Origin of the sequence: Synechococcus sp. UW179A (assembly GCF_900473965.1) — a bacterium.
In the GTDB taxonomy this organism is placed as follows: domain Bacteria; phylum Cyanobacteriota; class Cyanobacteriia; order PCC-6307; family Cyanobiaceae; genus Synechococcus_C.
Window position 1 is genome coordinate 277166 of sequence record NZ_UCNJ01000012.1, and the last position, 112737, is coordinate 389902.

The 112737-nt window shown below is 51.0% G+C and carries 124 protein-coding genes, 3 tRNA genes and 2 pseudogenes (2 of these 129 only partly in view); 75 read left to right on the forward strand and 54 right to left on the reverse strand.

The window, feature by feature from the left end:
* The 3 genes from DXY31_RS05920 to DXY31_RS05930 all read left to right on the forward strand — a co-directional run.
* Positions 1 to 708 carry the 3' portion of a branched-chain amino acid transaminase gene (locus tag DXY31_RS05920; protein ID WP_114992863.1) on the forward strand. Its footprint begins 210 nt before the window's first position, so only the last 708 of its 918 coding nucleotides appear in the window; the start codon falls outside the window, past its left edge; the stop codon is at positions 706 to 708.
* Positions 709 to 784: 76 nt separating this feature from the next.
* Positions 785 to 4411, forward strand: a complete 3627-nt coding sequence (metH, locus tag DXY31_RS05925; RefSeq protein WP_114992864.1) for a methionine synthase — start codon at positions 785 to 787, stop codon at positions 4409 to 4411.
* 45 nt (positions 4412 to 4456) lie between these two features.
* Positions 4457 to 4729 (forward strand): DUF4090 family protein, encoded by a 273-nt coding sequence (locus tag DXY31_RS05930; RefSeq protein ID WP_067095077.1) that lies wholly within the window; start codon positions 4457 to 4459, stop codon positions 4727 to 4729.
* Between the two features lie 27 nt (positions 4730 to 4756).
* Here DXY31_RS05930 and DXY31_RS05935 read toward each other — a convergent pair whose 3' ends face one another.
* Complete coding sequence (locus tag DXY31_RS05935) at positions 4757 to 4987, reverse strand: hypothetical protein (protein WP_066907493.1); 231 nt, start codon at positions 4985 to 4987, stop codon at positions 4757 to 4759.
* A gap of 111 nt (positions 4988 to 5098) precedes the next feature.
* Between DXY31_RS05935 and DXY31_RS05940 the strand changes: the two genes are divergently transcribed.
* Positions 5099 to 5506, forward strand: coding sequence for a DUF2237 family protein (locus DXY31_RS05940; protein ID WP_114992865.1), 408 nt, complete (start codon positions 5099 to 5101; stop codon positions 5504 to 5506).
* Here DXY31_RS05940 and DXY31_RS05945 read toward each other — a convergent pair.
* Positions 5488 to 6216, reverse strand: a complete 729-nt coding sequence (locus DXY31_RS05945) for an SDR family NAD(P)-dependent oxidoreductase (protein ID WP_114992866.1) — start codon at positions 6214 to 6216, stop codon at positions 5488 to 5490. The two genes, DXY31_RS05940 and DXY31_RS05945, sit on opposite strands and share 19 nt — an antisense overlap.
* 24 nt (positions 6217 to 6240) lie before the next feature.
* Between DXY31_RS05945 and DXY31_RS05950 the strand changes: the two genes are divergently transcribed.
* The 3 genes from DXY31_RS05950 to DXY31_RS05960 are packed head-to-tail and all read left to right on the forward strand — an operon-like array spanning position 6241 to position 8717.
* Positions 6241 to 7185 (forward strand): SpoIID/LytB domain-containing protein, encoded by a 945-nt coding sequence (locus DXY31_RS05950; RefSeq protein WP_114992867.1) that lies wholly within the window; start codon positions 6241 to 6243, stop codon positions 7183 to 7185.
* Positions 7178 to 8074 (forward strand): ATP adenylyltransferase, encoded by an 897-nt coding sequence (locus DXY31_RS05955; RefSeq protein WP_114992868.1) that lies wholly within the window; start codon positions 7178 to 7180, stop codon positions 8072 to 8074. Before DXY31_RS05950 ends, DXY31_RS05955 begins: the two co-directional genes overlap by 8 nt.
* Before the next feature lie 49 nt (positions 8075 to 8123).
* Positions 8124 to 8717 carry a sigma-70 family RNA polymerase sigma factor gene (locus DXY31_RS05960; protein WP_114992869.1) on the forward strand — a complete coding sequence of 198 codons (594 nt, stop codon included), beginning with the start codon at positions 8124 to 8126 and terminating at the stop codon, positions 8715 to 8717.
* On the opposite strand, the gene DXY31_RS05965 is transcribed toward DXY31_RS05960, so the two are convergent.
* Positions 8699 to 8881 (reverse strand): hypothetical protein, encoded by a 183-nt coding sequence (locus DXY31_RS05965; RefSeq protein WP_066907764.1) that lies wholly within the window; start codon positions 8879 to 8881, stop codon positions 8699 to 8701. The two genes, DXY31_RS05960 and DXY31_RS05965, sit on opposite strands and share 19 nt — an antisense overlap.
* A 231-nt stretch (positions 8882 to 9112) precedes the next feature.
* Between DXY31_RS05965 and DXY31_RS05970 the strand changes: the two genes are divergently transcribed.
* Together DXY31_RS05970 and DXY31_RS05975 are read left to right on the forward strand one after the other, a co-directional pair.
* Positions 9113 to 10636: a DUF3370 family protein gene (locus DXY31_RS05970; protein WP_114993101.1), complete on the forward strand. Its 1524-nt coding sequence runs from the start codon at positions 9113 to 9115 to the stop codon at positions 10634 to 10636.
* 35 nt (positions 10637 to 10671) lie between these two features.
* Positions 10672 to 11754 carry a ribbon-helix-helix protein, CopG family gene (locus tag DXY31_RS05975; RefSeq protein WP_114992870.1) on the forward strand — a complete coding sequence of 361 codons (1083 nt, stop codon included), beginning with the start codon at positions 10672 to 10674 and terminating at the stop codon, positions 11752 to 11754.
* Between the two features lie 682 nt (positions 11755 to 12436).
* Here the strand turns inward: DXY31_RS05975 and DXY31_RS05980 are convergent.
* Positions 12437 to 12931, reverse strand: coding sequence for an allophycocyanin subunit alpha-B (locus DXY31_RS05980; RefSeq protein WP_114993102.1), 495 nt, complete (start codon positions 12929 to 12931; stop codon positions 12437 to 12439).
* Between the two features lie 80 nt (positions 12932 to 13011).
* Here DXY31_RS05980 and rlmD point away from each other — a divergent pair, with 80 nt between their 5' ends.
* Positions 13012 to 14412, forward strand: coding sequence for a 23S rRNA (uracil(1939)-C(5))-methyltransferase RlmD (gene rlmD, locus DXY31_RS05985; protein WP_114992871.1), 1401 nt, complete (start codon positions 13012 to 13014; stop codon positions 14410 to 14412).
* On the opposite strand, the gene pheT is transcribed toward rlmD, so the two are convergent.
* The gene (gene pheT / locus DXY31_RS05990) at positions 14381 to 16837 is read right to left on the reverse strand and encodes a phenylalanine--tRNA ligase subunit beta (protein WP_114992872.1); all 2457 of its coding nucleotides are present in this window, start codon (positions 16835 to 16837) and stop codon (positions 14381 to 14383) included. The two genes, rlmD and pheT, sit on opposite strands and share 32 nt — an antisense overlap.
* Positions 16838 to 16965: 128 nt before the next feature.
* Here pheT and rpmG point away from each other — a divergent pair, with 128 nt between their 5' ends.
* The 3 genes from rpmG to DXY31_RS06005 all read left to right on the forward strand — a co-directional run bounded on the left by rpmG (position 16966) and on the right by DXY31_RS06005 (position 19469).
* Positions 16966 to 17166: a 50S ribosomal protein L33 gene (rpmG, locus tag DXY31_RS05995; RefSeq protein WP_066907761.1), complete on the forward strand. Its 201-nt coding sequence runs from the start codon at positions 16966 to 16968 to the stop codon at positions 17164 to 17166.
* 38 nt (positions 17167 to 17204) lie between these two features.
* On the forward strand, positions 17205 to 17426 hold the full coding sequence (gene rpsR / locus DXY31_RS06000; RefSeq protein WP_006041316.1) for a 30S ribosomal protein S18: 222 nt from the start codon (positions 17205 to 17207) through the stop codon (positions 17424 to 17426).
* A gap of 75 nt (positions 17427 to 17501) precedes the next feature.
* Positions 17502 to 19469, forward strand: a complete 1968-nt coding sequence (locus tag DXY31_RS06005; protein ID WP_114992873.1) for a ribonuclease catalytic domain-containing protein — start codon at positions 17502 to 17504, stop codon at positions 19467 to 19469.
* Here DXY31_RS06005 and DXY31_RS06010 read toward each other — a convergent pair whose 3' ends face one another.
* A complete protein-coding gene (locus tag DXY31_RS06010) occupies positions 19470 to 21236 on the reverse strand; it encodes an FAD-dependent oxidoreductase (protein WP_114992874.1) in 1767 nt (588 codons plus the stop codon).
* Between the two features lie 188 nt (positions 21237 to 21424).
* Here DXY31_RS06010 and DXY31_RS06015 point away from each other — a divergent pair, with 188 nt between their 5' ends.
* A complete protein-coding gene (locus tag DXY31_RS06015; protein ID WP_114993103.1) occupies positions 21425 to 22969 on the forward strand; it encodes a methionine--tRNA ligase in 1545 nt (514 codons plus the stop codon).
* A complete protein-coding gene (gene lptC, locus DXY31_RS06020; RefSeq protein ID WP_114992875.1) occupies positions 22969 to 24156 on the forward strand; it encodes an LPS export ABC transporter periplasmic protein LptC in 1188 nt (395 codons plus the stop codon). Before DXY31_RS06015 ends, lptC begins: the two co-directional genes overlap by 1 nt.
* Here the strand turns inward: lptC and DXY31_RS06025 are convergent.
* Positions 24086 to 24751, reverse strand: a complete 666-nt coding sequence (locus tag DXY31_RS06025; RefSeq protein WP_114993104.1) for a cofactor assembly of complex C subunit B — start codon at positions 24749 to 24751, stop codon at positions 24086 to 24088. The genes lptC and DXY31_RS06025 overlap by 71 nt on opposite strands.
* Before the next feature lie 67 nt (positions 24752 to 24818).
* On the opposite strand from DXY31_RS06025, the gene DXY31_RS06030 reads away from it, so the two are divergent.
* From DXY31_RS06030 to DXY31_RS06055, 6 genes are all read left to right on the forward strand, one after another.
* On the forward strand, positions 24819 to 25226 hold the full coding sequence (locus DXY31_RS06030; RefSeq protein ID WP_114992876.1) for a tellurite resistance TerB family protein: 408 nt from the start codon (positions 24819 to 24821) through the stop codon (positions 25224 to 25226).
* A 19-nt stretch (positions 25227 to 25245) separates the two neighbouring features.
* Entirely contained in the window at positions 25246 to 25935 is a 690-nt protein-coding gene (gene psb32 / locus DXY31_RS06035; RefSeq protein ID WP_371639157.1) for a photosystem II repair protein Psb32, read from the forward strand.
* 7 nt (positions 25936 to 25942) lie between these two features.
* A complete protein-coding gene (gene pxcA / locus DXY31_RS06040; RefSeq protein WP_114992877.1) occupies positions 25943 to 27091 on the forward strand; it encodes a proton extrusion protein PcxA in 1149 nt (382 codons plus the stop codon).
* Positions 27084 to 27635, forward strand: a complete 552-nt coding sequence (cobU, locus tag DXY31_RS06045) for a bifunctional adenosylcobinamide kinase/adenosylcobinamide-phosphate guanylyltransferase (protein WP_114992878.1) — start codon at positions 27084 to 27086, stop codon at positions 27633 to 27635. The genes pxcA and cobU overlap by 8 nt, the downstream gene beginning before the upstream one ends.
* Positions 27632 to 28126 carry a tRNA (cytidine(34)-2'-O)-methyltransferase gene (locus DXY31_RS06050; RefSeq protein ID WP_114992879.1) on the forward strand — a complete coding sequence of 165 codons (495 nt, stop codon included), beginning with the start codon at positions 27632 to 27634 and terminating at the stop codon, positions 28124 to 28126. The genes cobU and DXY31_RS06050 overlap by 4 nt, the downstream gene beginning before the upstream one ends.
* Before the next feature lie 107 nt (positions 28127 to 28233).
* The gene (locus tag DXY31_RS06055) at positions 28234 to 29226 is read left to right on the forward strand and encodes a M23 family metallopeptidase (protein ID WP_114992880.1); all 993 of its coding nucleotides are present in this window, start codon (positions 28234 to 28236) and stop codon (positions 29224 to 29226) included.
* Between the two features lie 101 nt (positions 29227 to 29327).
* Here DXY31_RS06055 and DXY31_RS06060 read toward each other — a convergent pair.
* Together DXY31_RS06060 and DXY31_RS06065 are read right to left on the reverse strand one after the other, a co-directional pair.
* Positions 29328 to 29401 (reverse strand) — tRNA-Met (locus DXY31_RS06060).
* A gap of 51 nt (positions 29402 to 29452) precedes the next feature.
* Positions 29453 to 29749, reverse strand: coding sequence for a hypothetical protein (locus tag DXY31_RS06065; RefSeq protein WP_114992881.1), 297 nt, complete (start codon positions 29747 to 29749; stop codon positions 29453 to 29455).
* Between the two features lie 152 nt (positions 29750 to 29901).
* Between DXY31_RS06065 and DXY31_RS06070 the strand changes: the two genes are divergently transcribed.
* Positions 29902 to 30495, forward strand: coding sequence for a peroxiredoxin (locus DXY31_RS06070; RefSeq protein ID WP_114992882.1), 594 nt, complete (start codon positions 29902 to 29904; stop codon positions 30493 to 30495).
* Positions 30496 to 30547: 52 nt separating this feature from the next.
* On the opposite strand, the gene DXY31_RS06075 is transcribed toward DXY31_RS06070, so the two are convergent.
* Both DXY31_RS06075 and ftsH read right to left on the reverse strand, forming a co-directional pair.
* The gene (locus DXY31_RS06075) at positions 30548 to 33358 is read right to left on the reverse strand and encodes a UPF0182 family protein (RefSeq protein ID WP_244279574.1); all 2811 of its coding nucleotides are present in this window, start codon (positions 33356 to 33358) and stop codon (positions 30548 to 30550) included.
* Positions 33355 to 35217 (reverse strand): ATP-dependent zinc metalloprotease FtsH, encoded by a 1863-nt coding sequence (gene ftsH, locus DXY31_RS06080; RefSeq protein WP_114992883.1) that lies wholly within the window; start codon positions 35215 to 35217, stop codon positions 33355 to 33357. The genes DXY31_RS06075 and ftsH overlap by 4 nt, the downstream gene beginning before the upstream one ends.
* An 87-nt stretch (positions 35218 to 35304) precedes the next feature.
* On the opposite strand from ftsH, the gene rpmF reads away from it, so the two are divergent.
* A complete protein-coding gene (gene rpmF / locus DXY31_RS06085) occupies positions 35305 to 35481 on the forward strand; it encodes a 50S ribosomal protein L32 (protein ID WP_114992884.1) in 177 nt (58 codons plus the stop codon).
* Here the strand turns inward: rpmF and DXY31_RS06090 are convergent.
* Genes DXY31_RS06090 through DXY31_RS06100 form a run of 3 tightly spaced genes read right to left on the reverse strand, consistent with a single transcriptional unit; the run spans position 35445 to position 37514 of the window.
* A complete protein-coding gene (locus tag DXY31_RS06090; protein WP_244279576.1) occupies positions 35445 to 36431 on the reverse strand; it encodes a kinase in 987 nt (328 codons plus the stop codon). The genes rpmF and DXY31_RS06090 overlap by 37 nt on opposite strands.
* On the reverse strand, positions 36421 to 36759 hold the full coding sequence (locus DXY31_RS06095) for a DUF565 domain-containing protein (RefSeq protein WP_114992885.1): 339 nt from the start codon (positions 36757 to 36759) through the stop codon (positions 36421 to 36423). The genes DXY31_RS06090 and DXY31_RS06095 overlap by 11 nt, the downstream gene beginning before the upstream one ends.
* Complete coding sequence (locus DXY31_RS06100) at positions 36756 to 37514, reverse strand: HAD-IA family hydrolase (RefSeq protein WP_114993108.1); 759 nt, start codon at positions 37512 to 37514, stop codon at positions 36756 to 36758. The genes DXY31_RS06095 and DXY31_RS06100 overlap by 4 nt, the downstream gene beginning before the upstream one ends.
* A gap of 84 nt (positions 37515 to 37598) precedes the next feature.
* On the opposite strand from DXY31_RS06100, the gene recJ reads away from it, so the two are divergent.
* Both recJ and DXY31_RS06110 read left to right on the forward strand, forming a co-directional pair.
* Positions 37599 to 39494: a single-stranded-DNA-specific exonuclease RecJ gene (gene recJ, locus DXY31_RS06105; protein WP_114993109.1), complete on the forward strand. Its 1896-nt coding sequence runs from the start codon at positions 37599 to 37601 to the stop codon at positions 39492 to 39494.
* On the forward strand, positions 39491 to 40855 hold the full coding sequence (locus DXY31_RS06110; RefSeq protein ID WP_114992886.1) for a chloride channel protein: 1365 nt from the start codon (positions 39491 to 39493) through the stop codon (positions 40853 to 40855). Before recJ ends, DXY31_RS06110 begins: the two co-directional genes overlap by 4 nt.
* On the opposite strand, the gene psb30 is transcribed toward DXY31_RS06110, so the two are convergent.
* On the reverse strand, positions 40834 to 40941 hold the full coding sequence (psb30, locus tag DXY31_RS06115) for a photosystem II reaction center protein Ycf12/Psb30 (RefSeq protein ID WP_007100063.1): 108 nt from the start codon (positions 40939 to 40941) through the stop codon (positions 40834 to 40836). The two genes, DXY31_RS06110 and psb30, sit on opposite strands and share 22 nt — an antisense overlap.
* 135 nt (positions 40942 to 41076) lie before the next feature.
* On the opposite strand from psb30, the gene DXY31_RS06120 reads away from it, so the two are divergent.
* The 11 genes and pseudogenes from DXY31_RS06120 to fmt all read left to right on the forward strand — a co-directional run bounded on the left by DXY31_RS06120 (position 41077) and on the right by fmt (position 51818).
* Positions 41077 to 41445, forward strand: a complete 369-nt coding sequence (locus DXY31_RS06120; RefSeq protein WP_114992887.1) for a YkgJ family cysteine cluster protein — start codon at positions 41077 to 41079, stop codon at positions 41443 to 41445.
* Positions 41445 to 41774, forward strand: a complete 330-nt coding sequence (locus DXY31_RS06125) for a TMEM165/GDT1 family protein (protein ID WP_114992888.1) — start codon at positions 41445 to 41447, stop codon at positions 41772 to 41774. Before DXY31_RS06120 ends, DXY31_RS06125 begins: the two co-directional genes overlap by 1 nt.
* Positions 41775 to 41816: 42 nt before the next feature.
* On the forward strand, positions 41817 to 42122 hold the full coding sequence (locus DXY31_RS06130; protein WP_114992889.1) for a TMEM165/GDT1 family protein: 306 nt from the start codon (positions 41817 to 41819) through the stop codon (positions 42120 to 42122).
* Between the two features lie 121 nt (positions 42123 to 42243).
* Complete coding sequence (locus DXY31_RS06135; protein ID WP_114992890.1) at positions 42244 to 44610, forward strand: RNB domain-containing ribonuclease; 2367 nt, start codon at positions 42244 to 42246, stop codon at positions 44608 to 44610.
* Entirely contained in the window at positions 44607 to 45215 is a 609-nt protein-coding gene (locus tag DXY31_RS06140; protein ID WP_114992891.1) for a flavin prenyltransferase UbiX, read from the forward strand. Before DXY31_RS06135 ends, DXY31_RS06140 begins: the two co-directional genes overlap by 4 nt.
* Positions 45212 to 45715 carry a hypothetical protein gene (locus DXY31_RS06145; protein WP_179949437.1) on the forward strand — a complete coding sequence of 168 codons (504 nt, stop codon included), beginning with the start codon at positions 45212 to 45214 and terminating at the stop codon, positions 45713 to 45715. Before DXY31_RS06140 ends, DXY31_RS06145 begins: the two co-directional genes overlap by 4 nt.
* A gap of 717 nt (positions 45716 to 46432) precedes the next feature.
* Positions 46433 to 46813, forward strand: a pseudogene (locus tag DXY31_RS17530) (DUF2996 domain-containing protein); the annotation flags it as partial.
* A gap of 72 nt (positions 46814 to 46885) precedes the next feature.
* Positions 46886 to 47968 carry a magnesium-protoporphyrin IX monomethyl ester (oxidative) cyclase gene (gene acsF / locus DXY31_RS06155; RefSeq protein ID WP_114992892.1) on the forward strand — a complete coding sequence of 361 codons (1083 nt, stop codon included), beginning with the start codon at positions 46886 to 46888 and terminating at the stop codon, positions 47966 to 47968.
* Positions 47968 to 49416, forward strand: coding sequence for a TldD/PmbA family protein (locus DXY31_RS06160; RefSeq protein WP_114992893.1), 1449 nt, complete (start codon positions 47968 to 47970; stop codon positions 49414 to 49416). The genes acsF and DXY31_RS06160 overlap by 1 nt, the downstream gene beginning before the upstream one ends.
* A 2-nt stretch (positions 49417 to 49418) precedes the next feature.
* Complete coding sequence (locus DXY31_RS06165) at positions 49419 to 50786, forward strand: TldD/PmbA family protein (protein WP_114992894.1); 1368 nt, start codon at positions 49419 to 49421, stop codon at positions 50784 to 50786.
* A gap of 24 nt (positions 50787 to 50810) precedes the next feature.
* Positions 50811 to 51818 carry a methionyl-tRNA formyltransferase gene (fmt, locus tag DXY31_RS06170; RefSeq protein ID WP_114993111.1) on the forward strand — a complete coding sequence of 336 codons (1008 nt, stop codon included), beginning with the start codon at positions 50811 to 50813 and terminating at the stop codon, positions 51816 to 51818.
* 25 nt (positions 51819 to 51843) lie between these two features.
* On the opposite strand, the gene DXY31_RS06175 is transcribed toward fmt, so the two are convergent.
* Positions 51844 to 52986 (reverse strand): DEAD/DEAH box helicase, encoded by a 1143-nt coding sequence (locus tag DXY31_RS06175; RefSeq protein ID WP_244279578.1) that lies wholly within the window; start codon positions 52984 to 52986, stop codon positions 51844 to 51846.
* On the opposite strand from DXY31_RS06175, the gene DXY31_RS17535 reads away from it, so the two are divergent.
* A complete protein-coding gene (locus DXY31_RS17535) occupies positions 52894 to 53094 on the forward strand; it encodes a hypothetical protein (protein ID WP_244279615.1) in 201 nt (66 codons plus the stop codon). The genes DXY31_RS06175 and DXY31_RS17535 overlap by 93 nt on opposite strands.
* Before the next feature lie 106 nt (positions 53095 to 53200).
* Here the strand turns inward: DXY31_RS17535 and DXY31_RS06180 are convergent, their stop codons facing one another.
* From DXY31_RS06180 to DXY31_RS06190, 3 genes are read right to left on the reverse strand one after another with little or no spacing between them, the layout of a single operon-like run.
* Positions 53201 to 53425 (reverse strand): hypothetical protein, encoded by a 225-nt coding sequence (locus DXY31_RS06180; protein WP_114992896.1) that lies wholly within the window; start codon positions 53423 to 53425, stop codon positions 53201 to 53203.
* 5 nt (positions 53426 to 53430) lie between these two features.
* Positions 53431 to 53766 (reverse strand): DUF6464 family protein, encoded by a 336-nt coding sequence (locus DXY31_RS06185; protein ID WP_114992897.1) that lies wholly within the window; start codon positions 53764 to 53766, stop codon positions 53431 to 53433.
* A 4-nt stretch (positions 53767 to 53770) separates the two neighbouring features.
* Positions 53771 to 54490 (reverse strand): DUF475 domain-containing protein, encoded by a 720-nt coding sequence (locus DXY31_RS06190; protein ID WP_114992898.1) that lies wholly within the window; start codon positions 54488 to 54490, stop codon positions 53771 to 53773.
* Between the two features lie 37 nt (positions 54491 to 54527).
* On the opposite strand from DXY31_RS06190, the gene DXY31_RS06195 reads away from it, so the two are divergent.
* Positions 54528 to 55331, forward strand: a complete 804-nt coding sequence (locus DXY31_RS06195) for a hypothetical protein (protein WP_114992899.1) — start codon at positions 54528 to 54530, stop codon at positions 55329 to 55331.
* A gap of 77 nt (positions 55332 to 55408) precedes the next feature.
* On the opposite strand, the gene DXY31_RS06200 is transcribed toward DXY31_RS06195, so the two are convergent.
* Positions 55409 to 55729 (reverse strand): MgPME-cyclase complex family protein, encoded by a 321-nt coding sequence (locus tag DXY31_RS06200; protein ID WP_114992900.1) that lies wholly within the window; start codon positions 55727 to 55729, stop codon positions 55409 to 55411.
* On the reverse strand, positions 55729 to 56475 hold the full coding sequence (locus DXY31_RS06205; protein ID WP_114993112.1) for a pyridoxine 5'-phosphate synthase: 747 nt from the start codon (positions 56473 to 56475) through the stop codon (positions 55729 to 55731). The genes DXY31_RS06200 and DXY31_RS06205 overlap by 1 nt, the downstream gene beginning before the upstream one ends.
* A gap of 134 nt (positions 56476 to 56609) precedes the next feature.
* On the opposite strand from DXY31_RS06205, the gene DXY31_RS06210 reads away from it, so the two are divergent.
* Genes DXY31_RS06210 through grxD form a run of 4 tightly spaced genes read left to right on the forward strand, consistent with a single transcriptional unit; the run spans position 56610 to position 58509 of the window.
* On the forward strand, positions 56610 to 57305 hold the full coding sequence (locus DXY31_RS06210) for a 1-acyl-sn-glycerol-3-phosphate acyltransferase (protein ID WP_244279580.1): 696 nt from the start codon (positions 56610 to 56612) through the stop codon (positions 57303 to 57305).
* Between the two features lie 25 nt (positions 57306 to 57330).
* Positions 57331 to 57864 carry a hypothetical protein gene (locus DXY31_RS06215; protein ID WP_114992901.1) on the forward strand — a complete coding sequence of 178 codons (534 nt, stop codon included), beginning with the start codon at positions 57331 to 57333 and terminating at the stop codon, positions 57862 to 57864.
* Positions 57865 to 57921: 57 nt separating this feature from the next.
* Positions 57922 to 58155 (forward strand): BolA family protein, encoded by a 234-nt coding sequence (locus DXY31_RS06220; protein ID WP_114992902.1) that lies wholly within the window; start codon positions 57922 to 57924, stop codon positions 58153 to 58155.
* 30 nt (positions 58156 to 58185) lie between these two features.
* The gene (gene grxD, locus DXY31_RS06225; protein ID WP_114992903.1) at positions 58186 to 58509 is read left to right on the forward strand and encodes a Grx4 family monothiol glutaredoxin; all 324 of its coding nucleotides are present in this window, start codon (positions 58186 to 58188) and stop codon (positions 58507 to 58509) included.
* Here grxD and DXY31_RS06230 read toward each other — a convergent pair whose 3' ends face one another.
* The gene (locus DXY31_RS06230; protein WP_114992904.1) at positions 58510 to 59376 is read right to left on the reverse strand and encodes an alpha/beta fold hydrolase; all 867 of its coding nucleotides are present in this window, start codon (positions 59374 to 59376) and stop codon (positions 58510 to 58512) included. It abuts the gene before it with no gap.
* Positions 59377 to 59388: 12 nt separating this feature from the next.
* Positions 59389 to 59658, reverse strand: a complete 270-nt coding sequence (locus tag DXY31_RS06235; RefSeq protein ID WP_066907364.1) for a DUF6761 family protein — start codon at positions 59656 to 59658, stop codon at positions 59389 to 59391.
* 77 nt (positions 59659 to 59735) lie between these two features.
* On the opposite strand from DXY31_RS06235, the gene DXY31_RS06240 reads away from it, so the two are divergent.
* Complete coding sequence (locus DXY31_RS06240) at positions 59736 to 60500, forward strand: response regulator transcription factor (RefSeq protein WP_371639166.1); 765 nt, start codon at positions 59736 to 59738, stop codon at positions 60498 to 60500.
* Here DXY31_RS06240 and DXY31_RS06245 read toward each other — a convergent pair.
* The 7 genes from DXY31_RS06245 to DXY31_RS06275 are packed head-to-tail and all read right to left on the reverse strand — an operon-like array spanning position 60475 to position 66044.
* Complete coding sequence (locus DXY31_RS06245; protein WP_114992905.1) at positions 60475 to 61035, reverse strand: hypothetical protein; 561 nt, start codon at positions 61033 to 61035, stop codon at positions 60475 to 60477. The two genes, DXY31_RS06240 and DXY31_RS06245, sit on opposite strands and share 26 nt — an antisense overlap.
* Positions 61036 to 61038: 3 nt before the next feature.
* The gene (locus DXY31_RS06250; protein ID WP_114992906.1) at positions 61039 to 61323 is read right to left on the reverse strand and encodes a hypothetical protein; all 285 of its coding nucleotides are present in this window, start codon (positions 61321 to 61323) and stop codon (positions 61039 to 61041) included.
* Positions 61324 to 61380: 57 nt separating this feature from the next.
* Positions 61381 to 62931 (reverse strand): carotenoid isomerase, encoded by a 1551-nt coding sequence (crtH, locus tag DXY31_RS06255; protein WP_244279582.1) that lies wholly within the window; start codon positions 62929 to 62931, stop codon positions 61381 to 61383.
* Positions 62932 to 62959: 28 nt separating this feature from the next.
* Complete coding sequence (locus tag DXY31_RS06260) at positions 62960 to 63913, reverse strand: cation transporter (RefSeq protein WP_114992907.1); 954 nt, start codon at positions 63911 to 63913, stop codon at positions 62960 to 62962.
* Positions 63894 to 65270 (reverse strand): FADH(2)-oxidizing methylenetetrahydrofolate--tRNA-(uracil(54)-C(5))-methyltransferase TrmFO, encoded by a 1377-nt coding sequence (trmFO, locus tag DXY31_RS06265; protein ID WP_114992908.1) that lies wholly within the window; start codon positions 65268 to 65270, stop codon positions 63894 to 63896. The genes DXY31_RS06260 and trmFO overlap by 20 nt, the downstream gene beginning before the upstream one ends.
* 57 nt (positions 65271 to 65327) lie before the next feature.
* Positions 65328 to 65450, reverse strand: coding sequence for a photosystem II protein Y (locus tag DXY31_RS06270; protein ID WP_114992909.1), 123 nt, complete (start codon positions 65448 to 65450; stop codon positions 65328 to 65330).
* A gap of 60 nt (positions 65451 to 65510) precedes the next feature.
* Complete coding sequence (locus DXY31_RS06275) at positions 65511 to 66044, reverse strand: gamma carbonic anhydrase family protein (RefSeq protein ID WP_114992910.1); 534 nt, start codon at positions 66042 to 66044, stop codon at positions 65511 to 65513.
* 198 nt (positions 66045 to 66242) lie between these two features.
* Between DXY31_RS06275 and DXY31_RS06280 the strand changes: the two genes are divergently transcribed.
* The 13 genes from DXY31_RS06280 to DXY31_RS06340 all read left to right on the forward strand — a co-directional run bounded on the left by DXY31_RS06280 (position 66243) and on the right by DXY31_RS06340 (position 75431).
* Positions 66243 to 66314, forward strand: a tRNA-Lys gene (locus tag DXY31_RS06280).
* 57 nt (positions 66315 to 66371) lie between these two features.
* The gene (locus DXY31_RS06285) at positions 66372 to 66764 is read left to right on the forward strand and encodes a response regulator (protein ID WP_114992911.1); all 393 of its coding nucleotides are present in this window, start codon (positions 66372 to 66374) and stop codon (positions 66762 to 66764) included.
* A 193-nt stretch (positions 66765 to 66957) separates the two neighbouring features.
* On the forward strand, positions 66958 to 67410 hold the full coding sequence (locus tag DXY31_RS06290; protein ID WP_114992912.1) for a hypothetical protein: 453 nt from the start codon (positions 66958 to 66960) through the stop codon (positions 67408 to 67410).
* 1385 nt (positions 67411 to 68795) lie between these two features.
* Positions 68796 to 69047, forward strand: a complete 252-nt coding sequence (locus DXY31_RS06295) for a Nif11-like leader peptide family RiPP precursor (RefSeq protein WP_114992913.1) — start codon at positions 68796 to 68798, stop codon at positions 69045 to 69047.
* A 468-nt stretch (positions 69048 to 69515) separates the two neighbouring features.
* Positions 69516 to 70217 (forward strand): Coq4 family protein, encoded by a 702-nt coding sequence (locus DXY31_RS06300; protein WP_114992914.1) that lies wholly within the window; start codon positions 69516 to 69518, stop codon positions 70215 to 70217.
* An 823-nt stretch (positions 70218 to 71040) separates the two neighbouring features.
* A tRNA-Pro gene (locus DXY31_RS06305) sits at positions 71041 to 71114 on the forward strand.
* Between the two features lie 366 nt (positions 71115 to 71480).
* Complete coding sequence (locus DXY31_RS06310; RefSeq protein WP_244279584.1) at positions 71481 to 71774, forward strand: hypothetical protein; 294 nt, start codon at positions 71481 to 71483, stop codon at positions 71772 to 71774.
* Complete coding sequence (locus tag DXY31_RS06315) at positions 71774 to 71977, forward strand: hypothetical protein (protein ID WP_114992915.1); 204 nt, start codon at positions 71774 to 71776, stop codon at positions 71975 to 71977. Before DXY31_RS06310 ends, DXY31_RS06315 begins: the two co-directional genes overlap by 1 nt.
* A gap of 127 nt (positions 71978 to 72104) precedes the next feature.
* A complete protein-coding gene (locus tag DXY31_RS17325; RefSeq protein WP_114992916.1) occupies positions 72105 to 72332 on the forward strand; it encodes a hypothetical protein in 228 nt (75 codons plus the stop codon).
* A 57-nt stretch (positions 72333 to 72389) separates the two neighbouring features.
* On the forward strand, positions 72390 to 72623 hold the full coding sequence (locus DXY31_RS06325) for a hypothetical protein (protein ID WP_114992917.1): 234 nt from the start codon (positions 72390 to 72392) through the stop codon (positions 72621 to 72623).
* Entirely contained in the window at positions 72620 to 73228 is a 609-nt protein-coding gene (locus DXY31_RS06330) for a hypothetical protein (protein ID WP_114992918.1), read from the forward strand. Before DXY31_RS06325 ends, DXY31_RS06330 begins: the two co-directional genes overlap by 4 nt.
* Positions 73225 to 74568, forward strand: a complete 1344-nt coding sequence (locus DXY31_RS06335) for an AAA family ATPase (protein ID WP_114992919.1) — start codon at positions 73225 to 73227, stop codon at positions 74566 to 74568. Before DXY31_RS06330 ends, DXY31_RS06335 begins: the two co-directional genes overlap by 4 nt.
* 335 nt (positions 74569 to 74903) lie before the next feature.
* Positions 74904 to 75431, forward strand: a complete 528-nt coding sequence (locus DXY31_RS06340) for a hypothetical protein (protein WP_244279586.1) — start codon at positions 74904 to 74906, stop codon at positions 75429 to 75431.
* 723 nt (positions 75432 to 76154) lie between these two features.
* Here the strand turns inward: DXY31_RS06340 and DXY31_RS06345 are convergent.
* The gene (locus DXY31_RS06345) at positions 76155 to 76340 is read right to left on the reverse strand and encodes a hypothetical protein (RefSeq protein WP_114992920.1); all 186 of its coding nucleotides are present in this window, start codon (positions 76338 to 76340) and stop codon (positions 76155 to 76157) included.
* A 70-nt stretch (positions 76341 to 76410) separates the two neighbouring features.
* Here DXY31_RS06345 and DXY31_RS06350 point away from each other — a divergent pair, with 70 nt between their 5' ends.
* The gene (locus DXY31_RS06350) at positions 76411 to 76641 is read left to right on the forward strand and encodes a hypothetical protein (protein ID WP_206749795.1); all 231 of its coding nucleotides are present in this window, start codon (positions 76411 to 76413) and stop codon (positions 76639 to 76641) included.
* Here the strand turns inward: DXY31_RS06350 and DXY31_RS16825 are convergent, their stop codons facing one another.
* Positions 76642 to 76806 carry a hypothetical protein gene (locus DXY31_RS16825; RefSeq protein ID WP_170953580.1) on the reverse strand — a complete coding sequence of 55 codons (165 nt, stop codon included), beginning with the start codon at positions 76804 to 76806 and terminating at the stop codon, positions 76642 to 76644.
* Between the two features lie 36 nt (positions 76807 to 76842).
* Entirely contained in the window at positions 76843 to 77637 is a 795-nt protein-coding gene (locus tag DXY31_RS06355) for a hypothetical protein (RefSeq protein WP_114992922.1), read from the reverse strand.
* Positions 77638 to 77765: 128 nt separating this feature from the next.
* Here DXY31_RS06355 and DXY31_RS06360 point away from each other — a divergent pair, with 128 nt between their 5' ends.
* Entirely contained in the window at positions 77766 to 77948 is a 183-nt protein-coding gene (locus DXY31_RS06360; protein ID WP_114992923.1) for a helix-turn-helix domain-containing protein, read from the forward strand.
* Positions 77949 to 78260: 312 nt separating this feature from the next.
* The gene (locus tag DXY31_RS06365; RefSeq protein WP_244279588.1) at positions 78261 to 79832 is read left to right on the forward strand and encodes a hypothetical protein; all 1572 of its coding nucleotides are present in this window, start codon (positions 78261 to 78263) and stop codon (positions 79830 to 79832) included.
* 200 nt (positions 79833 to 80032) lie between these two features.
* Here DXY31_RS06365 and DXY31_RS06370 read toward each other — a convergent pair whose 3' ends face one another.
* Positions 80033 to 80998, reverse strand: a complete 966-nt coding sequence (locus DXY31_RS06370; RefSeq protein WP_114992924.1) for a carbon-nitrogen hydrolase family protein — start codon at positions 80996 to 80998, stop codon at positions 80033 to 80035.
* A gap of 367 nt (positions 80999 to 81365) precedes the next feature.
* Between DXY31_RS06370 and DXY31_RS06375 the strand changes: the two are divergent.
* From DXY31_RS06375 to DXY31_RS06405, 7 genes and pseudogenes are all read left to right on the forward strand, one after another.
* Positions 81366 to 81515, forward strand: a pseudogene (locus tag DXY31_RS06375) (DUF3104 domain-containing protein); the annotation flags it as partial.
* Positions 81516 to 81751: 236 nt separating this feature from the next.
* Positions 81752 to 81940 carry a hypothetical protein gene (locus DXY31_RS06380; RefSeq protein WP_114992926.1) on the forward strand — a complete coding sequence of 63 codons (189 nt, stop codon included), beginning with the start codon at positions 81752 to 81754 and terminating at the stop codon, positions 81938 to 81940.
* A 112-nt stretch (positions 81941 to 82052) separates the two neighbouring features.
* Positions 82053 to 82277, forward strand: a complete 225-nt coding sequence (locus tag DXY31_RS06385; RefSeq protein WP_114992927.1) for a Nif11-like leader peptide family RiPP precursor — start codon at positions 82053 to 82055, stop codon at positions 82275 to 82277.
* 184 nt (positions 82278 to 82461) lie between these two features.
* A complete protein-coding gene (locus tag DXY31_RS06390) occupies positions 82462 to 82698 on the forward strand; it encodes a Nif11-like leader peptide family natural product precursor (RefSeq protein ID WP_114992928.1) in 237 nt (78 codons plus the stop codon).
* 246 nt (positions 82699 to 82944) lie between these two features.
* The gene (locus DXY31_RS06395) at positions 82945 to 83253 is read left to right on the forward strand and encodes a Nif11-like leader peptide family natural product precursor (protein ID WP_114992929.1); all 309 of its coding nucleotides are present in this window, start codon (positions 82945 to 82947) and stop codon (positions 83251 to 83253) included.
* Between the two features lie 128 nt (positions 83254 to 83381).
* On the forward strand, positions 83382 to 83633 hold the full coding sequence (locus DXY31_RS06400; protein ID WP_114992930.1) for a Nif11-like leader peptide family natural product precursor: 252 nt from the start codon (positions 83382 to 83384) through the stop codon (positions 83631 to 83633).
* 192 nt (positions 83634 to 83825) lie between these two features.
* Positions 83826 to 84071, forward strand: a complete 246-nt coding sequence (locus tag DXY31_RS06405) for a Nif11-like leader peptide family natural product precursor (RefSeq protein ID WP_114992931.1) — start codon at positions 83826 to 83828, stop codon at positions 84069 to 84071.
* Positions 84072 to 84556: 485 nt separating this feature from the next.
* Here the strand turns inward: DXY31_RS06405 and gdhA are convergent, their stop codons facing one another.
* Positions 84557 to 85912: an NADP-specific glutamate dehydrogenase gene (gene gdhA, locus DXY31_RS06410; protein ID WP_114992932.1), complete on the reverse strand. Its 1356-nt coding sequence runs from the start codon at positions 85910 to 85912 to the stop codon at positions 84557 to 84559.
* Positions 85913 to 87375: 1463 nt separating this feature from the next.
* Between gdhA and DXY31_RS06420 the strand changes: the two genes are divergently transcribed.
* The 4 genes from DXY31_RS06420 (at position 87376) to DXY31_RS06440 (ending at position 91011) form a co-directional block, all read left to right on the forward strand.
* Positions 87376 to 87522, forward strand: coding sequence for a Nif11-like leader peptide family natural product precursor (locus DXY31_RS06420; RefSeq protein ID WP_114992934.1), 147 nt, complete (start codon positions 87376 to 87378; stop codon positions 87520 to 87522).
* A gap of 618 nt (positions 87523 to 88140) precedes the next feature.
* On the forward strand, positions 88141 to 88611 hold the full coding sequence (locus tag DXY31_RS06425; protein WP_114992935.1) for a hypothetical protein: 471 nt from the start codon (positions 88141 to 88143) through the stop codon (positions 88609 to 88611).
* A gap of 829 nt (positions 88612 to 89440) precedes the next feature.
* The gene (locus tag DXY31_RS06435; RefSeq protein ID WP_244279589.1) at positions 89441 to 90205 is read left to right on the forward strand and encodes an ROK family protein; all 765 of its coding nucleotides are present in this window, start codon (positions 89441 to 89443) and stop codon (positions 90203 to 90205) included.
* 410 nt (positions 90206 to 90615) lie between these two features.
* Positions 90616 to 91011: a hypothetical protein gene (locus DXY31_RS06440; RefSeq protein ID WP_244279590.1), complete on the forward strand. Its 396-nt coding sequence runs from the start codon at positions 90616 to 90618 to the stop codon at positions 91009 to 91011.
* Here DXY31_RS06440 and DXY31_RS06445 read toward each other — a convergent pair.
* Positions 90995 to 91207 (reverse strand): hypothetical protein, encoded by a 213-nt coding sequence (locus DXY31_RS06445; RefSeq protein WP_066906241.1) that lies wholly within the window; start codon positions 91205 to 91207, stop codon positions 90995 to 90997. The two genes, DXY31_RS06440 and DXY31_RS06445, sit on opposite strands and share 17 nt — an antisense overlap.
* Positions 91208 to 91508: 301 nt before the next feature.
* On the opposite strand from DXY31_RS06445, the gene DXY31_RS06450 reads away from it, so the two are divergent.
* Complete coding sequence (locus DXY31_RS06450; protein ID WP_114992939.1) at positions 91509 to 91961, forward strand: Fur family transcriptional regulator; 453 nt, start codon at positions 91509 to 91511, stop codon at positions 91959 to 91961.
* Between the two features lie 8 nt (positions 91962 to 91969).
* On the opposite strand, the gene DXY31_RS06455 is transcribed toward DXY31_RS06450, so the two are convergent.
* Positions 91970 to 92461, reverse strand: coding sequence for a hypothetical protein (locus DXY31_RS06455; protein ID WP_114992940.1), 492 nt, complete (start codon positions 92459 to 92461; stop codon positions 91970 to 91972).
* A 55-nt stretch (positions 92462 to 92516) separates the two neighbouring features.
* On the opposite strand from DXY31_RS06455, the gene DXY31_RS06460 reads away from it, so the two are divergent.
* Entirely contained in the window at positions 92517 to 92777 is a 261-nt protein-coding gene (locus DXY31_RS06460) for a cell division protein SepF (RefSeq protein ID WP_114992941.1), read from the forward strand.
* On the opposite strand, the gene arsS is transcribed toward DXY31_RS06460, so the two are convergent.
* The 4 genes from arsS to DXY31_RS06480 all read right to left on the reverse strand — a co-directional run bounded on the left by arsS (position 92770) and on the right by DXY31_RS06480 (position 96561).
* Positions 92770 to 93723, reverse strand: coding sequence for an arsenosugar biosynthesis radical SAM (seleno)protein ArsS (gene arsS, locus DXY31_RS06465; protein WP_114992942.1), 954 nt, complete (start codon positions 93721 to 93723; stop codon positions 92770 to 92772). The two genes, DXY31_RS06460 and arsS, sit on opposite strands and share 8 nt — an antisense overlap.
* A 57-nt stretch (positions 93724 to 93780) precedes the next feature.
* The gene (locus tag DXY31_RS06470) at positions 93781 to 94524 is read right to left on the reverse strand and encodes a hypothetical protein (RefSeq protein ID WP_114993118.1); all 744 of its coding nucleotides are present in this window, start codon (positions 94522 to 94524) and stop codon (positions 93781 to 93783) included.
* 157 nt (positions 94525 to 94681) lie between these two features.
* Positions 94682 to 95887: a glucosylglycerol 3-phosphatase gene (stpA, locus tag DXY31_RS06475; protein ID WP_114992943.1), complete on the reverse strand. Its 1206-nt coding sequence runs from the start codon at positions 95885 to 95887 to the stop codon at positions 94682 to 94684.
* Between the two features lie 89 nt (positions 95888 to 95976).
* The gene (locus tag DXY31_RS06480) at positions 95977 to 96561 is read right to left on the reverse strand and encodes a glutathione S-transferase family protein (protein WP_114992944.1); all 585 of its coding nucleotides are present in this window, start codon (positions 96559 to 96561) and stop codon (positions 95977 to 95979) included.
* Between the two features lie 189 nt (positions 96562 to 96750).
* Here DXY31_RS06480 and DXY31_RS06485 point away from each other — a divergent pair, with 189 nt between their 5' ends.
* Positions 96751 to 97050 (forward strand): SemiSWEET family sugar transporter, encoded by a 300-nt coding sequence (locus DXY31_RS06485; RefSeq protein ID WP_114992945.1) that lies wholly within the window; start codon positions 96751 to 96753, stop codon positions 97048 to 97050.
* Here DXY31_RS06485 and DXY31_RS06490 read toward each other — a convergent pair.
* The 13 genes from DXY31_RS06490 to DXY31_RS16835 all read right to left on the reverse strand — a co-directional run bounded on the left by DXY31_RS06490 (position 97044) and on the right by DXY31_RS16835 (position 108057).
* Entirely contained in the window at positions 97044 to 97301 is a 258-nt protein-coding gene (locus tag DXY31_RS06490; protein WP_137024916.1) for a hypothetical protein, read from the reverse strand. The two genes, DXY31_RS06485 and DXY31_RS06490, sit on opposite strands and share 7 nt — an antisense overlap.
* Positions 97302 to 97755: 454 nt before the next feature.
* Positions 97756 to 98835, reverse strand: a complete 1080-nt coding sequence (locus tag DXY31_RS06495; RefSeq protein WP_137024917.1) for a cytochrome P450 — start codon at positions 98833 to 98835, stop codon at positions 97756 to 97758.
* 4 nt (positions 98836 to 98839) lie between these two features.
* A complete protein-coding gene (locus DXY31_RS06500; RefSeq protein ID WP_114992948.1) occupies positions 98840 to 100150 on the reverse strand; it encodes a SagB family peptide dehydrogenase in 1311 nt (436 codons plus the stop codon).
* A complete protein-coding gene (locus DXY31_RS06505) occupies positions 100147 to 102357 on the reverse strand; it encodes a YcaO-like family protein (protein ID WP_170953582.1) in 2211 nt (736 codons plus the stop codon). Before DXY31_RS06505 ends, DXY31_RS06500 begins: the two co-directional genes overlap by 4 nt.
* Before the next feature lie 611 nt (positions 102358 to 102968).
* Positions 102969 to 103376 carry a thiocillin family RiPP gene (locus tag DXY31_RS06510; RefSeq protein WP_114992950.1) on the reverse strand — a complete coding sequence of 136 codons (408 nt, stop codon included), beginning with the start codon at positions 103374 to 103376 and terminating at the stop codon, positions 102969 to 102971.
* Positions 103377 to 103438: 62 nt separating this feature from the next.
* Positions 103439 to 103915, reverse strand: a complete 477-nt coding sequence (locus tag DXY31_RS16390) for a hypothetical protein (RefSeq protein ID WP_137024919.1) — start codon at positions 103913 to 103915, stop codon at positions 103439 to 103441.
* A gap of 373 nt (positions 103916 to 104288) precedes the next feature.
* Positions 104289 to 104693, reverse strand: coding sequence for a thiocillin family RiPP (locus tag DXY31_RS06515; protein ID WP_114992951.1), 405 nt, complete (start codon positions 104691 to 104693; stop codon positions 104289 to 104291).
* A 59-nt stretch (positions 104694 to 104752) separates the two neighbouring features.
* Positions 104753 to 105229 carry a hypothetical protein gene (locus DXY31_RS16395; protein WP_137024920.1) on the reverse strand — a complete coding sequence of 159 codons (477 nt, stop codon included), beginning with the start codon at positions 105227 to 105229 and terminating at the stop codon, positions 104753 to 104755.
* 382 nt (positions 105230 to 105611) lie between these two features.
* The gene (locus tag DXY31_RS06520; protein ID WP_206749796.1) at positions 105612 to 105896 is read right to left on the reverse strand and encodes a thiocillin family RiPP; all 285 of its coding nucleotides are present in this window, start codon (positions 105894 to 105896) and stop codon (positions 105612 to 105614) included.
* A gap of 184 nt (positions 105897 to 106080) precedes the next feature.
* Complete coding sequence (locus DXY31_RS16400) at positions 106081 to 106560, reverse strand: hypothetical protein (protein WP_137024921.1); 480 nt, start codon at positions 106558 to 106560, stop codon at positions 106081 to 106083.
* A gap of 96 nt (positions 106561 to 106656) precedes the next feature.
* A complete protein-coding gene (locus DXY31_RS16405; protein WP_137024922.1) occupies positions 106657 to 107097 on the reverse strand; it encodes a hypothetical protein in 441 nt (146 codons plus the stop codon).
* 60 nt (positions 107098 to 107157) lie between these two features.
* The gene (locus DXY31_RS16410; RefSeq protein WP_137024923.1) at positions 107158 to 107664 is read right to left on the reverse strand and encodes a hypothetical protein; all 507 of its coding nucleotides are present in this window, start codon (positions 107662 to 107664) and stop codon (positions 107158 to 107160) included.
* A gap of 216 nt (positions 107665 to 107880) precedes the next feature.
* Positions 107881 to 108057: a hypothetical protein gene (locus tag DXY31_RS16835; protein WP_170953583.1), complete on the reverse strand. Its 177-nt coding sequence runs from the start codon at positions 108055 to 108057 to the stop codon at positions 107881 to 107883.
* A gap of 181 nt (positions 108058 to 108238) precedes the next feature.
* Between DXY31_RS16835 and DXY31_RS06525 the strand changes: the two genes are divergently transcribed.
* A complete protein-coding gene (locus DXY31_RS06525; RefSeq protein WP_114992952.1) occupies positions 108239 to 110737 on the forward strand; it encodes a DUF4135 domain-containing protein in 2499 nt (832 codons plus the stop codon).
* Between the two features lie 524 nt (positions 110738 to 111261).
* On the forward strand, positions 111262 to 112737 hold the 5' portion of the coding sequence (locus tag DXY31_RS06530; protein WP_114992953.1) for a hypothetical protein. 66 nt of this gene lie beyond the right edge of the window; the window shows 1476 of its 1542 coding nt (coding positions 1-1476); it begins with the start codon at positions 111262 to 111264; its stop codon lies beyond the right edge, outside the window.

Here is a 112737-nt window from a genome sequence, read left to right on the forward strand (position 1 = left end):
ATGGCTGATCTCAGTGAAGAGACCGTGATGCAAGGACTGACAACCATGCTTCATGCCAACAAGCCCACCACGCCGATTTATCTGAGGCCATTCGTCTACACGAGTGATCTCGGAATCGCGCCAAGGCTGCACAACATCGAAACCGATTTTCTGATCTATGGGCTGGAGCTGGGTGACTATCTCTCTCCGGATGGAGTGAGTTGTCGGATTAGCAGCTGGACCCGCCAGGAAGATCGCTCACTGCCACTGCGCGGCAAGATTAGCGGTGCCTATATCACCAGCTCGCTGGCCAAGTCTGAGGCTGTCGCCAGCGGCTTTGACGAAGCCCTGCTGATGAACACCCGAGGCAAGGTGAGTGAAGCCAGCGGCATGAATCTGTTCATCGTCCGTGACGGCAAACTGATTACCCCAGGTGTGGATCAGGACATCCTCGAGGGGATCACACGAGCAAGCGTGATCGAACTTGCCAAGGGCATGGGCATCGAGGTGATTGAACGGCCAGTCGACAAGACCGAGCTGTTCATCGCTGATGAGGTGTTTTTGACGGGAACAGCGGCCAAGATCAGTCCGATTCGCCAGCTGGAATCAACGCTTCTCTCGAAACACAGACCCCTGATGGAGGCGCTGCGCTCCAAGCTGGTGGCCATCACAGAAGGTCGAGATGAGCACTATGCCCACTGGGTCACACGCATCGATCTGAAGGGCTGAGGGTCTGTGTCTTTGCCGTTAACACCGGGGTCCTGAGACCTGCATTTCTTAGGATGGATTGATCGAACCAGTGGTGATGCAGGCAGTTCAGACGAAGTCCATCACTGAATCATCCCGCTTCCTCAAGCGTCTGCACGATCCCAGTCGCCCTGTTCTGGTGTTTGACGGTGCCACTGGCACCTCCCTTCAGCAGATGGATCTTTCGGCCGATGATTTCGGCGGGGAAGTGCTTGAGGGTTGTAATGAAAACCTTGTGGTCACGCGTCCTGACGCGGTGCAGGCCGTGCATCGCCAGTTTTTGGAGGCGGGTTGTGATGTGATCGAGACGGACACCTTCGGTGCGGCGTCCGTGGTGTTGGCGGAATACGACCTTGAGGATCAGGCTTTCGTTCTCAACAAACGGGCAGCGGAACTGGCACGTGAGATCGCTGATGAATACAGCACTGCAGAAAAGCCGCGCTTCGTGGCCGGTTCGATGGGGCCCACCACCAAGCTCCCAACCCTTGGCCACATTGATTTCGACACGCTGAGGGCTTCCTTCCGAGATCAGGCGGCAGGCCTGATTGCCGGCGATGTGGATCTGTTCATCATCGAGACCTGTCAGGATGTTCTCCAGATCAAGGCAGCACTTCAGGGCGTTGAGGATGCCTTCTCCGCTAGTGGACAACGACGGCCATTGATGGTGTCCGTGACGATGGAGACCACGGGAACCATGTTGGTTGGCTCGGATATCGCGGCCGTGGTCTCCATTCTTGAACCATTCCCGATTGATGTGCTCGGTTTGAACTGTGCGACCGGTCCAGAGCAAATGAAGGAACACATCAAGTATCTGGCCGAATATTCGCCCTTTGTGGTGAGCTGCATCCCCAATGCCGGTCTTCCGGAGAACATCGGCGGCGTCGCCCATTACCGGCTCACCCCCATCGAGCTGAAAATGCAGCTCATGCACTTTGTTGAGGATCTTGGTGTTCAGGTGATTGGTGGCTGCTGTGGCACCACACCGGCCCATATCAAAGCGCTGTCAGAAATTTCCGATGAACTGAAACCCGCCGACCGGCATGTGAGGACACATCACCTTGAACGGCAGCAGCTGGGCTATGAACCGGCAGCAGCTTCGCTGTACGGAGCAACGCCCTATTTCCAGGACAATTCCTTCCTGATCATCGGCGAGCGATTGAATGCGAGCGGGTCCAAAAAGGTGCGTGAACTTCTCAATGAAGAAGATTGGGATGGCCTTGTTGGTCTGGCACGTGGGCAGGTGAAGGAGAACGCTCATGTTCTCGATGTCAATGTCGACTATGTGGGACGCGACGGCGAGAAAGATATGCATGAACTGGTGACCCGTGTTGTCACCAATGTGAATCTGCCACTGATGCTCGACTCAACTGAGTGGCAGAAAATGGAGGCGGGACTGAAAGTTGCCGGTGGTAAATGCATCCTCAATTCCACGAATTATGAGGATGGTGATGAGCGTTTTTTCAAGGTGCTTGAACTCGCTCGCCGTTACGGCGCAGCTGTAGTAGTTGGCACCATTGATGAGGAAGGTATGGCGCGAACGGCTGAAAAAAAAGTCGCCATCGCAAAACGTGCCTACAGAGATGCTGTTGAGTTTGGGATCCCAGCCCGAGAGATTTTTTACGACCCGCTTGCACTGCCCATTTCAACGGGAATTGAAGAGGACCGCCGCAATGCCATCGAAACAATTGAAGCGATTCGCCAGATTCGCAGCGAACTTCCAGGAGTTCACGTTGTGCTCGGTGTCTCGAATGTGAGCTTCGGACTTTCTCCTGCCGCCAGGATTACGCTCAATTCCGTATTCCTCCACGACTGCTGTGAGGCAGGCATGGATGCTGCAATTGTTTCTCCCGCGAAGATTCTGCCTCTAATCAAGATTGAGGAGGGTCATCAACAGGTTTGTCGCGATCTGATCAACGATTCCCGACGATTTGATGGGGATGTCTGTATCTATGACCCCCTAACTGAGCTCACCACACTGTTTGAGGGTGTCAGCACCAAGGAGGCCCGCTCTTCAGGTCCCTCTTTGGCCGATCTCCCCGTTGAGGAAAGGCTCAAGCAGCACATCATTGATGGAGAACGGATCGGACTTGAGGATGCTCTCAATGAGGGGCTTGAAAATTACAAACCACTCGAGATTGTTAACACATTCCTTCTCGACGGGATGAAGGTTGTTGGTGAATTATTTGGCTCTGGTCAAATGCAGCTTCCATTCGTTTTGCAATCTGCGGAAACCATGAAATCAGCTGTTGCTTTCCTTGAGCCGCATATGGAGAAAAGCGATGGTGCGCGGTCGGCAAAGGCAAAATTTTTGATTGCCACAGTGAAGGGGGATGTTCATGATATTGGTAAAAATCTTGTTGATATCATCCTCACTAATAACGGATATGAAGTGATTAATTTGGGTATTAAACAGGATGTTGGAGCCATTATTGCTGCTCAAGAAGAGCATCAGGCTGACTGCATCGCCATGAGTGGACTTCTTGTGAAATCCACCGCATTCATGAAAGACAATCTCTCTGCTTTCAATGAAGCTGGAATCACTGTTCCAGTGGTTCTGGGTGGAGCTGCTCTGACTCCGAGATTTGTCAATAAGGATTGCAGTGAGGTGTACAACGGCAAAGTTCTCTACGGAAGAGACGCATTTACAGATCTGCGTTTCATGGATGCCTTTGTGGATGCCCGTCAGTCCGATGCCTGGGACAACGAAAAGGGATTCCTCAACGGCACCCCCGAGGGCCTTTCGCTTGGGGGTGATTTGGGTTCCAGCTCGGAGCCAGGAACGACCGATGATTCGACGCCAAGCGAAACTCTGAAGCAGGCCAAGGTCGACTCGGTGCCTGTCAGTTTCGATCGATCGGAAACGGTGCCTGAGGAAGCAGCTGTTCAGCCTTTGTTCCTGGGTCCGAAGGTGTTGCAGGGAGACGCTGAAATACCTCTGCCGGAGGTGATGGCCTATCTCGATCGACAGGCTCTGTTCGCCGGTCAGTGGCAGATGCGCAAGGTCAAAGGTCAGTCACGGGAGGACTATGAGGCTGATCTGCAAGCCAAGGCAGAACCCGTTCTGCAGGCCTGGCTTGAACGCGCAATCGATGAAAGCCTTCTGCACCCTGCAGTTGCCTATGGCTATTTCCCCTGCGGGCGTGAGGGCAATGATGTCGTGGTCTTTGACCAGGATGGATCACGTCAGCTTGGCCGCTTTTCACTGCCACGCCAGCGTGGCGGCAACCGCTACTGCATCGCCGACTTTTACAGGGACCTCGTTGAGGGAGGTCCCAGCGATGTTTTGCCGATGCAGGCGGTCACCATGGGAGAACAGGCGTCAGTCTTTGCTCAACAGCTGTTCGAGGCAGATTCCTACAGCGACTACCTGTTCTTCCACGGACTGGCCGTCCAGATGGCCGAAGCTCTTGCCGAATGGACTCATGCCCGCGTGAGGCTTGAATGCGGATTTGCGGATCCCGAAGGGATGCCGCTCAAGGATGTGTTGGCCCAGCGCTACCGAGGCAGTCGTTACTCCTTTGGCTACCCGGCTTGTCCCAACGTTGCAGATTCACGGCAGCAGCTGCTGTGGCTTGGCGCTGACCGTGTCGGCCTGAGCATGGATGAGGGCGACCAGCTGCATCCGGAGCAGAGCACCACGGCACTGGTGGCTTTGCACAGCAAAGCCCGCTATTTCAGCGCTTAGGCAGGATCACTGCTGCAGACTGCAGCTTTCATCAACCACGTCACTATGGATCTCAGTGGGCCCGGCGCCATCGATGAGGCGATCAATGCAGGGATCGATCTGGATGGATCACCTTTGCCTGCTCAGATGCTGACGCTTTACAGGGAAGTGATGACCCTTGAAAGCCAGCGCAAGCGCAGCGGTGTACGCAAGTCGATGCGCAATCGGGTGGTCAAGACAGGCGCCAAGCATTTTGACCAGGAAACGCTGAATCAGCGCCTGATCGATGCTGGATGGGAGGGTCTGAAGGCTAAGGAGATCAGCTTCTTCTACGGCTGACCCAAATCGCTGATGGAGCTCTGCCGATCATTCCTGGCAGAGCTTCTCCATCGTGTCGATCACTTCTTGTTGAAATTCCTCGAGGGCGCTGGATTCGCTGAGGTCGATCCCCTCTCCAGCAGCATTCTGAGACAGGTCCTGAAAGTGGAATGCCCCCTCCCCATTGGCGAGAAACTCAATCGCCGAGGATTCCCCGCTTTCGCGGAAGGCGTCGCAGAGGGCGAGGAACGCTGCGTCTTCAGTGAACTCCCAATCCATCGAGGAGGCATAACTGATTGACCTTTAACGCCTCGCCCCCGGGATCCGTCAACCATCTTGTCGCGCAATGTGCCACTCCTTCGGCAGACTCCCCGTGGATTGCATGGCGTAATGAGCTCTGAAACATCGCCCCAAACCGATTGCCAGGCCGTTGATCTGAACGTTCTAGGTAAGCCTCTGGAGGTGTGTAGCTGTCAACCAATGACCGGTTGGTTCCGGGATGGACATTGTCGAACCGATGTGGGGGATCTCGGACGTCACAGCGTCTGCTGCGTGATGACGGAAAGCTTTCTCAGCTACAGCAGGGCCCAAGGCAATGATCTGAGCACCCCGATGCCCCAGTTTGGTTTCCCTGGTCTTCAACCTGGTGATCACTGGTGTGTATGCGCCCCTCGCTGGAAGGAAGCCCATGAAGATGGAATGGCTCCGCCGGTTCTCCTGGAGTCCACCGAATCCAGCACTGTTGAGATCATTCCACTGGAGATTCTGAAAAAGCATGCTCACCAGGGAATGACCTGACCATCCCAGGCGAGAAATCGGCCACTGTCGGATGGTGTCTGCTGCAGCAGGACATCCAGAAGATGCCCTGCTGCCCTTTCAGGGCTGAACAACTTCTCCTTGGGTACAAAGCTCTGAAAGGGCTTCGAAAGGGCTGTGTCTGTCGTTCCAGGGTGCAGAAGAGTCACCGTCGCCAGCGGCAAGCGTCGCGCCCACTCAAGACTCAGGCAGCGCAGCATCATGTTTTGTGCTGCCTTAGCGCCGCGATAGGCGTACCAACCGCCGCTGCCGTTATCGCTAATGCTGCCGACCCTGGCACTCAGGCTGGCGAAATGAAAAGGTCTGTCTCTGGTCAGAACAGGCTCGACTGACTTGGCAAGCAGCAGAGGTCCGGCTGCGTTGATGGCAAAAGAGTCGAGCAGCGCTGATTGCTCAGCATGTTGCAGCCGTTTTTCAGGTTGATAGGAGGGACTGTGGAGACGCCCTGTCGCATTGATCACGACTCTCAGAGGAGGAGAGCCAACACTGAGTTGTTCGGTCAGTTTGCTGAGACTGTCCTGGCATTGGAGGTCAACGCTCCACTCCTCATCCGACAATGGATGGCGGGTCGCCAGCGTCACCAGCAGTGATGGGTGACGGCGAGCCAGTTCTGCACTCAATGCCCGGCCAATACCACCGCCACCAACCACCAAAGCTCGTCCCTGCCAGCTATCGGTGCACATTTCAGGCATGATTCCATCTCCGCCACAGCGGGTATGCGTCTCGTTCGACCACTGTTGCTGACTTTGACGGCGAGTGCGGGGCTGGCCGCATTGATCGCCTGGTCAACCAGTGCTAAGCGGTTCAACACAGACAGCCAAGACACAGAGGCTCTTCTCAGCGCACTGTTTGACGCTGAAGCTCAGCTCGATAGCGAGGATCAAACGCACCTAACGGCCAAACGATTGCAGCAGCGCAGATTTGATCCGTCAGCAGGATCTGTCCCTGCGGTGCCAGCTCCGACTGAAACTGTTGATCCCCAAGTGCGCATCGCCCTGTTGAGTCAGCGACCCCTAAGGCAGATCAGCACCAAGGATGGAGCGGCTTGCAGAACTCAGGGAGGAACACCCGTTCAGCCAGGAGTTCTCAACGGGATGCTCGCCGAGGCCACCACAGGTTTTGTGAGTTGCGGCAGTACCGGTGGTTCGGTGCTTGTAAACGGCCGTGCCTACGAAGGAACGATTCACCTGCTCAACAGAGGGAATGGATGGCTTGCCATCAACCAGATCAACCTCGAACGCTATGTGGCTTCCGTTGTCGGCGCTGAAATGCCAAGCCACTGGAACGGTGAGGCTCTCAAGGCTCAGGCCGTAGCCGCACGCTCCTACGGCCTCGTTCACATGCTCCGACCAGCCAACAGCGACTGGAACCTCGGAGACACCACACGCTGGCAGGCTTACGCAGGAAGATCCAGCAGCAGCTTGTCAACGATCCAGGCCACTGAAGCGACGCGAGGACTGGTGTTGAGTTTCAAGGGAGGACTGGTTGAGTCGTTGTATGCGTCCACTCAGGAGATCTCCGATGAAGCGCATGGACATCTCGGTGCAAGCATGAGTCAGCATGGTGCTCAGGAGCTGGCTCAGCAGGGGCTTCGATTCAACGAGATCCTTGGCAGGTACTACGCCGGGGCATCCCTGGCGAGGATCAAAACCGATGGGTGAAAAGCAATTCTGGTCGAAGGCGCTGGAGCGCTCCGAACAGGCTCAGAACTGCGGCGCCCTGATCCCTCTCAGCACCTCCACCATCGAGCTATCAGGCCCCAGGGCAGAACAGTTCGAACTGCGTCAGCTCAATGCGGCTCTTCCTAAGCACCACAGACCTGAAGGGCCAAATCCAAATCCCTTTCTTCCATGGGACTCGCAACTCGAGGTCGAGAGGATTCGCAACAACCATGTTTTGATTCTCAACAAGTATCCCGTTGAGCGTGGGCACATGTTGCTGATCACTCAGGACTGGGCTTCTCAAGTTCACTGGCTACAACCTGATGACTGGCGTGCCCTGGTGCTTGTCGACAACGACAGCACAGGTCTTTGGTTCTTCAACAGTGGTCCTAGAGCCGGAGCAAGTCAGCCCCATCGTCACCTTCAGCTGTTGCCCCGTCATCCCGGAGAGCGCATCTGTCCGCGACTCTCTTGGTTCAAGGAACGTCTGCTAGTGCCTAAAGGATCGACAGGCGACAGATCAATCTTTGATCCGCTGATCAACAGCTGTGTCATCGCTGAGCGTCCCCTGACGAGCAACCCAGACGATGAGGGGATCATCCTCCATGACCTTTATCGCTCTCTGGCCTCGCAATTGGGGCTCGGTGATCGTTTCACGCAACAGCCGCCCGCTGTTCCGTACAACCTGTTGCTGACGCGGTCCTGGATGGCGCTGATCAGGCGCAGTCGGGACCGCGTCAAGGGATTCAGTGTTAACGCACTGGGATTTGCTGGGTACCTGCTGGCGACACAACGCTCTGAGCTGGCCTGGCTTAAGAGCCATGGTGGTGAGCAGTTGCTCAGACAGGTTGTTCCCAATTGCAGTGGTTCCACGGATGCAGTGAGCTGATCTGAGCTGTCTGCCTGAAGGGGTCCATCAGTTCCTCTTCACGCAACCAATGAACAGACAGCAGACGAGACGAAATGCACGGGTTGAGCACCACATGCGGCTTGTTGAACCGTTGGCCAGGCGTTATGCAGCAAAAAGCGGTCAGGATCCTGACGATCTCCAACAAGTTGGATTACTGGGGTTACTGAGGGCAGCTGAACGCTTCGAAGGCCAGAGAGACATTCCTTTTTCAGCCTTCGCTCGACCCCATATCAGGGGAGCGATCCTGCACTATCTGCGCGACAAAGCCGCAATCATTCGACTTCCCCGTGCAGCCCAGGAGAGTGATCAGGACATCGGCGCAGGGTTCAATGCGGCAACGCAACGTCGGCGATTCCTGCCCTTAGAAGATGAGTTGATCAGTCATGGCAATGACCACTGGAATGACCTTGATCGAAGGGAGGATCAACAACAACTTGCTGAGGCGCTCCAAGGGCTCCCCAAACAGGATCAAACCGCGCTCGTTGAAGTGATCCTCAAAGGGCAAAGTCTTAGAGACGTGGCCCGCAGAACCGGGGTCAGTGCCATGACCGTTCAGCGTCGCGTCAAGCGAGGACTTGCCCTGCTGCGCCAACAGCTGCAAGTTCAGCTGGAGCTGGCCTGATCCCGTTCGATCTGCTGCTCAAGGGTGCTAATCGCTGCTGTGACAGCAGCGATCTGTCGTTCGAGTCCGTCACGCCAGAAGCGCATCATGCGCAGTTTGCGCTCCTGGTGATGGCGCTGCCAGTCGCCATCTGCGCAAGGTGAGCAGCCAAAAGGAGGAAACATCCGAGGGTTGTTAGCTGCGGCCATCCTGGCGAGAAAGGGCCGTTGATTGCGTCATCGAGAACGCTTGGCGGTTTTTCCTCTGGCGATTAAGTTTGGAACTTGAGCCTGCCCAAGGCCGCCAATCACCAGTCGCGAGTGTCTCACCGAATCCCACTACTGGTCTTGATTGGCGTCTCGGCTGGGACGCTTTCGACTGAGTTTGTGAGGCCCGTTGCGGCTTACGTGCCTCTGATGGCTGGTCAGCGAGCCAGGCCTCTGAACGGCAACTTCAATAACGTTCCAGTTCTGCATTCCAATCAACCGGAGATTGTTAAAGGACCAGGCATCCTGGTGGACACCTCACCGGGTAGTTCAATTGCTGCCGAAACCAATCAACCACTGAAGAACTCCACATTCACTTTCAATGGTGAATTTGGCGTTCATATGCATCATAAATATTATCCCCAGGATTCCAGCAAGCTAGGAGGCCGCAGAGCTCGTGGCCTGCTGACTGTTGCGGCCATTGCGATAAATCCCAGTTCATCCCCCGTCACTTTGCGATTCAAAAGGGGTTCAGTAAAAAATAGTTTTGAGGCTCCTTATCATCCTAATAAACTGATGGGCGTCAAGCCGTTGGGGCCCAGACCTTGGAACACTGGCCCTGGTGATGCGACGGCAGTCCAGATTCTTCGTGGCGAGTTGGATCGCAAGCTTTCACGAGAAGTCACTATTCCTCCAAACAGTCGCAAAGTGATTGTGAGCAGTGTTTTGCCTGCGCGCGGAATCATGAATGGTCTGCTGCGTGGCACTAGTAATGGACCCTTTCAGATGGCTGTGATTGCAGCGGAAGAAACCCAAGACGAACGTGCACTGATTGCTGTTCTTGATCGTGGACAACTTGCGCCTGGAAGAATTTATCTCAATCGCATTCGTGAGATTCAGTCAGGTCAGGTTTTTTCACGCGTTGCAGGAGTTGCACTTGGTGATGAGTACAAAGCTTCAATTCAGCATGACCTCTCTCAAGGTTCATTGCATGTGCCTTTGACCAGCACGCGCAAACATCATTTCGGCACTCGTGACATTCAGGTCAATCAACTCAGCACACGCATGGTGGATTCCGCAGTTAATAACGTTGGTACTTACGGAGTACGTTTTGATGTTGACCTGAATCTTGCTGGTGAGGGTGCTCACGAGCTGGTTCTCAGTCATCCGGTTGCCTCCGGCCGCTCATCATTTACGGCTTTCCGTGGATCAATTGGTATCAAAACTGATCAGGGTTACCAAGAGGTCCATGTTGGTATGCGCTCCGGACAGAGTCTTTCCATTGCTGATCTTGATCTCAAGCGTGGAGCGAATAACCCTGTCACTGTGAGTGTTGTTTATCCAGCTGATGCCACTCCGGGTCACCTGCTGAGTGTGGTCCCAGTCACTCAGTTGGCCATGTTGCGTCAGCGTGAACAGATGCTGGAAGCGGCCCGGAAGGCTCAAGCTGAAGCAAAGTCACGCAAGGTCAAGCCAGAGTTGGCTCCACCAGCTGTTAACGCTCAACCGGTTCCCGAGGCGAAGCCTGCCGTACCTGTTGCCAGCCCCGCTCTGCGGCCTGTGAGAAGAACCACACCTCCACCGCCTCCTCTGATTGTTTCTCCAAGGGGCGGATCCAATGCCATGCCTCCTGCCATGATCATGCCTTCCAGAGTGAACAGCAGCCTCGAGCAGCGTTACCGTGACGCGATCCGTGCTCAACAGGAATGGTTGCGTCGCCTACAGGGTCGATGAACCAACTTGCTTGACGGTCAGAACGACACAGCCCTATGAGCGGCAAGCGCATCAGCCTGGAATTACCCGAGGAGCTCGTTGACCAGATTGATCAGCTTCGCAAGGACTGGAAGACCCGTTCCAGGGGGGAATGTCTTCGCCGCTTGCTTGAGGAAATCTTTCAACCCGACCTGGATCAGGATGACGCCCCTGTACCCCTGGTTGATTCACTGGTTAACCAGTCTTCGGAGGGAACAGCTGAACCAACGGGTTCTAAACCTGATAAGAGTTCCAAGGCTTTGCTGGTCACAGAGCCGAACCAGCAACCTCAATACGATGAGGATCGAGCCATCGTTTTAGTTGGCTCAGCTGGCGGACTTAACACCACAGGCCAGGAAGACGATCGTCCGGTCTCACCCCAACCACCGACACGCCATGCAGCACCCGTTGGAGCTGGCATTGATTTGCCCGGCTTTGTTCGCAAGCGAAGCACGTCGATTCGCGAAAGCTTGACACCAAGGAAGCAACCCAGCACGGAGATTCCCCTCGTACCGGTGATCAGTGACGAACAGATCAAGGACTGGTCTGAAGTTGCTCTGAACCATTGGCTCAACCTTTACGGCTCTAACCCAGGCCCGACCGTGATGGAGGCTGTGATGCTGTGGATGGCCCGTGACATTTGGCCCCATATCGATGGATCCGAGGGGCGCACATTCACCTGGAGTCAGGTCAATCACTCCATGACTGAATTCTGCAAAAGCTGGATGGTTCCTTCTCCTCGCTTCGAGCAGGTGATTGTTGCTGCCGCGGTGCTTGAGGATCCGTTCGCGAGCGCTTCAGTTCCAGAACGTATCCCTACTTTGATTCGCCGTTTTGTTAATCGCTTCAAACGCAGCCGAAAGGTCACATCCTTCGAAACGCTCCAATCCACGATGACTCTGCATGGAGCACTCAAGCAACTGGAGTTGCCCACACAGGCTGGCCAGTCCCTGACATTGCGTTCCATTCGCGACGCCTACAAACGTAAGGCCGTTGAAGTTCACCCTGACTCCGGTGGTTCAACCGATGCCATGCGTCGCCTCAACGAGGCTTATCAGATGCTGAAAGAGCTTTATCGCCAGAAAGAGTTATCTCAGTAGTCTGGATTGCGAATCACTTCTGGACTCATCTGTGTTCCCGTGTGAGACCGTTAATACGTCAGATTTTTGTTTTCCTGCTTGGAAGATCTCAGGCAGTGGCCGAACAACAGTTTCTATCAAGATCAATTTTTTCCATTGTTTTATCTGCAGCCTTGATGTGTTTGTAGTCAAGATGTGACGCGTCGAAGTTTTGATGATCTCAATCAATACAGGACCGTTTGATTAGAACAAGGCATGTCCAGTGTGCCGATTAGCTTGTCCAAGGAATTGCCTGAAGGACCTTAAACCCTGTCACAAATGGGTTTCAAGGAGTCGCGTCTCTGCTGTTGACACAGTGACGCAATGATTTTGGACATCGTCAGTGCGGCCTGGGTTCGCTCTATGCGACCCAACGCACTCGGGGAGGCGAGCTCGGATCGCCAAGTTCTGGCATCGAATGGCTAACGGTCCAATCAGTCGTTGATCAGACCAATTCAAGACCCGTTTTCAGTCTTAGATGCAACAGCTGGGTCTCGCGAAAGTGCCGAGAAACGTGCGTCGCGGGGCAAGGTAAGAAAGCAGAGTCATGCATCTCAAGCAAGACGCATTCAGAGTCCAGGCCGGAGTCTTGCATGAGACGAATGCGGAAGATTGCGAAAGAACTTGAAGACTGGAGCGGGCAGCGGTCGAGTCTGCTGGCTGATCAGGTGCTGGTCTGCATACCTTTGATCAGATAGTCAAAATAAGGTCCTGCAATCTTCTGCTGCTCCTCTGAAAGCAAAACCAGAGCAGCTTCTCTCATGCACCGCATTGCATCCACCATCCCTGGCATGGGAACACCAAGGCTGTTGTACATCTCACGGGCTCCGATCAAGCCGATCTGCTCGATCATGTCGGTGCTGCCTGCGAGAACTCCATAGGTGACCAGCCTCAGATACCAGCTGTAGTCACGCAGGCACTGAGCCCTTTGCTTTTGGCCATAGGCATTTCCCCCAGGGGCGACATATTCAGGTCGCAGGCCGAACAACTGGCGTGCCGATTCATCAACAATCTTCTTTTCGCTGTCTGTGAGGATCCGAACCACTGACAGACGAACGGCACCCTGACTGAGGTACTCGACCATCGAGCGAAGTTCACCACTGCTCGGGTAACGCAGATCGTCATCCGCCTGGAGGATCAGATCCCTTACAACGCTCATGACGGCTGGCATGCTGGAAACAGTTTAAGGGGCATGAACCCCAGCCATGGGTTGGAACTGAGGGGTGTTACGCCATTGCAATGACAGCGATGAATGAAACACTGCATCCGGGACAGACCATCGATGTTGTGGGAGAGGATCTTGATCAGCAGGGACGTGGTCTGGCCCGCTGGAATGGCTGGGTGATCGCAGTACCTGAGCTGCTGCCTGGAGAAGAGGCCAAGGTCAAAGTTCAGCAGCGTCAGAGGCGGATGTGGCTAGCCCGAAGAGTGGAGATCATCTCCTCATCACCCCATGCCCGTCGACCACCTTGCATTCTTGCCCGCGACTGCGGTGGTTGTTCATTGCAGCATCTTTCAGTTGAGGCCCAGAACACCTGGAAGCAGGAGCGACTGACCAACACGTTGACTCGCATCGGCCAGCTGGATCCTGATGTCAATGCCCTGGTGAGTCCCGATCGGGAATCACTGGGCTACAGAAACCGGGCATTGATCCCAGTCCGTCGTGATGGCCTGAAGGTGCGCCTTGGTTATTACAAGCGTGGCAGTCATCGCATCGTCAATCTCAACCACTGCCCAGTTCTGGATCCTCGACTGGATGACTTGATTGCTCCGATCAAGAAGGATCTGGAATCAACACGCTGGCCCATGGATTCAGATCTGCAGGGTCAGCCTGGTCTTCGCCATTTGGGATTGAGAATCGGCGTGCGAACCGGCGAAGTGCTGATCACCCTGATTTCTGCCACTCGGTCGCTTGAGGGAGTTGAGGAGTTGAGCGCGGTATGGATGCGTCGCTGGCCACAGCTGAAGGGTGTAACGCTCAATCTGCAACCGCAACGCAGTAATGCTGTGTTCGGCGAGCAGACCATTTGCCTTCAAGGTCAGGATTCGGTCGAAGAGCGATTTTGTGCTCTGTCTCTTGAGCTTGGGACCACCACCTTTTTTCAGGTCAATACACCCCGTGCAGAACGGGTGGTGGAGCAGATCCGCGACTGGCTCACCCGCGTGGAGGCGAATCAACGCGTGATTGATGCCTACTGCGGCATCGGCACGATTGCCTTACCGCTTGCGGCTGCTGGCCACAGAGTGACCGGCCTAGAAATCAGCCCCGCATCCGTGCGCCATGCCGGACGCAATGCAGCACGCAACAGGCTCAATACAACACAATTTCTGGATGGCGATGTGGCTCAGCATCTGCAAGATCTTTTGCCGATGCACGATGCCCTGGTGGTTGATCCACCACGTAAGGGTTTGGAGGCCAACGTACTGGCCATGATCCGTAACCATCCACCAAAGCGGTTGGTATATCTGAGTTGTGATCCTGCAACTCTGGCGAGGGATCTCAAACAACTGGCGGGAGATTCAGGTCCTTATCGGATTGAACGTGTCCAGCCAATGGATTTCTTTCCTCAGACTTCTCACCTGGAATGTCTTGTGTTGATGTCGAGAATCAGCTGCGCAACTGCACCTGAAACTGCTTAACGAGTGCCTTACGCACCTTCTCGTGCACAGGCTGAATCATGTCATCCGTGAGGGTGCTGTCTTTACCGCGGTAACGCAAACGGAACGCCTGGCTGCACTGATCGGAGCCGAGCTGTCCGCCTTCAAAACGATCGATCAATTCGACCGACTCCAACAGTGGCTTTCCTGCTTTACGGATGGCCTGCAGAAGATCTCCTGCCGCCAGGCTGCGAGGAACAACCATGGCGAGATCTCGTTCTGATGAAGGCAGGGTGGAATAGGCCTTGAACTGCGGACGCCAGCGATTGCTGCGGGTGGCTGCCTCCAGCAGACGTGCCAATTCCAGATCGAAAAGATAAGTGTCCGCCGGTAGCTCATGGCTTTCACACAGGGCTGGATGCAACTGGCCGAAGCTGCCGAGAGGGCGACCCTCAACAACCACAGATGCCGCACGGCCGGGATGAAGACGCCCATCGTCGGAGAGGCGACGGTCCTGGGCCTCGATCCCGAATGCATTCAGAACAGTGGTGAGTAGGCCTCTGGCTTCGTAGTAACTGAGAGGTTGTGGCTTGCCGCTGGACTGCCATCGCGAAAGGCGACGTTCCCCGCAGATCACCCCCGATAGCCGAGCTTCTTGATCGATTGCTGCGCCATCGGAGCTGAACACATTCCCGATCTCGAACACCCAGCAACCAGGCTGCGAGGCCTGAAGGTTGCGCTGACAGACCTGAAGATGCTCCATCCAGAGCGCAGTCCGCAGATGGCTGGTCTCCGCCAACAGAGGATTACTGATGGCAATGCGCGTGGGATCGGCGTCATCCGCCCCGGTAAGAGACAACGTGGTGATTTCCTGAAGTCCGGCAGCGCTCAGACGCTGACGTAAGCGTCGTTCAGCTTGCTGGATGAGCGTCAGCTGACCGGGCTGTAGCGGGTTCGGGAGATGGGATTGGAAGCGATCAAATCCCACCAGTCGGGCCACCTCCTCGATTAGGTCAACCTCACGCAATAGGTCCATTCGTCTCGATGGGGGAACGATCACCTCCCATCCATCCACACAGGGAGTGAGTTCACAACCGAGTGCTGCGAGACAAGCCTCGACCTGAGCATCAGCAAGCGGCTGATGCAAAGCAGTGCTGTCTGTGGATTCGAGTGGTCCGAGCAGGCGATGCAGTGCATTTCGGCGCAGGCTGACGACCGGATCTTCTCCCTGTTCTGCAGCACAAACCCAGGTTTCACCGATCTCAGCATCAAGCATTTCCCTGAATAGAGATAGAGCGCGGCCTGCTGCGATCAGGGTGATTTCCCTGGGCAAGCCTTTCTCGTAACGACTGCTGGCATCGGTGCGCTGTCCTGTGGCTCGACTGCCGTTACGGACGGAAGCTGGAGTGAACAGGGCTGATTCCAGCCAGATTCTGCGAGTGCTGTCGGTGACTCCGCTTTCGGCACTGCCCATCACGCCGGCCACGGCGACAGCACGATCCCGGCAGGTCACCACTTGAACACGGGGATCAAGCTCGATCTCGCGTCCGTCCAGCCCTTTGAAGGTTTCCTGTTCATGGGCCTGACGCAGTCCAAAATCTGCTGCTCTGATCGCAGTTCCGCAGAGCGATTCCAATGCATCTGCATCGAAAGCATGCAGAGGTTGGCCCTGTTCAAGCATCACCAGGTTGGTGATGTCGACCACGGCGTTCACAGGATTCACTCCGGCACGGGTCAACCGTCGCTGCAACCATTGCGGTGAGCGTGATGCGCCATCGATGCCCTTGACTTCGGTTAGGCCGTAAAGGCCACCGTCCTTCATGGCAGCTGAGGATTGCTGATCGGTTGCCAGCGTTTGAATTTCTGATGGAGCGGCTGCCTTGGGCAATGAAAGCGGCGCTCCTGTGAGTGCAGCCACTTCCCTGGCAATGCCTGTCATCGAAAGACCATCAGGACGGTTGGCTGTGATGGCGAGCTCGAGAACGCTGTCGTTGAGACCCAGGGATGGCGCCACGGGCTCTCCCGGAGAGGGTGAGCCAGCGAAGAGATCCTCAAGGATGGCGATCCCATCCACATCACTGCTCTGCCCAAGTTCTGACAGCGAACAGATCATTCCCTCACTGCTTACACCACGCAGTTCACCTGCTTTGATCGTGAGGTTCACGGCAGGAAGAACGGCCCCGACCATGGCAACAGGAACATGAATGCCTGCACGCACATTCTTGGCTCCGCAGACGATTTGCAGGCTCTGGTTAGCACCCACATTCACCTTGCAGACACTGAGCTTGTCGGCATTGGGATGCCGATCGCAGGCCAATACTTCACCAACAACGACACCTTGGGCAAGGAGGGAGAGATCCTCCAGCTCCTCCACTTCAAAACCAGCCATCGACAACCGTTCACCCAGTTGATCAGCGGGCTCATTCACCTGCACCAAATCCTGCAGCCAGGACAGAGAAACCCGCATCGGGAGCTTGAAGTCAGCGCGTGATCCTACGAACTCGCAATCACTGCCGGACGCCTGGAGTGGGGTGAGGTGGACCTGTAAAGTGGATGTTTGTCATTTCGCTTCGCAACTGCGGCGCTACGTCCTTTATGGCCAAGAACAAGGGCGTCCGGATCGTTGTCACCATTGAGTGCACCGAATGCCGGTCCGTTCCCGCTTCCGAAAAGCGTTCTCCCGGTGTGTCTCGCTACACGACCGAGAAAAATCGTCGGAATACCACTGAAAGGCTGGAACTGATGAAGTTCTGCCCGCAACTCAACAAGATGACTCTCCACAAAGAGATCAAGTGAGTTTGCTGTTCATCCAGTTTTCCAATCGTTTCTGATTCATGTCCAGCTCCTTCTTCAAGAAGCGCCTTTCTCCCATCAAGCCCGGCGATCCCATCGATTACAAGGATGTGGATCTGCTGAAGAAATTCATCACAGAGCGCGGCAAAATCTTGCCTCGCCGCCTTACTGGCCTCACCGCAAAACAGCAGCGTGACCTTACGAATGCTGTTAAGCGCGCAAGGATCGTAGCTTTGCTGCCTTTTGTGAACCCCGAGGGTTGATTCCTGGCCACTGTTGACTGCAAACCGGGAGATCTGGTCGGCATCAGCGACCTCAAATCATCTCAACTTGCGGTCGTGCTTGCCGTTCAAGGCAGCAAACGTCGTTTAAGCGTTGGTTTTCGAGGCAAGGAACAAGTTGTTCCAGCCCGGACCATCGATTTAATTCACCCCCTATCTGGTGACCTTGATCCGTCAGCTCGGCTGGGGGTTTTCCCATGGACATTCAACCAGCAAGACCTTAATCAATCCAGTCCCAACTGTCGCGACTGGGGCGAAGCATGGGTCCTGATTTTGGAATCATCTGAGACTGTTGATCTCGCTGAATTTGCTGAGTTGGCCTGCGGGTCAGATGCTGCAGTTCACAAAGCTGCCTGTTGGCTGGCTTTGCATGCAGACCAGGATTTTTTCCGCTGGAAGCAGGGTGCGGTTCAAGCAAGGCCCGCTTCCGAGATCCGCAGCCGACGTGCTGAACGGCGCATGCAGATCAAAGCCGAACGCAGAAGTAAGCGTTGGATCCAGGTCTTGAAGTCACGTCAACCAGTGGTCTTCAATTCGCTTGATCCTCTTCACCAGTCATGGATTAAGTGCATGCAAGAGCTGGTGGGCGAAGGCGTTGAAGAGGGCCGACTCGATGCTCAGCTGTTGCAGTCACTGAAAACCGCGCGCGTAGAAGCCAATGCCAGGGAGCTCCGTCATCTGCTGATTCAGCTTGGCCAGTGGGATGAGCATCAACCTGCATCGATCGCGGGTACGCCCTGGAGCAGTGGATTCAGTGAAAATCTGCTGCTGGAGGCAAGGCAGCTTGTCGAACACAGCGACGAGACGTTTCCGGGAGACGAGAACAGACTTGACCTCACAACTCAGGCCTGCGTCACCATCGACGACGTTGAGACGAGTGACATTGACGATGCCATTGCTCTGGAACGTCGTCGAGACGGATCCGAACGTCTCTGGATCCATATCGCCGATCCAGGTCGATTGATCCCCGAAGGTTCACCCTTGGATCTTGAGGCTCGCCGCCGAGGCAGCAGCCTATATCTCTCGAGGGGCAATCTTCCAATGTTCCCCGCCGAGCTCTCCACTGGGCCCTTCAGTCTCAGGGCAGGCCAGCGTAACCCTGCCTGGAGCACCTGGGTGGATCTCGATAAGTACGGCGATATCAGCGATTTCGGGATCCTGCGCAGCTGGGTCACCCCCCGTTACCGCCTCACCTATGACGATGCCGATGAGCTGATTGATTTCGCTCCACCTGAAGAGGCAGATCTTTCGGATCTGCATCAGCTGCTGGAACGTCGACGACGTTGGCGGACTGATCAGGGCGCATTGCAGATGGATCTGCCAGAGGGTCGTATCAGATGCCGGGATGGTGAGCTGTCTGTGCAGGTCACGGAACCTGGTGCCGCGAGGACGATGGTGGCTGAGGCCATGATTCTTGCTGGTGCCGTTGCCGCCCGATTCGGATCCACTCACAACTTGGCGTTGCCCTATCGCAGTCAGCTTCCTGCCGAACTTCCTTCGTCAATGGAGCTTGAGCAGTTACCGGATGGAGCCGTACGATTTGCTGCCATCAAACGTTGCCTCAGCCGAGGTCTAATGGGAACTCAACCCTCACCTCATTTCAGTCTTGGTCTCAGCGCCTATGCCCAAGCCACCTCACCAATCAGGCGCTATGGAGATTTGGTTGTGCAACGCCAGATCGCTGCTGTGATCAACTCTCAAATCCCGCGCAGCATGGAGTCTATGCAAGAGCTGATTGACAGTTTCGATTCAGCTGTTCGCGAAGGGCTCACCATCGCAAGGGAAGATCAACGTCACTGGCAACAGGTTTGGTTCGAGCATCACCAGAACCACCAGTGGCCGGTGGATTTCCTGCGCTGGCTGAGACCTCAGGACCGGCTGGGGTTGGTTCGTCTTGATGATCTAGCCATGGATGTTGCCGCTGAGTGTCCTGCAGGATCACTACCAGGAGATGCTCTTGTGCTGCAGGTTGAACAAGTCGATTCTCAGTGTGACCAACTCAGGTTGCTTGCCTTGTCCCGTTGATCAGCGCAGTGAGGATGTACGAAACCAACCTCCCCAGGGATTGTGGCTGCCCTGCAACTCGACGCTTGTCGGTCTGTCGATCGCTTGAAGTCTGTCGTTCACCGCTGGTTCAAGGGTGATCAATTGGCAGGGCTCACTTGCTTCGCATTGAATTCTGTAGCCACCCTCGTTGTCTGGACTAACCGTTGCCCGCAGTGTTCTGCCTGAGTCCAATGTCTCCGGGTGGGCGGCTGTCAATGGTTTCTGATCCAGTGCTGATACTTGACGCTCAAACCACTGACTGTGATGCCACGGTGTGTCCCAGAGCGGTACGACTGCTGACGGAGCCATGGCGTCTCCGATCAGTCGATTCTGCACACTGCGCACCGACAGTTCAGAGGGTTGCCGATTGGATTCCACGGCGAGAGCGGAAGCGGCTCCTGCAGCTTGGCCAACATTCAGGATCAACGGTTGCAATCGGGTGGCGCCATTGGCCATGTGGCTCGTACTGAATGCCTTATCTGCTATTAGGAGATTGTCGACTGCATCACTCAGCAGAGCTCCGAAGGGTATGCAGAAGGGAGTTCCTGTCCAGCGACCTCCCCAACGACAACTTTTGGGAGCTAATGGCCAGTCATCCCCGGGGTAGTGATGGTCATTGGCGTAATTGCCCACCGCAATCGACTGCAAAATTGCACTGTCATTGACTGGTGGACCAAGGATGCAAACTCCTTCAGCTAGGGGGAGCAGATCCTGTTCAATGACCGTGGTGCGGCCAACCACGCGCCGGCCCTCGCGCCAGTAGGGCATAGCAGCGAGCCAGGGTGCTCGACTTTCAGCGCTGCTAGGAAATGCCTCGCCGAGTTGTAGCCATCCATCAGTGGCTTTGCGCAACTCATCGGCGAAGCAGAGACTGTGTTGCTGCATCTCGCTAAACAGTGCAGCCTCCTGATCTGGATCAGTCAGAAAGGCTCGCTCCAGTCCTCGGTGCCAGTCATTGCCGTGCAGTGGCCAATTAAGCATCACCAGTCCCGACGGTAAGCGGCCGTAGGTGATGGTTTTTTCCAGACCGAATGTGTCAGAGGCCCCATAAAAGGGGTCGGGTAGTTGAGAACCAATCGGATGATCACCTTGGCGTTGAGGATTTGGAAGCTGATCGCTCTGAAGCTGGCCCATCACCACCCAAGTCGGTGACTGCACGGGTTGATGTCTGAAAAAGGGATCGGTGGTCAAGCGTTGCCGTGATGGTGCACTGGGTTCCTGCCACTGTTCCTTGGGTTCCCAACCGAAACGGAACGGTGCATTCGCCAAAGGCAGCAAATCACCTCGATCGCTGCCATCGATGGCAACGCGGCACGTCACCCTGCGGATTTCTCCATCCACCTCAATGCGTAGGCCCGTGATCAGAGAGCCTGCACGCTCAACGCTCAGGAGTTGGCAACCAGGCCACCAAAGCAACCTGGGCTCCTGATGCAGCCAGTTTTGAAGGATCGACTCCGCTGTTTGCGGTCGGTAGCCGAAACAGCTCACCCAGTTGTGGTCCAGTCCTTCTGGTTCGCGTTGTTCCAGTTCATGCAGAAAAGCTCCCCAAAGCCCTGTCTGCCATGGGCTCAGTTCGTTGCCATCAGGACAGCACACCCCCGCTGCACTCACCATTCCGCCCAGCCATGCACCAGGGGTGAGTAGCAGGGTGCTGGCGCCGCCACGGGCCGCCTGAATCGCTGCTGCCGTGCCACCAGTTCCCCCTCCCCAGACCAACACATCCACCGAATCAATGCTGACGGTCATGGTCCTTTCCGTTCCCGTACGAGGAAGGTGCCCATAGTCTGCAGATTGTTTGACTGAGAAGCATTCCGCTGAATCAGATCCGACTTCGTCGCATGCGCCAGGCAGCGGGGTCACTCGTTCAGGGACCTGGAAAGAGGGTCGTTAAGATCCAGCCCCAGAGCCAGGGGCCAAAGGAGAGCGCCGAAGCGATGACTTACAGCCTCACAACCCCGCTCTACTACGTCAATGCCAAGCCGCATCTCGGCAGCACCTATACGACCATTGCCTGTGACGCTTTGGCTCGTTTCCAGCGTCTTGAGGGACATCAGGTTCTGTTTGTCACCGGCGTGGATGAGCATGGTCAGAAGATCCAGCGCACGGCTGAGGCTCGCAACATCAGCCCACAGGACCACTGTGATCTGATCAGTCGCGAATACATCGATCTCTGGTCGCGGTGGGAGATCAGTAACGACCGTTTTGTGCGAACCACAAGCGAGCGTCACCTGCCCCTAGTTCAGGAATTTTTCCATCGTTGTGAAGCCTCGGGTCACATTCGTAGCGGCCATCAGGAGGGTTGGTACTGCGTCGATTGTGAGGAATTTAAGGACGATCCTGCCGATGCTGAATCTCCTTGCTGTCCGACTCACCGCAAGCCCCTGGAATGGCGCGACGAAGAGAACCTGTTCTTCTGTCTTTCAAAGTTTCAAAAGCCCATCGAGTCACTGATCTCTACGCCTGGTTTCATCGCTCCAGCAAGTCGTCGCAAAGAGGTTGAAAATTTTGTGGCCGGTGGCCTGCGTGATTTCTCAATCTCTCGGGTGAATGTGTCCCATGGGCTTCCGGTCCCTGGCCACACCGGCCACACCTTTTACGTCTGGTTTGACGCTCTGCTCGGCTATTTGACAGCTCTGCTGGATGATGGAGGTTCAGTGGATCTGGATCGTCTCGGCAGTGCAGGCTGGCCGGTGAGCGTTCACGTGATCGGCAAGGACATCCTGCGTTTTCACGCTGTTTACTGGCCAGCGATGTTGATGTCGGCAGGTTTGCCATTACCCAAGAGCGTTTTCGGCCATGGCTTTCTGACCCGCGAAGGCCAGAAAATGGGCAAATCGCTGGGCAATGTGTTGGACCCTGAACTGTTACTTCAGCGCTGCGGTACCGATGCTGTGCGTTGGTATCTCCTTCGCGACATTCAGTTCGGTGATGACGGTGATTTCCAGCAGCAGCGGTTTGTGGATCTGGTCAATAACGATCTCGCCAACACGATCGGGAATCTGCTCAACCGCACCTCATCGATGTCCAGGAAATGGTTTGAGAATGCTCTGCCTCCTGTGGCTGAGACGGTTCGCGACGACCATGCACTTCGCAGCAAGGCAGAGCTGACGATTCAGCAGGTTCGGACGTCAATGCCGGAGCTCAATTTTCAAAAGGCTGCCGAAGCGGTGCTTCAGTTGGCAATCGACACCAATGGCTTCCTGAACGAACAGGCTCCCTGGAGTCAGATGAAGCAACCAGGTCAGGAAGTGCAGGTTGGTGAAGATCTTTATGCCGTTCTGGAATGTTCGCGGATTGTGGGCATTCTTTTGCAGCCGATCGTGCCTGATCTCAGTGAACGTATTCTCGCCCAGCTAGGTCTCTGCTCGATTTCAGGATCGTGGAATGACCATCTGAACTGGGGCAGGCTGGTTCCCGGATCTCCATTGCCTAAGCCGGAACCTGTCATGCAGAGGCTCGAGCTCGAATCACCACTTTGATGACCTTGACCCATGCCATCGGTCGCCTGAGAGGTGGTCTGCTGATCACCCTGATGCTCCTGTCAGGCTGTGTCAGTGAAAAACCCGCGTCTACGGTTCAGTCGCCACCCTTCGTGTTTCGATCCCTGAAACTCGAACAGAAGACCAAGCAAGGACTGATGGACTGGAGTCTGAACAGTCCTGAAGCTCGCTATGAGCTCAATCGTCGTCTTGTTCGTGCCCGCCAGCCTGTCGGTGTTCTCTACCGGAAGGGAAAACCATCATTCAGGGTGCAGTCGGATCTTGCTCTTGTCGTCAACGATGGCGAACAGATTCTGCTTGAGGGTGATGTCAGGCTGCAGCAACTCAATGGCTCCAAGCTTCTGATTCAGGGAGACCGTCTGCGTTGGCGTCCGCAGCAGGGGATTTTGCTCATTGAGCAGCGTCCAAGAGCTACTGACAAGGAGTCTCGAATCAGTGCCACTGAAGCGCAGCTTCTCCAGACCACCAACGACTTGACTCTCAAGGGTGTCGTCAAGCTTGAGCGTTGGTCTAAGGACTCCGATCCATCCAAACCGGATACGACACTTCAAACCGGGCTCGCCCAGTGGAATCTCGATTCCGGCGTGTTGAATGCCGAGGGTCCTGTTCTGGCACAGCGACGCGACCAGGAAGGAACAGTGCTTGAGCAGCTTCAGGGCATGAGTCTTCAGGGCAACACGCAAGCAGGTGACCTGATGGTGATGGCTCCGGTCGTTGTTCAGATGCCACGTCAGAAGGGGATTCTCAAGGCTCAGGACACCACGTGGAATTTCCGAACACAGATTGTGCGCAGCGATCAACCCTTCGAAGCGGAACTGGATCGCACCAGGATCTTTGGCAAAGCTTTTCAGGCTGAGCTGGAGGACAACACGGTTGTGATCAATGGTGATTGCAGGATTGAACAGCCGGGAGAATCGCTCGATGCGACCACCTGTCGCTGGAACTGGGAGACTGAGGACGTCCTTGCTGAGGGGAATGTGCTGTTAAAACGTGACGCCAACGATCAGTTGACCCGTGCCAGCAAGCTGGCGGGTCAGGTTGGCGAAAAAGGCAGGATCACCTTTACAGCTCCAGGTGGGAAGGTGGAATCCCAGGTCAGATTCCCTTCGGATCAGTCTGAGGATCAGAGTCCCCGACCACGGAAATCAGCTCCAGTTGAGTTCTGAGTCGTTCTGCCCAACCCGCCAGCCAGCGTTCATCCGAGCGGGTGAAGCATCGCTCTGACCAGCCACCAAGCACAATCCACCCCCGTTCTCCAAGCGGTTGAACCATCACCGCCGGCAGACCTGGTAGAACAGCATCAAATTCCTGACGGCCAGGGTATAAAGCAGTTCTGACCAGTGACACGAGGGCCTGCCGCTCAGTACTGCGGCGACAGATGTCACCCGGAGAGAACGGATCCTTGGTGATCAGCCCACGCCTGAGCAGCACTGTCTGGTCCCAGTTCACGAGGATCGTGGCGGCCGAGGTTGCTGTCAGAAACTGGTGGCTTCCCCAGGCCAGTTCAGTGCGCACACTTTCGGATAATCCGGCGGTGATCTCGAGACCCTGTTCGCCCTCAAGCTTGACTGCCTTGGGATTGCGCGGAATAGCCCGGGTCCAGAGCACCGCAACAAGCATCAAACCAACCGACGCCATCCCGGACAGGACTTCTGCTCGTTGCAAAGCGGGCGTGAGCGTCCCTGCAGTCACAGCATTGAAGATGGCGAGCCCCAGCACCAGCAGTCCGGAGATCAGGCAGAGTCGCGCGGAGCCTGGCATGGTCTCGAGAGTCCTGCGGTCAGAAGAGCTCACTCTTGCTCAAATGGGGCAGCACTGACCAGTGGTGATGACGGACGCAGAAGCTTTTGCCTCGATCGCCCTCGCTGCGGTGGCTTGCGACGGCACCCTTGGTCGTGAGGAAGCCCATGCCCTGCGACGATCACTGGAGTACCGCACTCCCTACAAAGATCGAACGGAACAGGAGATGGGTGCCCTGTTCGATCGGCTTCTGGTCACGCTCCGCGAACAGGGGGTGAACCAATTGGTCACTGAGGCACTGCCGGCCCTGACCCCTATCCAGCAGGAGACGGCATTGGCTGTGGCTGTTCAACTCACCCATGCCGATAGGGATGTTTCAGCTGCAGAACAGTCGTTCCTCAACCAACTCTGCGATCGTCTATCGCTTCCTGATGGCCGTGCTGTTGCTGTAATGGAGGCGATCACGGCCTTACATCGCGACAGCCTTTCCACCTGAAGGCAGACTGGCAGCCTCAATGCCCATGACCATGAAGCGTCTGAACCACCTCGTCGGAGGGATTCTGTCTGCTGTGTTCTGTCTTTTGCTCGCGGTTCCAGCGGCGCTGGCAGTCTCTGCTCAGGATTTTCCGCCGGCTCTGCCCGATGAAGTCGTGTTGGATTCAGCGGATGTGCTGAGCAGAGCCAGCAGGAATGAAATCAGTACACGTTTGCAGGAACTTAATCAGTTCCATGTCGATGCCCGTTTGGTGACATTGCGACGACTCGACTACGGACTCAGTCTTTCCGGTTTTGGTGACGAGCTTCTGGATCGCTGGGGGCAGGAATCCAACCTGACTGACCATCCACTGCTGATCTTCCTCGAGGAAACACAGAGCAAGCAGGCGACAGTTGTTGCGGCTAAGGAGTTGCTTGAACAATTGCCAGAGTCCCTGTTGCGCAGTACGGGACGGACGACCATGAGTCAGCCGTTACGCGATGGGGATCGCTTTCGACAGGCCACCCTCGACGGAGTCAGCCGAATCGAAATTGTTCTCAATGGGGGAGAGGATCCTGGTCCACCAGTGCAGCTGGAACGCACCTCGCTCCCCTCAAATATTCCTACCGCTGAGGAGACTGAAGACAGCAACGCCTTCACATGGGTTGTCGTTCTTCTAGTCGTCGGCACCATAGTACCTATGGCGACCTGGTGGATTTTCTCCAGCTAACGACACGATGGCAGGACGTAACTGGCTTGGGACCTTCGGCGGAACCAAATCTTTCAATGCAAATTCAGAACTGGATCGTGGTTACGAAGCCGCGCTTCTGATTCAAAGTCTCGAGCTTGAATATTACGGTGACCGCCCAATTCGTCCAGATCTTGAACTCTCCGTCCCAGCAACTGTTCAGGCCACGATCCTTCGTAAGTTCAGGGCCGCCATTAACGTCTGTCGCTCATCACTCGATAAACTTGAGTATCAACGTGCACAGTTTGACACCCAGGAACTTAGACAGCTTCAACTGATTGAAAGCGTTGTCAATCGCTATAGCCCCAGGCGTTCAGCATCAGCGCCAACGATCAGTCGAGCACCTGATCCGCTTCCACGCTCCTTACTAGGCATCTTCGACACGTTGCGTCGACAACTCAATCCTGCGGCGGAAGCGACGCTTGTGGCAGGTTTCCGACGTCGCAGGGATTCAACACTGATCTCCCTGAAGGTGCTGCTTCTGTTGATTCTTGTGCCGTTGTTAGTTCAACAGGTCAGCCGCACTTACATCATCAGCCCAGCGGTTGATCACTTCGCTCCAGATCTTCCTTTTCTGAGCTATCCAAAGCCTCAGCTCGAGGAACAGGCCGTTGAAAAACTAAGGGTCTTCAAGGCTGAAATTGAATTTGATGCTCTCCTGCGCGGTGATTCCATTCCAACTCAGGAGGAACTTCAGCAGAAACTCTCTGCTAAAGCCGAAGAATTAAAAGAAGAGGCTGATTCAGAAAGCACCCATGCAGTGAAAAACGTCTTAGCTGATCTTGCAGCAACTGTGGCATTCGTTGTTGTTTGTTTGTTCAGTCGCGAAGAGCTGAGAGTGCTGCGTGGATTCTTTGATGAAGCGGTTTACGGACTCAGTGATTCAGCCAAGGCTTTTGCCATCATTCTATTCACCGATATTTTTGTTGGGTTCCACAGTCCTGAGGGATGGACGGTTCTTTTGGATGGAATCGCCAATCACTTTGGCTTCCCAGCAAGAGAAAATTTCATCCTTCTCTTCATTGCCACGTTCCCAGTCATCCTTGCCACCATTTTCAAGTATTGGATCTTCCGTTATCTCAATCGTGTCAGTCCGTCCTCTGTTGCCACACTGCGCGGCATGAACGGAGGTGGTTAAGCCTTTAGATGGACTTGTGCTCGTCACCGGTCCAAGCCGTGGTGGCAAAAGCCGCTGGGCCGAACATCTCGTTGCTGAACACAGTCCTGTCAGTTACGTAGCGACTTCCGATGCACGACCGGATGACAGTGCATGGCAGCAGAGAATTCGCCTTCATCGTGAACGGCGACCCTCTGACTGGGAGGTGATTGAAAGTGGAGCTGATCTGTCGATGGCTCTGAACAGCATTCCCACCCATCACACCGTTTTGGTTGATGCTCTGGGAGCATTTACCGCGTGGCATCTTGAAGCGTCTCCCAATGACTGGGCGCAGCTTGAAGCAGATTTGATCAAAAGCGTTCAGGAGCGACAACGACCCGTTGTTTTGGTGATTGAGGAGACAGGCTGGGGAGTAGTGCCAGTAACAGCCATTGGCGGACGATTTCGTGATCGTCAAGGCCGGCTCGCTCAACAACTGGAAACCATCGCCTCCGCAAGTTGGCTCGTTATCCAAGGAAGGGCTCTTGATCTTCATGCCCTTGGATCTGCCGTACCCCAGGAATGACTCTGGCTTCCACACCATTGAGGGTTGCGCTGTTTGAACCCAGGATCCCCCCCAACACCGGGAGTATCGCGCGGACATGTGCAGCCTTCGGTTTACCTCTTGCCTTGATCGAGCCACTCGGTTTTTCGATTGATGACCGCCATCTCAAACGTGCTGGGCTGGATTACTGGCCTTTTGTGGATCTCTCCGTCCACAAGGATTTTGACCATTTCCTGAACAGCCTTCCTCAGCCGTCACGGTTGATTGGTTGCAGCCGTCGCGGTGGGCAGACTCTTCAGACCCTCCGTTTTCAACAGGGCGATGTTCTCTTGTTCGGACGAGAGGATCTCGGACTACCTGATCCGATCAGGGCTCAGTGCGATCAAATTGCCACCATTCCGATGCCATGCAGCGCGGCGGAGGATGGCCGTGGAGGTGTTCGCAGTCTGAACCTGTCGGTCGCCTGCGGAATCGTTAGTTATCACGCAGGATGGCAGCTTCAGTTGTGGTAATTGCAGATCTGCCACGAAAGCCCTTGCGATGTTGTGTTCCACTCGCTACTTTCAGCCGATCCCGGGTTGTGGCGGCTCCATCGGGAATGACCCTCAAGCATGCCTGAATGAAGCCCCTCTTCTTAGCTGTTACCGCGATCACTTCCAGCAGTGCGCTGTTCGCGGTTTCACAGCTTTCAGGGTATGCCGACTCCGACCACTACAGCCCACAACAGCTCCTCTCCGCTTTGCCCAACGTCAACCCTTTGATTTGGGTTGAGCTTGCAGCAGATAGCGATCTGAGTGTGATTGCCAGAGAGCTTGATCTCTCTTTAAACGAACTTTCAGAACTGAACGAACAGTCAGCTGGAGCCATTCTTAGAGAAGGTACCTGGCTGGTTCTACCTGAAGCTAGTCGTGGTGATGTTGCTGACTCATCTCGATTTGTGCCTGGATCACTGCGCACCAACGCCCCTCTCAGTTCGCCACCTACTCCTAAAGACGTCGTCGAGATCAAATCAGATCAATCCCTGTCGTCTTTCGTCAGGGACCATGGCATCACTCTTCAGCAATTGAGGGATCTAAATCCTGGAGTTCAGCTCTCCAAAATGTTGGTTACAGGTAGCAAAGTCAGGGTTGCCCAAGCGCGTCCTTTGCTGGGAATGCGTCCTCTGAGATCAGGGGGCGCGAGCTGGCCCGATCTTCCTCGCTTTTCAGGATCTGACGGCTTTCACGCTTCCCAGACTTTTATCTGGCCTACTAAAGGTGTTTTCACTTCCGGTTATGGATGGAGATGGGGTCGGATGCATAAGGGCATCGATATCGCCAACAATGTTGGCACTCCTATTTTTGCTGCCAAGGATGGTTTGATCGCCTTTGCTGGTTGGAGCAGTGGTTACGGCTATCTCGTTGAAATGTCTCACGCCGACGGTTCGTCCACTCGCTATGCACACAACAGCCGTCTGCTGGTTAGAAAGGGTCAGATGGTCCCGCAGGGCTCCCGTATTTCATTGATGGGGAGCACCGGCCGTAGTACAGGCCCCCACCTTCATTTTGAAATTCGTCGTCCAGGTGGCGCCGCTCTGGATCCAATGGCCATGCTTCCCGCACGCCGCATCTGAACCCTACATCGAACTATTTGTTTTTCTAGAACTTCAAATTAATGCCAATATTACCTATTGAATAATCAACAAGTTGTTCAGTAGATTTGTTTTTAAATGAATGTCAGAGGAGAGACTTGAACTCTCGACCTCAGGGTTATGAATCCTGTGCTCTAACCAGCTGAGCTACTCTGACGAAAGGCCCTCAGGCCAGTCACCATCATACATCTTGAGATGTCCTGAAGTACTAGCGCATCTCGATGGCGTTGAGACGTTCTCTGAAGGATTTCGGTGATGGCTGCGCTGTTCCCTCATCATCCGTCAAAGTCACATGACCTTCGGGAATCGCATTGGGACGTCGTTGTTGCCTAACTGGTTGGCCACGGTGCGGCCGAGCTTTGAGCAACAGTGCCCTTGTTATTGGATCACGTTCTAGAGGTTGGCTGCTCAGCTCACTACGCACCTGATTCAGAAGTCGGAAATGACCGGTGCTGCTGAATTTTCGGAGAAGTGCTGGATCCCAGCTCATGGATGAGTGAATCATCTCTCGATAATAAGAGTTGGGCGTGCTCAGACAGAAGCCCAGTCTTGCCGCAGTCTCTAGGTCAGCCGTGATAACTTGTCGCGAGCATTAGGAAGTCGGAACGACTACGACCTAGGCCAGTTCACTTCCTTGCCAAACCTCGCATCACCAACATGTCTTCGCTGCGCGTGGGCCAAAAGGCCCCCGATTTCACTGCAACAGCAGTGGTTGACCAGGAGTTTAAGGAAATTGCTCTCTCGCAGTATCGCGGCAAGTACGTCGTGCTGTTCTTTTATCCGTTGGATTTCACCTTTGTGTGTCCCACTGAGATCACCGCATTCAGTGATCGCTACTCAGATTTCTCCTCCAAAAACACGGAAGTGCTAGGTGTTTCAGTCGACAGTCAATTTAGCCACCTTGCATGGATCCAGAGTCCTAGGAACCAGGGTGGACTTGGTGATATCAATTATCCCCTAGTGGCAGATCTAAAGAAAGAGATTGCCACTGCCTACAACGTGCTCGATGAAGCCGAAGGTGTAGCACTGCGTGGATTATTCATCATTGATCCAGAGGGTGTGATTATGCATTCAACCATCAACAATCTTCCTGTTGGCCGAAACGTTGATGAGACTCTGCGTGTTCTTCTGGCCTTCCAGTACGTTCAGTCCAACCCAGATGAGGTTTGCCCTGCAAACTGGACTCCAGGAGAAAAGACCATGAAGCCTGACCCCGTTGGCAGCAAAGAATTCTTCGCTGCGATCAACTGAATTCACACAATACCCTTTGATGTCTTAAAGGTCCGCTTAAAGCGGACCTTTTTTATGGTATTTCGTCTCCTTCCTGCCTTTGCTTATCGAGGAGTGACTGCAAGCCATTATCCAAATCAGCAGCCATTGCGACGCGGCGTCCATCGCTTACCACGATTCTGGTCAGTGTCGGCAGCCCTCCCTGCTGAGCTCGTAGATAAATCGGTTCCACGTACAAAAGCGAATCACCAACAGGAACAACCAGTAGATTTCCTTGCACAACTTGCGAGCCTGCCCGATCCCAGAGAGCGAATTGTTGACTGATTTCAGGATTTTGATTGATCAGTGCTTGAACCTGTTCGGGACCAAAAATTGGAACATCGCTAGGGAATCGAAGGAGAGTAAGTTCTCCATAATGCTCACCATCATTGCGTGCAGCTAACCAGGCTGACAGATTGGGACGTGCTAGTGGAGTGAGAGGTTGAAGCAAAAGAAACTCTGAATTCTGACTCGATTTGATTTGAGCAGTGATTCGGTACGGAGCTACAGGAATCTGATTTTTTCCGTACAACTCCATCGGTACTTGCCAGACATCGTCTCCGCTGTAAAAAATTCGAGGATTTGTAACGTGGTAACGAAGTAGTTGCTGCACTTGCAATTCAAACTGTGCTTTAGGGACCATCATGTGTCGTCTCAGGTTGCTAGGCATCTCTTCCAGAGATTCAAACAGCGAAGGGAAAACCTTTGCCCAACCTTGAATGATTGGATCATTCGGTTCATTGATATAAAGATGAACTTTGCCGTTATAGGCATCAACCACTGCTTTGACGGAATTGCGGAGATACCGCAAAGGTCGACCATCAGGAAGCGTTGCTGCGTAGGGAACTGTTCTAGATGAAGTGAACCCATCAACAATCCAGTATTGGTGTTGGTTTTGCTGATAGCTACTGGATGCATCATCAATGGGAACGGAGACAAGATAAGGGTCTCCCATTAGATCAAGAAATGGTGCAAGAGTTTTGACTCTTGCTTTGACATCACGACGCAGGAGTAATCGAGACTCAGTTGTTAGAGCTCCCGTATTTAGAAAGCGAGGATCAGCAAGATACGTTGCAGCGGTAATTCTTTGCCATAGATGCTCAAGCGAAACACCGGCTGAGCCTGAGTAATGGTTGTAGGTATTGTCATCACCCTCGGGGTAATCAAATTCCTCGATGCGTGTTGGTGCTACTGCATAGGGCGAATGGAGTGCTCCAAAGTAAAGTGCGGCTCGGCCTATCGGTACTTCACGCTCAACATCTTCCTTGGTAATACCCAGCGACTCATTTCCTTGAATTTGTGTGGATTGCCCCAGGTCGCTGATGAAGTAAGCCGGGAGACCATCAGGTTCACTTGTATTAACAGGATTCAGTGTGAAGCCAAAACCATGAGTGAACACAAAATGACGATTCTGCCAAGTTCGCGAACGCTTAGGAAGTGAAGCTTGATCCAATTCGCGTGCTGAAATAATCACCTGTTGATTTTCATTGCTTTCTTCATTGAGCGGATACCGATCAACGGAGGCATTCGCGAATTGGTAGTAAACCCTTAGTTGCTGCAGCTGACGATTGGTGTCCAGCATTGGTTGACTGTCCCAGAGCCTGATGTTTTGCAGCGTGCTTGCTCCTTTGACCAGGTCCTGCTCACTGATCTCTTGAGTTGGCGTGCTGCCCCGGGCCCTGATGGAATCCAGTTGATAGGCCTGACGTGTTGCAGAGATTGAGCGACTGATATAAGGAGTTTCGATTTGTAGTTCTTTTGGCCGGACGACTATCCACTGAACAATTGGAGAAAGCAGCAGTTCCGCGAGGACGGCGACTAAAGCAAGTGTGAACAGTGCTGTTCTCAGCCGTCGTCGCGGTTGTTGTCTTGCTCCCGGCCATGGCAGGAATGTGCAGGCCATCAGCACCAGCAGAAGCGCCACGCACTGACGCAAAGGCAGCCGCAAATGGATATCAAGCCAGCCTGCACCAGCAACCAATCCGCTCTGGGTCCAGAGCAGTTGATGACGTACAAGCCATGTGAGTGCAGCCAGCACAAGCAGCAGCAGGGCTAGTGCAGGTCGTAACAACGCTCGTTCCTGTTTGTTCCAGCCTGGAAAGCCCCAGTCACTCAGGCAGGGAGAGCGGGTCAAGCGAGCCCAGGCCGAGGTGCTTAGGGTCAGCAGGATCTGCAGCAACAACAGCTCAAGGAGCAGCGCGATTGCTGAAAAGCGACCTAATCCGAAACTGAGATCTGCGCCCAGCAGTGGATCCATCGTTCCTGCATCAGGGATTGTGATGGCTAGTGCCCAGAGGCCCCAGCTGCGACCCGCCACAACACAGATGCAAAGGCTTCCGTAAAGGAAGGAGAGGTTGATGCGTCCCCTGCGTCCAAGGCCAATCGTGATCAGCAGGATCAGCAGAACGCTGATGATTAGAACGGTCCATTCCGGTTGAAACGGAACACTCCACCAGTGGGCTAAGAGAAAAGGCTGCTTCCAAGCCAGCCAGGCAAGCCGAGTTGTGATGCCAAGAACGCTCAGAAGGACTGTCAGGCAGGCGAGCAATGAAATGGAATAGACGCCCCCTCGCAATGCGGGGATCTCACCACGTGGTGTAGGGACATAGGCCAGCATCCATCGGTGTCGCCACCAGGCGGAGATCAGCACCAGCAACAGCGCAAAACCAGCTCCGAGGATTTGAAAGCCGAGTCGCTCGACGTAGATCCCCTCGTGCCCGAACTGGGAAAACCACGACCACTCAACCTGAAGCCTGGCGAACAGCCAGAAAGCTGGAAACACCAGCAGCAGCCACGCCGCTGATGGACGCAATAGGGAGGAAAGTCCCCGTTTGAGCAGGCTCAAGCCCCAGCCGGCAACTGATCCAGGCTAGAGCTCCTGGTGGGTACGTCGATACCTGCAAGAACGTGAAAACGATCAGACTGCAAGGTCTCTTCCTCAATGAGTGCCTCGACAAGACGATCCATCAGCTGCCTCCTTGATTTGAGTAGGTCAATGGCCTGCTGCAGTGCTTCTTGAGCCAAGGCACGCACGCGACGATCAATTTCTCGACCGGTGCTTTCGGCATAGGACTGCCTGGTGTTGACCAGATCTCGTCCAAGGAAAACTTCCTGATCTTGGCCTTCAAGAGCAACGGGGCCCAGATCAGAAAATCCGAAACGCGTCACCATTTCTCTCGCAAGCTGGGACACCATCTGGAGATCGCCGCTGGCTCCCTGTGTTACTTCAGAGTCTCCGAAAACCACAATCTCTGCTGCACGACCCCCTAAGGCCGTCACCAGTCGTGCTCTCAGATAGGCACGTGTCACGAGGCCGGAGTCAATGATTTCCTCGTCAGGAAAGAAACGGGTGAACCCTCCCACACCACCACTGCGTGGCAGCAAAGTAACTTTGTCGACCGGGTCGGCATGGGGAGTCAATGCCGCCACCAATGCATGGCCGATTTCGTGATAAGCGATCAAACGCTTCTTTGCTCCGTCTTGGAGTGGGGCTGCAGTGAGGCCCATGGTGATGCGCTCCAGTGCTTCCTCAAGTTCTTTGTTTCCGAGAAACGATGCTTCATGTCGCGCGGTGAGAATGGCTGCTTCGTTGAGAAGATTTGCCAGATCTGCGCCTGAAAAGCCAGGTGTTCTGCTTGCCCAGTCAGCGAGGGAAACCTCATCTGACAAGGGTCGTGTTCTTGCATGAACAGCGAGTATCGATTCGCGACCGCGGCGATCGGGAAGACCTACCTGAATGCGTCGGTCGAACCGTCCTGGACGCATCAGTGCCGTGTCCAGAACATCAGGACGGTTCGTAGCTGCTAGGAGGATGACCCCGGAGTTATCGGCGAATCCATCCATTTCGGTCAGCAACTGATTCAGTGTTTGCTCCCGTTCATCGTTTCCACCACCAATGCCCGCACCTCTTTGGCGACCGACAGCGTCGATTTCATCGATAAACACGATGCAGGGAGCTTTTTCCTTGGCCTTTCGGAATAGATCTCTCACCCTGCTGGCTCCGACCCCTACAAACAATTCAACGAATTCAGAGGCTGCGATAGAGAAAAAGGGAACACCGGCTTCACCTGCGATCGCTTTGGCAAGAAGAGTTTTTCCGGTTCCGGGAGGGCCGATCAACAGAACACCTCGAGGTATTCGGGCTCCAAGCTTGATGAAGGTCTCCGGCTGTTTCAGAAAGGTGACTACTTCCTGCAGCTCTTCTTTGGCCTCACCGATCCCTGCGACGTCTTCAAAGCGAACCGTAATTTCATCCTGAGGGCTGGTTCTCGCCTGGCTACGTCCAAACCCCATCGCCTTGTTGGCAGCCTGCGCAGAACGTCGCAAAAGCAACGACAGGCCGACAACGATCAAAACGATCAGAGCGAGATTTCCAGCGAGTCCGGCCAGTGCCTGCTCCTGACGGACATCCTTGACATTCAGTGGTGTGCCCGATGCTTCGGCGACTCTGAGGATCTGCTGATCATTCGCCAGTACAGGAACTGTGATCTCCTTCCCATCGAGGTAGGTGACAATCACCTGCCGGCGGCCAGGGACCAACACCAGTTCCTTGACGGAGCCGGACGAAATTTCTTTCAGCAGGGTGCTGTAACTCACATCCGGTTGCCTTTGAAACAGGGCAAACGGACTCTTCTGTGGCTCCTCAGGCTTTGACTTGGGCGCTGGAGTTCCCTGTTCTGACTGGGTCGGCTGCTCTGAACTCACACCGCTGATGCGTTGTACAAAGACTAGCGATTTGACGAGTGGCCTCTCCGAAGTAGATCATGGCTGTTTGGCAGTGAAGCGCCCGCGATGGCCGTCCCGAAGAAGAAAACCTCAAAAAGCAAGCGCAACCAGCGTCATGCTGTCTGGAAGGCCAAGGCTGCTACTGCGGCTCAACGTGCTCTCTCCATCGGCAAGTCTGTGCTGAGTGGTCGGGCTCAGGGCTTCGTTTATCCCGTTGCTGAAGAAGAAGAAGCTGAAAGCTGAGACTTCATCACATGGATCTCACGCACATCGCGTGATGCCGTGAGATCCATCACTGCACTACTCAGGGAAAGGTTTCTTAACCAGCTTGGTGGCAGTGCAGCAAGCACCATGCGGTTGAAGTCGGAAAGGTCACTCGTGCGGTAGCCGACACCACTTTGCTGTTCCAATGTGGCTAGTTGTTGCTGCTTCCATCGAGAAGACAGGTCACTACGAACGGCCCGCAAATGCCAGAGATCATCAAGGAGTGTCCAGATCTCCTGATAGTCAGCGAGTAAAGAAACGGCTCTGGAGCGCCATGTAAGCTCCAGCTCTGACAGATCTTCAACGATTTCAGTTTCAATCGAGGGGAGCGGGGATACCCCCAGAAACCACCCCTCTATCAGCACCACTTGTGGTCGTGAACTTGAAGTTCCGAATCGGTCTCCCCGGCCATTGCGAAGTGACTTGTCAAAGCGTGGAGAGGTGATCTGCCCGCTTGTTTTCCAATCATCTAGTGATTGCAGCAGCCCTTCAATGTCATGGCTGCCAGGAAGAGCTCTCGGAACAGACCAGGGATTGCCCTGCATGCTTCTCTCCAGCTGCTCCGCAGGCCAGTAGAAATCATCAAGCGAAAGATGTTCAACTGGCCATCCCAGTTGTTGTGACGCCGATTTAACCCAGCTGCACAGGGTTGATTTACCGCAACCAGGTAGGGCGCTAACACCGAGAATCACAGGCTCTCCATGACGCAGAGCCAACTCAACTCGGCTCAGCAATGGCAGACCAACGAAGGCGATCCAGCCGTCAACAACTGGCACGGACCATTGATTTCTGGCCAGATTGAGACCGCCAACCCGCTCCCATCGATGCCACCAATCATCAACGTTGGACCAATCGAGGCGTTCAAGTAAAGACAGGAGCCCGTTAGGGATCCGCTGGGGCACTGAATTAATTTGGCGATCAGGATCCAAGCTTGTAAGCCTCAAGCACCACGGCATAGACCGTGCCGATGCGCAAATTGTCGAGGGCTAGCCATGGGAGTGGCCATGGGCCAGGACGTACTTTGCTGCGCAGACGAACCATCAGTTCAATGATGAGCACCATGACCAGCACCGCTACAGGACGGTTCTGACCGGACCTCTGAAACCAGATCATCGTCACGTTGCTGCCGATGATGAAGCCAAACAGCAGAGCAAGAACCCCCACACTGCGTCGTCTCCACGGACCAATCAGGGTCTGGTTCAATAGCCTGCCGATCCGCCGCTGCAACTGGTCGTAGCGAGTGGCCTGAAGGGTCATCGCGAGGGGGCTGAAAGTAGCAACTCCAGATACTCCAGCGTGATCAGACCTCCTGCACAAGGGGGTCCACTGAAGATTCTTGCCTTCTGGTCATCCTCTCCGAGCTGATCGATCACAGCAGAAGCATGTTGCTGACTGTTTTCAAGCTCTTTATCCCATGGGGATGGGGTCAGCACACAGCGCAGACCCGCTGCACGGGCTGAGAGGAGTCCAGGAGTGGAATCCTCAAAAACCACAACAGTGGCACGATCTGATTCACTGCGTTCAAGTGCCAGTTGATAAGGGTCTGGATGCGGTTTGTGCCTCTCCACATCATCGGCAGTCACCATTCCCTGAAAAATATCGGTTAGCTCGCTTGGAAAAGACTCGAGTAAGGCAAGAACCGAAGCTTCTCCGCTGCTGGTCACAATCCACTGCTGCACATCGGCTTTGTTGATTTCCTGCAGAAGTCGACTGACTCCAGGGCGCAAAGTGATGGCTCCAGAGGAAACGACCTTGAGATAGTTCTGTTGTTTTGATTGACGTAATCGGTCCAGGAATGCAGCATCAAGCGTGTCTCCCAATCGCTCTGCATAAAACTGCATTCGCTGCCGTCCACCGGGAATGCTCAGCAATTCGGAGTAAAGCTCCTCATTCCAGTTCCAGCTGAGGCCACAGTCTGAGAAAGCCTGATTGAAAGCATGGCGATGGCCATTCAGCTCGGTGTCAGCAAGCGTTCCATCCACATCCCAGAAAACAGCCTGCAAACGGGTCATGTCGGAGATCCGATCGGGCACCAGCTTGACCGATCGCTTTTGAGGCGATGAAGCCCCACAATGCAGCTATTAATCTCCTTTGGCATGGTGGCGGGCGCCCGGGATCAGCAGTGGCGACTCCCACAACCGATCGTGGGCGACCCACTGCCTTCAGTGAATCTGCCGCTGGCTCTGAAAGCAGTCCTATTCAGACGAGGACTCCAGAGTCCTAAGCAGGTGATGGTGCTTCTCAGCGATCAACCGCTGCCGGCAGCAGATGATCATTTCCCGGAGCTGAGTTCAGCACTGACGCGGCTTAAAACTGCATGCCTCAACAAGGAGGCAGTCGCCATTTGTGGCGATTACGACGCCGATGGCATGACAAGCACTGCTCTCTTAATGCGTGCTTTTGAAGCCATGGGAGCCACTCCACAAGCGGCGATTCCAAGCCGAATGGCCGATGGATATGGCCTGAACAGCGGAATGGTTGAGCAGCTCCATGCAGAGGGAGTCCGTTTGCTGGTGACGGTCGACAACGGAGTGGCCGCTCATGAAGCTCTCGAGAAGGCTTCAGAACTGGGCGTTGAGGTGATCCTCACTGATCACCACACCCTTCCTGCCAACCGACCTAAGGCACTGGCTTTGATTCATCCTGCTACCACTCCGAAGAACTCTCCCTATGGCTGTTTGGCCGGGGTGGGACTGGCTTTTGTGCTGGCCAGAGCATTATCGGCGGAGTTGAAGAACCCTGCTGCGGTCACCACAGCAAGAGATCTTTTTTGTATCGGCACGGTGGCTGACATGGCACCACTCACCGGCGCTAATCGAACCCTGCTGAGGGAGGGGCTGGTTCATCTACATCGAAGCAGCTGCCCCGGAGTTCAGGCCCTGCAGCAACTTGCAGGCCTTGGAGACCGTCCTTTACGGGCTGATGACATCGGTTTTCAGCTGGCGCCGCGAATCAATGCGGTGGGCCGCATTGGTGAACCCTCCCTAGTGGTTGACTTGCTCACAGCTGATGACCCGAATCGTGCTTTTGAGCTCGGGCGTCAGTGCGATGCGCTTAATCGTCAGCGACGCGAGCTGTGTGATGCGATCGAAGCGGAGGCTCTTGCATTGCTTGAAAGTGATCCTTCACCCTTGCCTCCCTTTCTTTTGCTTGCACAGGGCCATTGGCATCATGGTGTTATTGGCATCGTTGCCGCACGTCTCGTTGAACGTTATCAACGACCCGCAGCTCTTCTGGCCAGTGACGGCGATGGACGCATGCGCGCTTCGGTGCGTGCACCCGATGGTTTTGCTGTTGATCGTGCGTTGCAACAGTGCAGTGAACTTCTTGAACGGCATGGAGGCCATCCAGCTGCTGGTGGTTTCACCGTTCAGGTCACTGCTGTTGCTGCACTTCATCAGGCCCTTAACGCTCTAGCGATGCAATGGCTGCAAGGCCGAGGTGAGGATGTGTTGGTGGAGCCCGAAGCGTTATTGGAACTCGATCAAATTGATCATCGTTTCTGGCAAGGCCTGCAAGCGCTGGAACCGTTTGGGGCTGGTCATCCAAAACCTCTTTTCTGGTCACGCGGTTGCCGAATCACTGACCAACAGTCCTTGCGTGGAGGTCACTTACGGCTGAAACTTGAGCAGAACGGAGTGGAGCGTGAGGCCATTGTTTGGCGCTGGCCTGAAACGGCTGTGCTCAGTCAGACCATCGATATGACGTACACCGTCACTCAGAATCACTGGCGCGGTGAGACCCGCTTCCAACTGGAGATCCAGGCTCTTCGTCCCCATCTTGAAGCGATGGAACTCCATCGTTCGAGAGGCAGTTACCGCGTCCAGCGCATCGACAGCACAAGCCTTGAGCTGATCAATCCAGAGGGCGAGTCACTGGTGAGCCGGGTCAATCGCGAGGGTGTGCTGGAAAGCGACGACAGTCGCGCCTCACACCCTTACGTTGCTGCTTTACTTCAGGAGGCTTGTATCGGCCTCGGTTTACGCCCATGAGTCCGGATAGTCGTCACGAACCAGTCCTGATTCCTGGAACGCTGCCGTCACAGAGTCGGCTCAAAGGGTTTGTGCGGCATTTCATCGGTCTTGTTCTGGTCGGAGTGTTGATTGGCCTGGCGTGTCTGCCTCTGAACCTTGTTGATGGTGTTCAGGATCATCTTTACGCCCTGATGCCGACCTCCGCCGACGAAAGTTGGACGTGGAAGGGAGTGATCGTTGCCTTCTTGCCACTCGTGGTGATGCCACTTCTGTTGCTGCTTCAGCGTGGCCCCTGGCAAGCCGGTGCAGGTTCCGGCATTCCATCCACGATGAATGGGCTAGAAGACCCTTCCCAACTGCCTAAAGCGATGGCAACAGCGGGAACAGTGCAGCGTGGGGTGCTTTGGTCAATAGCCACCGTCGCCATGTTTCCGCTTGGAAGGGAGGGTCCGGTCGTTCAGTTCGGTGCTGCAGTTGCGCGGGCTTGCCATCGACGTTTCCGCAACTGGCTGCCTTCTCTGAATGAACGGCAGATTGTGGCCATCGGTGGAGGTGCAGGTCTTGCCGGCGGGTTCAATACGCCTCTGCTTGGAGCCGTGTTCATGCTTGAAGAACTCACGGCCGACTATTCGATCGTGACGATCTGGCCCGCGCTAGTGATCAGCGTTGCCGCTGCAGGGTTCTCCAACATCGGAGGTGAACCAATGTTTGGACTCGGTGTTCTCAACGTCGCTCTACCGGAAATCGAGCAGTTGATGCTGGCTTTTCCGATCGGAATCGTCTGCGGACTCGTTGGTGGTTTCTTCAACAAGGGACTGGTTTGGCTCACAGGACGTCTTGCCCCTGTGATTAAACAAAAACCTCTGAAAACAGGTCTCTATCTCGGTGGGGGATTGACACTTCTTGCACTAATGAGCTGGGGAACCTCCACCTCTGATGGCGAATCGCTCGTGCGTCAGCTCATCGAACAGGGGATGCCCAATGCCATGGGTAATGATCGGGTATACATCAGTGGACTGACGAGTATCTGGATCACACTGGTCAGGGTGATTGGACCGATGCTCGCTTTAAGCCCTGGTGTACCTGGCGGCTTGATTGACCCTTCTCTGACCTTCGGTGCCGTTCTTGGCTACACAATCTGTGCTGTGGCAGGAATCAGCTCACAGGTCGGCATCGGTTTGGGTCTAGCTGCAGGCCTGTCAGGAGCAACCCAACTCCCGCTCGTCTCGATTGTGTTCGCCTGGAGACTGGCCGGAGATCAACAACTCTTTGCTGGAGTGGTGCTCGCTTCAGTGTTGGCTGCCTACACCGGACGCTTGGTCTGTAGAGATCCGGTGTACCACGGGCTCAGCAAACTTCAAAGAGCACCACGGCGGTAGAAGAGAATGAAGATCACTGCGGGGCCTGCAAGGGTGATTAAGGCCAGTGCAGCGAAATTGGCGATCAGGTGGAAATCGATTCCCATGAAACGTAAGCAAATAAGTGGCATGTTGCCTTGTGCAGGCTACGAGGAATGCCCCCTTCCCGTACAGCTCAAACTCAACGTCTGTGATGGCTTGTCACAGCCTCAATGGGCTGAACATGGTTCTGAGGTGATCACATGACACGTTCTGGACAGCAATGGGCCTGCATGGACCAGTGCGGTGCCTGTTGCCGATTGGCCCCTGATGAACGCCCTGAAGCCGTGGAGGCTCTTGATCCTCTTCAGCAAAAGCAATACCTGTCGATGGTGGGTGACGATGGCTGGTGCATCCATTTCGACAGTGGATCCAGACGCTGTCGGATCTATGAGTCCCGGCCAGATTTCTGCCGCGTCAGCAGTCTCTGCGGCTTGTTCGGCATTGAGGCTGATCATGCGGATTCATTTGCGATCGCCTGCTGCCGACAACAGATCCGTTCAGTTCATGGCGGTCGCAGCAGGGAACTACGTAAATTCGAACGTCTCATCCGCTCAACGGAACCTTTGTGATGACTGATTCCGGCACCACACAACGTCCTGGATTCACGACTGTTCTTCTGACAACCTTCACAACGGTTTTCCTGGCTGAGCTTGGAGATAAAACCCAGCTCGCCACACTTCTACTTTCTGCGCAATCGGGTCAACCCTGGCTCGTGTTCGGTGGAGCTGCACTGGCGTTGATCTGCTCCAGCCTGGTAGGCGTTCTGGTGGGTCGTTGGCTGTCGACCGTGATGCAACCTGAACGACTCGAGCAAATGGCCGGACTGTTGATGTTGGGACTTGGGTTGTGGCTTGGTTCCCAGGCCCTGCAGTCGTTGATCTCCGCGAACCCTCTTTAAACATCCTGCCTTAATCGATTTGCCTTTGAACTTTGTCTTGTCATGAATCTGACCTTGCTACTTTCCACGTTCGCCACGGTTTTCCTGGCGGAACTCGGCGACAAGACGCAACTCGCCACTGTTGCAATTAGCGGTACGTCCAACCGACCCTTTGCCGTATTCCTCGGCTCATCATCAGCGCTCGTCTTGGCAAGTTTGATCGGTGCCATAGCGGGTGGATCACTCTCAGGCGTTGTCCCTGCCGACTGGTTACAGCTCCTCGCATCACTGGGTTTTCTGGCGATTGGCCTGAAACTGCTTTGGCCACTTCTCAGTGGGGCGGAATCAACAGCAACGGCCGACGACTGAATCTCCAGGGTGCCAGGGGCCCTTAAGATTGAAGAATCAAGGGAAAGCGCGGTCTTTCGCTGCACGCGCACCCGAGATGATTCCTCCCGGTCCTGAAGGCCGGTTCCCGTAAACCGTTCCGATGAAATTCACGGTCGCTGACCTGCTCGACCAGGTTCCCGATGAGGGCAATTTGGAGATTGCCAAGCTTGAAAAGATTCTGCGGCTGACCAATCGATCCGAGAAACAGTCCCTCGAGCTCGCTGTTCAGGGTTTATCAAGGCTAGGAATCCTTGATCTCGACAGCGATGGAGGAATCAGCAAGGGAACAGCTGACGATTTGGTTGAAGCGCGTCTCCGCTGCAGCAGCAAGGGGTTTTGTTTTGCGATTCGCGATGACGGTGGAGACGATATCTATATCCGTGATCATCAGCTCAATCACGCCTGGAACGGTGATCGGGTGCTCGTGAGGCTGACCCGTGAAGGAGGCAGACGTCGTTCTCCTGAAGGCGGTGTGCAATGCATTCTTGAGCGAGCCACCACAAGCCTGCTTGCATCGGTAGAGCAACAGGATGAACGCGTTATCGCCGTTCCCCTGGATGACCGCTTGTTGGCATCGATTGAACTGTCTCCAGACGATGCCAGCCATGCAGCAAAACCGGTTGGCTTGGCTGTTGCCGAGGTGGTGATGGATCGCTACCCGATCGCACAGTTTGCGGCACGTGGACACGTTGCACGATCGCTACCCCTCAATGGAGGTTCGGTTGCAGATCGAGAGCTGATGCTCACGAAGGCCAATCTTCATCAGCGACCGGCTCCTCCTCGTGCAAGTTTTAAGGCACCATCAGCCAAGAAGCGTCAAGACCTCAGTGACCAACCCTCCCTGATGATCAGCGGCTGGGCTGCAGAAGGCGCTCCAGCTCTTCCAGCTGTGCATGTCATCCCCCACGACGGCGGTACTCGTCTTTGGATTCATACCCCCGCGGTGGCCGAACGTCTTAGCCCGGGGAACAGTTACGACCAGTGGCTTCTCAACCAATCGGAAAGCCTCTGTCTGGGTGGACACTGGATGCCGTTGCTTAGCCCTGCGCTCGCCAAAGCCTGTTCCTTTTCAGTCGGGGAGGTGCAAGACGCTGTGTCACTGCGTCTGGATATTGGTTCCGACGGTGAGTGGCGTCACTGGGAGTTTTGTCTGAGTCGGATTCGCCCTGTTGCTGAAGTGAATGCTGATGCCCTCCACGCTCTGGAATCTCGAAAACCAAAGTCCAGAGCAGTTCCTGCCGCTCTGAAACCAATCAAAGATCAAATTGGTCAGCTGCAAACACTGATTTTTTGTGCAACAAAGTTGCAAGAAGCTGAACGAAGAGAAGGCCGAATTGAACTGGATCTCAAGCGTGCTCAGGCCGACGATCTGTGTGATCTCAACAACGTGTCGCCCGATGGCGATGGTCAGAGCTGGTCGACGCCACTCAACACCAGTTGCCCTAATTCAATCCTTTCAGTGCTCATCAGGCATGCCCATCGTGTCTGGGAAGAGCACAGTCGCCAACTGGGTTTACCTTCGATTATTCTTGATGCTGCGCCGTCGGATGACGCTGCTCTCAATGACGTTGCCAAGGCTGCCGTAGCGCTGGGCGTTCCTCTTGAACTGGATGAAGACGGAGCACCCACACCGTCCGAGCTGGCCCTGGCTTTGGCGAGCAGTGATTTGAGCCATGTTCTTAATCTTCAACTCAGGCATGCATTACCTGAGAGTCTTTATCGAGCATCAACAATCAGCAAGCAATCCAGTCCGGCAACTTCTGAACCGTCATCCAGCGAGTTCGCTGCGGATCAGGCATCGAATCACGGTGCTGATAACAGCGATGAGGATGGGTCGGGCAATCAACATCTCAATCCATTTGCACCGTGGTGCTGCCCAACGCTGCATCAGGCCGATGTGATCAACCAGCAGGTGCTGTGTTCCCTGCTCAACGACGGGAAAGATCGTCCAACGGTGCGTCAGAAAAACAAAATCAAACTGGGGGAAAAAGGTGCTGCAGCTTCAGTGAGCTGGCCATTGTTTACGGCTTCTCAAGAGCAAAAAATCATAGAAATGATTCGGGAACGCACCGTGCAGAGGTTGAATGTGCGTCGTCGCCAGGTTGAAGAGCTGAAACGTGATGTGCTGGCAATGGCCAAGGCTCGCAGCGCTGAGCCGATGCTCGATCAGCTTCAGACCGGTGTGATCAGTGGAGTTCAGAGCTACGGATTCTTTGTTGAGATTGCTCCTTCCATGGTGGAAGGCCTTGTTCATGTGAGCTCACTGAATGATGACTGGTACGAATATCGATCAAGACAAAATCGTCTCGTTGGCCGCAGAAGCAGGCGCGTTTATCAGCTGGGTGACACCGTTGAGGTAAAAGTTCTCAAGGTTGACGTGCTGAGAAATCAAATTGATCTTGAAGTGGTTCCTGCCACGACTCCTGTTTCCGACGATCCCCTGCCAGTGGCTGTGAGCGAGGAATGATTCCCTATGTGATCGGCATAAGCGGAGCCTCAGCTCAACAGCTGGCTGAACGCACTTTGCAGTCGATGTTGCGCCGTGATCTGAGTGTGCATGTGATTGTCAGCCGTGGCGCCCATGGAGTCTGGCGAGCGGAACGATCCATTTCAGTTCCTGTAGACCCCAGGCTTCAGGAACGCTTCTGGCGTGATCGACTTGGTGTCAAGGAAGGGCAACTCATCTGTCATCGCTGGGACGATCAATCAGCTGTTGTCGCCAGTGGCAGTGTTCCCACCAAAGGCATGGTGGTTGTGCCCTGTTCCATGGGAACAGTTGGTCGTCTGGCGGCTGGACTTGGTGGTGACTTACTTGAGCGTTGTGCTGATGTCCATCTCAAGGAAGGACGTCCCCTAGTGATTGCACCTAGGGAGATGCCCTGGAACCTGTTGCATCTGCGTAACCTCACGACCCTCGCGGAAGCTGGAGCAAGAATTGCTCCACCGATACCGGCTTGGTACACCCAGCCTGAAAGCATCGACGACATGCTCGATTTTCTGGTGATGCGCCTTTTTGACTGTTTAGGGGTATCGCTCACGGATCAGAAGCGTTGGCAAGGACCACAGTCATGACTCCACTTCAACGCCTACTGCTGATCCCTTGTCTTTCACCGCTTCTACTGACCTTGCTTGTCGCTGGTCTCAACCTCGGAAAGATAGGCAGTCTTCGCATCCTCACCTGGGAACTACCCAACCTTCCTCTGGGCGTATGGATGGCTGTGGCCGCCACATCAGGCGCCGTCCTTGGATCTGGTGGTGTCTTGGCGGCCGGATCTTCAAATCAGCAAACCCTGCAACGGGAGGTTCGGCGACCGTATACGTGGCAGGAAGAAACTCCAGAGCAGAACACTGAGCGTGCTGCCACTGCAGCAGCAACCATGCCCTGGCCCGAGAGAGACCTTCGTGAACCTGCGCCCACCGTATCTGTTCCCTTCAGGGTGATTCGCACTGGTCGACCATCGAAAGACAGTGTTGCTGAGTCGGAGCTGAAGGAGAGGGCTGCTTCCAAGCCTGCTGAGACCTCAACAACAGTTACTGATGATTGGAATCAGCCGATTCCATCAGATTGGTGAAGCTGGTGAGAAGTGCCCTGGGCTGTCTACAGTCCCGCGAACGATTGATGTCCGGTGAGCGAAACCCCCGACACTCCTGCCAAGCCTGAACCGCCTGAGGTGCCGGCATCGACTTCAAGTGCAAAAGGTTCTGCTGAGGCTGAGGTGACAGTCTCTCCAGACCAGTCCGAACCAGCGGCAGCAGCGGATAAGCCCGCCAAAACCGAAGCAGCCGTGCAAGCAGCATCAGCAGAAAAAGTCGAATCAGCGGCAGTAGCGGACAAGCCCGCTAAGACCGAAGCAGCAGCAGCAGCGGATAAGCCCGCTAAGACCGAAGCAGCAGCAGCAGCGGATAAGCCCGCCAAAACCGAAGCAGCCGCGCAAGCAGCATCAGCAGAAAAAGTCGAATCAGCGGCAGTAGCGGACAAGCCCGCTAAGACCGAAGCAGCAGCAGCAGCGGATAAGCCTGCCAAGAGCGAAGCAGCCGCGCAAGCAGCACCAGCAGAGAAAGTCGAACCAGCGGCAGAAGCGGATAAGCCCGCTAAGACCGAAGCAGCAGCATCAGCGGATAAGCCCGCTAGGAGCGAACCAGCGGCAGAAGCGGATAAGACCGCCAAGACTGAAACGTCTTCCAAACCCGATGGAGGAGAGAAGAAAGACCCAGCGCCCAAGAAGGCTGCCGTCGTCAATGCTGACAAAGCTTCCAAGTCAGACAGTGCAGATAAACCGGTCAAGCCTGCAAAACCTGCTCCAAAACCCAAACCGGAGGACAAGCCCTTTGCCAGCTTCATCCAGGAGGATCTGCTGCCATCACTGACTCAATCCTTGATCGATCGCGATCAGGCTCCGATCAGTCTCGTGTTGGTGGAGGGAGAACGACCGGTGGTGGGTGGTCGTTGTTGGATGGTTCAAGGTGAATTACCCGCAGGGCGACGCTTCTGGCTCTGCTTTGAATCCGATGCGATTTCATCAGGCAAGACGATTGCCCTGGCTGAATCCGGGTCAGACCCAAGTCTGCTCGAATCATTCCTGATCGATGAGAAACGCATCAACCAGGCCCTGCTTGAATCGCGATTGCTTCAACGACTCAATGGACAGAAGTGGTTCGGAGGCAACTGATCCAATGGGTTACATCAAGCCCCAGCTGTGCCATGGCTGCATTTACGATGAACAAACCATACGTTGGATCTGATGGTGCCTCCTACCGCTGTGAATGAAGCAAAATCCGGGGGTTCCGGCATCGCCGTAAAAGATCCGGTCAAGGACACAATCCTCACTCCGCGCTTTTACACAACGGATTTTGAGGCCATGGCGGAGATGGATCTCCGGCCTAATGAGGCTGAACTGGAGGCAATCTGTGAGGAATTCCGCAAGGACTACAACCGTCACCACTTTGTCCGCAACGGGGAATTCGACGGTGCAGCAGAGAAACTCGATCCCGACACGCGACGCGTTTTTATCGAGTTCCTTGAACAGAGTTGTACCTCTGAATTTTCAGGTTTTCTTCTTTACAAGGAGCTGAGCCGTCGTATCAAGGCAAAGAACCCTTTGCTCGCGGAATGCTTTGCACATATGGCCAGGGATGAAGCCAGACATGCTGGCTTCCTTAACAAATCCATGAGCGATTTTGGACTTCAGTTAGATCTGGGATTTCTTACCGCAAACAAGAAATATACATTCTTTAAGCCTAAATTTATTTTCTACGCAACTTACCTTTCTGAAAAAATAGGATATTGGCGTTATATCGCGATTTTCAGACATCTTGAAAAAAATCCAGAGAGTAAAATCTTCCCAATTTTCAACTTTTTTGAAAACTGGTGTCAAGATGAAAATCGTCATGGCGACTTCTTTGATGCCTTAATGAAATCTCAGCCGGAAACGGTTCGTGGTCTACGCGCGCGACTTTGGTGCCGCTTCTTTCTGCTAGCCGTCTTCGCCACGATGTACGTCAGGGATGTGGCTCGGAAGGAGTTTTACGAGGCCCTTGGTCTTGATGCACGTGAATACGATCGAATTGTTATTGACAAGACCAATGAAACATCTGCTCGAGTTTTCCCTGTTGTCCTTGATGTGAAGAATCCCCGGTTCTATGAACGTTTGGAAAAAATTATCGTTAACAACGAGTCTTTGGAATCCGTTGATAAAAGTTCTGCACCAAAACCGCTCAAATTTGTACGCAAACTTCCACATTGGATTGCTAACGGAGCACAGATGGCTTCTCTCTTCTTGATGTCACCTGTACGAAGCGAAAATTATCAGCCCAGTGTGCGCTGATGAACTCAACTCTTCAAAAGTCTTTGGCTGGGTTCAATAATCTGGACCCAGGCCATCATCCCTGGCGTCAGCGGCTCGACTCATTGCTGAATCTTGGGGTCAAAGCTGGAGCTGATCTTGTTGAAGTTTTTCTTGAACGCACAGACCATTTAGGTGTCCTTGCTGAACAGGACAAGATCACAAGCGTGAGTCCCTCGTTTGGCATGGGAGCAGGAATCCGTGTGTTCCGTTCCGGAAGAGATGGTTTCGTCAGCACCAATGATCTCAGCGATCAAGGGCTGGAAGAAGCTCTTCAGCAGGCCCTGGCCATGCTTCAGCTCAATGCATCAACGCTTGAGGCAGCTAGCGGATTTGACGGGCTTGGTCCACTTCGCGACTATGGGTCTTCAAAAAACAACTGGCTGGACAGCACGCCTGATTTGGTGACGATCACTCAGCGCCTGCTCGAAGGAACTGACTGCCTGCAGAAGCGTGGGCAGCACCTCGACGTGCGTCGTGGCAGTTTCGCTCGCGACTGGCAGGAGGTGCTGGTGGCAGCTAGCGACGGAACATTCGCTCGTGACATCAGGCTGCATCAGTCCAGTGGTCTGAGCGTGCTGGCCGCTGATGGTGAACATCGCTCCAGCATTGCGCGTCGATATGGAAGCACCGATCGACCTGACGATCTTTGCAACTGGAACGTTGATGCCTCTGCTCAAGAGGTCTGTGACAGTGCTGTGAAAATGCTTCGCGCTGATTACGTCGACGGTGGCCAGATGCCCGTGGTGTTGGCCAATCGCTTTGGTGGTGTGATCTTCCACGAGGCTTGTGGCCACTTGCTTGAAACCACCCAGGTTGAACGTGGCTCTACACCTTTTGCTGACAGCATCGGAGAAAGCATTGCCCATTCAGCCGTTACCGCGATCGATGAAGGCATGAGTGGCGGCGCTTTTGGATCCATCTCAATGGATGATGAAGGGATGGAGCCGCAGAAAACCGTCTTGATTGAGAACGGAATCCTGCAATGTTTTCTCAGTGACCGAGCCGGTGAAATGCGTACGGGACATGCCCGCACTGGAAGCGGTCGTCGACAGAGTCATGGTTTTGCTGCTGCAAGCCGTATGCGCAATACCTACATCGCTGCAGGACCTCATAGCATTGATGACTTGATCAGTTCCGTTGACCATGGTCTGTATTGCAAGTCAATGGGGGCAGGCAGCGTAGGTGCCACCGGTCAGTTCAATTTCTCTGTTGAAGAGGGTTATCTGATCAAAAATGGTGAACTTGGTCAACCCGTCAAAGGCGCCACGCTGATCGGCGATGCCAAAGAAGTTATGCCCAGGATCTCGATGTGTGCAGATGACCTTGAGCTTGCTGCCGGGTACTGCGGATCTGTCAGCGGCAGCGTGTTTGTGACCGTGGGTCAACCCCACGTGAAAGTGGATTCAATCACCGTGGGAGGTCGTTGATCTTGGCCGACGCACCACTCAATGTCAGGTCACTTCAAGATCAACTCCATTCACTGGCCAGTCGTGAAGGAATTTCGAAATGGGATCTGGGCGCCAGTCGCAGCAGCAGCGCTTCGGTTCAAGTTGATCGTGGTCAGGCCAAACAGCTGAAAGCTTCACAACGCAGTTCGATCACCATTCGAGTGTGGAACCAACAGGGGTTGGTTGGCATCACAAGTACCTCTGATCTTTCTGATTCAGGTCTGGAAAGAGCACTGATGGGGGCTCACCAGGCGAGTGGTTTTGGAAATCCAGATGATGTTCCTGGCTTTTCCCCTCTCGCAACGGCACCCGAACCGGATTTGCACCGTCCACTTCAGGATGCACAGGGCATTCAGAGGCTTCTGAATCAATTGCTCGATGCAGAAAAACAACTGCTGGGTCGTCATCCTGCGATCGGCACACTTCCCTACAACGCCATGAATGAGGGTAGTAGTGAACGCATCTACCTAAACAGTGAAGGTGCCTTGCGCCAGGCCCAGCGCACTCAAGCGAGCATTTTCTTGATGGCACGGGCTGAGGAAAGTGGTCGCAAACCCCGCAGCGGTGGGGCAGTTCGGATCGCTCTTGGCAGCCGCGATCTTGATCTAGCGGGATGCATTAATGAAGCGGCAGAACGCACCATCAGTCATCTCAACTATCAACCGATCGACACTGGCCGTTATCTCGTGTGTTTTACGCCCGAGGCCTTTCTTGATTTGATCGGGTCATTCAGCAGCATGTTCAATGCACGTGCCGTTCTTGATGGTGTGAGCCTCAGCAAAGCCAGCTCGATAGGCGATCAACTAGCTGTTCCTTTTTTCAATCTCACGGATAACGGTCTACATCCTGCCCATGTTGGAGCGATGCCCTTCGATGGAGAAGGAACGCCAACTCGACGCCTTCCTTTGATCCATGAGGGATGCCTTGAGAACTTCCTACATTCCGAAGCTACCGCTCGTCATTTCGGCGTTGATCCAACAGGTCACGCAGGGATGGGTGCCAAGGTATCAGTCGGTCCCGATTGGTTTGAAGTTAGTCGCACTGCTTCGATGAGCACTGGAGCTGACCATCTAGACCACGCCAACACCAGTGACAGTTTCGTTTTAATTGAAAGTCTTAGTGCCCTTCATGCCGGTGTGAAAGCCAGTCAAGGAGCGTTCTCCCTGCCATTCGATGGTTGGCTGGTGAAAGGTGGGGAACGCATTTCCGTTGAAGCAGCAACCGTGGCTGGAGACATCCGGGAACTCTTACGTTCGATCGTTCATCTAGAGCCCAAATCCGTAATCACCCATGAAGGAGTCAGTCCCTACGTTTGGGTTGATGGTTTGGCGATCACTGGTGAAGCCTGAACAGTCATTGCTGATTCGTTGGTCGTGAAAATCCTGTTCTGGGGTACTCCTATGTATGCGGTGCCCACATTGGACGCACTGGTGAGTGCGGGACATCAAATTGTCGGTGTTGTCACTCAGCCTGATCGCCGCCGAGGGCGAGGTAAACAACTGATGCCCTCAGCGGTGAAGGCACGGGCACTGGAACTCGGTCTGAACATCTACACCCCGGAGAAAATTCGCCGAGATCATGTCTGTCAACAGCAGCTTGTCGATCTCGGTGCTGACATCTCTGTCGTGGTGGCATTCGGACAGATACTGCCCCCAGAAGTGTTGACACAGCCACCTCTGGGGTGCTGGAACGGCCATGGCTCCCTGCTGCCCAGATGGAGAGGAGCAGGCCCAATTCAATGGTCAATCCTCGAAGGTGATGCTCAGACCGGAGTTGGTGTGATGGCGATGGAGGAAGGGCTGGACACCGGTCCTGTGCTCATGGAAAGGAAGCTCGATATTGGATTGCTTGAGAACGCGCATCAACTCGGTGCACGACTGAGTCAACTCACAGCCGAGTTGATGGTCGAGGCCATCCCACGGATTGAAAGCGTCGGACCAGGGCCTGAAGAGGAGCGACTTCGTCAGTTGGGCGTGCGCTGCCAGGCTCCGGACATCACCTATGCACGGATGCTCGTTAAAAGTGATTACCAGGTCGACTGGTCCGATTCAGCACTGGCAATTCACCGCAAGGTGATGGGGCTCTTTCCAGGAGCAATGACATTCTGGAAGGGGAAGAGACTGAAATTGCTGTTCACTGAACCGCTGATCGAACGGCTTCGAAACGAGCTGAGCCCAAGCGCCCAACAGATGCTTGGTCGCTGGCCCACCGGTCAATATCTAGCTGGAACGGTTTTGGACACCAGTGAGGCTGGTTTAGTGGTGAGCAGTTCGGGTTGTCCGCTGCTGATCCGTGAAGCACAACTGGAAGGCAAGAGTCGGAGCAACGGGCGCGCTCTTGTTCAGCAATTGCAGGCCAGTGCAAGCGACACGCTGGGCTGACCTAAAAGCACGCCCTTGGCGCTGGTTAGCGTCTGCGCTGGCGTGATGCTGGGGTTGCGCTGCCACGAGTGCGTTGGTTGTTGCGTTGATGACTGCGCCGTTTACCGCCTCCGAGGTCCAGAGGTGGTGCCGTCAAAATCGTTGGCTCGAAGCCCTTCACCTGTTCTTTGGGCAATGTTTCGCCTGTGAGTCGCTCAATGGCCTTCAGTAAGAGGGATTCCTCAGCGGCAACCAACGAAATGGCATGACCGGTTTCACCAGCGCGTCCAGTCCGCCCAATGCGGTGGACATAATCCTCGGCGATGTTGGGAAGGTCCAGGTTGACCACGTGCGGCAACTGCTGAATATCGATTCCCCTTGCAGCTATGTCGGTTGCCACAAGCACCCGCACACGACCTTGCTTAAAGCCCTGAAGTGCACGGGTACGAGCACCCTGGCTCTTGTTGCCGTGGATCGCGGCAGCTTCGAGTCCTTCCTTGCTGAGTTTCTCCGCGACCCGATTGGCCCCATGCTTGGTCCGCGAAAACACCAAGACCTGACGCCAATTCCCACTTCTAATCAGATGACTGAGAAGATCTGATTTTCGTTTCATGTCACAAGGGTGAACGACCTGCTCGACGGAACGTGCGGTCTGATTTTCAGGAGTGACCTGAATCTGCAGTGGTTGATGCAGCAACCCTGTTGCCAACTTTCGGATTGGTGGGCTGAACGTGGCGGAGAAGAGCAGGGTCTGCCGTTGTTCGGGCATCAGCCGAATCAATCTGCGAATGTCGTGGATGAAGCCCATATCAAGCATCCGATCCGCTTCATCCAGCACGAGGCATTCCAACTGGTCAAAACACACGACACCCTGCTGATGAAGATCAATCAGTCGGCCCGGTGTCGCTACCAGCAGATCGACACCTCCCTGAAGCCGATCGATCTGGGGATTAATTTTGACTCCACCGAACACCACATCACTGCGCAACGGAAGGTGATGCCCGTATGCACGCACATTCTCATGCACCTGAGCTGCCAGTTCACGGGTGGGGGTCAAGACCAGCGATCTCACCTGACCACGACCAGAGCGCCTTCCATGCCGAAGTCGTTCGAGCATCGGCAGGGTGAATCCAGCCGTTTTGCCAGTACCGGTTTGCGCAGCAGCCATCACATCGCGACCACGGATCACCGCTGGAATTGCCTGTTCTTGAATCGGCGATGGGTGGATGTACCCCTTCTCTCTCAGCGCCTTGAGAAGGGGTTCTCCGAGTCCCAGGTGTTCGAAGCCGACCTGTGAATTGACCGTGACAAAGGACTCGCCGATCGTGTTGGAGCCGAATCTTTCACCCTAGGAGGCGGCCAAAAACCCTTCTTTGACAGTGTCTAGGGCTGCAAAGAACCACTCAAATAATCTTCCAAACAGCATTTTCAGGAATCTCTGGAGCAGCGTGTGGATCGGATGGTTCTTGTTGCGTCACCCGCCAAGCGGGAACCCTGGTATCGCGAAAGTTGCCATGTTGAATCAGCACTCCTTCCTGTTCATCTGTGGTGGCATAAAACCCTCCTTCCCAATGGGACTTCTGATTCAGACCACCACGAAACCAGACCCAACAGCGTTCACGTTTCATGGATGTCACTCAGACCAGTGACTGCAACGCTCGCATGGTCCTTCCGGAATGACGGCACAGCGCATGAGTGGACTTCGGGCATTGAAGCGACAGGCTGGATCACCAATGACCCATCCATGCTCAAACCAGCGAGCATCGGCTGGTTGCTTCTGGGGTTTGACCATCAGCACGACTGAACTCAATTGATAACGACCGGAATGCAGTCGGTAACGGTGGCGGCACTGCATCACGAGAAAACTGTTGTGTTCGTGGAGGAACCAACGGCCTGGAGAAGGTGGCTCATCAAGCTCAACACGATCGAGCAGTTGCTCACTGCCAGTCTGTCGGAGTTCCACAAGCATGAGCTCAAGACTCCTCTGCTGCTGGAGATTCACGCAGCGAAAATCCCCACATCATCAAACCAACCACAGCTGCAAGAGTTACCAGTTCTGATGGATGCAGGGTCGGCAGAGCCATCAACGCCAGCAATTTGAGACCCACAAATCCGACGGCTAAGAAACCGGCTGTTTCCAGTCTTGGATAAATCTGCAGCCATCGGATGAAGAGTCCTGAGGTGAAACGCAAAGCGACCACTCCGATCAAGGCACCCGTCAACACAAGTAGCAACTGATCACTGATCGCAACCGCTGCCGCAACACTGTCGATTGAGAAGGCGAGGTCAGTGATTGCCAGGGTCAGCACGGTTCGATTGAAACAAACCGAAGTGATCAATGTTTCCTCTGAACCCTCACTGATCTGATCTGGTGAAGAATTCCAGTGACTTATGCAAAGCCAGAGCAGATAAACGCCTGCAATAAATTGAATTGGAGGAAAAGCGAGAACATATTGCGCCATCAAAATCAGTCCGACGCGCAGACCGAACGCCATCAAAATGCCGAGATTTAACGCTCGACGTTCCAATTGAGGATCACGCTGTTCTCGCGCGATTGCTGCTAGGGCAATCGCATTATCGGCCGACAGAATCAACTCGAGTGTGATGAGAACTGGCAACAGCGGCAGCAGTTCACCCAGCTGGTCAACGCCATCCAACCAGGCAGTGAGTGACGACAGTGCAGCTGCATCCATACCTACAGCCTAGAAATGGAAGACATTGATTAGTGGAATGCGAACCCACGCCCAGCTCTGCCACATCAGTGCCGAACGATGCGTTGTTCTCGTTGAGGCCTATGAGGGAACCACACCGCTCGGAAGCTCTCTCGGTGAGGGCCACAGCGTCTCAGAGGCAGAGGATCAAGCTCTCGAGCGACTGCGTTCAAGGTTCTTCTTTTCCTCGAAACCAACCGAAGACAGGGAAACACCAAACACGTCCGCTGAGGCAAGTGTTGAAAGCAAAATGCAGCTTGATGGATCGAAGCAGCCAATGCCGATCAAGCGCGTCGCCCCATCTGACATAACGACGTCCGAAGAACCCAAGCAGCTCCCGCAGTCCTTGCAGACCCAGTCAACTCCCCCTGCCGATGCTGCCGGAATTGTGGAGAGGGGACCTGATCGTCAACCGCCTAGCGAAGCACCGATCGATCCAGAAGACTGGAGTGAGGAGCTCACCGCCATTGATCTCGAACTCCAGAGGGTGGGATGGGATCGCGACAGTGAAAAGGTCTATCTCGAGCGAGCCTTCGGTCATGCGAGTCGCCATCGGCTCACACGCTTCAGCGATCTTGTGTCGTATCTCAAACGTCTTCGAGATCTTTCGGTCGGAAGTGACCCACTGCATGCAGAGATTCCTTTACGTCGATCAGATTTAGTCATACAGGGCGATGAAATTCTCAAACGCCTGCAATGGAGTCAGCAAGAGGCGAAGGACTTTCTGAACAAAAACCTTCAGGCCAATTCAAGACAACAACTCTCCGATGAACAACTTTTGAGTTTTAACATGATGCTTGAAGAGCAACTGCTTGATTTATAACCTCCAATCTCTGTTGAAAACTCAAATACCCAAGGACAGTGTGATGATTACTCCATCTAATTAGGATCATGGAGTGTTCAATCAGCCGTTGCTATGGCATCTGGAATCTCAGCACTGGGCGCCTCAAAACATCCATCAAGAACAAACTCCAGCCTCAATTTCATGAACGTAATGAAATTCGAGTCCGTGGAAACCACTGCCGCAGCAGGCTGGGGAAGCTGAGCACGAAGCGACTTCATCTTCTCTGTGTTGAGAAAGGCAGGTTGGCGAACAAGCCAGAAGTCGACCTCCTTGCCGTTTTCTTTGTAATGACGCCGTCTTTCCTTGAGAACTTCCTCCAGGGGCTCCTCCTCTGTGAGGAAGCGATCGCTGGCTGCAACGAAGTAATAGGTGGTCATCAACTTTTGCTGGCGAACAAGGGCTCACGGCGTGGATTCTGAACCAGGGAGCGCATCTCACTCACAGCAGCTTTCAAACCCACTGCCAGTGCACGAGCCACGATCGTGTGGCCGATGTTCAGCTCCTCCATTCCCTCGATGGCAGCAACTGGCTCCACGTTTTGATAGGTGAGTCCGTGGCCGGCATTGACGCGAAGACCTAGAGAACGGGAAAAAGCCGTGGCTTCCGTTAGGCGTGCCAGCTCATGGGGCTGTTCAGACCAAGCAGCCTCTGCGTAGGTTCCTGTGTGGAGTTCGACCCAGCGTGCTCCTGTTTCGTAACTGGCCCTTAGCTGCGATTGATCCGGATCCACGAAAAGGCTTACGGGAATACCTTCATCGTGAAGCCGCTGCACCATTTTTTTCAGTTGCGGAAGCTGACCAGCCACATCAAGCCCACCCTCGGTGGTGACTTCTTCACGCCGTTCTGGCACAAGCGTGACCATGTCTGGACTGACGCGCAAAGCAACTTCAATCATCTCGTTTGTAGCCGCCATTTCTAGATTCAACCTGCTGCGGACCGTCTGCCTGAGCAGATCCACATCACGGTCCTGGATATGACGACGATCTTCACGCAAATGAACAGTGATGCCGTCAGCTCCTCCCAGTTCTGCTAGGAGAGCCATTGGCACAGGATCGGGTTCCACCGTGCGCCTGGCCTGCCGCACATTGGCAATGTGGTCGATATTCACCCCAAGGCTGGCCACGTTGAGTCGTTGGAAAGGCATGAATCCTATTCAGCGCGTGATCCGATTCGGCCGAAGGAGCAACTGCCCAGCAGAGTCCTTGGTGTGCGGTCTTCCCCGGTAATTTCTGCTCAGTGGATTTTTAGTTCAAGGCGGTGTCCAGCAGCCTGACGACGCGTTCATCTGCCCTTGACACGGGGATCGATCCCTTCTGGGCGCCTCTTGCCATGTTCCTAACCCAGGACATGGCCCTTCATTACCTTCGAGCGAGGACAGTTCTCGGTTCCGAAAACCTTCCAAAGGAAGGTCCAGTTCTTTTGGCTCCAACACACAGAGCCCGCTGGGATGCTCTGATGATCCCCATGGCAGCTGGTCGGCGAATTACTGGACGTGACTGCCGTTTCATGGTCACGAGAACAGAAATGTCCGGATTGCAGGGTTGGTTTCTGCATCGTCTGGGCTGTTTCGCCGTCGACCAAGACAAGCCTTCGCTGACAACCCTGCGATTCGCTCTCGACCTGCTTGAGAGTGGTCAGCAGCTGGTTGTCTTTCCTGAGGGACGTATCAAAAGAACAGATGCTCCCATTGTCTTGGAACAGGGCCCAGTGCGACTTGCACAACTGGCTCATCGGCGTGGGATCAATGTGCAAGTTGTTCCTGTTGGTCTTGCCTACAACCCTGCTATTCCTGGTCCACGCAGCCGCTCAGCAATCTGTTTCGGCAAATCTTTGGTTGTTAACGGCAAGGGAAAGGAGGAAGCCCTTCGCTTCAATCATCTGCTGGCCGAGCGGATGCATACGGCTGAACAAGCGGCCCGAGAGGCTATCGGAAGACCGCTGAATTGCACTTAAAGTCCGCGCATTCAAGATTGGTTCCATGGGCACCCGCCTTCTTTGCTCAGCGATTGCCCTGACTGCCGGCTTGTGCATCACTCCTGCGTTCGCTCAGTCGGGATCGGATGAATCCGGATCCGCGACCAAAGTGCTGGCTTCAAGTGGGTCGGGATTCAATGTCTCGTCAGTCGAAGCCTTGATTCAGCGTGGTGATGCAGCAGTTGCATCCGGCAATCTGGTTCAGGCCAAGAAGGACTACGACAACGCCAGGACGGCGTCCAAGCAACTTCTGGCGTTCTACCGCGATCTCTCTGGGTCATTCCGAGGCCTCGACGCCCGTATTCCAAGGGAAATGGACACCAAAGGACGTGCTGCATTGGCTCTACTAGCTCAGTCCAATTTGCGTCTTGCTGCTCTCTTCCGCCGGCAGGGTCAGCCCGAAATTGCAGTACCTGTGCTGGTGGAGGTCGTTCGATTGATGACACCAGCCAAGCCCGATGGTCAGAAGGCTTATCAGAGTCTGCTCGAACTTGGCTTTGTTGATACCCCCTATCGCGGAGCTGGTGGGGGTGAGTGATCTCATTCACACGAGACATCCATCTGCCAGCATCAATTGAGTTCAAGCTCTGTTCCAATGGTTCAGCCTGACGCCGTCTCTTCTGCAATCCGTCGCGCTATCCCAGATGCCCAGGTGAGCGTTGAGGATCTCACTGGTGGTGGTGACCATCTCCAGGTCAGTGTGGTCTCAACTGCCTTCGACGGTCTCAACCGCATCCGTCAACATCAGCTTGTTTATCGAGCCTTGCGTGAGGAGCTGGCTTCAGAGGCTATTCATGCCCTTGCTCTGAACACCTCCACACCCAGCTGATTCCTCTTTTTCTCTCATCGCCCGATACCCATGGACCCCCAGACCCAATCCCGCATCGAGAGCCTGATCCAGTCGAGCCCGATCTTCGTGTTCATGAAGGGCACCAAGTTGATGCCCCAGTGCGGCTTTTCTAACAATGTTGTGCAGATCCTCAATGCTCTTGGCGTGAGCTTTGAGAGTTTTGACGTTCTCTCTGATCCTGAAGTTCGTCAAGGGATCAAAGAGTTTTCTGATTGGCCCACAATCCCTCAGGTGTATGTGAAAGGTGAATTTATGGGTGGTTCAGACATTCTCATCGAGATGTACAACGAAGGCACACTGAAGGAGAAGTTGGAAATCGCTCTGGCTAGCTGATCAATCCTGCTGAGCAAGAAAATCGTTCACCACTTCAACTAACGCTTGGTTGCGATCAATATAAGTTTTATGTCCTGCATCCTTAAGTACTTTTAGTTGCGCACAATCACCAATTGCTGATTTTGCATCCTTCATGGTCTGAGGAGTTGCAGTGTCGTATTCGCCACAGATAAGCAGCGTTGGATGAGATAGATCCTGAAAGCTTGGAAACAAGTCAAGCTCGCTGAGCATTCCTTGATGCTGGAACTCACTTGGTCCCCAAATCTGTTTATAGAGTTTGTAGTTTCCTCGTCGACGTTCACAACGCAATGCAGCTTGATCTGCATCCTTTGTTGAACGACAGAAGTGTCTGCGTTCAAATTCCTCCTCTAGATTCACCGATTCTCCTAGCTCCAGTTGCATTTTTTTGATCAGTTGATTGCAATCGGTAAGCCACCGTTGCGTGGACAGCAGAGGAGACGAGAGCAAAAGAGCTTTCACCCGATCTGGGTGATCAAGGCAGAACTGCGTCATGACGGCACCACCCCATGAGTGTCCAAAGAGATGGGCATGGGGAATTCTGAGCTGATCGAGAATGCACAGGGGCTCCGTTGCGAAGCGCTTCAGGGTCATCTGCTCAAGCTGCAGTTCAGCAGGTGACGTAAACGATCCCAGTTGGTCGTAAAAGAGCGTCGGTCTTTGGTCCGCAAGAGGGTGCAAAGCGTCATAGAGACCAACACTTGAACCACCCGGACCGCCGTGGGTGAGCAGCAGTGGAATCCGATCAGCAGCTTCGTCACAGTGAGGTCGATAGCAGCGGAGCTCAATCTGCCCTCCCTTGACTGCGACCGTTCTGACCGCCTCAAGCGAATGGCGATTGATGCCCATGGCTTCAGAGGATCAATACTGATTTGGATGTCTGTACAGAGCGCTCACATCTCCATCAGGACCGATGAAACTGGATGGATCCAGGATCCAGCGTTCAATCAGTGTTTCAAGTTTGGATAATTCCCTTGGATCGAGATCACCAGTTCGGCGCAGAGCATGCAAGTAGCCGTCTGCATAAAGACGAAGCTCTGATGGGCCGTGATAACGAGTTGTTAGTTCCTGGCATGCATCACAGAGCGCCTGGAAGTGGCGAATGGCCTCCGGGTGCTGAAGAGATGTCATCTTTGGTGAGGACGGCAGCCTCTGTTACCAGCGTGCCTTAGGAATGGCATTAGCGTAAGACGGCTTTCGGACGCCTTGTGACCTCCTCCTCCCGCGATCTCCTCGCCCATGGAACCGGTCAGGCTCCTGTGCAGCAACTGACTGTTCCCGCGATTCCTTCCCGAGAACCCGCCCGGGTTCTGGTTGTTGAGCCCCATCCAACATTGCGCACGGTTCTTGTTCAGCGTCTGCGTCAGGACGGCCACCTCACTGCTGCGGTGTCTTCATCGCAGGAAGCCATTGAGCTCTGCCAGGAGCAGTCTCCGGATCTACTGGTCAGTGCTGAACTGCTGGAACAGAGTTCTGCCCTGAGACTTGGCCAGCAATTGCGCTGTCCAGTGATTGTGTTGACAGCCCGTAGCGGAGCTGAACCTGTTGTGGGGCTACTTGATGACGGCGCGGATGATGTGCTGCGCAAACCCTTTGGTCTTGAAGAAATGGCCGCTCGCTGTCGCACTCTGCTCAAGCGAGGTCGCAGCGGTCTGCAGGAACGCGTTGCCGTTGGCCCCCTTGAGGTTCATCTGCTTCTCCGGCAAGTCACCCTGCGCGAGCAACCAGTTGAACTGAGCCCCCGTGAATTCGCACTGCTGTGTGCACTGCTGATGCCACCTGGAATGGTGCGCAGCCGTCAAGAGCTCCTGAGAATGGCCTGGCCTCCATTCAGCGGTGGACCACGCTCAGTGGACACACAAGTCTTGACACTCCGCCGCAAACTTGAGCAAGCAGGTCTTGGCGAGGGTGGTGGCATTACCACCGTTCGTCAACAGGGGTATCGATTCAGCCTGGATAACCTTCCGGAATAACAATCCACCCGTATCCGACGCCAACTGCCACTGCTGATTCCACAATCAGCATTCCGACCGCCAAACCAAACAGCAGCTGGTACGTCCAGGGTGGGGTTAACCGTTGAATCGAACTCGTCTTAAGGCCCGTTTTTTGCTCAATGATTGAGAGAAAACGATCAAACTGTTCGAGACGTTGCGGAAGCAACCTTTGTCCCAGATTGGTCGTGGTGAGGTAATAAACCGTTCCTCCTTGGCTTGTACTAACGGGAACCAGCCTTTTGATTTCATCCCACTGCAGCTGCCAACCACGACGGATCAACCAGTTGCACCAAGGGGGATGCCCCACGCTGATTCCGTTTTCATCAACGCTCACCTGCTCGCTGAGCATGGCGAGCACCAGCGCAAGTCCGATCGGAGCAGCACCCCAAAGGATGAGCTTCAACCCAGGGGGTGCCATCAACGGTAATGGCAGTACGAGTGCCAGATACACGCTGATCAAGGTCCACCTAATCAGCGGCGAAAGTCGAAACCGCTGTTCAAGCGCGGCAGGCATGTCTCAGCGATCCTCCGGTGAACCCGGCAATGGCTCGATGACATCGTTGGGTCGGTAATCACCGTTAAAGACTTCTTCTTCTCGCCCCTTCCAGAATTCACCCAGACGCATGAGGTCAGCATGGGCCTCCTGAATCGATTTGAGATAGGTCTCTGGGCTCATCTGATCACGCGCTTCCTTCAATTTTGAAAGCCGCAGCACCTGAAGCATCCAAGGCTTCCCCAGTTCACCGCGTTGTTCCAGGTAACGGGCAAGTTCAGCAGAACTGGGTTGAGGAGCTGATGCCATAGCAATGAAGTTCTCAGATGGACCTTAAACAGCTGATCAGGTCTGACGTGGTCAGGCTCAGGCAGGAAGAGCCCAAGGATTCAGACCAAGATCCGCACCGATGCGATGGCTGCAGGCATAGCCACTGAAGGCAACGGCGTTCAATCCCTGCCCCGGGAAGCATGAGTCTCCAACGCAATAGAGACCTTTTAAACCCGTTCGATTGAACGGCATCGGCAGCAGTCCAGGCAGTCGACCTGCCGGAATTGGCCCATAGGACCCCCCCATGCGCCCTAGGAAACGACGATGGGTACGAGGACTTCCAACCTCCTGAAGTTGGATGGCCTGGGATAAACCAGGAAGAATTGACTCGAGCCGCTGGATTAGTCGAGACGCATCAAGCTGCTTTTTGGCTCTGTATTCCTTGGGCTTCAGACCGTTCCAGTGCTGAATATCACTCATGGTGAAGCAATGAACGATATGCCGATCCTCGGGTGCCAGTGATGGATCCAGCAGGGTTGGAATGGAGACAAAGATCACTCCCTGTTCGGCCTCAAGTTCATTCCAGTCCTCCAGCAACAAGTGATGGCAGTGGAACCCCTCTGGCACAACATCTGCCCTTACCCCGAGGTGGACTGACAGAAAAGAACTGGAAGGTTGATAACGGCGACGCCAGGTGGATTCGGAGGCAGGAGTGTGATCCTTCGTGACCAGAGTGTTTTCTGGTGAACCGTCTCCAGCGAAAGTATCCCAGCGGGTGGCATTGCTCACGATGCGACTGCCTCTGAGTTCTTCACCATCGGAGAGGACCACTCCGACGGCACGACCCTGTTCAATCAGCACCTTCCTGACGCGGGTCCGGTAGCGGATGGTGCCGCCATGAGCTTCAAGACCTGCCACCAGCTTCTCGGCGATCCTGCCGACGCCACCCTTGGGGTAATTGATGCCACCGGCATGGCGGTCGGAAAAGACCATGCCAGCGTTGATCATTGGGGTCCGATCGGCTGGCATCACCGACCAGCAGAAACACTCCATATCAATCAAACGGAGCAATTCCTGATCCCGGATGTGTTTGCGAGCCACATCCCCCACATTGAAAGGCAGCCAGCGAGCCAGTCCCAGGCAAGCAAGGGGTGCCCTGAAAAAGACTTTGGCTAGGTAAGCCGGATCCTCAAGGGAAAGAAGCGGCATGGCATCGAGACAGCGAAAGACCTGCCAACAGGTGTCATAAAAGGCTTTGATCCCCTTCTCCTCATCGGGAAATCTGGCGCTCATCCTGGCGATAAATCCTTCATAGTCACGATCAACGGCCATGATCAGACCATCGGGGAGGTGGTATTCCAGTTGCACAGGATCTGGCACTGTTTCGCAGCGCTGCCCCACGTCAGCAAGAGCCCTCGTTAGCAGGTTGGTGTGCCCGTGCTCGCCGAATCCGAAGATCATCGAAGCCCCAACGTCAAAGGTGTACCCCTTGCGTTGGAAGCTGCCACCAGACCCCCCTGGAATCAGATACTGCTCAAGCACAACAGTTTTGGCTCCTTTGGCAGCCAACTGAGATGCAGTCACCAGCCCTCCAATGCCTGAGCCGATCACGATCACATCCCAATTTGGGTTTGAGCTCACGGCCACTCTTCGGAGATTGCTGCAGCTTCAGACCCTAGGAAACGCTGGCTGCAGCGAAGGGTGGAGTTGCAGTCAAAATCACTTCCGTACGAACAGGACAATTCAGCAAGGACTGACATCGCTGCTGGATACGATCACGAATCAGATCTATGGCACCTCCATCCATCGGTTGACTCGGATTCAAATAAACGACCACAAAGGCTGTCCGACCGACCTGATAAACAGTGAGATCAAGAAGCCAGCAAGACAGACCTGCAAGCAGGTCCTCTAAGGCAAGACGAGTGCTGCGGATCAGATCGTTGTCAGCAGAGGCACCCGCCGCCTGCCCCAAAGCGATGAGGAAACCCTGTAAGGGCTCACGTAACACCAAAAGACTCACCACCAACACCAATATCGAATCGGTGATAGGAATCAGGCCAGACAGCATCGTGCCGTTGAGGAACGGTGCACTAAGCAAAGCCAAGCCAGTCAGACCACTAATCAGACCATCAAGTCGTGCTGCCTTGGCTTCGGTGAGCAGGATCTGAGAGTGACAGCCTGTGCGGCACCAGTCGTGATGATGGCGCCAGGCAAGCCCCCAGCATGTGGCCACCATGGCAATCGAATACCAAGCGACGGGCCCTAACCGAACAGTGCTCACGGGAACTCCGTAGGCGTAATCAATCACGGTGCTGAGAGCTGAAATCGCAGCGAAAGAAAGCACCCCCATTAGCAGCAGAGAGCGGAACAGCACGTACAACGCTTCCTGTCCGTCGTAGCCAAAGGGATAAGCCCGATCTGGCGGTCGAACCACGTTGCGACTGATCCTTGCGGCAACAAGGCCAGAACCCACCATGACCGCTGAATAGAAGCCGTCCAGCAACAAAGCGTAGGAGCCTGAAATCAAGTGAACACAGACACCTGCCACCGCCATCATGGCGCTGGCAAAAACGCCGATTTTCAATGATCGGCGCTCAATCAGCCGGTCTTCAGGCAGGACAGGCGACATCAACAGACTCCTGCTTCTGTGCTGCTAGCAGCAAATCATTGAGGGCTCTGTCCCTGTAAGCGCCATAGCGACGGCGCTTGTCTCTGATCCTTTCAGGCAGTTCAGGCAACAAACCAAAGTTGGGGGGCATCGGCTGAAATTTGCCTGATGGGGCCTCACTGATGAAATGGGTGAGTGCTCCAATCATGGTTGTTGGAGGTAGGTCGAGCGTGGCTTGTCCTAAGGCCAGCCGTGCTGCATTAGTGCCCGCAAGCCAGCCGCCAGCGACTGCGGCGGCATACCCCTCAGTGCCTGTGATTTGCCCTGCGGCAAGAAGACGTTCGCGCTCTCGAAACTGAAGCGTGGGTTGTAAGAGCTCAGGAGCCTCGAGAAAAGTGTTGCGATGCATCACACCGAAGCGCACGAATTCAGCTTGTTCAAGACCTGGAATCATGCGAAGGACCCGTTTCTGTTCTCCCCATTTGAGATTCGTCTGGAATCCAACCAGATTCCAGAGGCGGCCGTCTCTGTCCTCCTGACGCAGCTGGACCACGGCATGGGCACGTCTGGCACGTCGCACATCACGATCGTTGACATCTCCCCAACGTGGATCCCAGAGTCCAATGGGCTTCAGCGGTCCATAGCGCATGGTGTCCTCACCACGGCGTGCAAGTTCCTCGATCGGTAAGCACCCTTCAAAAAAAGTGGCGCAGTTTTTCTCGAAGTCCTTGAGCTCAGCCTGTTCGGCGTTCAGAAGCGCTGCCCGAAAGGCTTGATACCGAGGCTGATCCATCGGGCAGTTGATGTAATCCGCGTCACCCTTGTCGTAACGGCTTGCTCGGAAAGCCTTCTCCATATCAATGGTTTCACCATCGACGATCGGACTTGCAGCATCAAAGAAGTGACAGTCATCACGACCTGTGAAGTCGCGAAGGTCATTGGCCAGTGCCTCGCTGGTTAGCGGCCCCGTGGCCAAGACTGTGATTTGGTCTGAGTCAGGCAGGAACATCTGTTCACGACGTTCGATCGTGACCAGAGGATGTTGTTCAAGAATCTCCGTTAGAGCGGCGCTGTAACGTCCGCGGTCAACAGCCAGTGCGCCGCCTGCCGGCACTGCATGGGCATCTGCTGTTCGGATCACCAATGACCCCAGTCGTCGCAGTTCTTCTTGCAGCAAACCCGCAGCCCGATCACTGCTGAGAGCACCGAAGCTGTTGCTGCAGACAAGCTCAGCAAATTCACTGCTGTGGTGAGCAGGAGACCGCTTGAGCGGTCGCATTTCAACCAAATGGACCGGTACTTCAGCTTGAGCAACCTGCCAAGCAGCCTCAGTACCGGCCAAACCGGCTCCAATCACAACGACGGGTCCGAAATTCAAGATTGATCAATCAATCAATCTCAACCCTATCGATCGATTCAGAACAGTTCAGAAAGCTCAGGCTTCTCCACGCTTGAGCATCATTTGCAGTTGACCAACAGCGGCACGACTGATGTTGTACCCAGCCCAGCCAAGGGCAATCAGGATGGGTGCTGCCACGACGACGACGCGAAGGTCCATGGTTTCTAGGGATGGTCGGCAGATCCTAATGAATGCAAGCGCAATAAAGGATCAATAACGTCAGTCCGTTTGGTTTTGCAGCATTTCAGCCCACCTAGCAGCGAGTTGCGCGTAGTGCACCGCGTGGTGTTTCTGTTCAACCACTGCTGAATCGCTCTGTTCCCTTTTCACCTGAGCGGGTACTCCAGCCACCAGGCTGCGCGGTGGAACATCACGCGTCACAACAGCACCTGCGGCAACAAGAGCTCCTGCACCCACTGTGACACCGTTGAGAACGATCGCTCCAATCCCGATCAGACAACCGTCTTCAAGGGTCGCTCCATGAACCACAGCCCGGTGGCCGACTGTGACGTCGGAGCCGATCAGCACTGGCGATCCAGGATCACCGTGCAGAACGGCTCCGTCCTGCACGTTGCTGCCTGGACCGATCACGATGGCCGACAAATCACCCCTTGCAACAGCAGTTGGCCAAAGGCTGGCACCTGCAGCAATCTCGACATCTCCCATCACAACAGCACTTTCAGCTACCCAGGCCTGAGTATCAATCTTTGGAGAACCGATGTTCAACGGCTCTGGAGTAGGCGAACCAATCATCAGTTCATAGTTGTGGACTCGGTGTGCTGATTCAAGTGGTTGAGATCAGAGCCAGACGAGAACACACACCAACGGTCAAGACAATTCAAGCGGACATCAATTCAAGGGTGCTCGTGGACGTTGGTTCGTCAGGGTGATATTTTTCATGGGTGCTTGAGAGCACAACCTGTCCCGGATCGGTTGCTCCGGCTCAAGTGAGGGTCGCTAGCTCAGCGGTAGAGCACTCGGCTTTTAACCGATTGGTCCTGAGTTCGAATCTCAGGCGACCCATTTCACCGACATCCCTGGAACTGCAGTCATGATGCAGTCAGCGGATCAAAGCTGACCATGGATGACAAACCACGGGTCGCCTTTGTCGATGACGATCCTCGTCTTCGCAGCCTGATTGCGGAAGAGCTTTTTGATGAGGGTGTTCACCCTCTCGCTTGCAGCACCGGTCAGGAACTACTCGATTGTTTGGCAGCGGAAAGGATTGACCTGATCCTGATCGATCTGATGATGCCGGTCATGGACGGACTGAGCTGTCTTCGTCATCTGAATGAGCACACCGAGAATATTCCGATCCTTGTCGTCACTGCATTCAACGACGAGGTCAAGCGACAGGAGTCAATGGAGAATGGAGCGACTGATTACATCGTTAAGCCGGATTTGTTTGAGCGCCTTCCGGAGCTCCTGGATCGACACCTTAAACACCCAAGACAAACAAATGAAATCGATTGACAAAGATTAAAAGACAAGAGCCATTTACTGTCCAGAGCCTTTCCCTTGATCGCATATTATTTTTCCCAAGGTGTTATTGGAGACATTAAACACAAGTTAGTTGTGGAATTTTCAGTTCTCCTGAAAACAACAAGGTACGTGCTCCATAACTTTGCTATAACCAGTTGTGAAGTCCTAGCCATTTGCCTTAAAGATGAAAGATTTAAGCGATATTAAAGATCTAGAAGAATTTGAAAGGCATCTCATGAGTCTTCTTACGGCAGAACAACGTCAGGAAGTCAATCAAATAGAAGAGTTAATGCAACTGGCGGGAGCTGCATCAACTGAGCGGGAAATAGAACGATATTTAGACGCTGAAATTCTGATTGAAGACCTTGATCAGACAAGCAGTGAACTCTATGGTTTCTTACGTGGGATAGAAGCCTCAATCCATGCCAGGGAGGACAAACTCCGCGAGCCCTTTAGTGATGAGTTTCTAATACGACAATTCACAACACTTCCGGCACCAGTTCAGACTGAAGTTGCCGAAAACTTTTGGGAAGTAGATCCCGAAATAGCGCAGATACTCAATCGCTTTTCAGCCCTTAACCAGCAAGAGAAAAGTGCCCTTATTGCTTGGCTTGATAGAAAGGAAAAGATGATTTAAGAATGTAGCTATCAGCAAGCTGCTGAGCTGGCAAATATATAATTTTTGAAATTATGGATTTTAGCAAAGACAGTCATATCTGAACTAGTAATCACACCTCTATCAATAAAAAACTTCAGCCGATACTTGGTTTGCGTTGGCAATCAACTCCAACTGCCTGGCATTGGCACTACGCGTCGGCTACCCGAAGTATTAGCGATATTTGGCTCTGTTTTGGTTCTCAAGCACCAACTTCAATTGTTCAGCTGTTTCAGGGATTTGAATGTTGTGCTGGTCTTGAGGAAGTAGAGCTTCGCCAGAACTGGTTCGGCAGCAAAGCAGCATCACTTTGAAGTTCTGGATTCCGTTGCACAAATCAACTTTTATCCGACTCAGGATTTATTAAAGCAGGTTGTTAAAGGCAGAATCTGCCTGGAGCCAAAATTTTTGAGATTGCATCGCTTCAACGATCAGCCAAGTTGGTGCGGAGGTGTCGATGGCTCGCAGCCTATTTGCTGAAAACTGTTTGATGGAGGAGTTCACCCTCTCGTTTGTAGCGCCTACCGTAGCTCTTGGATCAACATCTTAAAAGCCCAAGACACACAAATCAAATCGGTTAATAAAGTGAATGAGATAAAACGATTAACGATATTGTTTTTCTGTTAATCACATACAATAATCTATAAACCAACCACCAATGCCTGGCATGATTGAGCGCAGTTGAGCAGTAATCAAGCAGGTAAAAGAGCTTTTAAAAAGATGGCGGCAGACCTCTGAGCCATTCACCAGAAGCTCACCAAAACTTCCCAAGTACTACACCAGAGCTGTGCGGTGGTGCCCACCAGAAGACCTGTGATCTTGAAGGAGTCGAGGGGGCAATACTCCCAACACAACTCGCACACTCAAATCAATCACTTCAAAACCATGACTACACTCAATACTCAAGATCAAATCCCTGAACTGACTGACGAACAACTTGAAGCTGCCCATGGTGGCTGTGGACATCAACAAGAGGCTGTCGGTGCTAACGAAACATGTCGGACAACTTATGACCCAGCTGGTGGTGTACGCATGGTTTGCTACCAATAGGAAAACTTCGATTAATGCTAACTAAAGAGCCTACATAAAACCCCTGCATTTTGTCAGGGGCTTCTTATTGCTTCAATTACACTTAAAAGACTCGATAGCAACCTCGAATAACTGGCACGATTAAGCGCAGTTGAGTAGATATCAGGCAAGTAAAAGCGCTTTTCAAAAGGTGGCAGCAGAACTCTGGGGCATTCACCAGACGCGCACCAGAAACTAACGGGGTCTGCACCAGAGCTGTGTAGTGGCTATCACCAGAAGAGCTGTGATCTTGAAGGAGTCCAGGGGGCTACACCCCCAATAATTCATTCCTTAGAACAATGACAGAAGAACAACTCACAGCTTTTCTGGCTAACGCCAAAGAAAACGGCAGACTTCAAGAACAGCTCAAAGCAGCGGCCGATACCAAGGCTGTTGCTGCCATTGCTAAACAATCAGGGCTTAATATCTATATTGATGGTCTTATTATAGTTCAACCAAGACTTTCAGATAACGAGCTGGAAGGTGTTGCTGGTGGACGCGGTTTCTCCTATCTACCACAACAATGTGTGACTGACTATTTATGTGGATGATAGGCGTCAGGCGTATTGCAAAGTGTCTAGATGGCTTACTCAAGCACAGATATTTGAGCCTGGGCAAAGGCAGTCTCGAAGATGATGATCGGGCCAATGAACAGAATTGAGTAGAAATAGATCAGGCGCAATTGGCATCGTGGCAAGATATTACTTAACAACGCCAACTGACACTCATGCTGTGGCAAAACGATCATCCTGGATAATCTTGCACCAGTCAATTATTACTGCCTGCAATGATCTCTGGATGTTGCACTGCAGACATGAACGAGAAGAACCCTATAATTTTGTTTGAAAGCAAGTGCTTTGAGAAATATAATGCACATTATTTAGCTTATAATTCTTTTGTCTTGCCCGACATTGTAAATCACCCAAACGGGGGAATATACACAGTTCACCTTCCCCCATTCGTGGGAGGTAGATTCAGGAAATAAAGCCTATTTTTAGTGAAGATATTTCTATGATTCGATGTCGGAAAAACAGAACTACGTGCGGTCATCATTTTCCGATGGTGCTGCAAAATTAGCTGTATCCATACTGCAAACAGCTAAGGAGCCTGAGAAAGTATTCCAACATGGTCGATATTTTATAATCCCAGGAATGACCACACTGCACAAAGAGTGTTTTGAAAGATTGCTAAATTCTCCAAAGGTTCAGGATCTGCTGGCCAATCGGCCTTCACCAATATGGCCAGATCTTGAAGAAATGGGTGCAATGCCCAAAGGGAGTCTTGGATGGTGCCTCCAACAACGTATGAACAAGCTCGGTATTTCTTTTTTACCTGAGCCAGAACTTCTCGAAACAGAGTCTGATGAGGCTTTCTTTACAAGCAGATCAGTAAGATCCCATGAAATTCATCATACGATTCTTGGTCTGCCGATCACGGTCGCAGGTGAGGCTGCTGCCTCGTCATTTTATGCGAGCACTGGGTCGATGCCTTTTGACATTGGAGTTCTGGCTTCATGGATGTTGCGTGGATCTTTCCAACCGAGTGAGCGCAGACTGATCTGGGATGGCATCGGTTTCGGTATTGCAATTGGTCAGGTGGTACCTGAACTTTTCTCACCACGTTGGGAAGAGGGATGGGAAAGGTCGGTCATCGATTGGCAGAACGAACTAGGCATTACCGAGGTGTTGAAGAAATCTCCGTTCCAGGAGTACTTACAATAGAGCTATTTCTAAAGTCTCTGATTACTCCATTTCAACATTCCTCAATCAATCATCATCTCTGTTGCTGATCGAAATCTTAGCTACATACACAATCATCACTCAATTAAAAAGATAAAATTGGATTATTAGCATGTTTGTCTGCAAACTCTAGTCCCTAAAAATTCAGACTGAAATAGAAGTTTATAAATATTTCAAATTCAGGCTTTCCATGACGTTGGACGAACTTCTGAAAGAATGAAACCATATCCTTCTCTTGTTCTGGCTCATACACCCATGAATAGAGCAGGCACGTAGGTCAAACATGTCCCAGGCAAGAACATGGGTTACATAAGCCTTGACTTTGTTTTAGCAGACGAACTTTCTGAGCGACCCCCAAAAGCTTCTGCCGGCATGCACGGCGCTTGCGCGAGACGAGTCACGCACTACTGGGGTAATCAACAACCTTCAGAGAATCTTAGTAATCCAGAGTGAGCAACTCGCATTAGGAATGCTCACTGCTCGGCTACTGATCGCTAGAGACCGACGCCGAACCTGCTGATCCAAGGACCACAGCAGCACTACCCTGTGCCTAACCACCAAGCTTGCCATCACACTTGAGGCCGGACTGCTGGATGACTAGAACTGAAACCTCAGACACTGCATCGATTGGGAACAATCAGGGCGGCTGGATTTGGCAGGTGAGGAAACGGGCGACACGGGGGAAGGGCCTGGGGCTGGATATCTCTAGATAACACTGTCTGAGCAGAGTTAGCGCATGACCTGAGACCCACTGCCGCAAGATGATTCAGCCAGATCCCCGTCAGGTCCTACTATGTGGGAGTAACGGGGCGTGGCGCAGCTTGGTAGCGCGGGTGCTTTGGGAGCACTAGGTCGCAGGTTCGAATCCTGTCGCCCCGATTGCGATCTCAGCGATTGACCCTCAAGGTTGTGCGCAAAACGTGCGCAAAATCACGCCATATCTGGTGGGCTTTGCGCACGACTTTTGCCAGTTCTTGCCAGATTCCGCCTCCGCAGCGATATATTCAGCGCACGGAAAGGACAGACCACTTGAAAATGAGCCCCACCGCGAAGGTGTGACTAGCTCTGCTTCTTATGTGATCTGACGACCTCCGCTTACCAAGTGCTTCGAAACTCTCCTGTCATATAGGCAGCGAAAAGTCGACTGACACGCAGGCACAAACAGCTCTAATTCTCCCCTGAACATGCACAAATTGCGTGTTGCAGGGTCAATGTCTGCCTGCAATGAATCAAACCCCATAGTGGGTGCCAGAAAAGGAAGCTCAAGAGTTTCTTGGTCTCGCAAACAGCACCCTTCGACTCATGCGCCGTGAGCGCAAACTGCTGCCTGGAGAACATTGGATCTTTGCCACTGGCAAACCTAATGGCCCAGTGCATTACGACATCGCTGCGATCCGCAAGCACCTCGTTGAGCTGACGATTGCTGCAGCGAAGGAAGAGGATCAGCGTCGAAAGCAAGAGCTAACGACACGCAGAAATGCTGTCGAGACCTACGACGCCCCGCACCTGGATCAACTGATCGCGGAGGTGCAGAGCTGATGCCATGTCGGATCTCTCGTGTTGTTGGTAAATCCAGAGAAGACACCGCCACCGTTCTCACAACGGGACAAAGGTGGGAATCATTACGGGCTGGTTTCTGGGGTGGTTTGAATCACCCAGAACTGGCGATTGATTGCCGTAATCGCGCCAAGGAGTACGACGCAGCCCTCACCAACCACCTGAATAATCAGAAAAAGGGGTAGGTATTTCTACCCTAATTTTCCTGTAAGTCCATCAACAGCTGACTGCAAATGTCAGCAGGTGTTTGGTATACGGAAACCAACGGATTAGGGGGTTGGGACTCATGCCCTATCTCTTTACATTGCGGCTATGAATGCTTCACTCACCACACCACAGACCCACAAGGAATACATCTATTACGAAGCCAGATTTGGCGGCGTAAAAGATCGCACCTCGATGGTTCGCCTGTCCCGGCAGATGTACGCCCATGTCGGAACTATCGCCCGTCAGGAAGATTCCGACTGCTCGACTGTCATCAGGCACGCAGTCTTCGAATACCTAGAACGAAAGGGTTTCAAGCCCTTTCAGCCTCAATGAAAAACCGCCTCAGGTCTCCACACCCTCAGCGGTCTTCAGACAACGTGCTTTCTACAAATGAACTCTATCCGAGGTCGGCAGTCAACCGACACCCAACACATTCAATCGGTCACACAAGCAGCTGCTGCACGATTTGCAGAACCGCTCCCGCTGCCTCCTGAATACGACTTTCAGGCAGACGTGCAGAACGATCTCAAATTCGCTGCTTTGCTCTGCGCCATCAGAAAGATCGCAAAGCAACGCGGCACAACTATCACCCAGCAACTTGATACCTGGGAGGCGGGTGAGTGAAATCATCTGGGCACAATCAACCCTGCCCCGTTTGTTCCAGGGTCAAAGACGCTGATTGCAGATTCAACGATCAAGTTGTCCTCTGCCATACCGGCACTGATCTACGCCCAGGCGATCAGATCACCATCAGCGGGGCGCAATGGGCATTCATTCACCACAACGGTGGGTTCAGTGGTTCAGCCGCAGTCTTCAAGCCACACAGAGAAAGGGATTCACATAGGGGTCAACGCCTCCAAACCCCTAATACTGCGCAGGAACTTCTATCCCGCCAAACCAAGCGCTCTCAATGGGCGCACATCCTTGATCAATTCCACGATGCCTACGACGAGGCGTGGAACATCCCCGACCTCTACACCTGCACCCCTAATCAATTCCAATCCGCCTGCGCAGCCGTATCAGACGCACAGGCCAAAGCAGCAGCCCTCCGCCCTCATCTCAGGACCATCTGGAGGGATCACGACGACCTTGCGCAGCTGCATCGCCTACGCGTCGAAGCTCAGCTGAAATCCATCGCCTACATCGCAGAAGATCTCAGACAGTTTCAACAGAACGAACTCGGTCTCCCTTGCCCCGCGGCTGTTCGAGAGCTGGAGGCAAGCCAATGACAACCACTCCAGATCAGGCAGAACTGGCCAAGGTCTTTGAACTGCCAACAGGGCATAACCAAGACCCGCTCGATAACTGGGAATCGATCATCACCAATCTGGTGAACCCTGATCATCCTCACTTCGAAAAAAACATCATCAGACGCCAGATCCGTGCACAGACAGCAGCACAGGAAAACGATCTCCGCGTCTCTCCAGATCAGGTCAGAGCACGCCTGATCCAGAAGCAACGTGATCTGATCGCTGACACTGATTCCAAAGGCGTTGCTGGCGGAGACGTTGCCAAATTTGCGGAAAAGACCTGGCTTATCCAAGGACTAATCGCTGAAGGTTGCCTCACTGGAATTGCAGCGTTCGCCAAGGTCGGTAAGACCAAAGCGCTAACCGAGCTGGCGGCTTCTCTCATCCATCAGCAGTCCTTCATGGGTAACCCTGAATGGATGCCTGCTCCAGGGCCGCACAAGCTCATCCTGTGGTGGACAGACCAGCCTGGTGTTGACTCTGCTCAATACCTAAAAGCTCGTGGCCTCATGGAGCCCGATGGCACCCTGCACCCGCAGATCATCAAGCTCTACACGCAGGAAGACGGTCTCTGCTGGGATGACCAGGGCATGGATGAAATCATCCAGATCACAACAGCTGAACCTGACTCGATCCTGCTGACTGACAGCTTCTACGCCAACGTCCAGCCCATCTACGGAAGTGATCAAGAGGCGGAATCAGGCGGTGCTCTCATCGATGTTCAGACCTATTGCACCAAACGCACCAAGGCTCACGTCTGCGCTTTCCACTCACCACAGGAGAAAGACAAGGTTGGCGTTGAAGCAATGCGTGGTCATGGCTCAGCCAAAGGCGTGGTCTCCTCCACCATCAGCCTGCATTTCCTTGAGAAGAAATCCGCCACAGGATCAAACAAATGGGTCAGCGATAAAGAGAACCCCCATCGCCGTCTCGTCTTCGAAGGTCGTGGTCCCTATGTCGACATGCTCGTTCGCCTTGATGGTGCAGCAGGCACTTGGGAAGTAATCGGCAAGTTCGATCGGGCTCTCGCTGAATTGCAGTCCGACGATCAGAAGAGTGAATCCATCGGCGGCCTAACTGAAGGTCAACGACAAACACTCGAATGGGTCGGCGCTGCGTCTGAAATCTGGAAGCACCCTCATGGCGTCACGGTGCAACAGGTCGCAGCTTGCAAAGTGCAGCATCTCAACCGCGAAGCGACTGGCTCGGAGATCGAAACCACACGCAAACAGCTTCGCGCTTGCACCAAAGCAGAGCTGCTTTCACAGACCACAAAGGGCAACACCCATTACTGGGCATACAAACAGCAAGACGGCTGACTTGGTTGAACCCCAGCGACACCAGTCAATCTGATGGTTGACTCCTTGCCCCGTTTTGCCTATTTCAGCCCTCTTCCGTGTGGGAGGTTGAGAGAAAAAACTGGCTGATTTCGTTGATCCCCAGTCCACAACTGGCTTCTCTTGGTTGACCCCGATGGTTGTCAACCGTTGTCAACCACTCCCCTCAAACACCAAACCCCCCATCACCACTACAACCCAACCAAGTCAACCAGAAAAAATGTCTCACCTCTTACACGCGTGCGTAAGCAGAACGAGTTAGCCGCTTCTATTTATGACGTCTTAAAATTTTTAAAAGGCTCAGAGTTAGTAACATCGTGGCTGCATCGATTGAGCAGAGAAAAGAAGCAGAAATTAAGCGCAATCGTGCTTGGCAATTACATCTGAACGGTGCCCCGCAATTTGCAATCGCTGCCGAGTTGGAGATAACCCAGGCCAGGGTGAGCCAATTCATCAAGCAATCAGCCAAGGCGCACCCGATCAATCAGCTGACGCTCGAAGAGCGGATGGCAGTCAGCGAAGAGCGCTGGAATTTGTCTGAGCGGGAATTACGCGAGCAGATTGCGGTGCAACGCCAACACGGCCGCACCGTCACTGAAACGGTCACCGACGCCATGGGCCGCACCACGGTGAAGACCACGCACGAGCCTGGTGTCGATCCAGCTCTGCTCCGTGCGCTGTCAACACATCACGATCGCCGTGCTCGTCAGCTCAACAATCAGCTCAGCCCTGATACCGGTGTCCAGGCGATGCAGGTCAACGTCGTGAAGGATTTCATTCAGCAGGGCGTTGGCCAGGGCAAGCTCTCTGCCGAGCAGTGGAATCAGCAGGCAATCGACGTTTGATTGCTTAATAAGCAACGGGTCCACCAGTTACTGACTGCATTGCTGCACCGCTGTGCGCAAGAGTGTGCGCATACCGACCACCAGTGATCCGCTGACTGACTGCTGTGATGCCCTGCTGATCAGGTGGATTTAATTAAATCGACCAGCCTGCTTTAGAGGTTAGAAGGAACTCCCTTTATTTACACTTCCAGCATGTTACCCCCGGCGCAAAGACGTCAGGACAAGGGACCTGAGCGCAATTAATGTCTGTAGCCAAATTTGTTTGACCAGAGTTGCTGCCAGAGCCAGCTCTGGGAAGCTTCTGTCCAGGGAGATACCAAACCCCATCCAAAAAGTAAGCCTTCCCATTAGATACTTTGCTAGGAGGTTTTTGGGCAGCAGGCATAATTCTTCTTCTCATTTGGGCTGAAGAACCGGCAGATGCAAGTCCTCCAATTGCACCAAAAGAAATCATCAAAACAGCCCAGTAAATAGCCCTTTTGTTCATAGTTTTGCGACGACAGTTTTCAGCATATAAATGCATTTATTTTTCGCCCAATTTTTTCATTGAATTCTCATCAAGGAACAATGCAAATTTAATTTAATTTTTTTGAAGCTGGCTGACACCATTTGATGGCTGGATGTCCAGCCATGGATTCATCGGCAAAACGCGATTGTGGTTTTAGGGGTGCTGGCGAAGTGGGACGTCCCACCTCGGGATTGACACCATTCCGCCGCTGCTGACTACTGCTGATTGATCAGCGCCTGATGCACCGCTTCACGAACGAACCGCGTGCCGTCTTTGCCCATGGCCCTGACTGCCTCGTCATCGGACTCGTATAGGCGCACACCAATGGGCTTCTTGCTCAGTGGTTCCTGCCCATCCGGCACCTTGTACTGATGCTGTTGCAGGTGTTTAACCGAGCCCATCTCTGACGCGTTCACATGTCAGGCACGGTAACGCTTGCGGTCATGGTGGCTAGCGGTAACTTGTGAGCCTGTGAGTAACTTCTCGATGACTGCAGCGCCTGTTGATCTAGTGAGCGACATGCAGGCGATTGAGGACCATTGGCACGAGGGTCAGTTCTTGATGGCCACGGGGCAGTTCACTGAGGCGGAGTGGAGCGAGCACGAGGCGATCACGATGAGCGCGTTGATCGTGTTGGGCCTTGATGGGATGAAGCAGCTGGGTAGGCGATGCCTACTTGAGGGAGCGATCGAGCTGGTCTGATCAGTCGCTCCAGTCGTTGAGGAGGTGTTCGAGCATTCCTGCGATGAAGTCATCAGGGCAGTTGATTGATTGCTGGAGATCTTTCAGCTCCTGTGAAATTGCTTCAATTACTGGGCTGATTTCAAGGTTGAGCTGATCGTCTGTGGGCTTGAAGGTGTTGTTCATGAGATTGATGGCGTAGGGGTGATGAAGCGTTAACCCCTACCCCTCAGGAAGGATGAGGGGGATGCGTGCAGCGGGTTTGATGTTCTGCTGCTTGTAGCTGTTGCATGGAAAGCCAGTGATTTCGGAGATGCTGGCGATTAGCTGACCGTTGTATGTCTCGGTGCCGTTGTCTTGGATGGTGGGGGTGATTTCTGCCCCGTCGATTGTTGGCACCCAAGTCCAGCGGCGGCGGTTGTTGATTTGTGCCCCGCTGAGGTCTGAGGGGTTGGGCTGTCGGGTGTCTTCGTGGTGTGCGCGAGCTAGGCGAGAGCGAACTTCGTCGGCGTGTTCTTTGCGCTCGACGTAGAGGGGCCAGATGCGAGGGGTGATGCCGATGAGGCTGGCGACCCGTTCGCATTCAGCTAGCCAAGTGTGGTTGTGATGGGCTTCTGTTTCACCTTTGCGGTTGGGGGGGTATTTGATGCCCTGTTGATGGTGTGACTGGTGCATCGACTCGTGGAGCAGGGTGCCAAGAGCAGTGCCGACGCCAAAGGCTTCAGGGCGGAGACCCCAGGAGTCGAGAGCTTGATTTCGGTTAGCCATGACCCAATCAATTTCACCTTGCTTGGCGAAGTCTTGGCCTGGGAGGGCTTCATGAAGGGTGATGGCGTTGTTTTTGGGGTTGTAGGAACCGAAGTTGCAGCCAGCGGTGAGGCCCCAAAGGATTGCGCCTGGTGTGAGGGATGAATCCCAGAAGCGTGAGTTGATTGATTGCCAGGTATCGAAGGACCAACCACCACGGACTGGGAAGAGGATTTCTGCTGCTTGGCGGTAGGCGGTGATTGTCGTCATAGGGGTTTCGACCTGTTGACCCCTACCATAGCACTCTGACGCGTTAACGTGTCAAGCATGATATAATAGATATAGCCTATTGAGCGATCCATGGGGTCCCGTTGGCGTCTTCACTGCATTGACTACTGATGAACACCGCACTTGCCTGGATGGCTGTGCTGGTGACGCTCCCGCTGATCGTTCTGTTCTGGATGACTGAGAGCCGATCCACCCGCATCCAGCGCCTGCGCCGCCAGGGGCTGACCTGGAAGGTCATTGCTGCCCGCTACGGCTGCAGCGCTACGACAGCACGGAGATGGGCCAACGCATGATCTCGCCGGGGGTCACCCCTGGTGAAAAGGGAACACGTGTTCCCCTCAGGTGGGCACGTGCCCACTTTTGAAAAGGGAGCCCCGGCTCCCCTCAGGTAGGCCCCGGAGCACAGCTGTGCTCAGAAGGGAGCACGTGCTCCCCTCAGGTACTCCCCGGCCCACTTTCCGCAACATTGTTAAGTCCCGAGCACGCCCGTGCTCAGGGGAGCGCCCGCTCCCTTTTGCACCGCTGATTGCCGCGTGCTCGCGTCAGGCTGACCATTCCGCAGAATCGGTCTCGTCAGAATGAACTGTTGCCTCGATCGCAGTTCATTGGCTGATACCTCGCCCCGCACCATCCAGCTCAGTGCATGGCAACGCAAGGTTGCTGGCCTGGTTCAGAGCGTCGATGAACTCAACACGCTCGTTCTCGCTGGTGGTCGAGGTGGCGGCAAGTCGATCCTGCTGATCTGGCTAATTGGTTACTTCGCCTTGATCAGTGGCGAGTCACTCAATGCCGTGTTGATCAGGCGTGATCTAGCTGGACTGTCCAAGCTTGAAGACCTGCTGTTTCAGCAGATCCCGACGTTGATGCCAGGCTCGAAGTATTTCAAGGCCAAGCGCCAATGGAAGCTCAGTAACGACGGCACGCTCAGGCTGATTCACATGGACGCAGGCGATGCGTTCAACAAGATTCAGGGTGAAGACCTGAGCCATATCTTCTGGGATGAACTGGGGCAGGAAGCCGATCCGCAGGTAGTGCTCAGGGCTCGTTCATCCATGCGAACGACTGACCCGACCGTGGTGCCAAAGTTCATTGCTACGGCCAACCCGCTTGGACCTGGCAGCTGGTGGATCAGGGATTATCTGGTCACCAAGGCGATGCCGAACCGCATCTTCACCTGTGAGTTCTTTGGTGCTCAGCCTGCGGTCTGGATCAAGTCGACGCTCAGGGATAACCCCTATCTCTCGAACCCCGATCAGTACGAGAAGGAACTGCGGGCCAGTTGCTTTGGCGATGAATCAAAGATCGCCGCTGAAGTGCTGGGCGAATGGGGTCAGGTCACTGCTGGATTCTTTGGCTCGTGCCTGAGCATTGAGCGATCAATGCTGCCCCGTGATTTTCAGATCCCTTGGTATCCCGATAAAACCGGATCGTTTACCGAAAAGACCAAGGCTCATTGGTGCTGGATCGGTGGTGACTGGGGCACGGCCAGCCCTGCATGCGTCGTGTTGATGTGTCAGATCCAGGAGCCAATGATGGTCGGAGAGCGTCATATCGCCAGAGGTAGTTGGGTATGCGTGGATGAGGAATACGTCTGCTCGATTCAGCCAGACGGATCAAAGGAATGGAATAGGGGTGATCGCTCATTAACTGCACCGCAGTTTGTGGAGCGAGTGAAAAAGCTCTACATGCGGAATGGGTTCACTGATTGGGTGATTCCGCACCGCAGAGTGATTATGGATTCAGCAGTTACTGCACAGCTTGGTTTCGGCGGTCATAGCGATCCAGTGACACTGAGCACTGAATTTAAGAAGTACGGATGGCAGGTCACTGGTAGCCCGAAGAGCAGCCGTGCTGTCGGCTGGCAACTGATGAAATCTCTGTTGTGGCAGGCAGGCAGTGATGAGCCTGGTTTGTTTATCTCAGAGCGGTGCGAAAGCTTGTGGGCGACGTTGCCTTATTGCATCAGTGATGATCGCAATCCGGAGGATATGGAGAAGGCAGCGCCTGATCACTCTGCTGATGCTGTCAGGTATGTATTGACCGCAGCGAACCAAGGCCAGCACAGCTATCGGCAATCACAGCGAAGCGGAGCACATCCGCTGATGTGGGGTAAGGAAGAGAAGCCGAGACGATATTCAGGAGGCGTGCGGACGTTTAAGCCAATGCCGATTCGTTGAGGGGTTAAAGCAGAGGGCTACCGAAACGGGGGAGTCAGACGGGTGGAAGATCACTCGAATGGGTGATGTGAATCCGATTGATTCCGGAGATGGTGAAGAGGTCCAGGAGGGATGACCTCCAGCACGAGATCAACGAAAGGAAAAAGGAAGTCCTGGGCATAAGACCCATTAGGCATCTAAGACGATTGCAACCATCAGGCTTATGCGGTTCGTGATTTCGACTTTTGATCACCACTAAAAACAGCCGCAGTCTGTTGTTGCCTATTCACTTGAAGACTGAAAATATCCGGGCGGTTGTAGTGACCAGCTATATCGAGGCTTCGTCGAGAACTTCGCACTTCAGCCAGATCAATATCAGCATAAAGGATACCAACTTCTGAATCCAAGGGGCCAGCAATCATGGTTCCACCCGGAGCGATGATCGAGCTTTTGCCGGAATTGATCTGCTCATCATCAGTAAAGATTTGCTTGCGGCCTGGAAAAGCGGCAGGAACGTCAGAACCACGCATGGAGGTGCAGCAATTAATCACATAGCAACGACCTTCGCGCGCAATGTGTTGCATGCTTGCTTGCCAGCCATCACTGCTATCCCATGTCGGTGCAACATAAATTTCAACGCCTTGAGAGTACAGAGCCATGCGAGCGAGCGGCATGTAGTTCTCCCAGCAAATGAGTGCACCAACACGTCCCACAGGTGTGTCATTGACACGCAGGCCTTGCCCATCCCCAAACCCCCAAACCATTCTTTCAGGGTTGGTAGGCATTAACTTACGATGAACATTTGCATACGCACCATGACAATCGATATGCACGTAAGAATTAAAAAGTGTTGTGCGACTCTGGGAATTGTCGATCTCATTGATACCGATCAGGATGTCAACTTGATGATGCTTTGCAAGGGATCTCAGCGGATTTAAGTGTTGCCCATCGAGATTGACTGCATTCTCAAGCATCAATGCATGAATCTCAGAAGACAGTCCCATATCCCCACCAGGTCTTAGGCGCCATATGTAGGTTGGATAACCGGGGATAAAAGCCTCAGGCAAAACAATCAGTTTTGCACCCGCTTGTGCAGCGGCATCGATTAGAGAAACCGCCTTCTCAATTGTTTCAGCACGATTGCCAAGTACAGGCGGGTATTGAATCAGCGCAACTTTTGAGAGCATTAGATGGCTTTAATTCAATACCTGTAAATTGGAGCCTGACTAAGCATTGCTCATGAAGCCGTTCTTAACGACCGGTGAGAGTTTCTTTATCTTCTGCTGAGATACAGCTGAGTCCTGCCGCCTTCAACTTGTCGCAGAGGCGCTTGATAAGAAGACCAATGGTCGAGGAACCTTTGTTGAGTTCGAAATCAAAAACTGTTTCTGGCAGGCCCAAGCCAAGAGACCAGACAACGCACTGCACAGAACGTGGATGGAGATATTCAACTATGTCTGGCCACAGCCTCATACGCGGGTCCTTCACGATCGCTTCGAGGAACTCTCCGGACTTTGCCGTTGAGCCATGAGGCCAGCTCAGGATCTGGATTGCTGGACGGGGCAGGTGATCCACTGCGGCGGCGGTGCCCGTGACCCGAGCATTCACAACCTGTTCCAGATAGCTGATGTGGATTCAGGTGTGATCCGCTGGGTGAACGCTGATCTGGTGACGCACATCCTTCCGAGGGAACCAGGGCAATGACAAAGCCCCGCACTTGGCGGGGTTTTTGCTCTCCTTTACCCTTCGCGGCACAGTCTTCCGAGTAAGCTAAGCCCAGTCAGGCAGGTGGTTCTGAGCCATTCACCAGTTGCTCACCAGAACTTCGCGGGGTCTACACCAGAGCTGCGTAGTGGGGTTCACCAGAAGGGCTGTGATCTTGAAGGAGTCGAGGGGGCAACACCCCCAACACAACTCACACACTTATCAGCTTTAAAACAATGACTACTTCAATCTTCAATGCTCCCTTGCAAATCAAGGAAGCTATTCCAACCTCCACCCAGCCAGAGCTTGAACCGCTCTTCGATCAAGAGTTGGAAGCTGCTGCTGGGGGAATGTACCTCGGCAATCTGGATCGCGTCCTGGCACCACTCGATCGCTGTCTCTCACCTCTGGGAAGATGTTTGTAAAAACTGAACGCAGGCCTCTCAACAAGTGAGACCAATTACGCCCCGCCAAGTGCGGGGTTGTTTATTGCCTACTGCCGACCGCTGCTATGACTGCTGAACAGACCTAGTACCCATGTCAGACGAGCAACTCAAGGCATTCCTTGAAAAGGTCAAAGCAGACACCAGTCTTCAGGAGAGACTGAAGATGGAAGGTGCTGACCCTGCTGCGATTGCGAAAAATGCTGGGTTTAGGACCTCTGCCGACGAATTGAAAGGAGAGATTTCAGAAGAAGAGCTAAATGAGAGCAACAATTGGAATGACATTTTGAGAAAATATTATTATATTGCTTGTCAATAGCTTAACTTCCTGCTCGTATTAAGAGCCTGAATTCCATGCGGATGCAGGGGATTTTGAATGCATCAATTAATCCCATGAGAACAAAAAAATACCATCCAATGTCTAGTACGATTATGCGTATTAATTATCAGCCAAAGACGCTGCTGCATATCGTTGCTATGATTATAGATCACGCTTGATACTAATGTCCCTAGAGCAACTCAAAGCCTTCCTTGAAAAAGTCAAAGGCGATAGCTCCTTACAGGAGAAGCTGAAAGGCGCAGCTGACCCTGATGCTGTTATTACGATTGCCAAAATAGAAGGTTTTAGTATCTCTGCTGATGACTTGAAGAGCGCTCAATCAGAGGTTTCTGATGCAGAGCTGGAAGGTACGGCTGGCGGTCTACGTACTCCTCTCTCGGCGCACTGTTGCGTAGGGTGAGCTGAACTCGGGGATGTGATGGCTGCTACATATACATATCATCAAAGCCCTAGGAACGGTAAAGAACGTAAGGACAACCGAGCCTTACACTAAACCCCCTGCATTGACAGGGGCTTTTTATTTCTTCAATAGTCTGGCTAACCCCACAAATCAGCATCCAATACCTGGCACGATTGAGCACATTAAGTATTAACTAAAGACGCTGCAGCGGAACGTTGCTATAACCGTTAAAGACTCCTGAAACCTATGTCAGAAGAGCAACTCAAAGCCTTCTTAGAAAAGGTTAAATCCGATACCAGCCTTCAGGAGAAACTCAAAGTCGCTGTGGATGCTGAAGCTGTTACTGCCATTGCAAAAGAGGCTGGGTTTATGATTTCAGCTGATGATTTGAAGAAGGTTCAAGATGAGGTTACAGAAGAGGAGCTGGAAGGCGCAGCTGGTGGATTCACGAATTTTACACCCATGACGCCAGGCATGGGGGCACAAGGAACCATTGCCAGGCCTATAGTAGCGAAACCAGTTGACACATCAGTCCTCAGCCCCTGCAATGGCTGATTTCTTAAATAGTCTGACAGTAATCCCATCAATCAGCCTTCAATACTTGGCACGATTGAGCGCTGTAAGTATTAGCCAAAGACACTTCATGACATTATTGCTATAACCGTTAAAGACTCCCGATATCCATGTCAGAAGAGCAACTCAAAGCCTTTATAGAAAAGGTCAAAGCTGACACCAGCCTTCAGGAGAAACTCAAAGCCGCAGCTGATTCAGACGCAGTTCTTGCGATTGCGAAAGAAGCAGGTTTTAGTATTTCTGCTGACGACCTGACTAAGGCTCAATCAGAGATTTCTGAAGAGGGGCTGGAAGGCGCGGCTGGTGGGGTGCCTTGTCCTGTGTCGGCTTATACCCTACACGGCGGTGGTTGTGCGGCTTGAAGTGACTCATATCCTAAAGGTGTAGTGCTAGTTTAATCAAAGCCCCAGCAACCTAGGAGTTTTTTATTGCTTCAATCACTCCAAAAAGACCATCAATCAGCCTCCAATGCCTGGCACGATTGAGCGCAGTAAGTATTAGCCAAAGACGCTGCAGCAGACTGTTGCTATGACTGCTGAAAAGACCTGCTACTCATGTCAGAAGAGCAACTCAAAGCCTTTCTCGCCAAAGTGAAAGGTGATTCCAATCTTCAAGACAAGTTAAAAGCAGCTAAGTCACCTGAAGATGTTGTGAGCATCGCTAAAGAACACGGCTTCGAATTCACTGCTGATAAGATTACTGATCTCAGTGAAGAGGAACTAGAAGGCGTGGCTGGAGGGTGTGGGGGAGGTGCAAGCCATTGTTGGAATCAAACTGAACATTGTATAAATACTGGCTGATTTCTGGAGGTATTTGAATAGTCTGATTTCCCCTCGGCTTCAAAACTTACACACTCAAAGCCTCTGCATTGCCAGGAGCTTCTTATTTCTTCAATGGTCTGAATAATCCCATAAATAAGCCTTCATTACTCGGCACGATTGAGCGAAGTTGAGCTGAGATAGTCTGGGCTTAATCAGTAATCAATCCTCCTTTTAAATCGTAATTCAAACTACAGCTGAGCCTAAAAGAAGCAGAGTTACTAAATAACAGCATTTTTATCGCTAAGCAACATGGCTATGAATTCACAATCAAATTAATCAAACACCTCAATGAAGCTGATTAAGATTATTGAGTAGAGCAATGATCTGCCTCCACGAATCAACGAACTGAAAAAAACAAATCGCGTGCACTTTATACTATCAATCATTTACGTCTATAGTAGCTATGCATCATTGAAGTGTTAATAGCACACCACTTGCAAACCATACTCGTCTACGATGCACAATTAGACAATTCCATAAGCAAGCATTGCATCAGCAACTTTGGTAAAACCAGCAATATTTGCTCCTGTAATATAATCAGTATAATTTTCGGACTTACGACTATGCTGAACACACTTAGAATGAATTTCCATCATAATTGACTTTAAGCGCTGATCAACTTCTTCTCGACTCCAAGACAAACGCAATGCATTCTGACTCTGCTCAAGGCCAGAGACTGCCACACCACCAGCATTTGCAGCCTTAGCAGGAGCAAGGATGACCTTCGCATGGCGAAATTCATGAATACCTTCAAGGGTGGTTGGCATGTTCGCACCCTCAATCACAGCCTTAACTCCATTCCTGATGAGTTCCTGTGAATCTGTCTGGCTTATCTCGTTTTGTGTGGCACAAGGAAAGGCAATATCACAGGGAACACTCCATGGTCTCTTTCCTGCGTAAAAATCAACACCATCGTATTGATTAGCAAATTCGTGGATTCGACCACGACGGAATGTTTTTAGCTCTTTTACATAATCAAGCATTTCTAGATTAATACCATTTGGGATATGTACAAAACCTTCCGAATCGGAAAGTGTAACAACTTTAGCTCCTAACTCTATTGCCTTTTCGACTGCGTAGAGTGCCACATTGCCAGAACCAGAGACTAAACATTTTTTGTCAACTAGAGAGTCACCTATATAGTTCAGTATATTTTCACAGAAATAAGCACAACCATAACCTGTCGCTTCAGTACGAACAAGACTTCCACCGAACGACAGCCCCTTACCAGTCAGGATTCCACTAAATCGATTCTCAAGACGCTTATACTGTCCAAACATATAACTGATTTCACGAGAACCGACACCAATATCACCAGCGGGCACATCTGTATCCTCACCAATATGCCTATGCAGTTCAATCATCAGAGATTGACAGAAACGCATTATTTCCCGGTCACTTTTTCCCTTCGGATTAAAGTTAGAGCCACCTTTTCCTCCACCCATCGGCAGACCCGTAAGACTATTCTTGAAGGTTTGTTCAAAACCTAAAAATTTCAAGACACTTAATGAGACATTTGGGTGAAATCGCATTCCACCTTTATAAGGGCCGATTGAATTATTAAACTGCACACGCCACGCACGATTAGTACGTACATTGCCAGCGTCATCTTCCCAGCAGACTCGAAAAATAACGACGCGATCAGGTTCAGTCATCCGCTCTAGAATCTGTGCATCCTTGTATACACTATTGCAATGAATGAACGGTATTAGGGTTTCTACAACTTCATGGACAGCTTGATGAAATTCCGGCTCTCCAGGATTTCTTTTGACCAAACCCTTCATGAATTGATCTATCTCGTTGCTAGCAGCATCAGACATCAGCGATGGTTTCTTAACACAATAGTCAGTATGACGGAATTACTTGTAGCTGAAGTGACTTTGAATACAATCGTTTACCCAGATCAACTTATGAATATGACCAAAGAATTTAAGAAAACATGGCAGCAAGATGATGAAAGAATGATCCTTTTTTTGTTGATACTTTTGAATGCTAATGACAGTCATTCCTATCTTGGTTCTCAGCCTTAGACAGATACCCCTATATCTTCAAAATCTAATCATTGTATAGTCGTAACAGGTCTACATTTCAATCCTATTATTGCAATCTTTATGTGAATATTTTCCAATAAGTTACTTCGTGGCAGTCATCCTGGAGTAAGTGTATGTCTGATGGACAAAACAAGGTCGAAGTCGATGCAGACAAGAAACCTAAAATCAAAGGCTTTAATTCTGAAGACTATTGGTGGGATGAAAGCTAAAGTTCTCAACTTAATAAATCCGGTATAAATAAATTTTGTTTTTCTAATAACTCTGTTTTTAGGTATTGCTGCTTAGATTTGAAATAGATATTACTCTTGGAAAAATATAATTTTGCATTTTATAGTAATTAATACAGACAATTCTGCTGGTTTGAGCAATTCATAGTGTTCTTTAAAAAATCTCCAACACTAATGCAGCATGGTTAACTTTGGCCGATTTGAATACGAAGACGTAGCAGATTCATCCACGAGCTCTGAAAGCGATTCATCGTGAGGAATGTCTAATCGCTATCGATCACTCTCCCAAAACAATTCATCTCAATTGGTCAGAGTAAGGCAATCCCCATTTGGCTGTATTGGAGTCCTTCTTCTAGTGTCTTCGCGAAGAGGAATTCCACAGATTCCAGTGATCTCAGCAATTCACCAGAAGTTCACCAGGATCTTTCTGGTTCTCAACCACAACTTTAGAGAGGATTTCACCAGGTCGGCAGAGATCCTGAAGAAGTCGTTGGGGCACAACTCCCCAAATATTTTGTCTTCACACCATGATCACCTCATTACTCACTTCCGTTTTCATGACGGCTAACTTTCTGAAATCAAGCCCAGATCCTATGGTCGAAGATCTCATCGCTGAAAAATTATATTATGCAGAGGGTCGTCAACATCCAGGTCATCCCCTTCATGGATCACATAGGGGGCTGTGGACAGGCTCGGAACGTTGATCTGGTTATGGCAGCTGTGGTGAAGAGACCAGCCTGAATGGACCTATTCGCCATAGTTTCCAAATCATTGACTTAAAACAGGTGTGAATGCTGCCGTTACCAATAGGAGTATTGCTTTGGATGTCCAGAACCATCTTGAATGTTTTAAAGCAATGCACAATCTATATCTCAATCTTCTCTCCTTTGCATTACTCTTGGAATAAATAGAACGTCTACTACTCAGTTTCAATGACTTCATTTGAATATTATCAAAAACAGCTAATCACCCCAATGCGGTGACAAATAAATTGATCTCATACCGATGTCCAAAGAACAACTGAAATCATTCTTAGAACAAGTAAAGGAAGACACAATGCGGGAAAGATTAAAGCTGCAAAAACTACGTGAATTTCTTGATATTGCCAAGGAATACAACTATCAACTTACTGCTGATGTTCTCAAGGATTGAAGTCCCGAAGAACCTGAGACACTATACGGTGGCTGAGATTGTCTATAGAGAAAGTGCAATTGTTGCGCGAATACTGGCATTCCAACAGCTCAAGGGCCAGGAGTGAGTGGACCGATCAATGGCTCAGCCTTTTGAATTGATTATTTTTATTTTTTTCAAGAACAACATCGTTTCTACTGATGATTTTCACACTATTCCCATTGGATAAATCAATCTTCAACTACAGTCGAATCAGACGATGTATTCCCTTATTGTAATAATAATGGTGATCCCGACATGATTGAATTTATCCATATACTTCTTAAACTTGATTTAGATGTGTATTCTGTGGTCACCGGATTAAACGCATTGATTTGAAAAGCAGCTTTTCTGCTCTTGAACTTTCTGTGCACGCTTCTAACACACCCGCAATCGTTCAACAGATTATGTTGCATTCTTATCGTTCTAATAGAACCGAAATTGATGACTACAACCGCTAGGAAACACAGTAATCGAATTCATCATCGCATAGACCGAAATCAGATCAAGTTTTCAGACCGTAGAACATAAAGACACTTACATCAATCAGACTGCATTGATCAAAAGTAGCTAGTGATTTAAAACAAGCTAAATTGTCTTTTGAAGCCTCTTGTTATTAACGCTGCCTTCGCCGCACTTCGGATTTTATTTCCAATCATTGGAATCGGTTATTTAACCATCGAATCTCGCGAGGTGTTTGTTGTTAGGCAATTATCAAATTTAACTTTGTTTGTTGCATTCTTTATGATTGCCAACCTTCAAATGGTTACCAGTAGAGCTCTTTTACGTACAACACAACGAAGGGCGGGCATCAAAGCAGCTCAACTTGCTGGAATTATGTTCATTGCAACTCTTTTTGCTGCTGTGGATGCAGCACTTGATGCATTCTTTAGCCAATATAACGTATCCGCGAATTGGCCAATTGGGTTTTCGCTGTTCTTTCTAGGCTGGTTGTGCAATTCAACTGCCGTGGTATTCGCTGTTGTTTCAATGCATCGATTCATTGGTATATTGAATAATTTTATTCAATCTTCTGTTACAGAGTTAGAGGTAATCTCTAGCAATACATAATAGAAACGTCTACTTGGATCAGCCTAGATCTCAAGGTTCCATCTCATTCTCAAGTGAACGACAATTAAATGTCTTACCAGATATCAGCCAAAAGCTATCTCTGGTTGAGTCCACGCTCAGGTACATACAGCCTAAAACTTTGAGGAGCTGTTTCGAGACTCTGTTCACAACTCTCGCCGTTAAGTGCATTGAGACTATTTCGCAGCAAAATCGATGTCTTTTGCTTCAATCCGTTATTTCTTCTGTAGTGTTGACTGATTCAAGATACTGGACTTTTGGTCTAGGCAAATGATGGATAATTTTTTAAAAACCATCGCCGTGTTTTGTGCTGTATCGGTGGCACTGTTGACCGGATCTCTTTATGTACGCGGCATCAGAGAAGACATCAAAGATCAGCAACAGCTGAATCAACGCCTTCATGAACTCTGTGATAAGGCACGAAAGTCTGACTTGACAGATGCTCGTCGCACTCAATTTCTTAACAGAAACTGCGAACATCAATCATAATGAAACACTCTTAATCCCTTGACAATATTGATTGGAATAAACTGAATACGATTCATTACTGGGCTGTTATGTCCTTCTATTGATGACTTTTTCCATGATTGATGTCAGCTTAGATTGTATTTGAGTATTGTCTTACCAGTAATTACTGCAGTCGGACGTTCAATCACAATTACTTAATTGCAATCAATTCACTTAGATGCTAGTGTCTACAACATAGTTTTACTTGACCCCGAAGGAACAATTCTCTTAAGCATTACTATGTTTTATTCGGTCTATCAAGTGATGACTTGAAGCGTCGGTTTATTAAACCAGCTCTGCATACTTGAAAAGTTTACTTTTCTTGCATAGACTATTGTTAATACAGGAATTAAAGATGAAAGCAGTACCAGACACACTCTGCATTGACATTGGCGGAACAGGAGTGAAGCTGATTGTTGTTGATTCAAAGGGTACTCCGCTTTGCGATCGAAAACGTTGTGAAACCCCTCATCCTGGAACACCAGATGCGATCATTGAGGTGATCGAACAATTGACCTCAGAAGTCCCTGGATTTGATCGTGTGGCTGTTGGTTTTCCAGGGGTTGTACGGAATGGAATTATTGAAACAGCCGCCAACTTGGACGTGAATTGGCCAGGTACCAATTTGGCTGTTTTGTTGGAGCATCAATTGAGCAAACCGACTCGTGTGGCTAATGATGCTGATGTTCAGGGATATGGATGTGTTTCAGGAGAGGGTGTTGAAATGGTGTTGACCCTTGGTACCGGGATGGGTTCAGCCCTTTTTGTGGATGGAAGCCTTGTACCCAACCTCGAACTTGCGCATCACCTTTTTAAAAAGAGTAAAACTTACGAGGATTATGTTGGCAGAATGGCTCTTGAATCCACTGGTAAAGACAAATGGATTAAGCGTGTCGAGAGAGTAATCTCAACGACAAAACATATATGGAACTGGGATCTGCTGCACTTGGGAGGTGGCAACAGCAAGCTTCTTAAAGAAGTTGAACTCTCCAATGAGGTGATCCTGCACTCAAACAAAGCAGGCGTCTTGGGAGGCTATTTTTTATGGGAGAATTATCAATCAAGCTGACAATTAAAAATCATCCTATATTCTTATTATTTGCTTCTCTATTTCAACGGCTATCAGCTCCCTGCTTATAGTAATTAAAGTTTAGATTCATCGATTCGATAACTTGAATTGATGATGAAATAGATTCAATAAGTCTGGATTTTCTGATGGTCGGCTAAGTGAACTCAATTCACTCTCGCAGCATGTTGAGATCATTCGATTGTTCTGAGCAATTGCTTTTGGGTCTCTACCCGACAATTCAAGCAAAAAAGCATAACGGTTTTAACAAAACGCAATTCTTTGTTGACCTGTTTTTTACATCTAGAAATCCTGTCTGCAACTGCAGTTCTGCCTCGCTTCGTCGCCCCTACTTTTTATTTTAAAGAGCCGCAGAGGAATCAACGCTGAAGTGTGGCATCAGAACCAGATCCATGGCTATGCCTAATGAAACGGGCTCGGTTATGCGCTGGCTGTTGTTTTTTTCCGGGCTGATGATGTCAGGAATGTGGGTTGACCTCAAAGCAGAACAACGACTCCCTGATCTCCAGGCTGGGCAGTCGATTTTAGACGTTGACCAGACGCTCACTTCAACAGGTTGGAATCCTGCGCCTGAGGGACAGGTGCGCAACTTTGAGCAGCAATTGGCGGGCAACCAACTTTCCTCACTGGCGTCCTGCTCAGGGACTGGTGTCGGTTACTGCCGGTATGACTATCAACGGAGTAACAAAAGGCTTGTGGTCGTGACTGTGCCAGCCAGTCAGCCCGATGAAGCTGGACGTGTCGCCCGTTGGTGGATGGAATCCGTGACTCTCAACCCAACACGTTGATCAATCTCAGGGTTCCCCACAGGTCAAAGACACAGAAAATCAGACCAATCACAATCAGGTCCCAGGCGCGATGACGCAGTGCCCATGGAGCAAGAAAAACTTCGGCAACGCCATGCAGAGCTGTACCCAGAGCAATGTGCTCAAGCACCAACAGCCCGTGGGCCAGCAGGAAAAGACCGCTCGCAAAGAAGCGCATTAGCACCGTCCAGGAGACCGACACTCTGTTCTTCAAACGGCAAGTCAGCCTATCGGGTTTGCCTACATGCTCCTTAGCAAACTGTTGAGCCTTGTTAAGGACGATGTCGTGTCGATCGCAATCAGTCGTTTCAGCGATCCCTCCAGGACCCGAGCAAGGTCCCAATGAACTGCCATTTTTGCGGGGGCTTCGTATCAGGGGTCACACCCACGACCAGCCAAAGGAGAAAACAACTCATCAACAAGCACTGGTAGAGACTCTCAATAGTGCGTACTATTGAGAAATACCGCATACGGTTTGCATGTCGCCTGCAACCTCTTCTGCTGAAGCGACCGGAACTCTTAAGAAGGGGCTTCATCAAGATGGGCGTCGGATGACGCCGCAGAGGCGATTGGTTCTCGACCTGTTTGAAGAGATCGGCAGTGGAAGCCATCTCAGTGCAGAAGAGGTCCACCGTCAGCTTGTCGACAATCAGTCAAAGGTCTCTCTCGCCACCATCTATCGCACCCTGCGTTTGTTGGTGGAGATGGATTTTCTCCAGGAGCTGGAACTCCGAGACGGTGGCAGTCGTTTTGAGCTGGCGGATGCCGAACACATTCACCACCATCACCTTGTCTGCGTGAGGTGTGGACGAACGGAGGAATTTGAAAATGAGCCGGTTCTTCAGGCTGGTCGTGATGCCTGTAAGCAATTCGATTTTGAACTGATCGACTCCAGCCTGAACGTGCGGGGAATCTGCCGAGAGTGTCGCTAATCGGGTTTTTATTCGTGATGGCCCGTTGAATGCTCGGCACAAGCCATCCAGTGACTACCCATCTGATGAACCCCCTCGCAGCCGATCAATCTGGCCTGTTTTTCGGCTTCAGCCTTTGTGGGATAGGCCATGAAGCGAGGATCATCCCCAGACTCGGCGGCCGCATTGCTGCCATGTTGGCTGTGGTTATGGCTGCTGTGGTTATGGCTGCTGCGACCACCGATTTGCACCAAGCCCATGCTCATCGGTCCAACCGTCCAGACCCCCATGGTGTTGGCACCAATCGCCAGCAAACCCATCCCCACAATTGAGAGATTGATCACTCCCATGGCGACAACACCGATGGAAACAACTCCCATCGGAACGATACCAATACAAATTACGCCCATTGGGACGATCCCGATGGAGACCGTTCCTAGAGGAGCGATTCCAACAGCCAAACGTTTGGGCTTACTGCCGCAGTGAGCGGGTGCAGAATCTGGTGAGGAGGATTTAGTCATCACTGCATGGTGACGGTTGCTGCGACTTTCCTCCAGCCTCGCCAGGCTGAGAGTAATGAATCAATTCACTCAAGAGCGATCACAGGAGTTGCTTGTGATCCGTCCACAGGACGTGACGGAAGGGATGTCAGCCGTTCTGGCCGTTCGTAGTCAGAAAACGGTGGTCCTTGATCTCAGTGCCATGGACAACGCCCAGGCACAACGCACCGCCGATTTCGTTTCAGGTGGTGTCAGAGCCGTCGACGGAGAAGAACATCGCCTTGGCGATCACGTTTTCCTATTCACGCCAGCCGGGGTTCAGGTGACGCTCAACTGAGAGAACCCCCACAGCTAGATCCATTGCCAGCTGTGCACCCGAAACAATGATCTGCGACTGCGATCGGTTGATCCATCAGCCCATCGGCTGCGCTAAGTAGATCAGTGAGATGTTGTGGTCCAACGTTGGATGCAAGATCCAACTGTTGGTTGAAATCGCAGTCGTAGAGGGCTCCAGTCCAACTCACACTGATCAGGCTTCGGCACATCACCGCATGGATATTTTCCGGTCGATGGGCTTCTCGCAAAATCTGCTGATACGGCTCGAGCTGACCTTGATGCTGCAAATCGCGTGCGAAGCGCTGGATCGGCATGTTGGTGATCGTGAGCAGGTGGGAAAACGAAATTCCGTGGCTTGCTGACAATGCCTGCCGGTATTGAGCTTCAAGGGGCTGCTGCGCGGGCGGTAGACAAGGACCTGATGGATTGAAGACCAGATCCAGCTGCAACGGCGATCCTGGTTGGGCATACCCCAGCTGATTCAACTGTTTCAGACCCGCAATGCTGCGCTCGTAGACGCCCTGGCCTCGTTGCAGATCCACCCTCTCTTGCTCGTAACAGGGCAGAGATGCAACCACCCTCACTCCCATGGTCGCTAAGAATTCAGCAAGATCCTCGTATCCGGGTTCGCTGAGGATCGTAAGGTTGCAGCGATCAATCACCTCAACGCCAAGAGTCCTGGCCGCTGAAACAAGCTCACGAAACTGAGGGTGCAGTTCCGGCGCACCGCCGGTGAGATCTAAACAGTGAAGATCTAGCCGGGCGAGCACCTCAGGGATCAGATCAATCAGCTCCCCGGCCATCATTTCCCTCCTCCAGGGGCCTGCGTTCACATGACAGTGACTGCAGCTCTGATTGCAGCGATAGCCGAGATTGACCTGCAGAGTGGTCAATTTCCCTCGGCGAACGGGAGGGAACCTCAGCGTTTCTGGAAAGGTTGATGTCAACGTCGGAAAGCGATCTGAGCCATGACCTGCTGGGATTCTGGCGAAATACCCACAGAGTTAAGACTCCGACTTTTCAACCAAAGCAACCGTCAGGTCATCACCTTGTGTCTGCAGATAGGCGTAGCCCGAGCCATCTGAGCGCAGTATCGCTGCGTAGGCGTAGGTCACACCCCGATCATCCTGTTGACGAATCCGACCGATGCAGTTGTCGTGCTGAGTGAATTGGCCCTGATAACCAGCCACCTCACCAGCGCCGTCGTAGGAGGAGACCGCGAGACCAACCATCTGCCATCCGGTCCAGCTCTCACGCTGAATCACGGCATTGGGCTTCCATGACGAAGCAGCAAAACTGCTACCTCTTTGTTGGCTCAGGAAGCTGCCGTTCATGCTCTCTGGTTCACAGCGAAGATCAGGCTGCGCCATCCATTGTTCCCTTACAACGTCGCCAATTCGATTGCTGAGTCCGAAGCGAGGCAGCCCCTGTGCAGTGAGCAAAACCTTGCTTCCGTAACCTTGTTGATCTCTGATCACAGTCAATCGACAGTGGCTATCTGACTCCCAGCGACCTTCGTATTTCGTTTCGCGATAGCTGCGACCAACCCGCAGAAAACGGGTGCCGCTGACGGAACCGTTGGGCAACCACGTTTCCAGTTGAAGGCTGCCCATTGGTTGGTTACCACGCAGACCCTGACTCACGATCAGATATTGCCCTGTAACCGGAACTGCGCAGGAGATGGATGCCTGGACAGGCTGCGCTTGAACGAATGCATTTGCAAGAGCTGATGCCAGCAGCGTTGGCAACGACAACAGTGTTTGCATTGCAGAAGATCTGATCAACCAAGTCTGCAGAAACAAGCTCACCAATGCATTAATGAATAACCGCAAGGTGATATCAGAAGAAGTGAACAGGCCATGGAGACCGAACGCTTTGATTTGATTTGTTCAGATTTAGGCCGACTCAGTGCTTTGAGATAGCCATAGCTTCCGACAAACCGGTGAACCAGTTCACATAGGCCTCTGGACCACCAGGAATACAAACATCAAATTTAAGAGGGTCCTCTGGGTCACTGATCCCGGCTTGAGAGCCATCAGCCAGAGAAGGGCGGTCCACTTCTCCCGCACTGCTGTCGACGAGCACAACCCGGTTGGGACGTCCAAAGCTACATCCCAGTTCCTGAAGAAGAGTGAGAAAGCCTCGGTCGCTGCCTCCTCGCAACCAGCCATCTCCCGAAGGGTTGATTGTTGAAGTAACGGTGTCACCAACGCCCACCAGGTGTGGCATCTGATCACGGGGTATCCGTTGTTTACACAGGGCAAGCAGCGACGCATGGTCGTGGGGTGCATTTCGAACGTTGAACTCTTCACCGAGAGGTGCGGTGCCTGTGCGCGCTTGGATATGGCGATTGATCAAGACCAGTAACCCGGCTTCCTTGATAGCTCCCCGCAACATGAACTGGATATCGGTGCTGCCGACATTTCCCTGCTCGGCTGGCTTGAGCCGTTCATGGCCAAGGGAGTCGCGCCCGAGGTTGGGAGCGACGTGCAGAAAGAAAGAGTCCTGAAGCCCTTCGGCCACAGCCATTGCCATCAGTTGCTGCATGAGCGACTCCAGCATTGACTGCAATCGCCGCTGATGCTCAACATCATCAGGGGTTCGACTGAACAGGTGGTTGAGATTGATGGTTGGTGAGAGCTGAGTGTCTAGAACCGCCAGCTCCAACTCAACGGCAAGCTGCTCATCGCTCAATTCCGGCATCAAGGCAGGAAGCATGGAACTCATCAGAGCCCTCATTCGCTCCGGGACGGAAGCCAGGAAGCTGATTTCAGACTCACTGACTCCAGGATGCGTGACATTGCCGAATTCATCCTGGAGCTGCACTCCACCAGCAGCAAGACCGGGTAAATAGAGCCCTTGGCTTCGCGCTATTGCACTGTCACCGAGTGCCGTTTCAACCAGACGGTTCACACCACGACGACCTTCGTGCTCACCATTCGTGAGAACAGCGAAGCTGCCTCGTAATCGGGCTGCAGCGTGGACGTAGTCCGGAGAAATAGTCCTGGTTAGGGGATCCTTCACCAGTGGAATGCAGACCCCATCAAGGTCCTGAACGATCAACAGGTCAGGACTGTCAACGAGTTCTCGATGCAATGAAGCAAGATCCATCCGAACCAGGGTTGCCGCAGTCTTGGTTCACACCCTCCCATGCATTGACTGAATCGCCAATCAGCACGGACCAAGACATTGATCACAGTTCAGGCATACCCCATGACAAACCTGTAAGCCGGACGTCGGCTTGTGGACTCGATCACCGCCTGAACGACGGGATAAGGGCTGAGATCGATCTCAGGAAAAAACAGCGGCAGGTAACTGAGGTAAGCGTGGACAGCGCAGTCCGCTGCTCCCCAACAATCACCAACGAGAGGACGTTCAGGATCCAATTGCTGATTGAGCGTCTCCATGAGTCGTGGGAATTCACGCTCGCGATTGGAGGGAACGAACAGAGCAATGGAAAGCGTTGAGTTGGCAAACAACACCCACTGGCTGGTCAGGGCTCGCTGTGCAGGCGTGATGATCTCGCCGCTATAATTCTCGGCCAGATGCAGCAGGATTGCTCCGCTTTCAAACAACTTCAGGGGAGATCCATCCTCAAGCAGCACGTCGCTGTCGATCAGCGCGGGCAACTTTCCAAATGGGTTGATGCCAAGAAAATCTGGCTGGTGATGCTGCTTCGACTGAAGGTCCAGTTCCACCAGCTCGTAGTCGATCGCTTTCTCTTCCATGAACCAGCGGGGCATGCTGGCTCGTGTTCTTGGACCACCAAAGAGCTTTAAAGCCATGGATCACTTCAACAAAATTCAATGCTGGCAATGAACAGTTGAAGATTCAAGGTTCATTAGGTCACAACATCAGTTTTTACTGTCCTGTAAAACCCAACGCTGTGATTGATCATTCGGATTGTGCGATCAGACAGTTGAAGTGGCCAGCTAGCATTAGAAGCAGAACCATAATCAAAAGACATCGTACAAATGCCATTCGATTTGAGTTCTTCAGAATTGTTCGGCTTCGCAGCGGCAACGCTTTCAACGATCGCATTCTTGCCACAAGTCATCAAAACCTGGAAAACCCAATCAGCGAAAGACGTTTCTTATGCTCTTTTACTGACTTTCAGCACTGGCTGTCTGTGTTGGGTGATCTATGGATATCAGGTTGAGGCCAAACCGGTGATGATCGCAAATGCGTTCACATTAACGTTAAACCTAGCAATTCTGGCGATGAAATTTAGCTTCGAAAAGGAAGTAAAAACAACTTTTCAAGGAAATCAATAGTGGCTTTTAAGAATTTGAAGAATATCCTGTAGTTGATCAATTTGAATGGAGTCTCGTTTTTGCTCGTCGAGCAAGATCATTTCAAACCCATCCCAGTTTTTAATCAGATCAACTTCAACAAATTCATTGTTCAACATCATTCTAATATTGACCCCCCAGTCTGCAGAGTCCACCAACAGACCTTCTAATAAACCAATATCTGAATTTCCGAGCAGAGTACGAATCTCATTTTCCATCTCAGCACTGTTCATCAAACCAAGTTTAAATTGCAATCATAGGTGTGTCAGCACCAACATGGTATACCTTAAGGGCAAGTCATTCGTTACATGTGCAGGAAAAACTGTATCAATGACATCTGATTCCCTAACAGAATTAGATACGACGCGAAGAATGAGCAACTCTGCTGAAACTATGACAATAAAAAATCCCCTGATTGAAGCCAAGGAAAGCTGAAGGGATCGAAACCAATCACTAGCCAATCAGCAAGTGGTCAGTGGTCAATGAACTCTTGTTAATGAACCAACAATACAAATGAAAAATGAGATGAGGAAAGCAAAAACAAACCGAAATTAATTATGGTCTAGAGATATTGGGTAAGGATAGACATTAGCCAGCTCATATGACATCAACTCTTGGTTAAAAAAAATTATGAGCACTGATCAAAAAAAATTTTTCGGACGTGAGTCGACACAAGCATAAATCAAATTAAATTATAATTTGTGGATTTTCGAGATAGGTAAGGATTGGATGAGAAGCAAAACATTTACAATCTAATTTTAGGTGCTTGAAATCAGATTCAACAATATCAATAAAAACCCTCAATACAATTGGAGAGACAAACTTTCCGATACATGAATACTCCCCAAATCCAAACGTAAGGGTACGATGGTTGCTTGCACTCATCAGAGAATTAACAACCTGGATAGAAATCATAACAGTATCGCCTGATTTAACTGTAAAATCATCAAAATCAAGATCTGAGGTAGAAACTCTGGCAATAAACCTAAAATACGGGAAATATGTAAGGATATAATCAGCCTTTCGACCAGAGTCCAGGGATGCAAAATGTGGATATAATTGCTGATTAGATCTGAGATACAAATAAACCTCAAAAAGGCTGGTGATCGTATCACTACCCGAAAAGAATATGAAAAAAAGGGATTCTATACTTTGCTTGGCAGTTTCTACGTCTATGTTTGGATCATCATCTAGACATACCTTGTAGAGCTCATCCACAAGGTCAATAGAAATTTGCGTGAAATCAAAGGGGAATGTCTTGAAAGCGGCAGCAAATTGCGGAGTAAGCTTTGAAAATATACCTTCAACAGGATCACTCAAATGAAGTATTTTAGAGTTAATCTTCATAGTTAGATCACTAAGATTATTAGACAGTGATTCGCCTGTTTTCAATAGTCGGAGTGAATCTTGAATATATTGACTTGCAATGTCACCACAATAAAGATGAGATTGCTTTAAATAGTTTTTCCCTATAAATCCTCGAAATTTACGATGGATCTCGACAGACGAAAAAACAGGAAAATTCTTAATAAAACTGGCAATTTCTGGAGGTATATCAAATAGTATATCACCAATGTTTGGTAATAATAAAGTTGAGCTAAGCATCTGTTCAGCAAGCTGGCGTGAGAAAATATAATGTGTATTATTTTGGGGCAGCGATATTGAATAAGTAGGAGATCCCTTTGCAAAAGAGCTGACAAATTCAAAATTTAACGGTACAAACGATGGATCTTGATGAAGTCTTTGAATAAAATCAATTTGATTCATTGAACTAATCACTGGGACTCAGACAAAATTCTCCGACTGCAGGCATTTTGAGTGGATCTTCTCCAATAATTTGACTAAACCGGAATGAGTCACTATTGCCCATTGGGCACCCATATAAATTGAGCAAAGAAGCTACTTGTGACATAAAACCTAAAATCACTCCAGTATTCTTGAGGGTAACGTGGTATGCCATTCGCTCATATTTCCAGGACAACCTCTCGAGTCTTGAGACTAATATTATAAAAACGGCAGGAAGTGATTCTTTTCCAGAAGAGTGATATGCTTCAGAAATCGTCGATTTAAGATCAGAATGACTAACAGAAAGTAAAGATAATTGGTGGTGGAAAGGTGAATAATGATAGATACCTGAATCGAGTCCTGAAACGCGATTGACAACAATAAAAGGCTCTAATTCGTGAACACCACCACCATTTGGATAAAATCTTAAACATGAATCATAGCTATTAGGATATTCATCTGAACGCAAAAATATTCTTGTAGTGTAAAAGACAGTGCCTAAAAATCTCGAAAGATCATCGAATGATAAAAAACGATTGATATCGAGACTCTTTCGCGAACGTCGTGATGAGATTGTTGATGTAAAACTAATAGCAGGTAGAGAGGATAAGACTAGTTGATTGAGTGAAATAGGATCCGCTTTTGATTTATTTGATTTATAGAAGAGATGAGGAGGATCAACATCATAGGGGAAGGTTGCTCCAATTGGCTGTGTGTGGTCGAAACCCTTGCGTGAATGAGCTATATGTAATTGATCGACAATATCAATAGGGATATGCCGAGATGCTTGATCATTTGAGACTTGAGATGATGTATTAGCCTGTTGGGGGATCTCATCACAAATAGATCTCATCAAATTGATGAACGAGTTATCGGAGTTCAATAATTTTTCGACAGTTGGAATGAGTTTAATTTTAGAAGTAAGTATCCAAGCAGAACTAGGTGCCATATATATTGCCGTAGTACTATCTGTTCGGATAATGTACTCATGATTATCATAAAAAAGAGAGACCTTCTTTGTTTTAAGAGAAATACGGCAAGAACGCTTTAACTCAAAAACAATGCCCTTACATTCTGTAAATATTTTTACCCTTCCGAATCCACATGAAAAGGCAAACAGTGGAAGGAGATCATTAATATGCTCTTCGAAAGAATCTGTCGAAATTGGTTGGCTGATAAGAGCAATGATCCGATCGTCTATGATTTGTGAAGGAACAATGGTATCAATAACACCAGAGCGAAGTCTGATTACATTGTCAATGTTGATAAAGTCAGGAAACTGAATAAAAAATTTCATAAGAACATTGGAATTGGATTGAAGTCAGTCTCCTTATTTTGATGCTGAAGATACCCCATACGAACCGGAACTTCGAACAATCGATCACAACCATATCTAGCCCAGAAATGTGATAATTGTGGAACTATTGTTTTTGTACATGAAATATTGATATTAGGTTTAGTGTAGTTATAGGCATAAAAATCGAAATTATGATTCATACAGAGCTGTTTTATCTGATCAAGCAGTTCACGAGATGTTGATGGCCCTTCACCTTCAAAATAATTAGAGGGGAGATCTCCATAGCATGAGGGCACCAGATAGGGTTGATTCTCAAAATTGGCGGAAGACCACCATTGAAGGGATTGTGGATCATCATATAGATAATTTGAGTCAGTGTCATCTTTAATATCTGAAACAGCTGGAAAAAACTGGTTGATTTCGCCTAGAGCACGTTGCGCTGCAATTACAGGATCAAAATGAGCACCAAATGCCATCAATATATCCTTCTTATTTTTATCAGTTCTAAAACATATAGCAGCGATCACAGGAATGTGGATATCAGTTGTTAAATCTAGAAAATATAATTCTCTATTCATTGTCTTGTAAAAAGAGTGAAGATCATCAATATATTTTGTATGAAACTTTGAAGGATGAATTCCAGGACACCGAAGCATATTATTCCACCAAATTCCAACTGCATCACGCTCTATAAGTTCTAAAAAACCTTGAATGATTGAGTCCTGACAGTTGGCACCAACGGATATACCATTCGAACAACCAATGGAATAAAAATTGGCTTCATAATCAGAATCATAGCCAAAAAAAAGATAACCAGAGGGAAGGAGTATTTCTCTATCATTAATTAAATCGTAGCCTTTTGACCACTCAAGTTGAGTGTTCTCATTGGTTGGGAAAGGAATATTAGCAAACCGATAATTCTGATCATTCCATAATTCACGTTGTTGATATTGTAAATCTGAAAATTTTAAGCATGCTTGTAATGATACGGAAGGCATTCTAAGATCAGACTGGGAGCTAAAAATAACAGTCTGTTCCTTATTATGTAATGGAGAAAATCGCTCAATCGCCTCAGCAATGGCTCCAGCCTTTGCTTGTGCATCGCTTTCACCTTTGCCTTGGGAATTAGTACGTAATCCTGCTTTTAAATCACTGATTGAATTCAGATGAACAGCCCAATTATGCCCTGAATTATAAACATGATACATATCAGACTCACTTTGCTTTACTTTCGTTAGGAATTTAACGACACCTGTTAACGGACTTACTAAGTGCTCAGCGTTATCGATGAACATATTAGCGGATAGGCTACGGAGACCAGATTGAGAATTTTGTAGATGAACTTCAACGTTTAAATCTGCTTTAAGATTCTGAATTGGGTCGAAATCAAATTGACAATTATAGTTTTGGCATGAGAGATGTCTACGCAGTACATGATATTGTTGCCTATCAATGCCAAGATAATCAATATATTCAACGAATGGTAATTTTGGCATTGTTGAATCTAATAAATGAAGTCGTTTTAATAGATTTGCATAAATCATCACAGCAAAAGATTCTGCATTCCACCAATTTCGTAGAAATAAACTGGTGTTTGATAATTTCGAACTTCTTACAGTATTTTGATAAAGTCGTATTTCATCTGTTTCTTCTAATGTATTGAACAAACAATTTGAGCAAGGGCTAGATCCGTTATTAAATAGTTGGGAGATGATAATACCTGTCTTTGTTGAAATAATTATTTGGAATAGATCGCGATCTATGCAACTTTTCGCAATCTCTTGGTATATGTACTCTTTATCGGCAATTGTAGGCTTGTCATTAATAAGAAAAGTCCTAACGTTTAGGCCCTGTAAATGCTTTGAAGTACAACAACTATACAAATTTGCTAATTTATTATCATCGGATTGATAAGATTGCTTGGTAAGATCTTCTACTGTTAGGCAACAAGAATTATCATCAAATATAAGATCGCTTAGATTTAATCCGAGTCTCACGTGAAACAGATATTGATTCTGAATTTGCTCATTCTCGAAATCAACAATAAAATAGTTTTTACTAATCCATTCTGCACATTTGAAGATTAAGATGGATAAATCCTGATTTATTTTGTCTGATAATCTATGAATCTCTATAGAGTTTATAGACTCTAGTTGCTTATATATATCAATAAATAATTTGTCGTAGACAACATTCGATGAGTCCAATGTAGATACAACGATAGACTCGTCGTCGAACAAATAGTCATTAAAAGGACTTAAGCGGATCCTGCGTGTAGGCCTTAATAATCTTACTACCAAGAGTAGACTAATATTCTAATATAATGGTAGCCATAGGTTGATAAATGTGCATATATATTGCGAGTTTTAACTTATGCCGGCTTGCACCTCCATGGCAGATGCAAATCATCAGAATGTTGATAATCAACAATTGTTCTTTTGCCATTAAATTGTATGGTGGCAACTTAGCTCAATACTTTGTGCTCTGTTAAAAAATAAAGTATAACTTGCAACGATTTTAATTATCAACCTTAGCAAAGATCATGCAAAGTGTAAAAAATCATCAAGCCTTTGTAAAGGCTTTAATAAAGATGAAAACAGTAGATCATTATTGTCAATTTTACCTATGAATACTAGACAATCTCAGCCCAATTAAACAATACTAACCATTATACTAGCAAATCACCTGGAACGCAGACAATCAATAACGTCTGAAATAGCTATTACTTATTATGCGCTATATATCAAGAATAACTAATCTCACTCAAAAATTATTCCGTCAAATCAGGGCAATATCCTCACCAGATCCAATTATGTTCTTAACCATTCTTTTTGGGCTTCGCGCAGTAGCTTCCAGCTGAACCTGAGGTGCTTGCTGAACCTGCTGGACAGCCCATCGTTCCAGCGGTTCCTGCACAGGCAGCTGACGAACTCCCTTCTGATAAGGAGGATAATTGCTCTTCACTCAAAACGTCACTGGTCGGTTTTTGAGGAAGAGGAAGATGTAGCGTGTTGCTGTAATCTGTTTCATAAGCCACAAACTTAAATCCTTCTGTATCAAAACCATTTTCTTCCAAGACACCACTTAAATCAGATTTCAGGCGTTCTCTCAATTCTGGGTTTGACCAAGACTCTTCCACAAGCCTTTCATAGATGTGCATGAATTGTTTAGCACGATTTTCGTCGTAAGAGAGTTTGAAATGTCCTTGAGCAGCTCCAAAAGTCATAATAAATACAAAGGTGGGAAGAAATGGTTTACAAAAAGGAGGTAATAATTAAGTTTGGATTACTATTCTGCTGGAATTGCTGCTGTAGCATGTGCTTCCGCGTTCTGCGATTGTTTACTTGGAGCTGCACCGCATGATCCTGTTGAGCCTACCGAACCAATTGGACAACTTGCTGTTCCTGCAGTACTACTTGTTCCATTACTTGACGATCCGCCGGAAATAGAACTTAATTCCTCTTCACTGAGGATTTGTGCATCTGGCTTTCTAGGTAAAGGAATAATCACCGGCTCGTCGCCTGGTTGATAGAGCTGTGTCTCAACCATCTGAATGGATATATCATGCTCCTTCAATTCACTCACATCAAAGCCTCGCTCTGCAAATACCTCTACAGGATTTTCAATTAAACGAGAACGAAGAGCTGGATCGGTCCATGATTCATGCACCAGCTTTTCATACATCACCGTAAAGTCATTGGCAATTGATTCGTCAATGAATGAACTACTGAGATCGAGCTTTCCGCTCCTAAGGCCAAATACCATTTTACTAGAAATGTATTATTATTATACATAGCATAGACATCCAGGATCCTCTACGTCTTTTGCTTAATTTGTTTACAATTAGGCTCATTCTCGCCTCAAGAGGGTGTCTAAATATACATTCTTCAATCCAGATTGTTATATCAGGTCTTTTTGATATGAGCGAAGATCAACTAATGCTCATGATCGGTTAATTATCCCCTGAGTGATCCAGCTTATTTTGTCCAGGCAACTGCAACTTGCATATCCCACGGCTCCAGCTACAGGGAATAAGCAACATACCTTACCGGCAGATAAAGTTGCCCTGGGATGAGAGCTAAATGTTCCTCTCTCTGCCTTATAAAGGAATATTCGCTACAGATCATTTCTGTTGTGGTCAATGCTTTTTGGGCTTCGTGCAGTGGCTTCCAGCTGAACCTGAGGTGCTTGCTGAACCTGCTGGGCAGCCCATCGTTCCAGCGGTTCCTGCACAGGCAGCTGACGAACTCCCTTCTGATAAGGAGGATAATTGCTCTTCACTCAAAACGTCACTGGTCGGTTTTTGAGGAAGAGGAAGATGTAGCGTGTTGCTGTAATCTGTTTCATAAGCCACAAACTTAAATCCTTCTGTATCAAAACCATTTTCTTCCAAGACACCACTTAAATCAGATTTCAGGCGTTCTCTCAATTCTGGGTTTGACCAAGACTCTTCCACAAGCCTTTCATAGATGTGCATGAATTGTTTAGCACGATTTTCGTCGTAAGAGAGTTTGAAATGTCCTTGAGCAGCTCCAAAAATCATAATAAATACAAAGGTGGGAAGAAATGGTTTACAAAAGAGAGGTAATAATTAAGTTGGGATTACTCTGCGCATTCTGCTGCCGCTGTAGCCTTTGCTTCCATGCTCTGGTTTTGTGTACTTGGAGCCTTCCCGCATGATCCTGTTGAGCCTGCCGAAAAAATTGGACAACTTGCTGTTCCTGCAGTACTACTTGTTCCACTACATGATCCACCTGAAATTGAACTTAATTCCTCTTCACTGAGGATTTGGGCGTCTGGCTTTCTAGGTAAAGGAATAATCACCGGCTCGTCGCCTGGTTGATAGAGCTGTGTCTCAAACATCTGAATGGATATACCATGCTCCTTTAATTCACTCACATCAAAGCCTCGCTCTTCAAATACCTCTGCAGGATTTTCAATTAATCGAGAACGAAGAGCTGAATCGGTCCATGATTCATGCACCAGCTTTTCATACATCACCATAAAGTCATTAGAAATTGATTCGTCTATGAATGAACTACTGAGATCAAGCTTTCCGCTCCTAACGCCAAATACCATTTTACTAGAAACGTTTTCTTATCCATAGCATAAACAGGAAGGGTCCTCCAAATCCTTTTTTAATTTGTTTACAGTGAGGTTTATTCACGCATCAAACAAAGGTAGCTAAATATACATTAATAAATTCAGTTTGTTGTGTGAGGTCTTTTTGATATGAACGAAGATCAACTAATGCTCATGATCGGTGATTCATCCCCTGATTGATCCATATTATTTTGTCCAGGCAACTGCAACTTGCATATCCCACGGCTCCAGCTACAGGGAATAAGCAACATACCTTACCGGCAGAACCGGGAAACAAAGTTCGCGCTGGGATGAGCGCTAAATGCTCCTCTCTCTGCCTTATAAAGGAAAAATACGCTACACATCATTTCTGTTGAGGTCAATGCTTTTTGGGCTTCGTGCAGTGGCTTCCAGCTGAACCTGTGGTGCTTGCTGAACCCGCTGGACAACTTGCACTTCCAGCCGTACCTGCGGAACCTGAGCAGGAACCACCACCAGCAATTGCGGCTAGCTGTTCTTCGTTGAAATTCGCTAACGGTGGTTTTCTAGGCAAAGGCAGATGCACAACATGTCTTTCGTGAAGCTCAGTTTCATATGTCTCGAACTTTCGGCCTTCAGTATCAAAACCATTTTCATCCAAGACACAACTTAAATCAGATTTCAAGCGTTCTCTCAATTCTGGATTTGAGCCAGATTCTTCTACAATTTATAGATGTGCATGAATTGTTTACCACGACTTTCGTTGTAAGAGAGTTTGAAATGTCTTTGAGCAGCACCGAAAGTCATAATAAATAGATAGGGAGAAAGAAAATGCAAGAAAAAGATCGGTAATAACTAAATTTAAATCACTACTCCACACCCTCTAGTTTTGCTGCTACATGCATAATCGTGCTCTGCGTCTGCTTGGAAGGAGGAGCACCACATGACCCTGTTGAACTTGCCGAACCAAGCGGACAACTTGCAGTTGCTGCAGTACTTGTTGTACCGGTACTTGACGATCCGCCGGAAATAGAACTTAATTGCTCTTCACTGATAATTTGTGCGTCTGGCTTTCTAGGTAAGGGAATAATCACTGGCTCTTCTCCCCGCGCACAAAGCTGTGTCTCAAACATCTGAATGGAAATACCATGCTCCTTTAATTCACTGGTATCAAAGCCTCGTTCTGCCAATACTTCCTCGGGATTTTCAATCAATCGAGTGCGAAGCGCTGGATCGGACCATGTTTCTTGGACAAGTCTTTCATACATCAACATGAAATCATGAGCAACTGATTCATCTATGAATGAATTGCTCAGATCGAGTTTTCCATTCCTGACGCCGAATACCATTAATAATTAGGCTTCTGTATCTATGATAAACCCATAAGTGCCACTTAACGCCTAAGACAAATATATTATATTATGAAAAAAATGTGTTTATAAGTTTTATTGCCCCACGTTTCCCTTGTTCAGACCGGGCGTTGTTCTTCCACCACTACAATCGCTGCCGGCTGATCCTGCTGATCCTGCTGTACCGACGGGGCAACTGACCGTACCGGCAGAGGCGGCACTACTACTAGACGATGTTCCCCCTGAAAGGGACGCTAATTGTTCTTCACTTAGCTTATCTGACGACGGCTTCCTTGGAAGGGGCAAATGGACTATGTGCTGCTCTTCCCAAGGTGTTTCATAAGCTTCAATTGTTCGACCTTCGGTATCGAGTCCATGTTCTTGAAGTAAGCCTGTCAAATCACTCTTCATACGCTCCTTGAGTTCAGGATTTGTCCATGATTCCGCGACTAATTTTTCATAGACATGCATAAACTCTTCTGCCCTTTTTTTATCAAAAGGTAAATCGAAAGTTCCTGCTGCAGCTCCGAATGGCATAAGTAATCAGCAAATGAATGGTTTTTGAAAAAATGACTTATTAATACTGATGATCAATTTTTACCATCCCCTATCCCCCCCCCCTAGGTTAGGTTCCATGCTTTTTGTCACTCCGGGCGTCGTTCTTCCCCCAGCGCAACTGCTACCAGCTGATCCAGCTGATCCTGCTGTACATGCAGGACAACTCAACGTACTGGCAGACGCGGCACTACCACTAGTTGATGTACCGCCAGCAATAGCTGCTAACTCTTCCTCTGTAAGATTAGCCGAAGCAGGTTTATTGGGTAAAGGAATCTTGATTGATTCAGTTTCAGGATCAGATAAATCTGTCTCAACCATTCTAAATCTGAAACCATTTTCTTTCATCTCACTGGTATCAAATCCTCGCTCATTAAAGACTTCTTCTGGATTCTCTATTAGTCGAGCGCGAAGTTCTTGATCATCCCACGATTCTTTAACAAGCTTTTCATACATCAGCATGAATTCTTTAGCCGTTGCTCTTTTTTCAGTGGGATTTTCGTACAGATCATCTAATCTAATTTTACCGCTTCGAACCCCAAATGGCATAGTAGTCTAAGCAATTGCTTCATTATACAAAGAAGATCCAAAAATCTCCAATCTTTTTACTTTTTAAACAATTCATTGGAGAGCCTGGATATTACAAACATGCTTGATGTATCATATGATGACTTGAATCATGACTTCCGTAAGAAGAAAACTTTTAAATCTATCGTTAAAAAAAGCAAGGTATTAACCCTCGAACGATGAGTTTAAATAATCTGGTCATTCAAATTCAAATTTGACGTTACTTGGTAATTCATATCCAAGTTCTTTTAATGCTTCGTGCGGATGATCCCTAAGCATGTCTGCAAAGGACTCATCTGACCAAGCCACAGCAATCGCATGCTTGATAGCAAGCTGCGTATCTAAACTCAGTTTTTCAAAATTAATGCTGCTCATTCATGAAATCTACCAGCCTCATGCAAGCCATGTCTTAAATTATTATTTATTAATCAATAGCTTCTTTGTTGTCCAGGCATATAATATAGATTAATCTTACCTCCAAGGCTTGAATCTTTGTTCTTGCTTTTGCTATATTTATTGCACTTTTGATCACATAAAATTTATCTAAGGTCCTCCGATGTCAATCAGGAGTTTATTTTTAAGCCTTGCATCAATTTCCAGCCGTATTAAAGCATCCGATCTTTCTCTTCTCTCCCTATGCGTCAATAGTGAAGCCATCGGTAACAGTTTATTTCACCGAGACATTGATCTAAAGCTCGTTGAATCGCGGGAGTTTCAATTTTTCGCTGATCTATTGTCAACCACTTTTTTTTCTGAATTTCTTATTGATATCAATTCTCTCACCAACTATTTCGAATATCAAATTCATTCTGAATTGAAAAAATCATTTACTGAATTCCCTTCAATTCAAAGTTATCAATTTAATACTTTGAGGATCAGCACAAGTTTAGCGGAACAAAGCTATCATATCTTAAGAATTAATACTCAATTTCTCAAGGGAAACAGCCTCAATCAAGCATTTTTATATTGCTATCGCATCGCTGTAATTCTTTCCAACAAGATCCAAGAGTTACTTTTATTTTTAATCGACTTTGATGTTTGCAGAGATGAGATTCAAAAATTAATCAAGCCAACTGAGTTTTTGCTGTTTGATGGCCTTGGTGATCCACACAATAATGCTAGGTCGGTCTTGAAGTTGTCTTGTACGAAGACAAGGCAATTTATTTTTTATAAACCAAGATTTTATGATGGTGAAATTCTTTGGGATTCAATTTGTTCTTGTCTATCCCCGCCAGCTCACTATCAATCAACTCAAAGAACTCGTTTATTGGCATCAAATGGATTTTTTGAGGAAGGAGTTAGTTATTCGCAAGTAGCCAGAGATCGATGGCCATCACTTTATCAAAAATTTGGTTTCGAACTTTTTGTTGCCCATCTGAGTCGACATACCGATCTTTGGTTTGATAACTTAATCTGCACTTCTGAAGGTTTTGTTTTCATTGACCATGAAAATATCATGCAACCGATCTCGATATCTTCCTTCCGACTCCGTAATCAAAATGGTTCTGAAAGAGACATATCCTTAGATCCTGCTTTATCGGTGCTTATGACGATGGCATTGGCACAGCCTATGGCTATGTCATCGTCTTCCATTTTTCAAGATATGGGATGTTTAAGTTATCAGTCTAATTATCGCTGGCCACATCTGCTTAACGATGATTCTATGTGGAGTCATCCCGAACATCTTCCTGATGTAGAGGGTCAGTGTTTTCCTTTTGAGTTCATTGATTCCATTAAGCTTGGTTATACTCAAGCTCATAGTTTAATGATACAACATAAAGAAAATGTTGCCAATTTATTGCATACATTTAAGGGGCGAACTCGTGTGATTCGGAGATCCACCTTTGACTACTATGACATTCAAAGAAATCTTTTCTCCTTGCAAAACTGCCTCACAGGCCTTCAAAGATGGACATACTTGGTGAAGACGCTATCAGATCAAATACATACAACATCCTATGGCGACTTTTCCTGGGATGAAAATCTAGCACTCACCTCAGAAGTTATCCAATTAGATAACGGAGATATTCCATACTTTTATTCAGATTTAGATCAGTACAATCTTTTTGATTCTTCTATGAATGCCGTTGGCACGTTTAGTCTTGATATTGGTGAACATCTTAGAAACCTGAATTCTCCTGTTTATATTTCACATCAACTTGAGCTCCTATCGCTTAGCGCGTCTCTCCACGCATCTTTTTCCCCATCTCAATTACTGGTGTGTTCTGATAATCTTAAACATCAATCAAACCTCATCTATAAAGATAAATCACAGGACTTTGCTCTGACACTTTTTAATCGACTAACTAATTATTTGGATCAATTTGTTGATGGTTCAACAATGCATCCTGTTATTTTATACAATTTTCATGCCAACTGTTTATATATTTCAGAGCCTATTCCTTATAGTCTTTCTGGCATAGCCTCGTCAATGGATGCCTATTTGAGTCTTTTGCTTCTCCGTCCAGGATTTTTCCAACAATCTAATCTGAGTACGATATCAAGCGCATTTCACTCTTTAAAGTTATGGCTTGAGAAGACAAACTCTATAAGAACTGATTCCCTATCCAAATTATTATATTTGAATAACATAGATTTGTTGGCACATAAGCTTGGTTTTTGCATTGATTATATTGATCGAATTGATCAGTCAAAAATAGGGTCAGATGGTTGTCTGGATCAAGAAAACACTTTTAAGTTCACATCTGATTTATTTTTGCCCAACTTTTCTTTGCATGAGTTGTCTTTAAACATTAAATCATCAGATCCCAGGGATTCTCTGTCGACGGATAAAATCATCAGTCTTCGATATAAGACTTATCAAGCGCTTGTTGACCATGATATAGATGCTTTTGGGGTATTCATTCGTGATGAGTCGTTACAGCATTTGTTGGTTCCTTCCATCGTAGACAATTCCAATTCCTTGGCTGACTTGTCTATCTCTCAATTATTCGCATCGGCTTGTCGAGGTTTTGATTCCGGCTGGAAAGGCTGGATTAATTGTGGAATTTTCCTCGATTTGGCTCTGATTAAGCATCTGACACCCGTGCGTTGATGTAATTTCAGCAACAATATCTGCATGTTGTTCCTGTTCTTGTTGCTTATTCCTTCTAAACTTCAATTTCTCCCTCGTCTAGACATTAGTGGTTCGTTTTTTGGGTAGATTCCATATACTCTCGCTTGGATCTATCATTGCAGGGTTTTAAATCGATGAGTTATTGTTAAGATTGATCTTCGATTACCGGAAATTAAATCTATTGCATTTTTTCTGGTTAACCAAATCGCTGCCTGAACAACCTCTGCTGCCACAAAGCATCTGAAAGGGATAGCGGGAGCTTAATATTGCGCTGCTCAGTCCTTGATGATCATCCGATTCAATCGCTCGCGAGACCTGCAGAGATAAACTGCTGAATCACCTGGGAGCAGTCTTCCAGCTCAGGTCATCAGACGGATCATTGATGCGGTTGATACAGATCCATCGGTCTGTCCACACCAGTCATCAGGCCAGAAACAGCGATATCAGCCGCCGGCCACATTGAGCCTCGACCACTTGCTCACCAAATTTTCTCAGTTATTGCAATGAGTTTCAGCACTGCGGCACTGTTGAACTCAAACGGCTTCTTTCCTCCAAGCCTCGACAGAGATCAGGTTCGACAACGAATCTGGGAGTTGGAAACCGGAAAGGTCGGCTTCTACAGCGTAGGGCTTTATCCCGCTTCCCTTGCCTACAACTGCGCCATGCAGCAAAAGGATGAGGATAATCTGCTGCTGGCACCCCGACCTGAGCGTGAGCTGCTCGGTGCGTTCTCGCAGTCTGATTTAGACGGCATGGACCCCAAGCACGTTGCTGTCATGGAGCGGATGGGCAGCCATCAAGGTGAGGGAGGGCGTCAACCCAACACCCTGGCTGACTTGCTCAGGCGCTGCGAGTTGGTGGTGCTCAGCGCAAACAGCAACCACGTTGAGGAAGATCTGCTCGAAGCGATTGAACTGCGGGAGCAATTGGGTCGTCAACATGTGGTCCTGGCTTGTCTGGCCGGTTCGTTCAGTCATGACAACCTGGCCAACGAGTCGTATGTGCTGTGCGAGAAAGTCCCAAGCCTTGGCTTCTTCTCGGGTTTTCATCGCCATGGCGCCCTGCGCAATCCTCTCGACAGTTTCACGGCCAACTTTTGCCATCCCAACGCACTGACAGCGCTCTTAGGAGCCCGAATGCTGGATCGACTGTCACCAAACATCCAGGTCTCCGCGGGCGTTCACAACATCGAGGGGCAATACATCAAGGCAGCAAAAAACATGTCGTCGGTGTTTGCCGGCTTCGGGTACGCCTACCACCAAGACAACCCTGGTGTGCTACCAACCCTGCTGACGCTTTTGCTGGACCAGTGCCTGGATCAAGCAGCCACGGTTTCAATGGCCAGACGCAATCGCCAAAGGCTCTACAACCGCCAACCGTTTGAACTAACGGAGCTTGGCTACGGCGTGCAAAGAATCGAGGCGGCTCTTGTGCGCGGTGGAGACATGGAGAAGGTTCGAGATCACACCTTTGCGCAACTCACAGCCATGGTTGCTGATGTTCGCGGCAGCATGATGTTGCCAGTTTCTGGGACACCAACCCGTAATTTCCATGCGGGGCAGGTGTTGGCAGAGCACATGCGGATCGAAAAGCGCTGCCCGCAATCAATGGAAGAGCTTGAGAACTGGTGCGAACAGGCAGGTCTGCGCAAGGGAGGCCTGGAAGGCCTCAAGTCTCTGCGTTATTGGCCACAGATCGTACGCAAATATGCCATTCCCGTTCATGACGCATCGATGGTGAACCTGCTCTACATGGTCATCTATGGAAATTCCACAACCAAGGATGTGGCGTTTTCGGTAATGACCGAAAGCCGGGAGTTGTCGACTTATTGCCAGGAATCGGTACGACCCACCCACAGTCGGCGTTATGCAGAGGCAATTCAAAACCTCGATCAGCCAGAAGCGATGGATCTGCTTGTGAATGCTGTGATTGCCGATAACGCGCGCCGCTTGATACGAGATGACAACGGCATCGAAGAA

Coding starts and splice junctions, on each gene's coding strand:
- acsF (WP_114992892.1), top strand. CDS start 46,886: ATGGTGCCTCCTACCGCTGTGAATGAAGCAAAATCCGGGGGTTCCGGC.
- DXY31_RS06300 (WP_114992914.1), top strand. CDS start 69,516: ATGTCGGAAAAACAGAACTACGTGCGGTCATCATTTTCCGATGGTGCT.
- DXY31_RS06360 (WP_114992923.1), top strand. CDS start 77,766: ATGAACACCGCACTTGCCTGGATGGCTGTGCTGGTGACGCTCCCGCTG.
- DXY31_RS06325 (WP_114992917.1), top strand. CDS start 72,390: ATGAACTCTATCCGAGGTCGGCAGTCAACCGACACCCAACACATTCAA.
- pxcA (WP_114992877.1), top strand. CDS start 25,943: ATGGCAGGACGTAACTGGCTTGGGACCTTCGGCGGAACCAAATCTTTC.
- DXY31_RS16835 (WP_170953583.1), bottom strand. CDS start 108,057: ATGAGCAGCATTAATTTTGAAAAACTGAGTTTAGATACGCAGCTTGCT.
- DXY31_RS06145 (WP_179949437.1), top strand. CDS start 45,212: ATGACTCCACTTCAACGCCTACTGCTGATCCCTTGTCTTTCACCGCTT.
- DXY31_RS06485 (WP_114992945.1), top strand. CDS start 96,751: ATGCCATTCGATTTGAGTTCTTCAGAATTGTTCGGCTTCGCAGCGGCA.
- DXY31_RS06450 (WP_114992939.1), top strand. CDS start 91,509: ATGTCGCCTGCAACCTCTTCTGCTGAAGCGACCGGAACTCTTAAGAAG.
- DXY31_RS05980 (WP_114993102.1), bottom strand. CDS start 12,931: ATGAGCGTTGTAAGGGATCTGATCCTCCAGGCGGATGACGATCTGCGT.
- DXY31_RS16395 (WP_137024920.1), bottom strand. CDS start 105,229: ATGGTATTTGGCGTTAGGAGCGGAAAGCTTGATCTCAGTAGTTCATTC.
- DXY31_RS06495 (WP_137024917.1), bottom strand. CDS start 98,835: ATGAATCAAATTGATTTTATTCAAAGACTTCATCAAGATCCATCGTTT.
- DXY31_RS05950 (WP_114992867.1), top strand. CDS start 6,241: ATGCGTCTCGTTCGACCACTGTTGCTGACTTTGACGGCGAGTGCGGGG.
- DXY31_RS06260 (WP_114992907.1), bottom strand. CDS start 63,913: ATGTCGCCTGTCCTGCCTGAAGACCGGCTGATTGAGCGCCGATCATTG.
- DXY31_RS06370 (WP_114992924.1), bottom strand. CDS start 80,998: ATGCTCTCAAAAGTTGCGCTGATTCAATACCCGCCTGTACTTGGCAAT.
- grxD (WP_114992903.1), top strand. CDS start 58,186: ATGGACCCCCAGACCCAATCCCGCATCGAGAGCCTGATCCAGTCGAGC.
- DXY31_RS06185 (WP_114992897.1), bottom strand. CDS start 53,766: ATGCTTGTGGAACTCCGACAGACTGGCAGTGAGCAACTGCTCGATCGT.
- DXY31_RS06315 (WP_114992915.1), top strand. CDS start 71,774: ATGCCATGTCGGATCTCTCGTGTTGTTGGTAAATCCAGAGAAGACACC.
- DXY31_RS06110 (WP_114992886.1), top strand. CDS start 39,491: ATGAGTCCGGATAGTCGTCACGAACCAGTCCTGATTCCTGGAACGCTG.
- DXY31_RS06195 (WP_114992899.1), top strand. CDS start 54,528: ATGCGAACCCACGCCCAGCTCTGCCACATCAGTGCCGAACGATGCGTT.
- DXY31_RS16400 (WP_137024921.1), bottom strand. CDS start 106,560: ATGGTATTCGGCGTCAGGAATGGAAAACTCGATCTGAGCAATTCATTC.
- DXY31_RS06380 (WP_114992926.1), top strand. CDS start 81,752: ATGACTACTTCAATCTTCAATGCTCCCTTGCAAATCAAGGAAGCTATT.
- DXY31_RS06250 (WP_114992906.1), bottom strand. CDS start 61,323: ATGGCATCAGCTCCTCAACCCAGTTCTGCTGAACTTGCCCGTTACCTG.
- DXY31_RS05960 (WP_114992869.1), top strand. CDS start 8,124: ATGAACAGACAGCAGACGAGACGAAATGCACGGGTTGAGCACCACATG.
- metH (WP_114992864.1), top strand. CDS start 785: ATGCAGGCAGTTCAGACGAAGTCCATCACTGAATCATCCCGCTTCCTC.
- psb30 (WP_007100063.1), bottom strand. CDS start 40,941: ATGGGAATCGATTTCCACCTGATCGCCAATTTCGCTGCACTGGCCTTA.
- DXY31_RS06405 (WP_114992931.1), top strand. CDS start 83,826: ATGTCAGAAGAGCAACTCAAAGCCTTTCTCGCCAAAGTGAAAGGTGAT.
- DXY31_RS06140 (WP_114992891.1), top strand. CDS start 44,607: ATGATTCCCTATGTGATCGGCATAAGCGGAGCCTCAGCTCAACAGCTG.
- DXY31_RS06125 (WP_114992888.1), top strand. CDS start 41,445: ATGACTGATTCCGGCACCACACAACGTCCTGGATTCACGACTGTTCTT.
- DXY31_RS06345 (WP_114992920.1), bottom strand. CDS start 76,340: ATGGGCTCGGTTAAACACCTGCAACAGCATCAGTACAAGGTGCCGGAT.
- DXY31_RS06135 (WP_114992890.1), top strand. CDS start 42,244: ATGAAATTCACGGTCGCTGACCTGCTCGACCAGGTTCCCGATGAGGGC.
- DXY31_RS06460 (WP_114992941.1), top strand. CDS start 92,517: ATGAATCAATTCACTCAAGAGCGATCACAGGAGTTGCTTGTGATCCGT.
- DXY31_RS06065 (WP_114992881.1), bottom strand. CDS start 29,749: ATGATTCACTCATCCATGAGCTGGGATCCAGCACTTCTCCGAAAATTC.
- DXY31_RS05945 (WP_114992866.1), bottom strand. CDS start 6,216: ATGCCTGAAATGTGCACCGATAGCTGGCAGGGACGAGCTTTGGTGGTT.
- rpsR (WP_006041316.1), top strand. CDS start 17,205: ATGTCCAGCTCCTTCTTCAAGAAGCGCCTTTCTCCCATCAAGCCCGGC.
- DXY31_RS06050 (WP_114992879.1), top strand. CDS start 27,632: ATGACTCTGGCTTCCACACCATTGAGGGTTGCGCTGTTTGAACCCAGG.
- DXY31_RS06230 (WP_114992904.1), bottom strand. CDS start 59,376: ATGGGCATCAATCGCCATTCGCTTGAGGCGGTCAGAACGGTCGCAGTC.
- DXY31_RS06400 (WP_114992930.1), top strand. CDS start 83,382: ATGTCAGAAGAGCAACTCAAAGCCTTTATAGAAAAGGTCAAAGCTGAC.
- DXY31_RS06275 (WP_114992910.1), bottom strand. CDS start 66,044: ATGATTGGTTCGCCTACTCCAGAGCCGTTGAACATCGGTTCTCCAAAG.
- DXY31_RS06130 (WP_114992889.1), top strand. CDS start 41,817: ATGAATCTGACCTTGCTACTTTCCACGTTCGCCACGGTTTTCCTGGCG.
- DXY31_RS06190 (WP_114992898.1), bottom strand. CDS start 54,490: ATGGATGCAGCTGCACTGTCGTCACTCACTGCCTGGTTGGATGGCGTT.
- DXY31_RS05975 (WP_114992870.1), top strand. CDS start 10,672: ATGAGCGGCAAGCGCATCAGCCTGGAATTACCCGAGGAGCTCGTTGAC.
- DXY31_RS06120 (WP_114992887.1), top strand. CDS start 41,077: ATGACACGTTCTGGACAGCAATGGGCCTGCATGGACCAGTGCGGTGCC.
- DXY31_RS16405 (WP_137024922.1), bottom strand. CDS start 107,097: ATGCCATTCGGAGCTGCAGCAGGAACTTTCGATTTACCTTTTGATAAA.
- DXY31_RS06070 (WP_114992882.1), top strand. CDS start 29,902: ATGTCTTCGCTGCGCGTGGGCCAAAAGGCCCCCGATTTCACTGCAACA.
- DXY31_RS06100 (WP_114993108.1), bottom strand. CDS start 37,514: ATGACCCGTTTGCAGGCTGTTTTCTGGGATGTGGATGGAACGCTTGCT.
- DXY31_RS16825 (WP_170953580.1), bottom strand. CDS start 76,806: ATGAACAACACCTTCAAGCCCACAGACGATCAGCTCAACCTTGAAATC.
- DXY31_RS06245 (WP_114992905.1), bottom strand. CDS start 61,035: ATGCCTGCCGCGCTTGAACAGCGGTTTCGACTTTCGCCGCTGATTAGG.
- pheT (WP_114992872.1), bottom strand. CDS start 16,837: ATGCGGGTTTCTCTGTCCTGGCTGCAGGATTTGGTGCAGGTGAATGAG.
- DXY31_RS06095 (WP_114992885.1), bottom strand. CDS start 36,759: ATGACCCTTCAGGCCACTCGCTACGACCAGTTGCAGCGGCGGATCGGC.
- DXY31_RS05930 (WP_067095077.1), top strand. CDS start 4,457: ATGGATCTCAGTGGGCCCGGCGCCATCGATGAGGCGATCAATGCAGGG.
- DXY31_RS17325 (WP_114992916.1), top strand. CDS start 72,105: ATGAATGCTTCACTCACCACACCACAGACCCACAAGGAATACATCTAT.
- DXY31_RS05965 (WP_066907764.1), bottom strand. CDS start 8,881: ATGTTTCCTCCTTTTGGCTGCTCACCTTGCGCAGATGGCGACTGGCAG.
- DXY31_RS16410 (WP_137024923.1), bottom strand. CDS start 107,664: ATGCCATTTGGGGTTCGAAGCGGTAAAATTAGATTAGATGATCTGTAC.
- DXY31_RS06455 (WP_114992940.1), bottom strand. CDS start 92,461: ATGACTAAATCCTCCTCACCAGATTCTGCACCCGCTCACTGCGGCAGT.
- DXY31_RS16390 (WP_137024919.1), bottom strand. CDS start 103,915: ATGGTATTTGGCCTTAGGAGCGGAAAGCTCGATCTCAGTAGTTCATTC.
- DXY31_RS06335 (WP_114992919.1), top strand. CDS start 73,225: ATGACAACCACTCCAGATCAGGCAGAACTGGCCAAGGTCTTTGAACTG.
- rlmD (WP_114992871.1), top strand. CDS start 13,012: ATGACAGCGATGAATGAAACACTGCATCCGGGACAGACCATCGATGTT.
- DXY31_RS05970 (WP_114993101.1), top strand. CDS start 9,113: ATGGCTGGTCAGCGAGCCAGGCCTCTGAACGGCAACTTCAATAACGTT.
- DXY31_RS06235 (WP_066907364.1), bottom strand. CDS start 59,658: ATGACATCTCTTCAGCACCCGGAGGCCATTCGCCACTTCCAGGCGCTC.
- DXY31_RS06295 (WP_114992913.1), top strand. CDS start 68,796: ATGACAGAAGAACAACTCACAGCTTTTCTGGCTAACGCCAAAGAAAAC.
- DXY31_RS06490 (WP_137024916.1), bottom strand. CDS start 97,301: ATGAACAGTGCTGAGATGGAAAATGAGATTCGTACTCTGCTCGGAAAT.
- DXY31_RS06055 (WP_114992880.1), top strand. CDS start 28,234: ATGAAGCCCCTCTTCTTAGCTGTTACCGCGATCACTTCCAGCAGTGCG.
- DXY31_RS05935 (WP_066907493.1), bottom strand. CDS start 4,987: ATGGATTGGGAGTTCACTGAAGACGCAGCGTTCCTCGCCCTCTGCGAC.
- gdhA (WP_114992932.1), bottom strand. CDS start 85,912: ATGTCTGATGCTGCTAGCAACGAGATAGATCAATTCATGAAGGGTTTG.
- DXY31_RS06515 (WP_114992951.1), bottom strand. CDS start 104,693: ATGATTTTTGGAGCTGCTCAAGGACATTTCAAACTCTCTTACGACGAA.
- DXY31_RS06025 (WP_114993104.1), bottom strand. CDS start 24,751: ATGCCAGGCTCCGCGCGACTCTGCCTGATCTCCGGACTGCTGGTGCTG.
- DXY31_RS06510 (WP_114992950.1), bottom strand. CDS start 103,376: ATGACTTTTGGAGCTGCTCAAGGACATTTCAAACTCTCTTACGACGAA.
- DXY31_RS06160 (WP_114992893.1), top strand. CDS start 47,968: ATGAACTCAACTCTTCAAAAGTCTTTGGCTGGGTTCAATAATCTGGAC.
- stpA (WP_114992943.1), bottom strand. CDS start 95,887: ATGGATCTTGCTTCATTGCATCGAGAACTCGTTGACAGTCCTGACCTG.
- DXY31_RS05955 (WP_114992868.1), top strand. CDS start 7,178: ATGGGTGAAAAGCAATTCTGGTCGAAGGCGCTGGAGCGCTCCGAACAG.
- DXY31_RS05940 (WP_114992865.1), top strand. CDS start 5,099: ATGAGCTCTGAAACATCGCCCCAAACCGATTGCCAGGCCGTTGATCTG.
- DXY31_RS06395 (WP_114992929.1), top strand. CDS start 82,945: ATGTCAGAAGAGCAACTCAAAGCCTTCTTAGAAAAGGTTAAATCCGAT.
- DXY31_RS06440 (WP_244279590.1), top strand. CDS start 90,616: ATGGCTATGCCTAATGAAACGGGCTCGGTTATGCGCTGGCTGTTGTTT.
- DXY31_RS06385 (WP_114992927.1), top strand. CDS start 82,053: ATGTCAGACGAGCAACTCAAGGCATTCCTTGAAAAGGTCAAAGCAGAC.
- DXY31_RS06215 (WP_114992901.1), top strand. CDS start 57,331: ATGGGCACCCGCCTTCTTTGCTCAGCGATTGCCCTGACTGCCGGCTTG.
- DXY31_RS06480 (WP_114992944.1), bottom strand. CDS start 96,561: ATGGCTTTAAAGCTCTTTGGTGGTCCAAGAACACGAGCCAGCATGCCC.
- recJ (WP_114993109.1), top strand. CDS start 37,599: ATGGTGGCGGGCGCCCGGGATCAGCAGTGGCGACTCCCACAACCGATC.
- DXY31_RS06355 (WP_114992922.1), bottom strand. CDS start 77,637: ATGACGACAATCACCGCCTACCGCCAAGCAGCAGAAATCCTCTTCCCA.
- DXY31_RS06010 (WP_114992874.1), bottom strand. CDS start 21,236: ATGACCGTCAGCATTGATTCGGTGGATGTGTTGGTCTGGGGAGGGGGA.
- DXY31_RS06285 (WP_114992911.1), top strand. CDS start 66,372: ATGGATGACAAACCACGGGTCGCCTTTGTCGATGACGATCCTCGTCTT.
- DXY31_RS17535 (WP_244279615.1), top strand. CDS start 52,894: ATGCCGAAGTCGTTCGAGCATCGGCAGGGTGAATCCAGCCGTTTTGCC.
- DXY31_RS06015 (WP_114993103.1), top strand. CDS start 21,425: ATGACTTACAGCCTCACAACCCCGCTCTACTACGTCAATGCCAAGCCG.
- DXY31_RS06390 (WP_114992928.1), top strand. CDS start 82,462: ATGTCCCTAGAGCAACTCAAAGCCTTCCTTGAAAAAGTCAAAGGCGAT.
- rpmG (WP_066907761.1), top strand. CDS start 16,966: ATGGCCAAGAACAAGGGCGTCCGGATCGTTGTCACCATTGAGTGCACC.
- DXY31_RS06500 (WP_114992948.1), bottom strand. CDS start 100,150: ATGAAATTTTTTATTCAGTTTCCTGACTTTATCAACATTGACAATGTA.
- DXY31_RS06030 (WP_114992876.1), top strand. CDS start 24,819: ATGACGGACGCAGAAGCTTTTGCCTCGATCGCCCTCGCTGCGGTGGCT.
- psb32 (WP_371639157.1), top strand. CDS start 25,246: ATGCCCATGACCATGAAGCGTCTGAACCACCTCGTCGGAGGGATTCTG.
- DXY31_RS06180 (WP_114992896.1), bottom strand. CDS start 53,425: ATGAAACGTGAACGCTGTTGGGTCTGGTTTCGTGGTGGTCTGAATCAG.
- lptC (WP_114992875.1), top strand. CDS start 22,969: ATGACCTTGACCCATGCCATCGGTCGCCTGAGAGGTGGTCTGCTGATC.
- DXY31_RS06420 (WP_114992934.1), top strand. CDS start 87,376: ATGTCCAAAGAACAACTGAAATCATTCTTAGAACAAGTAAAGGAAGAC.
- DXY31_RS06525 (WP_114992952.1), top strand. CDS start 108,239: ATGTCAATCAGGAGTTTATTTTTAAGCCTTGCATCAATTTCCAGCCGT.
- DXY31_RS06445 (WP_066906241.1), bottom strand. CDS start 91,207: ATGCGCTTCTTTGCGAGCGGTCTTTTCCTGCTGGCCCACGGGCTGTTG.
- DXY31_RS06220 (WP_114992902.1), top strand. CDS start 57,922: ATGGTTCAGCCTGACGCCGTCTCTTCTGCAATCCGTCGCGCTATCCCA.
- DXY31_RS06270 (WP_114992909.1), bottom strand. CDS start 65,450: ATGGACCTTCGCGTCGTCGTCGTGGCAGCACCCATCCTGATTGCCCTT.
- rpmF (WP_114992884.1), top strand. CDS start 35,305: ATGGCCGTCCCGAAGAAGAAAACCTCAAAAAGCAAGCGCAACCAGCGT.
- DXY31_RS06290 (WP_114992912.1), top strand. CDS start 66,958: ATGAAAGATTTAAGCGATATTAAAGATCTAGAAGAATTTGAAAGGCAT.
- DXY31_RS06200 (WP_114992900.1), bottom strand. CDS start 55,729: ATGACCACCTATTACTTCGTTGCAGCCAGCGATCGCTTCCTCACAGAG.